Source organism: Streptomyces sp. NPDC047869 (assembly GCF_040704065.1).
Lineage (GTDB): Bacteria > Actinomycetota > Actinomycetes > Streptomycetales > Streptomycetaceae > Streptomyces.
In genome coordinates this window covers 1-115,343 of sequence record NZ_JBEYRK010000025.1, presented here as the reverse complement: position 1 = coordinate 115,343, position 115,343 = coordinate 1, and the positions used below count along the sequence as shown (strand labels likewise).

The following is a 115,343-nucleotide window of genomic DNA, read 5'->3' as shown; positions in this document are numbered from 1 at the left end:
GGTTTTCGAGGGCGTCCCGGACGAGCCGCACCATCTCCTCGTGGGTGTCGGCGACACCCCACAACACGTCCAGTTCACGCGTCATGACGCCGCCCGGCAACTGCTCGTCCGGTCGTACGAAGGTGCGGTAGCCGCTGATTCCCGCCATGCCGCGCACCGCGGCCGCCCCGTCCACGGAGACCAGCCGGCACGGCCGGAGCGGGGCGAGACCGTTGTGCTGGAAGTGAACGCGGTCGGGGCGCAGGGGGCCCAGTCCGGTGGGGCGGCCCAGCGCCTGGAGCACGGCCGCGTGCACGAGGTCCACGCCGCACGAGGTGCGGGCCAGGCCGTTCACGTGGCCGCCGAGACGGCCGTTGACCTCGACCAGACGGGGCCCGTCGGGGGTCAGCTTCACCTCCGTGTGAGTGAGGCCGTGCTGTACGCCCAGCGCTTCCAGCGCGCGGGTCACCAGGTCCAGGACCGCCAGCCGTTCGTCCTCGGGGAGCTGGATCGGCCAGTAGCGGCCGGGCTCCCGGAAGGGGGCGACCAGCGGAAACTTGCCGGAGACGGCGAGGTGCGTGACGCCTTCGGGTCCGCACAGGCTCTCCACCGAGGTGTAGTCACCCAGCGGCAGCCGGTCGCGTCCGACCAGCATCTCCTCCAGGGTCAGCCGCGGTTCGCCCGACGGCGCGGGTGGCAGGTCGGTGAAGATCTCCGTCAGGACGCGCAGGGCTTCTTCCTCGTCGCGCACGGGGTGGGTGTGGCGGCTGCCGGCGCCGCGCACCGGTTTGACGACAGCGGGCAGTCCGACGTGCGCGAAGGCCGCGGGCCAGTCGGCCAGGGAGTCCAGCGGAGCCGTGCGCAGGTCGTCCACGCCGGCGGCCCGCAGGGCGGCCCGCTGCCGGGTCTTGTCGGTGAGCAGCAGTGCGGTGTCCGGGGAGTGGTAGGGCAGTTCCGCGGATCGGGCCAGCTCCGCGGTGGCCCGGATCATGCGTTCGCTGAACGTCACGAGCGCGTCCGGCGCGAGTTGGCGCACGGCTTCGGCGTCCGCGCGCGCGTCGCCGGACAGGTCCCGCACCTCGCCGATCCGGGTGAGCACCGGGCGCATCGAGGCGACGTGGGCCGTGTCGGGCACCAGGAACACGACGTCGCCCAACTCGGCCAGAGCGACCGCCACTTCGCCCGGTGACACGGCTCCGTCGTCGTAGGCGATCGCCAGGAGGGGGCGGTCGCGGGCGGGCCGCCTCATGCGGCGGCCGCCTCACCCAGGGCCTGTTCGAACAGGTCCGCGTAGCGCTTCGCCTGCGCTCCGGGCAGCCGCTCCGGGTCGTACGCGACAACGACGCGGCTGCCCGCCTCCAGACCCTCCAGCTCGAAGTCCACCCGGAACGGGAAGCTCGGCTTCCCGCGTACGCGCCAGTCCCGTACGTCGAGGCCGTCCAGCGCGTCGAGGTCCCGGTACAGGTGGAAGTGGGTGAAGTTGAAGGTCGCCTCGAAGGCCGGGTGGCCCAGCTCGCGCTCGATGTGGGCCAGTGGATACGCGGCGTACCGTCGCGCGTTGCGCTCCGCGACCAGCGCGGCGACCGCCCGGTCCGGCCAGGAGCCGCGCGCCCGGACGCGGACCGGCACGGTGTTCAGGTAGAGCCCGGCGACGAGGTCGGAACCCTCGGTCTGCGGCCGGGTGCTGACCACCAGGCCCGTGGTGGTTTCGCTGTGGCCGGTGAGCACGGCGAGAGCCTGCGCGTGGGCGGCGAACGCGAGGGACTTGAGCGGGACGCGCAGCTCCTTAGCCGTGTTCCTGAGGGAGGCGATCAAAGGGTCGGACAAGGGGAACTCCACGCTCTCCCGGGCGTCGGCGGCCCCGGTGAAGCGCGCGGACCCGGGGAAGAGCAGAGGTTCGCCCGCCTGTGCCCGCCAGTACTCGGCGGCCGCCGGGTCGGCGAGTTGCGCGTGCTCGGCGTCGAGGAACGCCTGCTCGACGCCGAGCGGCAGGCCGGGCAGCGGCGACTCCTGGTAGAGGGCGAGGAGGTCCACGATCAGCCGCCCGTAACCCCAGCCGTCGACGAGGGCGTGATGGACGCGCAGGGTCACCCGGAACGACCTCGCCGCAGGTTCGACGCCGCACCGGAACAGCGGCGCGCTGCCCCAGTCGAGGGCCGTGTCACGGTCCGGGGCCGAGCCCACCGTCAGCGGTGTCTCGACGCTCCGGTGGAACAACTGCGCCGGTACGGAGTACGTGCCGAGGTCGAAGGAGGAGCGCAACGCCGCGTGCCGCTCGCACAGGGCCGCCAGTGCCCTGCGGAAGCGGGGTTCGTCGAAGGGCTCGCCCACCTCCCAGCTGAACTCCGAGTGGTAGAGCCCGGGGACCGCGCTGCTGTCGCACAGATAGATCATCGCGACCTGCAGCGCGGACGCGGGCAGCGCGCCGGCCAGCCCGGACGGCAGCAGCGCCCGGTCCGCTGCGGTGAGGCCGCCGCCGGCGGGGCGGTCTTCCACCGCGTCGTCGTCCTTGGCGGCCAGGTACACGGCCAGCGTGCGCGGGGTGGAGTGGTACAGGACGTCCCGCAGGGTGACGTCGATGCCCTGCGCGTTCGCGTCGGCGACCACTCTGAGGGCGGTGAGGGAGTCACCTCCCATGGCGTAGAAGTCGTCGTCCGGACCGATTTCCTGGCCGTCGAGGTGCCGGCTCAGGATCACGCGGAACGCTGCCGCGATCTCGTCGGTGTCGACGCTCATGTTCTGCTCCTTCGGGGCGTGCACGGCCGGGGGCGTGGTGGTCCGGCCGGGTGACGGGAGCCGGCCGGCGGGCGGGCAGGTGCGGGCGGGCGGGACCGGACGGCCTGGTGCTCAGGACGTACGCGGCCGGGTGCGGACGGGCAGCCGGGCCAGGCCCGAGACGAAATTCGACACCAGGTGCCGCGGCTCCCCGGCGGGCCGGAACTCAGCGATCCGCTCGAAGACCTCCTCGAAGAAGATCCGCAGGGTCTGCCTGGCCACCGCCGCGCCCAGGCAGTAGTGCGGTCCGAAGCCGAAGGCGATGTGCCGGTTGCCGGTGCGGCTCGGGTCGAAACGGAACGGGTCCGTGAACACCCGCTCGTCCCGGTTGGCCGAGCCCACCCAGACCGCGACCGCGTCCCCCGCGGGCACCACGCCGCCGCTCAGCGCGGTGTCCTTGACCGCGTGGCGCAGGAAGCTGCTGGCGGGCGAGGTCCAGCGCAGGCCCTCTTCCACCAGTCCGGGCACCAGCAGGGGGTCCCGTGCCACCGCGCGGAACACCTCCGGGTGGTCCATGAGGGCCCGCACCGTGCCCGAGACGGTGTGCGGCGTCGTCGCGTTGGCTCCCAGCAGCACGCTGTAGCAGTTGACCACGACCTCCTCGTCCGTGAGCGTCCGCTCGCCCGCCCGCATGTTCATCAGGAGCCGGATGACGTCCTCGCCCGCGGAACCCCTGCGCCGGGCCACCTGGTCGGTGAAGTAGGCGAACAGCTGGTGGTGCGCGACGGCCAGGGTCGCGGCGGACGTACCGCCCATCCGCAGGTCCGGGTCGTCGGGGGCGGCGGCGGACGCCGTCCAGCGGAACAGTTCGGGCCAGTCCTCCTCGGGCAGGTCGAGCAGCGCGCCCGCGACCGCCATCGGCAATGCCCGCGCCCGCTCGGCCAGGTCCCACTCCCCCGGTACGGCGGCGGGGGCGAGCACCCATCGGGCGGCGGCGCGCAGCCGCCGCTCCAGGGCCGCCCGCGCGCCGGAGGCGAACAGCCGGTTCAGCGGGCGGCGCAGTTCGGTGTGGCGCGGCGGGTCGGTCGCCACGAGCATGCGGCCGCCCGCCGCGTCGTGGCGGCCCAGTTGGTGCAGCAGGCTGCCGCGTTCGGAGGTGAACTCGCGGTGGCTGGACAGGACGCGGCAGGCGTCGTGGTACCGGGTCACCGACCAGAAGGCACGCCCGTCGGGCAGGGTCTGACGGTGCAGTGGGGCGTGTGCGCGCAGGTGGGCCCAGACGGTGTGCGGGTCGCCGTCGGCGTGCACACGCGGGTCGAACAGGTCGATGCCGGCCGGGTCGAGCGGGCCGGGCCGAGCCGGGGCATCGCTCACGAGGAGACCTCCGGCGTGGGACGGCGCGCCGCGGTCCGCGCGGCCTCCGGCGTCGTTTCGTCCGCGTCTTCCCGCCACTCGCCGCGCGTGTTCCCTCGCGTGGCCCTGCGGAGGGTGCGGGCGAGTCCGGCGGGGGTCGGGTCGAGGTAGAAGTCGAGCGGTGACACTTCGACGCCGTACCTCCCAAGGAGTTCGCCGGTGATGGTCAGGGCGAGCAGCGAGTGGCCGCCCAGTTCGAAGAAGTCGTCGTCGGCGCCGATGCCCGCGGTGCCCAGCCGGTCCGTCCACAGCTGGACGACGGCCTCCTCCAGGTCCGTTGCCGGCTTGCGGTGCGCGGCGTTGACCGCGGGGCGCTCCAGGGGACCGAGTTCCTCCAGGGCGGTCCGGTCCACCTTGCCGTTGTCCCGCAGCGGCAGGGCGTCCAGGGTGCGGATCAGGGAGGGCACGGCGTACGGCGGCAGCAGCCGGGCCAGGTGGGCGCGGACGTCCAGGACGGACGCGCCGGGCGTGGTCACGACGTGGGCGACCAGGACTCGTTCCCGGGGCTGGGCATCACGCCACGAGGCGGTCACGGCCGCTTGCCGGACGTCGGGGTGGGTCAGGAGCGCGGCAACCACCTCGTCCGTCTCGACGCGGAAACCCCGTATCTTCACCTGGTCGTCGGCGCGTCCCAGGAAGCGCAGCGTTCCGCCGACCCGGCGGGCGAGGTCGCCCGTGCGGTACATGCGGGAGCCGGGGGGTCCGTAGGGGTCGGCGACGAAGCGGGATGCGGTCGTGGCCGGGTCGTTGACGTATCCGTGCGCCAGGCCCAGGCCCGTGGCGTAGATCTCGCCGACCTCGCCGTCGGCGACCGGGGACAGCCGGGCGTCCAGGAGGTGGACGCCGGTGCCGCGTACGGGGCGGCCGATGGGCACACTGTCCTCGACCGGAGCCGTCACCGGGTGGCAGCAGGTGAACGTCGTGTTCTCGGTGGGCCCGTACCCGTTGACGACGGTGGTGTGCGGCAGGTCGCGCACGGCGCGTGCGACATGGCCGGGCGAGAGCACGTCGCCGCCGGCGATGAGCCGCCGCAGGTGCGGCAGCCCGGTGATTCCCGTGTCCACGGCACGGTGGAAGAGCCCCGCGGTCAGCCACGCCACGCTGACCCGCTCGTCCCGTAGGAAGTCGAGCAGCTCGGCCAGGGACGGCGCGCCGGGCGGTACGACGGCGAGGCGGGCCCCGTTGAGCAGCGCGCCCCAGATCTCCAGCGTCGAGGCGTCGAACGCGACCGGCGCGAAGTGCAGGAACACGTCCTGCGGACCGGCGTCGACGACGTCCCCGTCGACCACCAGCCGCAGCACGGCCCGGTGCGGAACGGCCACGCCCTTGGGGCGGCCCGTGGAGCCCGAGGTGTAGGCGACGTAGGCGAGGTCCGCGGGTCCGACGCCCGCGTCCAACGGAGTGTCCGGCGCCTCGGTGTCGACTCGCGTGAGCACCGTGCGGCCAGGAAAGTCATGGCGCTTCCGGGGTTGCGGAGCCGGTGTCCCGGCGCCCCGTGCCCGGCCGGTGAGGTCGTGCGGCGCGGGGCCTCGCGCCTCGCCCGAGAGGTCGAACAGCACGGTCACCGACGCGTCGGCCAGCATCTGCCGCTGGCGGACGAGGGGCTGCCCGGGGTCCAGGGCGAGGTAGGCGGCGCCCGCCTTCAGGATGCCGAGGAGCAGCACCACGGTCTCCTCGCAGCGGGGTGCGCGGACTCCGACGACGTCGCCGGTGCGCACGCCTGCCGCACGGAGTTGGTGGGCGACGCGATTGGTGCGGGCGTCGAGCCCGGCGTAGTCGAGGTCCTTGAGGGCGAGGCGGTCGGGATGGGCGCGGGCGCGCTCTGTGAAGACCGAGACGAGGGAGGTTGCGGCGTCCACTGTGTCAGCCCTTCCGCAGGACGGTGAGGAGTTCCGGTGGAGCGGTGAGGAAGGTGTAGTGCTCCCCGGGCAGTTCGTGGAACCGCACGTCGTCGGAGTAGCCGCGCCAGTCGTCGAGCAGGGCGAGATCGACTTCGGGGTCGGCCGACCAGTTCACGACGCTGATGGGGCCCGGCAGCGGCGTGCGCGGCCGGGTGTAGACGCGGGTGGCCTCCAGGTCCTGGTGCAGGACGAAGAGGGTCAGTTCGATCAGCAGGGGGTGCGCTTCGCCGCCGCGGGCCCCCGCGATCGCGCCGAGTTCGGCACCCAGTTGCGCGTCGTCGAGGTCCAGGAACCGGTCGTGCGGGCAGTGGTGCGGTGGAGCCTGGGCGGAGACGACGAGCCGGGCGGGTTCCGGGTGCCCGGACTCGGCCAGGCGCAGCGCCGTTTCGTAGGCCGGCAGCGCGCCCGCGCAGTGGCCGAAGAAGGTGTACGGCCGGTCGAGGTGGGGCGCCAGCGCCTCGGCGATGTCGTCCGACAGCGCCTGGTAGGTTCCGAAGTGCGGCTCCCGGATGCGGTTCTCACGGGCCGGCAACTGGATGGGGCAGACTTCGACGTCGCCGTCGAGCCAGCGCGGCCACCGGTTGAACATGGACGCGCCGACCCCCGAGTAGGGGAAGCAGAACACGCGGGCCTTCGCCTCGTCGGCGGGGCGGCGCAGCAGCCAGCGGGTGAAACCGGTCATCGTGCTTCCTCCAGTTCCTCGGCCTTGACCGGCGGCACGGCGCGGATCGAGGGCAGCAGGAAGGTCAGGACGCCCGCCGCGACGATGAGCGCCCCGGCCCAGGCCAGGGTCGGGCCGGAGCCCAGCCCGCGGGAGACGGGGCCGGCGACGGCGCTGCCGAGGGGCACCAGGGCGAAGGTGCCGAGGACTTCGTAGGACATGACGCGGGACAGCGCCTCGGGCGGGATGTTCTTCTGCAGGGTCGTGTCGAGCATGACCTCGTAGACGTCGATGAAGATCGCGGCGGCGAAGGCGGCCACGCACACCGCGGCCAAGGGAGCCTGTGCGGCCAGCAGGAACAGGGGGAGCGGGAAGCCCGCCGTGGCCAGGGCGGCCACCCGGACGGGCCGGGCCGGACGGACGCGCACGGCGACCAGGGTGCCCGCCACGAAACCGATCGCCTGAACGGTGAGGACGGCGCTCCAGCCGGTGGCTCCGCCGTACGTGTGCTTGGCGACGACCGGCCCCAGGACGTAGAAGGATCCGGCCAGCAGGACGTTGACTACGGCCATCTGGCTGACCATCACCCACACCCAGCGCCGGGCGGTGAACTCCTGCCAGCCTTCGCGCAGTGCCGCCAGCATCGTCTTGGCGGGGCCCTTGGCGGCCGGTGCGACGGCGCGGACCAGGGTCAGGAGCAGAGCCGACGCGAAGAACGTCCCGGCGTCCACGAGGAGGGTCTGCCCGGCGCCCATGACGGCGACGAGGACGCCGCCGAGAGCCGCGCCGACGATACTGCCGCCGCGCATGGACAGCTTCAGCAGGGCGTTCGCGGACTGGAGCGACTCGCCATCGACCAGCGCCGGCATCACGGACCGGGAAGCGGGCTCGAACAGGGCGGCCGCCGCGCCGCTCAGCGCGGCGAGTCCGGCGAGCGCCACGGGCGACGCCGTCCCCCCGATGAGCAGCAGGGCCGCCACGGTCTGAACGGCCCCCGCCGCGACGTCCGCGCCGATCATGAGGCGCTGCTTGGGCAGCCGGTCGGCGAAGACCCCGCCGAGCAGCACGAACAGCAGCTGGGTCACCATGCGAGTCGCGAGCACCAGGCCGAGTACGGTCGCGGAGCCACCGGGCATCTCCAGAATCGCGAAGGCCAGCGCGATCGGCATGATGGCGTTGCCCAGCAGGGAGACGGACCGTGCGGTGAGCAGGGCCAGGACGGACCGGTCCTTCAGAACCAGCAGATCGGATTTCATCGTTCCTCCAGGTCGCGCGCCACGATGCGGCCGATCTCGGCGAGCGGCTCGGGGTTGCCCATGGTGATGTGCGCCGCCTCGACGGGGTGGGAGACCAGGGCGCCGCCGACGTGTTCCCGCCAGACCTCGGCGGTAGGGGCGTCCTCGACGCGGTTCTGCGTGGCGAGGAAGAACAGCACGTCGCCGTCGAACCAGGTCGGCTCGTACGCGCGGACGATCTTCCGGTTGTGCGCCATGGTCTTCAGCAGCGCCACGATCTGCGGCTCGGTCAGGCTGGTGAGCGCGCCGGTGTCCTTCTTGACTATCTCCAGGGCCTTGCCGAGTTCGGCGGAGCCCTCCTCCGGGACGGCGTCGGGGTTCTCGGGGTCCAGCAGGGAGCGCAGCATGGTCGCGTCGTCCACCCGGAAGTGGTCGGGCATTCCCGGGTAGCAGTCGAGGAGTGCGAGCATCCCGACCCGGGCCCCGCGGGCCCGCCACTGGACGGCCATCTCGTAGGCGACCATGCCACCGAGGGACCAGCCCAGCAGGTGGTAGGGGCCCTCCGGCTGGATCTTCTCGATCCGCTCGATGTAGTCGGTCGCCATCTCCTCGATCGTGGCGGGCATCTCGTCGGGGTGGCGCAGTCCGTGCGCCTGGACGCCGTAGAGCGGGAACGACGGCGGGAGATGGCGCAGCAGTCCGACGTAACTCCAGCTCAGTCCGCCGCCGGGGTGGATGCAGAACACCGCCTCGCGGTTGCCGTCGGGGCGCAGCGGCAGCATGACCTCCAGGGAGTCGCCGCTGTTCCCGGTGCCGAGGCCGCGGGCGAGCCCCGCGGCGGTGGGGGTCGCGAACAGGGCGCTCATCGAGGGCTCCACGCCGAGCGCCGTACGGATGCGGCTGATGAGCCGGGCGGCGAGCAGGGAATGGCCGCCCAAGTGGAAGAAGTCGTCGTCCACGCCGACTTCGGGCAGGCCCAGCACCTCGGCGAAGAGCTGGCACAGGATGTCCTCGCGAGGGTTGCGCGGTGCGCCGGAGCCGGTGCCCGGGAGGTCGGGGACGGGCAGCAGATCACGGTTGACCTTGCCGTTGAGCCGCAGCGGGAGCGCGTCCAGGAAGGTGAACGTCGGCGGGATCATGTGCGAGGGCAGCCGCTTGGCCAGATGGTCGCGCAGGGCGGCCGGGGCGGGGGCCTGCGTCCCGGCAGGGACCACGTAGGCCGCGAGACGTTTGTCGCCGGGCCGGTCCTCCCTGGCGAGGACAGTGGTGGCGGCGACCTGGGGGTGCGCGGCGAGCACGGCCTCGATCTCGCCGAGTTCGATCCGGAAGCCGCGGATCTTCACCTGGTCGTCGACGCGGCCGACGAACTCCAGATTGCCGTCGGCCCGCCACCGGGCGGTGTCGCCGCTGCGGTACATCCGTTCACCGGGCGTCCCGAAGGGATTGGCGACGAACCGGGAGGCGGTGAGGGCCGGCTGGTTGAGGTAGCCGCGGCCCAGCCCGGAGCCCGCCAGATAGACCTCGCCCGGGGTGCCCACGGGCACTGGGCTCAGGGTGTCGTCGAGCACGTACACGCGGGTGTCGGCGAGGGGGCGGCCGACCGGGATGCGCCCGGTGAGGTCTTCGGGCCGCACGATGTGCAGGCAGGCCATCATCGTCGTCTCGGTCGGACCGTACTGGTTGACGACCCGGCAGCCCCAGACCTTCATGAGGGTGTCGGCCTCGGCGGGGCGCAGGATCTCGCCGCCGGTGCCCACCAGGCGGAGCGTGGCGAGGTCCGCGGGGTTCGCGTCGTAGGCGAGCAGGGCCTCCAGGAGTGAGTGGACGACGCAGATCGCGACGGTCGCCCCCGTCTCGCGGATGGTCCTGACGACGGCGGCCGGGTCCCGCTCGCCGTCCGGTGGCAGCAGGGCGACGGCGGCTCCGACGGACAGCGGGCCGAAGAACTCCCGGACGGGAACCTCGAAGCCGAGGGAGATCACCTGGAGGTTGATGTCGTCGGGGGTCAGCTCGAAGCGTTCGGCCACGTCCCGCAGCCGTCCGACGACGCCGCGGTGCTCCAGCAGGACGCACTTGGGCGCGCCGGTGGAGCCGGAGGTGTAGACGGCGTAGGCGAGATGGCGGCCGGTGGTGGTCAGGGGCAGCCGGGCGACGGGCGCCCGGGAGAGCCGTGCGTCGGTGTCCAGCGCCACCCGGTGGACGTCCTCGGGCAGTTCCATGTCCGCCGCGAGATCCCCGGAGGTGAGCAGCACCCTGGCCGTGCTGTCGGTCAGCATGTACACGCGCCGTTCGGCGGGGTGACCGGGTTCCAGGGGGGTGTAGGCGGCTCCCGCCTTCCAGACGCCGAGGACCGCGGCGACGAACTCGGGTCCGCGCGGCAGGCACAGGCCGACCATGTCCTCCACCCCGACGCCCAGGGAGCGCAGCAGGTGCGCGATCCGGTTGGCGTGTTCGTCGAGTTCCCGGTACGTCCAGCGGGTCGCGCCCTGGACCAGGGCGAGCCGGTCGGGGCCCAGATCGGCCTGCTTCTCGAAGAGGGCGGCGACGGTGGGGCTTTCGACGGGCGCCGCCGCGGTGTCGTTCCACTCGACGAGGAGGCGGTGCCGTTCCTCGTCGCCCAGGATGTCGATACGGCTGAGCGGGGCGGCGGGGTCGTCGGCGACGGCCTGAAGGAAGCGGGCGAGGCGCTCCACCAGGTTCTCCACGGTGGCGTGGTCGAAGAGGTCGGTGCTGTAGACGACGGTGCCGTCGAGGCCGGCGGCCGCGCCGTCCGCGTCCCGGTGCTCCTCGAAGCTGAGTGACAGGTCGAACTTGGCGGTGGGGTCACCGACCGGCCGCGCGGCCACGTCGAGGCCGGGCATCGTCAGGTCCGCGGCGATGGCGGGCTGTACACCGACGACGACTTGGGTGAGGGGGTGGCGGGCCGAGGAGCGTTCCGGGTTGAGGACCTCCACCAGGCGTTCGAAGGGCAGGTCCTGGTGGTCGTACGCGGCAAGGCCGGCCTCCCGGACCCGGGCCAGCAGGCGCACGAATCCGGGGTCCCCCGAGGTGTCGGTGCGGATGACGAGGGTGTTGACGAAGAAGCCGACGAGGGGGTGCAGCGCCTCGTCGTTGCGGCCCGCGACGGGCACGCCGAGTGGCAGGTCGGTGCCCGCCCCCATGCGGGTGAGCAGTCCGGCCACCGCCGCTTGGAGGACCATCGCGGTCGTTGCTCCCTGTTCGCGGGCGAGCGCGGCGAGACGGGCGTGCAGGTCCGCGTCGACGGGCAGAGTCACCCGACCGCCCCGGAAGTCGGTGGTGGCGGGGCGGTTGCGGTCGGTGGGCAGCGGGAGTTCGGCGGGCGCGTCGCGCAGGGAACCGGCCCAGAACGCGCTCTGGCGGGCGACGGGTCCGTCGGGGTCCTCGGGGTCGCCGAGCAGCTCCGACTGCCACAGGGTGTAGTCGGCGTACTGCACCGGCAGCGGCTCCCAGCCGGGCGGGCCGCCCGCCGTGCGCGCGGTGTAGGCCGCGGTGAGGTCCTGGAGGAGGGGCGTCATGGACCAGCCGTCGGCGGCGATGTGGTGGACCACCACGAGCAGGACGCTCTCGTTGTCGTCGACGCGCAGGAGGGTGGCGCGCAGCGGGAGGTCGACGGCGAGGTCGAAGGGACGGGCGGCCGCCTCGCGCAGGCGTTCCTCCAGGTCCTCGCGGGCCACGCCGACGACGGTGGTCCCAGGCCGGGCGTCCGGCACGACCCGCTGGAAGGGCACACCGTCGCGCTCGGGGTAGACGGTGCGCAGGATTTCGTGCCGGGCCACCAGGTCGTCGAGCGCCGCGCGCAGTGCGGCGACGTCGAGGGTTCCGCAGAGACGCAGGGCGTAGGGCACGTGGTAGGCCGCGGAGCCACCGTGGATGCGGTGCAGGAACCACAGGCGGCGCTGGGCGTGCGAGAGGGGGATCTCCTCGGGCCGGTCACGCGGGGTGAGGGCGGGCCTGGTGGCGGGCGCGGAGAGCCGCCCGGCGAACGCGGCCGGAGTGCGGGCGTCGAACAGCTCCTGGAGACCGGCCTCCGCTCCGAGCACGGAGCGGACCCGGTTGACGAGCCTGACCGCGGCCAGGGAGTGGCCGCCCAGGGCGAAGAAGTCCTCGTCCGCACCGACCCGTGGCCTGCCCAGTGCCTGCGCGAAGAGTTCGCAGAGCAGTTCCTCGCGCAGGGTTGCCGGGCCGCGTCCGCGTGCGGGGGCGGCCTGTGGCTCCGGGAGGGCGGCCCGGTCGAGTTTGCCGTTGGCGGTGAGCGGCAGCGCATCCAGGGTGACGAACGCGGCGGGCACCATGTAGTCGGGCAGTTCGGTGGTGGCGTGCGCGCGCAGTGCGTCCGCTTCGGCGTCGCCCACGACGTAGCCGACCAGGCCGGACTCGCCCGAGGGCAGCGGGCGAAGCGCGACGGTGGCGGCCCGGACTCCGGGGTGGCGCAGCAGCACCGCCTCGATGTCGCCGGGTTCGATCCGGAAGCCGCGCAGCTTCACCTGGTCGTCGGCGCGTCCGAGGTATTCGAGGTCGCCGCCGAGGCGGCGGCGGGCGAGGTCACCGGAGCGGTAGCCGCGTTCCCCCGAGGGCAGCAGGACGAAGCGTTCGGCGGTGAGTTCGGACCGCCCCCGGTAGCCGAGCGCGACGCCGGGTCCTGTGACGACCATCTCGCCCGTGCTGCCGTCGGCGACCGGGACGAGGTCCTCGCCGACCAGGACGATGCCGGAGCCGGGCAGCGGCGTGCCGATCAGGCTCGCCCGTTCGTCCAGGTCGGCGCGGGTGAGGCGCCGGTGGGTCGCGTGCACGGTGATCTCCGTGATGCCGTACATGTTGACCAGCCCGGGCGCGTCGTCGCCGTACTTGTCCATCCAGGACGCCAGGTCGGCGAACCGCAGCGCCTCCCCGCCGAACACCACCCACTTCAGCGGCAGCCGGTCCGGGTGGCGCGTCTCCTCCTCCGCGAGCGCACCGAACGCGCTGGGCGTCTGGCTCAGCACCGTGACACCCTCGTCGCGCAGCAGCGTGCGCAGCGCGGCCGGGTCCTTCGTCGCCTCGTCGGGTACGACGACGACGCTGCCGCCGGTGAGCAGTGGCCCCCACATCTCCCACACGGAGAAGTCGAAGGCGAACGAGTGGAACAGCGACCACACGTCGTCGCTGCCGTAGCCGAAGAGCGGCTGGGTCGACGCGATCAGGTCGAGCACGTTGCGGTGCGAGACCTCGACTCCCTTGGGACGGCCGGTGGTTCCCGAGGTGAAGATGGTGTACGCGCAGGGAGAGGGGTCCTCCGGCAGCACGGGGGCGGCGTCGTCCTCGCGGGCGGTGGTCGGCTCCCCAGGTCCTGCGCCGGAGTCGGTGAGCAGCACCGGCAGCACACCGGCGAGATCGCCGGCCAACCCCCGTGAGGTGACGGCCAGTCGGGCCCCCGCGTCCCGCAGGATCAGCTCGACGCGGGCCCGGGGCGTCGCCGGGTCCACGGGCACGTAGGACGCACCCGCCCTGAGCGCGGCGACGGCCGCGACGATCATCTCCGCACCGCGCTCCAGGTACACGACGACCGGGCCCTCACCGCCCGCCATCCGTGCGGCGAGGGCGCGCGCCGCCCGGTCGAGCTCGCGGTAGCTGAGGGACTGGCCGGCGGATCGTACGGCGGTGTGTTCCGGGAAGCGCCGTACGGAGGTCAGGAAGCCTTCGAGCAGGGAGGTCGGGGCAACGGGATCGGATTTCTTCGGCTCCACCGGTGGCCTTTCGGATCACTTGCGGGGGACGTGACCGCGAGCATGGCAAGACCGCCGGGCACCGTCTTCCCTCATCGGAGGGGAGACGGCTCCTCCAAAGGAGGAGGCACCGGAAAAGGCGGAGGAGTACACCCACCGCGGTCGACTGTGCGGCGCGTGCCGCGCGTGCTCCCATGAGTGCGGCGCAGAAGGGCCCACCGCTTCCCCGCGCGGCGGCTTCCTCGCGCCCTACTCCTCCCCTGCGGCGAAAGGCCACCAGGTATGGCGGGAACAACCCTCGCGGAGAAGATCTGGCAGTCCCATCTCGTACGGCGCGGCACGGGTGGAGAGGATCTCCTCTACATCGACATGCAGCTCCTGCACGAGGTCAACACTCCGCAGGCGTTCGACAGGCTGCGCTCCGCGGGACGGACCGTGCGCAGACCGGACCTGACCGTCGCCACCGAGGACCACAGCACGCCGACGATCGCGGTGGACCGGCCGGACCCGGACGAGGGCAGACGCGCCCAGCGCAGGCTGATGGGCAGCAACGCCGCGGAGTTCGGCATCCCCTTCCACCGGCTCGGCCAGCCCGGCCAGGGCATCTACGCGGTCATCGCCCCCGAACTGGGCCTGGTGCAGCCGGGGATGACGATCGTGTGCTGCGACTCGCACACCACCACGCTCGGCGCTTTCGGTGCCCTGTCCTTCGGCATCGGCACCAGCCAGGTCGAGCACGTCCTCGCCACGCAGACGCTGCCCAAGCACCGTCCGCGCGACATGCGGGTCACCGTCGAGGGGCGGCTGCCCGCCGGCGTGACCGCGAAGGACCTCATGCTGTCGCTGATCGCCCGGTTCGGCACCCAGTCGGGCCAGAACCACATCGTCGAGTACCGGGGCGAGGCCGTCGCGCACATGTCGATGGAAGCGCGGATGACCCTGTGCAACATGACGGTCGAGATGGGCTCCGCCGCCGGGATCATCGCGGCGGACCGCGTCACCCTGGACTACCTGGATCATCCCTCGGCGGAGGAGCGCGCGTACTGGCTGTCGCTGCGCTCCGACGACGACGCCGTCTTCGACAAGGAGATCACCCTCGACGCGGGCGAGTTGGCGCCGTACGTGTCCTGGGGCACCAACCCGGGGCAGAGCGTTCCGCTGGACGGCCGGGTGCCCGCGCCGGAGGAGTTCGAGGACGCCGTGCTGCGCGCCGCCGCGCGCCGCGCCCTCGACTACATGGACCTGCGCCCCGGCACCGCGCTCCGGGACGTCCCCATCGACCTGGTCTTCCTCGGCTCGTGCACCAACGGCCGGATCGAGGACCTGCGGGCGGCCGCCGACGTGCTCGACGGGCGGAAGCTGGCCGACGGGGTGCGCATGGTGGTGGTGCCCGGCTCGATGCGGGTCCGGGCGCAGGCCGTCGACGAGGGGCTCGACCAGGTCTTCCTGCGGGCCGGGGCCGAGTTCCGCGCGGCCGCGGGCTGTTCGATGTGCGTGTCGCTGGGCGAGGACCGTCTCAGCGCGGGCACCCGCTCCGCGTCCACCAGCAACCGTAACTTCGAGGGCCGCCAGGGGCCCGGGGCCAGGACCCATCTCGTGTCGCCCCCGGTCGCTGCCGCGACCGCCGTCACCGGCCGGCTCACCGCACCGGCCGATCTGTGAGCGAGGAGTCACCCGTATGGAGAAGTTCACCGTCCACACCGGGACCGCCGTGCCCCTGCGACGGCGCGATGTCGACACCGACCAGATCATCCCTGGCCGGTTCTGCGCCACCCACCGGCGCAACGGCTTCGAGGACGGCTTGTTCGGCGACTGGCGCAAGGATCCCGACTTCGTCCTGAACCAGTCCGCCTACCAGGGCGGTTCCATCCTCGTCGCCGGAGAGATGTTCGGCACCGGATCCTCCCGCGAGCACGCGGTGTGGGCGCTCCAGGACTACGGGTTCAAGGTGGTGATCACCCCGAGCTTCGCGGACATCTTCCGGGCCAACTCCCTGATGGCGGGGCTGCTCACGGTAACCCTGCCGCACGCCACGGTCGACACGCTGTGGCGGCGGATCGAGGACGAGCCGGACACCGCGATCACCGTCGATCTGCGGGAGAGAACGGTCAGCGCGGGAGAGCTGGTGGCCGACTTCGTCCTGGACGAGGACACCCGGGTCCGTATGCTCAAGGGTCTCGACCAGATAGCGGCGACGCTCCGGCACGAGGACGCCATCGCCGCCTACGAGCGGGGCCGCAGGCCCGGCCTGCCGGTGTCCACTCCCGCATGAGCGGCCGAATCGCGGCACGCTGCGCCTCGGTCACCGAGTCGGTGACCGTCCGTCTGAACGACCGCGTCAAGGAACTGCGCGCGCGGGGCGTCGACGTGCTGGACGCGGGCGGCGGCGACCCCGACTTCGACACGCCCGCCCACGTCACCGAGGCCGCCGCCCGCGCGATGGGCGAGGGGTTCACCCACTACACGGCCAGCCGGGGACTGCCCGAGCTGCGTACGGCGATCGCCGCGAAACTGCTGCGGGACAACGGCGTCGCCGTGGACGCGGGCGCCGGCGTCCTGGTCACCCCGTCCTCCAAGCACGCCCTCTTCACCGCCTTCACGGCTCTCCTCGACCCGGGCGACGAAATCCTGGTGCCGACGCCCAGCTGGGTGAGCTACCAGGCGATGGCACGCCTGGTGGGCGCGGTCCCGGTGAGCGTGCCCCTGTCCGCGGACGACGGCTTCGCCCTGGACCGTTCCCGCCTGGAGAAGTACGTCACACCCCGCACCAGAGCCCTGGTGCTCAACACCCCCAACAATCCGACCGGCCGCATGCTCACCTCCCGGGAAGCGGCGGACCTGGAGCGGCTCGCCCTCGACCACGACCTCCTGATCGTCACCGATGAGATCTACGAGAAGCTGGTCCTGGACGGCACCCCGCACCTCAGCATCGCGGCCCGCCCGCGCTGCGCGGACCGCACGGTGACCGTCAACGGCTTCTCCAAGGCGTACGCGATGCCGGGCTGGCGACTGGGCTGGGCGGCCGGCCCGCCCGACCTCGTCGGCGCGATGCTCGTCGTCCACCAGCACACGGTGGCCTGCGCGGGGTCGTTCGTGCAGAGCGGCGGACTGGCCGCGCTCACCGGTCCGCAGGAGTCGCTGCGGACCATGGCGGACGCCTATGCCGGCCGGGCCCGCCTGCTCGTGACGGGGTTGAACGCTCTGCCCGGGGTGCGCGCCAGGATGCCGTCCGGCACGTTCTACGTCCTCGCCGACATCCGGGCCACCGGTCTCACCGACACCGCTTTCGCCGCACGGCTGCTGTCCGAGGCGGCCGTGGCGGTCACCCCGGGTTCGGCGTTCGGCCCCGGCGGCGAGGGGCACGTACGCCTGTCGCTCACCCAGCCCCCGGACGCGCTCGAGGAGATCCTGGAGCGCCTCGCGGCCTTCCTGCTCACCGTTGTCCCGTCGCCGGCCTGAACGTCGGCCCTTCCGTCAGGAACCGATCGGCATGCGCCTCACCCACGAACTGACCGAAACAGAGAGGGGCTCCCTGCACTCCGTCCTCACGACGGTCCGGGGCAACCCCTACCAGGACTACCCCGCCTTCGCCCGGGCGGTGGCGGACCTCGTCGCCTCCGGCTCGGTGCCGTCCTTCTTCACCGAGGTGTGCGGCCGCATCCGGGCCGACCGGCGCGACGGTGTCGACGTCCACGTCCTGCGCAACTGCCCGATGGACGAGGAGGTCCCGCTGCTGGGCAACGCGGACCCGCTCGGTGACAAGTACGCGCGCAAGACCACCTTCGTCGCCGAAGCCCTGCACACGCTGTTCTCACAGCTCACCGGCGCGCCCCTGCTGGCGTACGCGACCCGCTTCAACGGGGATTTCTTCACCGACGTCATCGCGCACGACCAGTACGCCGGCCAGCAGACCGGGTTCGCCGAAGGCGAGTTGGTCTTCCACAACGACCGCACCGCACACCGGGTGCGGGCGGACTTCATCACCCTGCTCGGCATGCGCTGCCCGGAGGGCGATCTCGTCTACACCGGCTTCGTGTCGGGGCGCGAGCTGCTGGCCCGGCTCACGGACGCCGAGCAGAAGGTGCTGCGCGAGCCGTACTTCGTCACGCCGTTCGACGTCGTCTCCAAGGATGCGAACCAGAGCCTGACCCAGTCCGGGCACCACCCGATCCTGGAGAACGCGTACAGCTTCCGGTACCTGGACACCCACACCACGGTCGCCGCCGGCAGTCCGGGCGAGGCGAAGGACGCGCTGATCGCCCTGAAGAACTCGCTCGCCCGCGCCGAGCGCACCCGGCACCGCATCCGCACCGGCGATCTGTTCACCTTCGCCAACCAGGACGGCCTGCACAACCGGGAGCGCATCGAGGTCAACGACAGCGACCGGGCCCGGGCGCGCTGGCTGCTGAAGACGTACGCCTTCCGCGACGAGACGAGGGCGGAACGATTCGCCGACGACTGGGTGGGCGCGGTGCCCGGCCGGGTCGGCGACTGAGCGGGCGGTCGGAGCGACCGATGACTCGGACCGACCACCACTGAGTGAGGGAGGGACCCATGACAGCACCGGCACATGCCCGGCGGATCGCCGTGGTCGACACCACGCTGCGGGACGGGGAGCAGGCGCCCGGCAACGCGATGCAGCCGGACGACAAGGTGGAGATGGCCCGGCGCATCGAGGAACTCGGCGTCGACGTGGTGGAGGCCGCGTTCCCCGCGTCCTCGCCCCGTGACTTCGAGGCGACCCGGCTGATCGCCCAGGAACTCAAGCGGGCCCGGCTGGCGACGTTCTCCCGGACGATGCGCAGCGACATCGAGACCGCCGTGGAGGCGGCCGGCACCGACAACCACGAGGTACAGCTCGTGGCCACCGGCAGCGACATCCATCTGACCCACAAACGGGGCATCACCCGCCGGCAGTCCATCGACGAGATCACCGACAGCGTGGCCTTCGCCCGGTCGCTGGGGGTGAGCCACGTGTCGGTGGGTATCGAGGACGCCAGCCGGGGTGCGGACGATCTGGTGCACGCGCTGTGCGACAGCGCCGTTCAGGCGGGCGCGGACTGCGTGATCCTGGCCGACACCACGGGCTGCGCCGTGCCCGAGGAGTACGGCGGGCTGATCGCCAAGGTCCGGTCCTGGGTGCCGCCGTCCGTACGGATCTCGACGCACTGCCACAACGACTTCGGCCTGTCGCTGGCGAACGCACTGGCCGCGCTGCGGGCGGGCGCCGACGAGGTCCAGGTGACGCTGGGCGGCATCGGCGAGCGCGGCGGCAACACCCCGCTGGAGGAACTGGCCGCCGTCCTCGCCTACAAGACCGAGGAGTACGGGATGATCACGGGGATCGACCTGTCGCTCATGTACGACGCGTACGAGGCCCTGCGCCGGATCATCCACCTCGGCGAGCCCCGCAACAAACCGATCTTCGGCACGTACGTGTTCGGCACCACGGCGGGCATCCACCAGAAGGGGATGCTGAGCAATCCGGCCACCTACGAGTTCGTCGAGCCGTCCCGGTTCGGCCGCAGCCGCTCACTGCTCATCGGACGGCACTCCGGCCGGGGCATACTGCGCCACATGCTGGAGCAGATAGGGGCCGACGTGGACGAGGAGCGGTTCGACCAGCTCTACCGCACGCACATCAGCGAACGCGAGGGCGTCGACTGCGAGGACCTGTCGCTGGTCCAGGAGCGGCTGGCCCGCGAACTGGCGGACGAGCGCGCACTGCCGGACGGGCGGCCCGCGACGGTGTGAGACCGGTCCGCCGGCGACCCGTGGGCCGCCGGCGGACCGGGTCACGGAGGCTACTGCCTCTTCAGCATCAGTACGGCTTCCAGCCTGCTGCGCGCCCGCAGCTTGGTGAGGGCGTGCGAGACATGGCTCTTGATGGTCGCGCCGGACACCCCGCAGGCCGCGGCCACCTCGGACGTGGACAGCCCGTCGCCGAGCAGGTTCAGGATCTCCCGCTCGCGCTGGGTGAGGCGGGCCACCACCGAGTCCTCAGCGCCGCCGTCGCGGGCGTGGCGCGGCGCGTAGATCTCCAGGAGACGAGGCGACAGCACACGGTTGCCCGCCGCCACCGCGCGCACCCCGCTGATGACCTTCTCGAGCCTGGCGTCCTTCACCAGGCAACCCGAGGCCCCCGCCGCCAGGACGTTGTCGAGGACCCGGCGGTTCCAGTCCAGGCCCACGACCACGGACTTGATCCCGCCGGCAGCGAGATCCCGCAACGTGCTGAGCAGGACGTCACCGTGGCTCAGGCCGAGCACGACGACCTCGACCTGGTTCAGGGGCCATTCCGAGAGCGGCCGGCGGCTGTCGATGCCTGCCACGAGGTGGAGTTGGTCGTCGCCGCGCAGCGCGAGCTGCACGACGTCGCGGGAGATGGGGTCCTCGTCCGCCAGCAGGGTTCGGACCCGCTGGACGGGCGGGGCCAGCAGCGCGGTCACGCGGTCGTGTCGGCCAGGCCAGCAGGACGCAGGTCTGTCCCTCTTTCAGCCACGTAGTCCAGGCATGCCTGGCGCGAGGTCTCCCCCAGAACGAGACGCCACCCGGCGGGCACCTCCATGTCCGCCGGCCACAACGAGTGGTATGTCTCCTCATTCTGAAGCACGACAAAACGCCCTTCGTCGAAGTCAAAGGGATTGACCATCAGATGCTCCGATCGCGAATACGGCAGAACTGACGTCACTACGGGGGAGAACCCTGGTGCCGGATGGGGGGATCGCGCGGGACGTGCCTGACCGCCTCAGGGAACACGGAGGCGTGGATACGTGGCCGAACAGAGCTGTGCCATGCGTGTGGTCCATGGATGTCCAGCAGGCCCCCTCGAACGCTTATACCCATAGGCACCCCTCACGGTAACGTCAGCTCCTTTACCGATCCACCAGTTATCGATTTGTCATAGAAGTGATCGACTGTAACGGAACCGAACCCTTTTGACCTGCGCGGAAGCAGCATCGGAGGCCGGCGGGCCGTGTGCTGACCGGGGTGCGGCGCCTTCCGCGACACAGCGGGCGCGGACACCCAAGAAAGGGCGCGGAGCCGTTCGAGGGCCGTTCTGCCGGCCGGACATGCGCGGACACGTGAACGGGCGATCCAGGGCGCGTCGGTTAGGTTGTGCGCATGGGTGTTCACCGCTCGGTCGACGTCTCCGGAGTCCGCCTCGCCTACCAGGTCTGCGGCCCGCGGGACGCCCCACCGCTCGTGCTGCTGCACGCCATGGGCGAGACCTCCGGCGACTGGGACGAGGTGGCCCCCGCGCTCGCCGCGGACCACCGGATCCACGCCCTCGACCTTCGCGGGCACGGGCGCAGCGACTGGCCGGGCGTGTATTCGCTGACGCTGATGCGTGACGACGTACTGGGTTTCCTGGACGCGCTGGGTCTGGACCGGGTGCATCTGGTCGGGCACTCGATGGGCGGTGCCGTCGCCTACCTGGTGGCGCAGGCGGACGACCGCCGGGTCGGCCGGCTCGTCCTGGAGGACGTCCCCGCACCACGGCCCCGGAAGCCGTCGGCCGCGGTCCGCCCGGACGGGGAGCTGCCCTTCGACTGGGACCTGGTGCCGGCCGTACGGCGGCAGATCGACACCCCCGAGCCTGAATGGCTGGAACTCCTCGCCGCCATCACCGCTCCCACCCTCGCGCTGGCGGGCGGCGGCAGCAGCCACATCCCCCAGGCGGGCATCGCCGAACTGGTGCGCCGGGTACCCCGGGGACGGATGGTCACCATCGAGACCGGACATCTGATCCACCGCACGCAACCCGAGCGATTCGTGGCAGAGGTACGGGAGTTCCTGGACGAGCCCGCCCACCTGCCCGCGGGCACGAAGGGAGAGCGTCCATGATCGTTCACGAAAGCGGCGAGCAGTACAGCGGCGAGCACTGGCGGCACCTGTTCCCAACCGCCCTGCGTCGCACGGCGAGGACCTGGGCGGCCATCTCCCGATGACCCGCCCGGACCACTCGCGCTGACGCCCGGTGACGCGCCGTCAGGGCGAGCGGACGGCCCGTGGGTCGGCTCAGGCGCTCCGGCCGCGTGTCCGGCTGCGCTGCTTCAGTTCGATGATGGTCGCGACGGCGTGCAGCCAGGTGGCCGCTGTGTCGTCGGCGGGGATCCCGCCCGCGAGTTCGGTGCCGGCCCGCAGCCATTGCCGTACGAGGGCGGCCGCCTTCCGGCGGGGCAGGGGCTCGGGGAGTTCCGCGGCGCGGGCGAGGCCGCCGGCGCGCACGGTGTCGGCGAGGAAGGCGACCGAGCGCGGCTCGGTGCCCAGCCGGTCGAGGATGACGGCCGCGGCCGCGGCGCCGTCGCCGAACAGGGCGGTGCGCCGGGCACCGGACTCGGCGGTGAGGCCGTAACGCAGCAGGACGGTGATGTCGAGCCGGGCCAGCTCGTCGTCCGTGCGGTCCGGCGGGTGCGGGGCGTCGTCGTTCATGGCGGGGCCTCGGGTGTCTCGTCTCATCTGGCTGGTCCGCCGCGGCTCAGCCGACGGTGACGGTGTAGGTGATGCGTTCGGGGGCCTGGGAGGGGGTGGCCGCCCCTGTGGTCGGGGTGGCGGAGGGCCCGGTCGTCTCGGGGGGCTGGGTGGAGGTGTTGCCCTGGCAGGTGGTGAACGTGCAGTGCAGCAGCGTGAACCGGGTGGTTCCCTTGCCCTTGGCCTCGAAGGTGAAGGTGAGCCGGCCGCCGGCACCGTCCACCGGCTCGTCCCCGGAGTCCGGCGCGTAGTGCCGGCCGCGGCCGACCAGCACCGAGCTGTCGGGCTGGGGGTCTACCAGGTACCAGTACTCGCGGGTGGAGGCGTTCTGGCCGACCGTGAGTGTGAAGCGCTCGCCCGGCCGGGCGGTGATGCTGGTGTCCTTCACCGGGCGGCTGGTCGTGCCCGTGGGGCGGCTCGCGGTGCTCGTGGAGCCGCCGGCCGGTTCGTCGCTGCCCGAGCCGCAGCCCGTGGTGAGAGCGAGGAGCGCGGCCGCCGTCATCGCGGCACCGCCCCTGCTACCGCGGGAGATAGACGCTGTACGCGTTGGGGAGATCACTGTTGGAAGCCTTGCCCATGTGGCCGTTGATGAAGTCGTCCTCGCTGACCCAGGTGGTCGAGCCCCAGGGGTTGTACACCTGAAGCATGTCACCCTCCTGGGCGATGATGGTCATGGCGTGGGCGCCCTCCTTGCCCGAGACGTCGACCGGCACCGGCCGCCCCTGCGCCACCGACTTCTCGACTTCGGTGAGGACCGCCCTGCGGTCGTCGGCGCTGTTCAGGTCCTGGCGCTCGTAGTCACTGCCGGTGGCACTGCCGACGGCGGAGTCGTTGATCCGCTCCTGCCCTTCGGGCCCCATGCCGCCCCAGTTCTTGCCGCCGTCGCCTTCGGTGTGCAGCCGGTGCTGTTCGGCCACCAGGCGCTGCTTGAAGGCTTCCGGGTCGTCCTGCTGCCCGTCGGGGCCGCCGGTGAGGTCGAGCGCGTAGAGGGGGTCGACCATGGCGCGGGACGTGACCGTGGACGAGGCCACGCACGTGCCCTCGGAGCCGTCGCCGCCCTGGACCCACCGCTGGCCGTCGAACGTGACGTAGTCCTTGTTGTTGTTCGAGCCGTCCGACCCCAGACCCTCGTCGTTCATGCTGTCCGCGGCGGTGACCACCGGAGTGAGATGCCGGCGCAGCCAGTCGGGGTCCTTGCCGTGGATCTTGTTCTGGAACTCCCCGATCTCGGTGACACTGTGGCCGGCGGCCAGGGCCTTCATGAGGTAGGCCCGCTCCTGCGGGCTGTCCGACTTGGCCAGCATCCGCTCCATGGCCGTCTCGTCGTCGAGGCTCAGCAGGTCCATGCGCGTCGACGCGCGCGCCAGGTCGCCGGCCGTGAGGATCTCGTTCAGCTCTGTGTCGGCGCCGGCGACGCCGGTGTCGGCGAGCATCAGCTTGTCGACGGCGGTCAGTTCGCTGGTCTCCAGCTTCCCGGCCCGTGCCTCGGCGGCCCACTTGTTCAGGTCCCGGGCCGCTACGCGGGTGGCCTCCTGCGCCTCGGAGACGGCGTCGTGCATCAGGTCGACCGCGTAGGAGCCGAAGTGGGCGGCGTTCTTGCGGTCCCACTCCTCCTCGTCGTTCTCGTGCAGGTCGTCGAAGAAACCGTCCTTGCCGCCGAGCGTCTTCTTCTGCTCCAGCAGCTGTCCGCGGCCCTGTTCGTCCTTGCGCTGCGCGGCACCGATCGCGTCGGCCAGCGTCAGCAGCACCGTCGCGCAGCCCTGGAACGCCTCGCCCATCTGGGTCACGGACCGCCCGGCGGCGTTCACCACGTCGGAGGCGAGGACGCTCGTGTCGCCGACCCACACCTCCGGAAGACCCTTGCGGCCCACCCGGTCGACCTGGTCGAAGACGCTGCCGACCTGGTCGACCTGGCCGCGGTAGAGACTGGCCAGGCCCTCCAGCACGGCCTGGTCGCCGCCCGGTTCGGGCACCGAGAGGGCGTCGTCGATCAGGTCGAGGAGCTCGTTCTTGCTCCCCGCGTTGAGAATTTTCTTGGAGAGCCCGGCAAGCCATGCGAGGCGGAAGGAAGGGGAGTCGAGGGGGGAGGAGAAGAACGACACCGGCCCGTTCCTCAGTAGCTCGACAGGGCCGAGGCGCGCCCGCCCTGAGCCGGTGCGCCGGTGACGCCGCTCGTGCCGCCGACGGGGACGCGGTCCGCGTGTGTCTTCACCAGGCCGTCGGTGCCGTGGTAGGTCTTCTCGGCCAACTGCACCTTGCCACCTAGCTCGTGCAAGGCCGACGCCAGTGTCTTGGCCTCCGCCTCCCAGGCCTTGACGAACGCGTTCAACGCCGACGCGGCGTCGTCGCCGCCGACATCGCCGTACGAGTAGCTCGTGCGGGCCTTGACGGCCGAGCTGACGCCGTCCATGTCCATGCCCGCGGCGTCGAGTTGCTGGGCCTGTCCGGTCATGCCTGCCTTGACCTGGTAGCCGTCCGAGCCCACCGCGCCTCCCCCGTAAGCGTTCGATCGTGCCGCGGGGCAGGCTAACACCCGTTGTGAAGACGGAAATCACCTCTCGTCCGCCGCGCACACCTCCTCCACATCAACCGCCCGACAGGCACGCACCGGCGTTCTCCCCGCCTGGGCGATCGGCCTCAACTCGCCCTGCACCGGCACGATCGCGGCTCCGGCTACGCCTGGCCCGCGACGCGCGCAGGAGCCTGCGCACGTCGCGGATCACGGCACGGGCCGCGCGAGTGGTTGAAGCGCGGACGGCCGGCAGAGCGGCCGGATGCCGGGACCGATCGGCTCAGCCGCCGCTCTTACGCCTGAACGACCGCTGGCTCGCGGCCGGGCCGTGCGCCGCGCGTACCTTCGACGCGTTCGGGTTGGCGGCGGCATCGGCGGCGTCCGCCTGCGCACCGCGCTTGCGCGCCAGGGCTTCGCGGAACTTGCGCTTGAGGTCGTAGTTGCCGTCGCTGTCGGGCGCCAGCGGGGACGTCTCCGGGTCGGCCGGCTCCGAACCTTCCGTGGGTACGGGCTCTGCGGTCATGGTGACCTCCTGGGGGTCCGGGGGTGGGCGGGCGGACACAGCTTGTCATGTCGGGCGTTGGCCGGGGCGCCTACGGCATCGTCCTGCTCCGTCTCGGCAGGTGTCCCCTTACGGCCGCGGCCCCGTGGCCAGGAGCCGCTGCCAGGGCAACGCCTCTCAGCCGGTGCGGCGCACGCGGGCGGCCTTGCGGGCCTCGGCCAGCTTGCGGGCCTCGCCGGCCTTCCGGGACTTGCCTCCGGCGCCTCGGGAGCTGTCCTTGCTCGTGCCGAGGCCCCGGAAGGGAGCGTTGGTGTTCTTGGGGCGGGGGACGGCGGGCCCGCCGTCGAGCGGGATCCCGGACGGAGCCCTGGCGCCGGTGATCCGGCTCAGCTCCGCCTCGCCCGAGCGCACCTTGGTGACGGTTGCCTCGATGCCGGCCTCGGCCATCATGCGGCTCGTCTCGCGACGCTGGCCCGCCAGCACGAGCGTGACCACGCTGCCGGACTCACCGGCGCGGGCGGTGCGGCCCGCCCGGTGCACATAGTCCTTGGGGTCGGTGGGCGGGTCGACATTGACCACGAGATCGAGGTCGTCGACGTGCAGACCACGGGCCGCGACGTTGGTCGCCACCAGCGCGGTGATCTGGCCGTTCTTGAACTGCGCCAGGGTCCGGGTGCGCTGTGGCTGGGACTTGCCGCTGTGCAGGGCGCCGGCGTGCACCCCGCCGGCCCGCAAGTGCCGGGTGAGCTGGTCGACGGCGTGCTTGGTGTCGAGGAAGAGCAGGACGCGGCCGTCGCGCGCGGCGATCTCCGTGGTGACGGCGTAGCGGTCGGGGCCGTGGACGACCAGAACGTGGTGCTCCATGGTCGTGACCGTGCCCGCGGACGGGTCGACCGAGTGGACGACGGGGTCGTGGAGGTAGCGGCGGACCAGCTGATCGACGTCGCGGTCCAGAGTGGCCGAGAACAGCATCCGCTGTCCGTCGGGGCGCACCTGGTCGAGCACGTCCACGACCTGCGGCAGGAATCCCAGGTCGCACATCTGGTCGGCCTCGTCGAGCACGGTGATCCTCACCCGTCCCAGGCGGCAGTCGTTGCGCTCGATCAGGTCGTGCAGGCGTCCGGGGGTGGCGACGACCACCTCGGCTCCCTGACGCAGCGCGGAGACCTGCCGGCCGATCGACATGCCGCCGACGACCGTGGCCATCCGCAGCCGCAGCGCCTCGGCGTACGGCGCCAGCGCCTGGGTGACCTGCTGGGCCAGCTCCCGGGTGGGCACGAGGATCAGGGCGAGGGGCTGCTTCGGTTCGGCGCGCCGGCCGGCCGTACGTGTCAGCAGCGGCAGGCCGAAGGCGAGCGTCTTGCCCGATCCGGTGCGCCCGCGTCCCAGGACGTCGCGCCCCTTCAGGGCGTCGGGAAGTGTGGCGGCCTGGATCGGGAAGGGCTCGCGCACCCCGGCTTCGTTCAGTGTCCGCAACACCTCCACCGGCAGTTCCAGACCGGCGAAGGAGACGGCCGGGAGCGGCGCCGGGGTGGTTGTCTCGGGCTGGGCGGGACCGCTGTGAACGGTGCCGGAGTCATCGGGATGCTTCATGGAGAGCCTTCCGCAGAGGAACGTACCGAGGAAGGCCCGGCAGGACGGAACAGCCCCCCGCACATACGGAACCGGACAGTCGGAATCGCCCACCGCGACGACCACGCAAACGCATGACACTAACACAAGGCATGACATCGCGCCGTGCTGACCGGTGACGGGCATGCGGCGTGCGGCGTGCGGCGGTGGCTTCACCGGGCGTGGGTGAAGCCACCGCCGCAGGGTGCGGGCACGGCCGGTCCGTCCGTCCGTCAGGACGGGCAGCCCGAGTCGGCGATCACGTAGTAGCCGGCCGAGGTCTCCTCCAGGGTGTGGGTGACGGCGACGTTGTAGAGGCCCATGTTCTGGTTGGAGCCGTTGGCGTAGACGTAGCCGAGACTCTGGTGGGCGCGGCCCGCCGCGACCTGGTTGTAGTTGTTGTCCGTGAAGCACTGCGGCTGGTACCCGGTGGTCGTGGCCGTGACCGCCGACGACCGAGTGCCGACCGCGCCGCCGGAGTCCGTGGCGGCGACGGTGTAGCTGTACTGCGTGCCGGAGCCCAGTCCCGTGTCGGTGTACGACGTACCGGTGGCCGAGCCGACCTTGCTGCCGCCGCGGTACACGTTGTACGACGCCGCGCCGCTCACCGCGGACCAGGCCAGCGACACTGTGGAGTCGGTCGTGCCGGTGACGGTGAGCCCGGTGGGCGCCGGGAGGCTGCCGGTGCCGCCCCCGGCCGTACCGTCCAGACCCCAGAACTTCGCGCTCCAGTACGACGAGCAGATGTAGTTGAGGTAGTAGGTACCGGTGCTGCCGCACTGGTCGGTGCCGGAGCCCGGGTTGACCGCGAGACCGTGCGCCATGCCGGAGACGGAGAAGGTCTCCACGGCGGGCCTGCCGCTCGAGTCGTTGTACACGGACTGGGTGGTGCCGCCGGTCAGGGTGGTGGTCGAGGACGGGGTCCGGCTGATGCCCCAGACGTCGGTCCACTGGTCTCGTTCCTCGGTGGCGTTGGCCGGGTGCACCGTGGTGTCGGCGGTGCCCTGCCAGATCGCGACGCGCGGCCAGGGCCCGCCCCAGCCGCCGGAGGCGCCGCGCACCGCGTCGCCCCACTGTTTCGGCGTCTTGCTGACCGCACTGTTCTGGCAGGTCAGACCGCTGGACAGGTCGGTCGCGCAGCCCGCCGGGATGCCGGAGTCGATCGCGCCGCCCGCGAACACGTCGGGGTAGTCGGCGAGCATCACCGAGGTCATCGCGCCGCCGGCCGACAGCCCGGTGACGTAGACGCGGCCGGGGTCGCTGCCGTAGTGGGACTTGGCGTTGTCCACCATCTGCTTGATCGACAGCGCCTCGCCCTGGCCCCGGGTGTAGTCGGAGGACTGGAACCAGTTGAAGCAGGAGTTGGCGTTGTTGGAACTGGTGGTCTGCGGGAAGACCACGGCGAAGCCGTACATGTCCGCGTACTTGGGCCAGCCGGAGTGGCCGTAGTAGTCACTGGCGCTCTGCGTACAGCCGTGCAGGGCCACGACCAGCGGCGCGCCGGAGGGCAGGTTGTCGGGGGCGTACTGGAACATCTGCAGGTTGCCCGGGTTCGAGCCGAAGCCCGTGACCTGCTGCAGGCTCGCGGCCCGCGCCGGGGCCGGGGAGAGCCCGAGGACCACGGCGATCAGGGACAGGACCAGCGCCGCCGCGGAGGCGGGGCGCGGCCACGAGCGACGCGGCAGCGGGTGGGGGGAAGTGGGGTTCATCGTGCCACCTGGGTGATCGCGACGGGTGGGGAGGTCGAGGGGAGCCGTGCGCCTGTGTCAAGTGCGGTGCATGGCGCGAGGGTTACGGGGAAGTTACGTCCGTCCCACGGGAAGCCGTAATGGAGACGCACCCCACCTCGCGGCGGCCGGGCCTGTGGGTCCTCACCGTTGCGGCATGTGCGGAACCCGCTAGCGGGGAGCCGCTGCCGGGGCCAGGTGGGACGAAGGCCCGTGCCGCCCCGTCGGGAGCGGGGCCCATGCCGGCGGGCACGGCTCGGGGTCGGCGGCGGGCAGGGTCAGCGGCGGCGGCGCGGGGCGGCCAGCGCGGCGGTGAAGTCGTCCAGGGCCGCGAGGCTGTGGGCGCTGACGACCGCGTCGCAGTAGGGCAGCGCGGCGGCCATGCCGGCCACGAGCGGACGGTAACGCGGGTTCGACGAGCGAGGGTTGACCCATACGACGCGGTAGGCGACGCGGGACAGCCGCGCCATGTGGGTGGCGAGGACGGCGGGCCCGCCGGTGTCCCAGCCGTCGGAGACGATGGCGACCACGGCGCCGTGCGCCATGCCGCGCCGGCCGAACCGCTCGTTGAACTCCGCCAGGCACTCCCCTATCCGGGTGCCCCCGGACCAGTCGGGGGCCGTACGTCCGGCCCGCGCCAGGGCGTCGTGCGGCCCGGACCGGCGGAGGACGGGCGTGAGGCGGGTGAGCCGGGTGGCGAAGGTGAAGACCTCGGCGTGGGTGGCGCGGGCGGCGCAGAAGAGCAGTTGGAGCATCGCGCGGGCATAGGGCTCCATCGAGCCGGAGATGTCGCAGAGCACGACGAGGTCGCGAGGGCGGGTCCGGGGCACGAAGCGGCGCAGCCGCAGTGGTTGTCCGCCGGTGCGGCGGCTGTCGGAGAGGGTGCGGCGCACGTCGATGCGCGTGCCGTGCTGGGCGGTGCGGTGCCGGCGGGACGGCCGGGTCGGGGTGTGGAGCACCATGGTGCGCATCACCTCGGAGAGCCGCGCCAGTTCCTCGACGGACAGGTCCGCGAAGTCACGGCTCGCGAGGCGGTCGAGCGGACTGGCGGCGACGGGCACGGCGGCCTTCCGTTCCCGTGCTCCGGCGTCCCGGCCTCGTCCGTCCGCGGAGGCCTTCACGGCGCCTGGCACGCGGCCGGGGACGGCGTCCGGGAGCGACCGGGCGGGGTCGCCGGCCTGTCCGCGTTGTGCTTCACGGTCTTCCGGGCCGCCGAAGACCGCCCGGAAGACCGCGTCGAACGGCTCGATCTGCTCGGGGCCGGAGACCAGGGTGGCGAGCGCGCAGTGCCGTAGCTCGCGCGTCGTCGACGGCGCCAGCAGGGTGAGCGCCCGTGCGAAGCCGCGAGTGCGGTCGGGGCCCACCGCGATCCCCGCTTCACGCAGGGCGGTGGTGAACGCGGCGGCCAGTTCCGGCAGTTCAGGCATCGGAGCCCGGCTCCGCGTCGACCAGCTCCGCCACTCCCGCCCGGCGTACGGCCTGAAGGTCCTCGGCGTACTTGAGTACCGCCCCCAGGGTGCGGCCGGCGGCGTCGGCGTCGAGATCGCGGAGCCCCAGCGCGTGCAGCGCGCCCGCCCAGTCGATCGCCTCGGCGACGCCGGGCGGCTTGGTGAGCTCCTGCCGGGCTCGCAGGCGTGCCACCGCGCACGCCACGCGCGCGGCCAGCCACTCGGCCGACTCCGGTACCCGTCTGCGGATGATCGCGGCGACGCGCGCGGTGTCCGGGTGGTCGATCCAGTGGTAGAGGCAGCGGCGTTTGAGCGCGTCGTGCAGATCCCGGGTGCGGTTGGAGGTCAGTACGGTCACCGGCGGCACCACGGCCACGCGGGTGCCGAGTTCGGGGACGGTGACCGCGGCGTCGGCGAGCAGTTCGAGCAGGAACGCCTCGAACTCGTCGTCGGCGCGGTCCACTTCGTCGATGAGCAGCACCGCCGGCCGCGGTCCCGGGTGGCGTATCGCGGCGAGCAGGGGCCGTGGCAGCAGGTAGTCCTCGGTGAACAGGTCGGCGTCCCGCAGGGGTTCGCCACGCGACTCGGCCAGCCGGATGGCGAGGAGTTGCCGGGGGTAGTTCCACTCGTAGAGGGCCTCGGCCGAGGACAGTCCCTCGTAGCACTGCAGCCGGATCAGCGGGGTGTCCAGCACGGCGGCGAGCGCGCGGGCCGCCTCGGTCTTGCCGACGCCGGGCTCGCCCTCCAGCAGGATCGGCTGCCGCATGCGTACGGCCAGGAGCAGCGCCGTGACCAGGGCGTCGTCGGCGAGGTATCCGACCGCGTCGAGGCGCGAGCGCAGGGCGGGGACGTCGGGGACGAGGGGGTCGAGGTCAGGCATGCGCGTAGCGGGAGGGGTCGTCGGCGAAGGCGTGCCGGCACCCCGGCCCGCAGAAGTACACCCGGTGGCCGGCCCGGTCCAGTGAGGGGGTGTCGTCCGTGACCGCCACGGTCATGCCGCACACGGGATCCACCTCCTCGGGCACGGCCCGTGGCGCGGCCGGGTAGGCCTCGGGGCACACGGTTCGCGCCCCCTGCGGCCGCAGGGCGATGATCTCGGCGTACACCGACAACGCGATCTCCGCCGGGGTCCGCGCGCCGATGTCCAGGCCGGCCGGGGTGTGGACGCGCGTCTTCTGCTCTTCGCCGAGATCGAGCCCGGCGAGCACCGCCGCGCCGCGCTTCGGGCTGGCCACGAGACCGATGTACGGGACCCCGGCGCGCGCCGCCTCGGTCAGCACGGTCTCCTCGTCGCGGCCGTGGGTGGCGATGACGACGGCGTGCAGATCTGGCGGCAGCGGCTCCCCCGGCGAGGCCGGACGGGCGTCCAGGCCGAGCACCCGGCCGACGTCGAGCAGGGCGCGGGCGACGGGGGCGTGTCCGTAGACGTAGGCCAGCGCCGGGGGGAGGTTGGCCTCCAGGAAGATGTCGAGGGTCCCGCCCGACAGGCAGGGGTTGGCCACCGTGACGAGGCCTTCGCCCGGCTCCTCGGCGCCCGCGGTGTCGCTGCCGCCGGCAGGGGTGATCCTCAGCAGCAGCGATTCGCCGGTCCGCAGCACCCGCAGGCCCTGGAGCTGCACCGTCGTCTCGGCGCAGCTGCCGCCCACGAAGCCCTCGACGGTGCCGTCGGGCAGCACCAGTGCGCTGTCCCCGGGCTTGGCGCTGGTGGGCCGTTCCACGTGGACGACGGTGGCCAGGACGAACGGGGTCCGGCCGTGCCGGAGCACGTCCGCCCGGGTCAGGAGTTCGGCATCGGTCATCGCGGGCGCCTCAGGTGATCGCCAGGTCGGTGCGCAGGGGCCGGCCCTGGGCGGCCCGCCATACGGCGGCGGGGGTCAGCGGCATGTCGACGTGGCGTACGCCGAGCGGCTTCAGTGCGTCGATCACGGCGTTGACCACGGCGGCGGGCGAGCCGACCGTGGCGGACTCGCCGACGCCCTTGGCTCCGATGGGGTGGTGCGGGGAGGGGGTGACGGTCTCACCGAGTTCCCACGAGGGGCATTCGACCGAGGTGGGCAGGAGGTAGTCCATGAACGATCCGCCGAGGCAGTTGCCGTCCTCGTCGAAGGCGATCACCTGCATGAGCGCCATGCCGAGGCCGTCGGCGAGCCCGCCGTGCACCTGGCCCTCGACGATCGTGGGGTTGATGCGGTTGCCGCAGTCGTCCACGGCGATGAACCGGCGGACCTTCACCTGGCCGGTGCCCGCGTCGACGTCGGCGACGCAGATGTACGCGCCGAAGGGGAAAGTGAGGTTCGGCGGGTTGTAGACGCAGCTCGCGTCCAGATGGCCCTCGACGCCCTCGGGCAGCTCCAGGCTGGAGTGCGCGGCGAGCGCGATCTCCGCCATGGTCCGTCCCTGGTCGGGGTCGCCCGTGACGAACCAGCGGCCCTTCTCCCACTCCAGGTCGTCCGGGCTCACTTCGAGCATCGCGGAGGCGACGATCCTCGCGCGCTCGCGCACCTTGCGGGCGACCATCGCGGCCGCGGCTCCGGACACCGGCGTCGAGCGGGACCCGTAGGTGCCGAGCCCGAACGGGGTCTGGTCGGTGTCGCCGTGCACCACCTCGACGTCCTCGGGCGGGATGCCCAGTTCCTCGGCGACGATCTGCGCGAACGTCGTCTCGTGGCCCTGCCCCTGGCTCTGCACGGAGATCCGCAGGACGGCCTTGCCGGTCGGGTGGACCCGCAGCTCGGCGCCGTCGGCCATGCCCAGTCCCAGGATGTCCATGTGCCTGCGGGGGCCCGCGCCGACGGCCTCGGTGAAGAAGCTGACCCCGATGCCCATCAGTTCGCCGCGCTCCCGCTTGCCGGCCTGCTCCCGGCGCAGGTCGCCGTAGTGGGCGATGTCCATCGCCAGCCGCAGGGCCCTCGGGTAGTCGCCGGAGTCGTACTCCCACCCCGTCCGCGTCCGGTACGGGAACTGCCCGGGCCGCAGCAGGTTGCGCATCCGCAGCTCGGCCGGGTCCGTGCCGAGCCGGTCCGCGAGCAGGTCGACCATCCGCTCGACCAGGTACACGGCCTCGGTGACGCGGAACGAGCAGGCGTAGGCGACGCCGCCGGGGGCCTTGTCGGTGTAGACGCCGGTCACGGTGCAGTGCGCGGCGGCCAGGTCGTACGAGCCGGTGAAGACGCCGAAGAAGCCGGCCGGGAACTGCGTCGGCTGGGCGGTGGCGTTGAACGCGCCGTGATCGGCGATGACATGGACGCGCAGGCCCAGGATCTTGCCGTCCTCCGTCGCCGCGATCTCGCCGTGCATGTGGTAGTCGCGGGCGAAGGAGGTGCTCATCAGGTTCTCCGAGCGGTCCTCTATCCACTTCACGGGTTTGCCGGTGACGATCGAGCCGACGACCGCGCACACGTAGCCGGGGTAGATGCCGACCTTGTTGCCGAAGCCGCCCCCGATGTCCGGGGCGATGATCCGGATCTTGTGCTCGGGGATGCCTGCCACCATCGCGTAGATCGTGCGGTGGGCGTGCGGGGCCTGGGTGGTGGACCACACCGTCAGCTTCCCGGTGATGGCGTCCATGTCCGCCACGGTGCCGCAGGTCTCGAGCGGGGCCGGGTGCGTCCGCGGATAGAGCATGTCCTGCTCCACCACGACGTCGGCGGCCGCGAAGACCTCGTCGGTGCGCTCCTTGTCACCCGCCGACCAGTCGAAGATGTGGTTGTCGGCCTGCCCTTCCTTGTCGTCGCGGATGACCGGCGCGTCCGGGTCGAGCGCGCGACGGGCGTCGACGACCGCCGGGAGGGGTTCGTACTCCACGTCGATCAGTTCGAGGGCGTCCCGGGCGGCGTAGCGGTCCTCGGCGACGACGAACGCGACCTCCTGGCCCTGGAAGCGCACCTTGTCGGTGGCGAGCACCGCCTGTGTGTCGTACGAGAGCGTGGGCATCCAGGCCAGTCCGAGACCGGCCAGGGTCTCACCCGTGATCACGGCCCTGACCTTGGGGTGCGCCTCCGCGGCGCTGGTGTCGACGGACACGATCCGGGCGTGCGCCAGCGGGCTGCGCAGGATCGCGCCGTGCAGCATCCCGGGCAGCGTGACGTCGTCGACGTAGGTCCCGTGGCCGCGGACGAACCGGGCGTCCTCCTTGCGGGGCATCCGTCCGAAGCCGACCGGCCGCTCCTCGGTGGTCGTCATGCCCGCACCTCCTCGCGGCCGGGCGCCGGCTCGGTGCCCGCGTCGGCGGCCCCCCGCGCGCCGCCGTGCTCGGCGGCCCAGCGGATGGAGCGCACGATGTTCTCGTAACCGGTGCAGCGGCACATCTGCCCGGAGACGGCCTCGCGGATGTCCTCCTCGGACGGGTCCGCGTCGTGGTCGAGCAGCCAGCGGGCGGTCATCATCATCCCCGGTGTGCAGAAGCCGCACTGCAGCCCGTGGCAGGCGATGAACCCCTGTTGCACCGGGTCGAGTTCGGCCCCGTGCGCCAGGCCCTCGACGGTCCGCACCTCATGGCCGTCGGCCATCACCGCGAGCACGGTGCAGGACTTCACCGGTGTGCCGTCCAGCCATACCGCGCACACTCCGCAGTTGGAGGTGTCGCAGCCCCAGTGGGTGCCGGTCAGCCGAAGCTCGTCGCGCAGGAAGTGCACGAGCAGCAGCCTGGGCTCCACGTCCCTGGTGTGCTGCTCGCCGTTCACGGTCACGGTGATCCGCATGTCACGCCTCCTGCCCCTGGGCGCGTGCGGCGGCGGCGCGCAGTGCCCGTGTGGTGAGCTCTCCGGCCAGATGCCGCTTGTAGTCGACCGGCCCGCGCTGGTCGGCCGTCGGCCGGCACTCCTCCGAGGCGAGCCGGCCCGCCGCGGCGAAGCGCTCGTCGTCCGGCAGTCCCCCGCGCAGGAAGTCCTCGGCCCGCTCGGCCACGAACCGTGGGGCACCCACCGCGGTCAGCCCGATGCCGGCCTCGGCGATCAGCCCGCCGGAGATCTCCAGCACCGCTCCCGCGGCGACGACCGCCCAGTCGCCGGCCCGGCGCTCCACCTTGCGGTAGGCGCTGGCGTGCGAACGGATGGGCACGCGGATCTCCACCAGCAGCTCCGCCTCGTGCAGGGCGGTCTCGTACGGACCGAGGAAGAACTCCCTGATCGCGATGGTGCGCCTGCCGCCGGGGCCCTGGGTGACCAGGGTCGCCCGGAGTGCGGAGAACGCCGCGGACAGGTCCTCCGACGGATCGGCCTGGCAGAGCGAGCCGCCGACGGTGCCGCGGTTGCGTACGAGCGGGTCGGCGATGACCCGCTCGGCGTCCCGCAGGATGGGGAAGTGCTCGCCGACGACCGGCGAGGCGAGCAGCCCGGCGTGGCGGACCATCGCTCCGAGGGCCAGATCGTGGCCGTCCACCCGGATCGACGCCAGCTCGTCGAGGCCGTTGATGTCGATCAGGGCCTCGGGCTGGGCCAGCCGGAGCTTCATCATCGGCAGCAGGCTGTGTCCGCCCGCCACCACCCGGGCCTCGGGGCCGTACCGTCCCAGCAGCTCGATCGCCTGCTCGAGGCTGGTGGCCCTCTCGTACTGGAATGCGGCCGGTACCTGCATCGGGCCCTCCTGGAACGCCGTGCCCGTCGCCGTGATGATGCTGCGCTCGTCCGTACCGGCCGCACAATGGGTGGATAAGCATTCACTTATCACCCCGAACGCGAGAAAATCGGACGGTGACCATCACGCAGCTCAGCACCTTCGTGCTGGTGGCCCGCCTCGGGTCGGTGGGCGCCGCGGCGCGTGCTCTGGACGTGAGCGAATCCGCGGTGTCGCAGACGCTCACCGCGCTGCGCACCCACTTCGGCGACCCGCTCATCACGCGCACCGGCGGTGGCGGGATGCGGCTGACGCCCGCCGGGGCGCGGCTGCTGCCGGTCGCTTCGCGGATGGCCGCACTGAGCGCGGATGCCGAGGCCGCGGTGCGGGCGGCACGGGGCGCGCCCGACGAACTGCGGGTCGTCGCCACGAGCACGCTGGCCGAGTTCGTGCTCCCGTCGCTCATGGAGGCCTTCGCCCGCCGCTCGGGGCCCAGGACCGAGACATCGTTCGGGGTGGCCGCCGACGGCGGGATACGCGTGCTGGTGGAGAACCGGCTGGCCGACGTCGCGCTCGGGCCGTACCTCGGCGACGACGGCAGGGGCGAACTGGTCAGCGAGCCGCTGTTCCGCACCCATCTCGTCGTGGTGACCGGCGCCGGATCGCCGCGGCCGCCCGGTCCGCCGCCGCGGTGGTCGTGGCTGGTCGACTCCTCCGGGACCGATCCCGACGCGGACTCCGGGCGCCTGCTCCGCCGGCTCGGAGTGACCGAAGGGAACGTGTGGGTCTTCCCCAACCAGACCGCGACCCTGGCGGCCGCCGCCGAGGGCGCGGGGGTGACACCGGCGCCGGCCCACCTGGTGTCACCCCGCGTCCGTCGTGACGAGCTGCGCCTGCTGGAGACGCCTGCCACGCCGGCGGACGCCACGTGGCACGTCACCGTCCTGCGGCCGGGACATCGTTCCCCGGCCACCGACGCGTTCCTGCACTTCCTGCACACGCCCGCGGCGACCCGCATCATGCGCGCGCCCGGCGCGGGCGTCCCGCCCTCCCGGTTCCGGCCTCCGGTACACGTCACGCTCTGGGACGCGTGAGCCCTCCTCCCGGTAGCGGCGCACCCGGGCCGCACGAGCGGCTCCCTTCAAGGTCGTTGCCGCCGGTTTTCCCGGTCCACCGTGCGACCGCGCTCATCCTGTTACCTTTTGAGACCAAAGGTCATCGAGGGGGACTGCGGATGTCCGGGGGACGGACGACGCGGCGAAGTTCGTCATGCGTCGTGTTAGAGGTGAGGCTGGCGCGGGAGGAGCTGCCCGCGGAATGGGCCGAAGGTCCGCTGCCCGCGTTACTCGCCGACGGGTCGGCCGCCGACCGTGACCGGCGTCTGACGTACTTCGAACCCCGCGTCGGCGAGTCGCTGTTCGGCACTCCGGCCCGCCCGTCCCGCTGGCACCTGCGCCGCCCGGCGGGCGCGGACGACCCCGCCGTGGAGGCCATGGAGTTATTACGCGTGCCCGCCGTCGCCGGTCTGCGGGAAAGTGATGCCGGCCTCTGCGTCCTGCACGTCCACCTGGGCGACGCCCCACTGACCGAGCTGGCCGCCCTCGCCGCCCTCCCCACCGACCACGCCCGTCTGACGAAGCTCTTGCCCAGGGGCGTCCGGGTGGCCGACGAGACGAGCCGCGCCTGGACCCTGGCGCACGTGACGTTCCCGCAGGGTCCGCCGCCCGCGGTGATGCCGGCGGCTTACGCGTCCTGGGGGACGCACGACCAGTGGCTGTGGCTGCTGGCCTCCCGCAGCCCGCTGGACCGCTTCGCCCCCGACCCCGAGGACTCCGGGCTGTTCGCCGGCCGGGTGCGGTTCTCCGCCGACTGGCAGGCGCTGGTCCTGCGGGACGGGGCCGCCTTCGTCGGCCTCTCCCCGGACCCCGGCGGCGACCGGACGTTCCACGCCGCCGCCGCGCACCACGTCCACACCCTCTATCTCGACGTGTTCCTGCTGGGCCGGCTCCAGTATCTGGGCGCCAATTCCCTCGCCAACACGGTCTGTGCGCTGACCGCTCGCGATTGCGACGCGCGGCGGCTGCTCCGCCTCGAAAGCCGCTTGATCGAGCTGCGCCGGGCCCTGTGGTCATCCCACATCACCTCCCGCGGAAAGGCCAACGAACTGCTCGAACGTTTCCAGGAACAGCACCGGCTGGACCAGTTGCTGGCGCACACCGGATCCGGCCTCGCCGAGACCGCCCGCTACGTGGAGGCGACCCGCTCCCGCCGGAGTTCCGTCGCGCTCGGGCTGCTGTCGGCGGTGGGTCTGCCGTTCGGTGTGGCGTACGCGGCCGGGGCCCTGTGGGGCGCGCCCGGCCCCTGGACGCTGCTGGTCGCCACCGTCGTGGCGCTGCTGCTCACCGTCGCGGCGTTCCTACTGCTCCGGCCGCTGCGAGGGCTCGTGTCCGACACGGTGTGGGACAGGGCGGAGGACTGAACGATGACCCTGGTGGCGCTCTACCGTTCCGCTCCGCTCAGGCAGCGGATCGCCAAGGGATACAGCGTGTACGTCCCCGAACCCCGTCCCGGCCGGGGCGCCGCGGATCTGGTCGCCGCGCTGCTGGCCCACCCTCCGCGGCTCCCCGCCGGCCCGTCCGGGCAGCCGTACGTCCTGCGGGGCGGCGCGCGCACCCGTGGTGCGCTGTGGATCGACACCGGCCGCGTCTCGCTGCACGACCCGGCGGCCCGGGCACACGCGGCCCAAGCCCTGGCCATGTCCGTCGCCCAGGTGGCCGCCGACGTCCGCCACCGCGGCGGCCTGCTGCTCCCTACGGGCTGGCAGCAGCAGCCCGACCCGGTCGGCGGGCTCTGCGCCGACCTGCACTCCGTGGAGGTGCTGAACCCCGTTCAGCGCGAGGCGTTCACCAACCTCGTACGGGAGCACTCCGCATCCCTGATCGCCCTGACCGGCCGCCAGTTGTACGGCCCCGGCGGCGTCGCACCCGGTGGCTCGGCTCGCTTGTCTCGCTCGTTCGACCAGGTCAGCGCCCGCTATCTGGACTCCTGCGCGCCGGACCATCTGGAACGGGTGCGGATCAGACTGCGCCAGGAGGAGCGGGTCGGCCGTCTCGAGGCCATGGATGTCAGTCCGCTCGGGCTGCCGGAGGCGGACTCCGGCGGAGATGTCACGGTGCGGCTGTTCGACGCCCAGGTCACCGTCGCCGGCGCGCTGGCTCACGCCCTGCTCGTGCAGGCCCTGTCCATGTGGTCGCGTGAGCTGGAACGCACGGGACGGCGGGTGCGTCAGGTGCCGCAGTTCCTGGTGGAGCGGAACCGCGCCCGGGCCATCGCCCACGGTCTGGCCGCCGAGCTCCAGGTCGACCAGGGCAAGCGTGCCGAAGAGGCCCCCCAGACGCGGCCGGCCGGCCGCGCGGTGCGCGCGCTGCTGTCCGAACTCGTGCCGCACTTGAGTCAGCTGGACGCGACTGCCGACGAACTGGCGCCCCTGTTCCTCGGCGTGGAGCTGGCCGAGTCGGCGGCCACCTCCGGCTTCGTGCGCAACGAGAACGACGTGCTGGCCCGCTGGCACACGGTCGACCGCAACGCCCTGGCGCCCGAAAGCCTCGCCCAGGGCCTGGCCACCCCGGACTGGCTGACCGCCGACCACCTCAGCGCGATCAACAAAGGCCTAGCCCCCGGCAGTTGGGCGACGGCCCGTATCTGGCTCACGGACCGTGTGACGGAGCCCGCGCCGCGGCCGGACCGGAACCATGAGGCGCAGCGGAACCCGAAGCCGGAGTCCCGCCGGGATCCCGGGCGCCCGGCGCCCCTCACGGCCGACCAGCTCCTCGACCGTCTCGCGAAGCCTGACCTTCCCGCGCCCGACGTCCTGGACGCCCTCCGCTCCTATTGCCGTACCGGCGGCATCCTCGATCTCACCCGCCCGCTGCGTTCCCGTGGCCGGGACGAGGCGCGGACGTTGCGCCGGGTACTGCGGCCGCGGTCCGGTCAGCGGGTGCGGTGCGAGGAACCGCCGGCGTCGTGGGAGGACGCCACGGCGACCCGTGCCCTGCGCGCCGCGGGCGAGCAGGGAGTCGCCCTGATGCACTGGGACGTGCCCGCGCAGGACCGCGCCCGGGTACGCGAGGGCCTGCGCAGCATGGGCCGGGCGCCCGGCGGCGTACGGTCCGTCCTGCTGACCGACACGACGTACACCGCCCGCGAGGACGAGAAGCGCGGCACGGTCGAGGTGCTGCTCGTCGCTCCGCGTGAGGAGGCCGACCGATGACTCAGCACACACCGGTCGTACCGGTCACCCTTGATCTTCGAGAGTTCCGGCACGTCCCCCGCTCCACGGACGAGTGCGTGGCGCTGTGGGAGCGCCTGGAACCGGCCGTGCTGACGCTGGACCCGCTGGCCGGGCCCCGGGTCCGGTTCGACCTGGGCGACGAGGGCGAGGTCGGGGTCTGGTTCCTGGATCCGGCCAAGGCACCACGCCCGCTCGGGGCCACCACGCGGTTCGCGATCCGGGGCGTCCTGGAGCCCCCCGAGATCCGGCATGCCTGCACCACCTGCCGGGCGGCACACACCACCACCTACGCGCCGTACAAGTGCCCAGGCTGCGACGAGGGCCGCCGCATGGGCCGCGTCTGCGAGGCGCACGCCGTGTTCCTGGACGGCAGTCTGCGTGCCTCCTGCCCGAGCCACACTCCCGAGTGCCGGTGCGGCACGAAGGCGGTCGCCTGGTGCGGCGGCCCGAACTGCCGTACGCGCAGGGCATGGTGCGCGACGCATCTGCGCCGTCATCCCGGCGATCCAGCCGTCGCCTACTGCGATGACTGCTACGCCGAGCGCTTCCCGGCCTGCGAGCACGAACGTTGCACCGGCAGCGGCTACATCCGCTGCGAGCACCGCACGCTCTCGGCGATGAAGCCGTGCGGTCGCCGCGTCTGCACCGAGCACGCCCGGCGCTGGCAGGTGTACGGCTCCTACAACCGGGGGCTGGCCCTGTGCACCCCGCACCACCAGCAGCTGTCCTCGACCCCGCCCGAGGGGCTGATCGACATGATCCTGGCCGGCACCGTGGCCCGCAACGGCCGGGGCAGGTCCGCGACCCGCCGCCGGGTGCAGTTGCCACGCATCAGCATCGTGCGGCACATCCTGATCAACACTCGCAGGACCGTGCTCGACATGGAGGCCGTCGACCGCCTCTTCAGCTCCCTGGAGCAGGCCCTGCGCGGCCGCACCCCGCGGGACACGAACCTCTCGACCGCTCTGGACCTGCTCGCCAGGCACCGCGCGTCACGACGCGAGGACATCGAGCGGTTCCGGGAGCAGCACGTCGAAGGACGCGGTCACTACGAACGTCTGGTGCAGGAGCTGCGTCGCGGCGGCCGGCACGAGCTCGCCGGAGCCGTGGAGTTCTCCGACTTCCGGCCGCGCAGCGGGATCCTGTTCGTCCGGGTGCCGGAGCACCTCCAGGGCCTCTTCCGCGGTAGGGGCGGTTCGTCCGTCAGGCAACTGGAACAACGCGTGGGCGTGAAGATTCAAGTGGAGCGCGGATGACTGCCTTCAAGCTTTCGGCGGCCGACACCCGGCTCGTGACGGCGACCGGCCCTGGCCTGGTCGCCGACAACAGGCTCGCCGTCTCGTCGTCCCGGCTGACGGACGAGTCGGCGGGCGTCCTCCAGGTGCGCGACACCGGCGGCACCCGTTCGGTGGCGGTACGGCTGATGCCCGCACCGGGCGTGCCCGCCGACGTGGTGGTGGTCCCCGCCGCCCTGGTCCATGAGCACCGCGTCACGCCCGAGGAGGGCTGGGAGCTGGTGTCGGCGGACGCGGTCACGCCCGCGGTACTGGAACTCGAACTGCCGCCGGGGCCGTCCCTCGACGAGGCCACGACGGTGCTGCACAGCGCCCCGCTCCTCTGCGGCCACGTCTTCGCCCACGGCTTCGAGAACGCCCCCGACGTCTGGATCGACGCCGCCGGCACCCTCTTCCGGGTGCGTCAGGCCCTGGATCACGGCGGCCGGCCCCTGAGCGGCCTCTTCCGCGTCGGTTCGAACACCCAGTTGACCCTCTTCGCGCCGGGCGAGCGCAGCGGTGTGGACATCGTCGTACTGGCGGACTGCAGCGGCTCCATGAGCATCGAGGACATCGTCACCACGCCCGGTGACGGGGACAAATGGCTCAGCCGTCTGCGCGCGAACCCGACGATCTCCCGCATGAACGCCCTCAAGGACGCGCTCGGCGCCATGATCGACGCCCGGATGCGTTACGACGGCGTGGGTACCCGATTCGCCCTGGTCCGCTTCGACCATGACCACGAGCCCATGTTCCCCAGCCGATGGGGGATGGAGGAGGTTTCGGACACCCACTCCGTCCAGCGCCTGCGCGAGGCCGTGTCCCTCCTCAACTACCGCCAGTCCGGCACGGACATCGGCAAGGCGCTGCACAAGGCCGGTGAACTCCTCCACCGCTACGGGGTTCCCGGCAACGAGCGCCTCGTCGTCCTGGTCAGCGACGGCGCGCACTACGCGCCCATCCCCGACGAACGCAGCGGCGAATCCATCTCCGGCACCCAGGATCCGGTGTCGCTCATGGAGGACCTGCACGCGGGCCTCGGTATTCGCCTGCACGCGGTCGGCATCAGCGACGAGGCTCTGTTCGACCGCTGGTGGCAGGCGCAGCGGCACCGCACCGGCTGGACTCCGCAGGCCCACGAGAGCATGGTGCCCAACCATCGGATGCTGGGCGAGCTCGTGTCCGTGGCGGGCGGCGACCGGCAGCGCATCGGCGGCTTGGACGTCCTGGAGAAGTACTTCGCCGAGTTGGGCAGCGGAGTCGTACGAGCTGTGGGGCGCCCGGCCCGCCCCCGCCTGCCCGCCCTCCAGCTCACCCCCGAGCAGCTTGCCGCCGAGCCGCAGCGCCGCGCCGCGACCGATCCCCGGCAGCGCCGCGCCTGGGAAACGGCGGCCGAGGACGCGCTGGTCGCCTACAGCAGGGTCTGCGAGGCATCACGGGCCCGCCTCGGTTACCAGTTGCTCCGTTCCTCACCGCCCGACGACTTCGCCCGCCTGCGCCGCCAGTGCGCCGACCGGGCCGACTTCACGGCCTGGCTGTCGGTGGCGTACCAAGTCTTCAACGAGCGCCTGCACGCCCCCCTTCGCATCCCCAAGAAGGATCCCGCGAAGGTACTCGACCTGCCTCAGCTCGCGGCGCCCTTCTGGGACGGCCGCATGTCGCAGCTGCACGAACTGCGCAACTTCTACCACCACGACCGTGACATGGAGGAGCGCGCCGAACGCAACCGTGTCGCGGGCGGCATCATCCACAAGCACACGGGCAGCTACGCCCCGCTGGAGGACGACGCCGGCGCCTGGTGCACTCTGCAGCTGGGTCTGGTGCGCGACCTGGCGGCCCTTCTCAACGAGGCCCACGCGATACTCGACGCGGCCCCCGACCCGGAGACGGCACCGGAGGAACCCTCACCCTCGGCGCCGGCCGGTCCGGCCGCGGCGGGCGGTATCCGCATCAAGTCGCAGGGCTACGACTGACGGCGAACGCCCACCGCACCGGCTCTGCCCGGTCACCGCTGCCCGAGTCCCCGCCTGCAGCTCGAAGCACGCACGGTCGACACGCTCCGGCAGCTCACGGGCGCCGTCAGGTGGTACGCCCGGGGTTCCCGGCCGCCGACAGCAGCCGGGAACCCCGGGCGTGGTTCATACCGTCGGCAGGAGGGGGCCGGAGGCCTCCGGCTCCGTGGGGCCGGCTTCCTCGTCGGACCCGAGTCGCATCTCGGGGGCGGGACGGCGGAAGCCCCGGGTGATCACCGCGAGCCAGACGATGCCGATGACCAGCCAGCCGAGGCCGAGCCTGACGGCGGTGCCGCCGAGCTGGGTGATCAGGTAGACGTCGACCGCGGCACCGGCGGCCGGCAGGAGGAGGTACCGCACGGGCGAGTGCCGGACCCCGGACCGCCACTGCCGCACGGCGTAGGCGATCACGCAGACGTTGACGAGGGTGAAGCCGAGGAACGCGCCGAAGTTGATGAAGGAGGTGGCGTCGGCGAGCGAGAGGTTCATGGCCAGCAGGCCGACGGCACCGATGACCAGCACATTGGTGACCGGGGTGAGCAGCTTGCGCTGCAGGCGTCCGAACACCCGGCGCGGCAGGGCGCCGTCGCGGCCCATGACGAACATCAGGCGGCTGGTGCTGGCCTGGATGGCGACGCAGGAGGCGAACCCACCCAGCATGCCGACGACGTTGGCGACGTCCGCGAAGGTCTTGCCGCCCACGGTGGTGGACAGCAGGTACCCGGCGGAGTCCTGGTCGGGGAAGGAACCGCCCGGGTGGGCCCACTGCATCAGGAAGGAGATCACGACGAAGACGGTGCCGCCGGTCAGCACCGTGAGGACGATGCTGCGCGGGATGGTGCGCTGCGGGTCGCGTACCTCTTCGCTGAGGGTGCTCACCGCGTCGAAGCCGAGGAAGGCGTAGGCGGCGACGGCGGCGGCCGCGGTGACGGCGGAGAGGCTGGTGGCGCTGTTCCAGAAGGCGTGGCCGGCCGCGGGGGTGCTGCCGTGGCCGAGGCCGTAGTGGACGCAGAGCACCGCGAGCACGACGAGTACGGCGGTGACTCCGAGCAGCAGCACCCGGTTGATCCGGTCGGCGACCTTGAGGCCGATGACGTTGATGGCGGTGGCCAGGACCACGTTGATGACCAGCCAGGCCCACTCCGGGACGGCCGGGAACTGGGCGTGCAGGTAGATGGCCTGGAGCAGCCAGGCGACCATCGGCAGGAAGAGGTAGTCGAGCAGCAGTGCCCAGCCGGCCAGGAACCCGACGCGGGAGTCGAGCTCCTTGCGGGCGTAGGTGTACACGGAGCCGGAGCTGGGGTGGACCTTGGCCATCTTGGCGTAGCTGAGGCCGGTCAGCAGCATGGCGCCGGTGGCGATCACGTAGGCGGTGGCGGCGGCGCCCTTGCTGGTGGCGGCGATGACGCCGAAGATCGAGGTGACGACGGCGGGGGCCATGTAGGCGACGCCGAAGGCGACCACGGAGACCAGTCCGAGGTCTCCGTGCATGCGGGTGGGCTGATCCGTCACGGCATTCTCTCTTCCCCGAGCGCACGGCGGGCCTCGGTGGGGTCGTGCGGGAAGGGGGCCGGGGCGGTGGCGCCGGCCCAGGCGGCGGGGTCGATCCGGCCCTGGTAGAGCGGCAGGTCGAGGGGTCGGTCGTCGGGGCGGAACTGCTGCCACGGCCGATTGAGCGCGGCGGTGCCGAGCCGGCGGACGTTGGCGACCTCGTCCAGGTCGATCACGTCGGTGAGGGTGGTGTCGCTGTCGGCCGCGGCCTCGGAGCGCACGTTGCCCTGCGGGTCCACAAGCAGGCTGCGGCCGGTGCCGGCGGGCGCGGCGCAGTTGACGCTGGCGACGAACACCTGGTTGACGATGGCGTTGGCGCGGGCCAGCACGGTCTCCTGGGCCCGGTCGCTGCCGGAGGTCAGGACGACATTCAGTACCAGTTCGGCGCCCATCCAGGCCAGGTGGCGGGTGGTCTCCGGGAACCACGCGTCGTAGCAGATCGACAGTCCCACCCGGCCGACGCCGTCGAGGTCGAAGACGGTGAACTCGGCGCCGGGGGCGACGGTCTCGTAGGGCCGCCACGGGAAGACCTTGCGGTAGGCCGCTGCCCGCTCGCCGCGCGGGGAGTACACGGGCGCGGTGTTGTAGACGCGTCCGTCGGCGCCGCGCTCGTAGACGCTGCCCGGGGCCAGCCAGACGCCGAGGTCGCCGGCGATTTCGGCGAGCGCGCGGTCACGCGGGCCGTCCAGGGGCTCGGCGAGGGCTTCGGGAAGCTCGGCGGGGGTGAGCGTGGCACCGCCCGAGGAGGCGCCGAGATGCAGCTCGGGATATACGACCAGCGGCGCGACGGGGAGCCCCGCCGTGCGCCTTCGCACGTCGGCGGCCAGGCCGTCCAGGTCGTCGGCGGCGCGCTGGGCTGCCTGGGCCAGCACTAGGGGGAGAGGACGGGACATGGGTCACCAGGTCTGACTCGAGGGGATTAGTTAAACGAAATTTAGTTAACGAACCAGAGGAGGTCAATGGATTGCCACAGGTGAGATACGAACGGCGTTCGACGGTGTGCGAGCATGTCGACCATGGCCCGACCAAGGAATCAGGCGGAACGCCGCGCCCAGCTGATCGACGCGACCGCCAGGACCGTGGTCGAGCTCGGGGCCACGGCCACCAAGCTGCGGGACGTCGCCAGGGCCGCCGGCGTCACCCCCGCGTCGGTGCTCTACTACTACGCCGACATCCAGGAACTGTTCGCCGCCGTGTTCGAGCGCAGTGCCGCGACGTACTTCGTCAGCCGCGAGGAGGCCATCGCGGCGGCGGACGGACCGGTGTCGCGGCTGCGCGCCTGCATCCGCTCCGGCGTGCCCTGGCCCGGAGAAGGAGAAGAAAGCACCCGGCTGCTCTTCGAGCTGTTCCCGGTGGCCCTGCGCAACGAGGGCGCCGCCGACCGGCAGCGCACCTTCGCGCGCCAGCAGGCGGAGCTCTATCGCCAGGTGCTCGAACTCGGGCAGCAGCGCGGCGAGTTCACACTGACCGGCGACGCCCGGGCCCTGGGACGATCCTTCGTGGCACTGGAGGACGGCTACGCGATGGACCTGCTGGTCGGCGACGCGACCGCCCAGGACATCGAGGACCGCCTGCTCGACCACGCCCGCGTCGTCACGGGCAATCCGGCCTTCGCCCGGCGCGGCTGACCGGACGCGGTCCGCGCCCGCGCGGGTGCGGCCTGTTCGGGCCGACGCCTCGCACCCGGAGCACGACCGGGCCCCGGCGATCGACGCCGGGGCCCGGTTCGGGGTGCCGCGGGTTCAGCGGTCCGTCACTTCGCCGCCGTAGGAACGGTGCACGGCGTGGGCGGCCTTGTCGGTCTGCGCGTCGTACTTGTCCCCCGTACGCTCGTCGACCAGCCGCTCGGCACTGTCGACACCCTTGTCGGCCTGGTCCGGGTGGCCCTTGGCCATCTCCTTGGCCTTGTTCGCCATGTCTCCCAGCTTGCCCATGAGGTACCTCCCGGCGATACATGTGTGTCGTACCCGGCGGTGAGTACCCGCGGCGTCCGGTTCGATGCGTGCCGATCCCGCGCACGAGCCGGTCAGGCGGAGCGGGAGGCGGGCGAGGGCCGGCGCTCGCCGCCGCCCCGCCGACCGCTGGGACTGCGCCCCCTGCCGAGCCGACGGTGGGACCCGCGCTGAAGGCGACCGGAGTCCGGCCGCCTGCTTCCGGTCACGCCCGGCTCACCGGCGCTGCCACTCCTCGGCCAGGAGTTGATACGAGCGCACCCGGTCGGCGTGGCCGTGGGTGATGGTGGTGATGATCAGCTCGTCCGCGCCGGTGGCCTCCTGGAGTTGTTCGAGCTGGTCGGCGACGCGCCCCGGGGAGCCGACGAACTGGGTGTCGACGCGGTCGGCCACCAGGGCCCGGTCCGCGTCGGTCCAGGTGTGGGCGCGGGCCTGCTCCGGGGTCGGGAAGGGTATGGCACCCTCGGCGGTGCGGATGCTGCGGACCCACGGGCCGTAGCCGGTGGCGAGTTCGCGGGCGGTCGCGTCGTCCTCGGCGACGACGACGTCGGCGGAGACGCTGACGTAGGGCTTGTCGAGCTGGTCGGAGGGCTGGAAGGCGGCGCGGTAGCCCTCGGCGGCCTCCAGCACGGTGGCGGGGCTGACGTGGTAGTTGGCGGCGAAACGCAGGCCGTTGCGGCCCGCGACGTCGGCGCTCCGTCCGCCGCTGCTGCCGAGTATCCATACCTGTACGTCGGCGTACTCGCCCGGTACGGCGTGCGCTTCGGTGCCGTCAGCCGAGCGGTAGTCGCCGCGCAGGAGGGCGAGTATGTCGTCGACCTGCTCACCGTAGTCCTGGGAGCCGGCGCCGGGCTGGTGCAGCAGCCGCTGCTGGAGCAGGAAGCGGGGTGAACCGATCAGGTGCTCCGGGGAGAAGCGGGCAGGGATCACAAGGCCGTTGGGGGCGCGTCCGTCGACGACGGGGGTTGTGGTCGGCCGGGGTCCTGCGGCCTGTCCGGACGGTCGGCCGCCCGAGCGGCCGAGGCCCAGGTCGAGGCGGCCGGGGTGCAGGGCGTCGATCAGCCCGAACTCCTCGACGGTGGACAGGGCGGTGCGGTGACCGAGTTGCACGGCCCCGGAGCCGATCCTGATCGTCGACGTCGCGGAGGCGGTCAGGGCGAGCACGACGGCCGGTGAGGTTCCGGCCACGCCCGGGTTGAGGTGGTGCTCGGCGAACCAGTAGCGGGTGTAGCCGAACCGCTCGGTCTGCCGGGCGAGGTCGATGGTGTTGCGCAGGGCCTCGCCGGCGGTGGAGCCGGAGGAGATCGGGACGAGGTCGAGTACGCCGAGGGGGGTGCTGGGCATGGTCGGGGGCTCCTAGCCGTCGGTGGGCGCGGGGGCGGACCCCCGGTTGCGCGTACGGGAGTTGGAGCGGGGTGCGGTGCTCGGCCCCGCTTCACGGCGTCACCCGCCGGCCGGCGGCTGCGCGCGGGCGTCGGGGTGGGCCAGACCGAGGTGGTCGCGGAGTGTGGTGCCGGTGTAGTCGTGCCGGAACACACCGCGTTCCTGGAGCAACGGGACGACGGTGTCGGCGAACTCGTCCAGGCCGCCGGGAGTGATGTGCGGGACCAGGATGAAGCCGTCGGCGGCGTCGGTCTGGACGAAGGTGTTGATGGTCTCGGCGACGGTCGCCGCGGAGCCGACGAACGACTGGCGGCCGGTGATCTCGATGACCAGCTCGCGGATCGACAGGTTCTCGGCCGCGGCGCGTTCGCGCCATTGCCGGGCGACGGCGAGGGGGTCGCGGAACATCCGGACGCTCGCCCGGCCGCGGGCGATCGTGTTCTCGCCGGGGTCCGGGTCGATGTCGGGAAGCGGGCCGTCCGGGTCGTAGCCGGACAGGTCCCGGTTCCAGACGTGCTCCAGGTACTTGATCGCGGTCTGTCCGCTGACCTGCCGGCGTCGCACCTCACGCGCCCGCTCCCGCGCCTCGGCGTCCGTGTCGCCGAGCACGAAGGTCGCCGCGGGCAGGATCAGCAGCCGGCCGGGGGTCCGGCCGTGTCGGGCCAGGCGGCCCTTGACGTCGGCGTAGAAGTCCTGGCCTGCCTCCAGGGTGCTGTGCCGGCTGAAGATGGCGTCCGCGCTCGACGCGGCGAACTCGCGGCCCTCGTCGGAGTCGCCGGCCTGGAAGATCACGGGGCGGCCCTGGGGGCTGCGCGGCACGTCGAACTGGCCCGTGATGTCGAAGTGTTCGCCCCGGTGGACGAAGGCGCCCGCGCGGGCGTCCTTGAGGAAGATGCCGGACTCGCGGTCGGCGACGATCTCGTCACCGTGCCAGGAGTCGAACAGTTCGGTGGCGGTGGCGAGGAACTCCCGTGCCCTGGAGTAGCGCTGCTCCTGCGGGAGGAAGCCGCCGCGGCGGAAGTTCTCGCCGGTGAAGGCGTCCCAGGAGGTTACGATGTTCCAGGCGGCGCGTCCCCCCGACAGGTGGTCCAGGCTCGCGAACTGGCGGGCCACCTCGTAGGGCTCGTTGAAGGTGGAGTTGATGGTGCCGGTCAGGCCGAGCCGTTCGGTGACGGCGGCGAGGGCGGACAGGACGGTGAAATTGTCGGGCCGCCCCACCACGTCCAAGTCGTATATCTCGCCGCCCTGTTCGCGCAGCCGCAGCCCCTCGGCGAGGAACAGGAAGTCGAACTTCGCGCGTTCGGCGGTCCGGGCGAAGTGCGCGAACGAGCTGAACTCGATGTGGCTGCCGGCCCGTGGGTCGCTCCACACCGTGGTGTTGTTGACGCCGGGGAAGTGGGCCGCGAGGTGGATCTGCTTGATGGGCTTGCCCGTTGTGGGGTCGCTCATGGCCGTGGGGCTCCTCCGGCTCGGACGGCTGCGTAGCGGTTGGCGGGGCGGTCGAGTCCGAGCAGTCCGCGCAGGGTGTCCGCCTCGTAGGCGCGCCGGAAGGCTCCTCGGCGCTGGAGCTCGGGCACCAGGCCTCGTGTGATGTGCTCCAGGTCGTGCCCGATGGCTCCGGGGCGCAGACGGAAACCGCTCAGTCCGGCCCGGCGCCGTTCCAGGAGCAGATCGGCCAGTTGTGCGGGCGTACCGGTGAACACCTCGGCGTCACTGTCGTAGGGGTGTTCCGCGAGGTCGTCCAGGCGGGTCTTGCGGTCTTTCGCCGCGGCCGGGTCGTCGTCCAGGAACACGACCAGGTCACCGAAGATGTGGAGCGGCTCCTCGGCCCGCCCCGCCGCGGCCCGGGCGGCGCGGATCCCGGCGACAGCCGCGCGGGCCTGGTCGGTGTCGTGCGGGGTGATGTAGCCGATGTCGGCGGAGCCTCCCACCAGTTGCCAGGACAGGCCGTGGTGTGCGAGCGCGCTGACGACGGGCTGTCCCTGCGGTGGCCGGGGGGTGATCGACGGGCCCTTGACGCTGAAGTGCCTGCCCTCGAAGTCGATGTGGTGCAGCTTGTCGCGGTCGATGAAGCGGCCGGTGGCGACGTCGCGGATCTCCGCGTCGTCCTCCCAGCTGTCCCACAGGCGGCGCACCACCTCGACATGGTCGGCGGCCTCCTCGAGGAGCTCGCCGATCAGTGCCCTGCCCGCCGGGGTGTCGCGGTCCTCGGCGCCGAGGCGCGGGAAGGTACGGCGGCCGAAGTGTGCCGCCTCGTTCCGCCGTGCCGACACCTGGACGCGCAGGCCCGCGCGACCGGTACTGACGTAGTCCAGCGTGGCGATCGCTTTGGAGATGTGGAACGGCTCGGTGTGGGTGGCGACCACGGCCGGAATCAGCCCGATGTGGTGCGTCAGCGGTGCGACGCGCGCGGCGATGAGCACCGCGTCCAGGCGGCCGCGCACCTGGTCGGTGCGTCCGTCGGGCTCCGTGGGGTGCGAGGACTGGAGCCCGAGCCCGTCCTCGAAGGTCACGAAGTCGAGCAGGCCGCGTTCGGCCTCGGTCACGAGGCCGGCCCAGTAGCCGGCGGTGAGCAGGTCGTGGGGCCGGGCGCCTGGCTCACGCCATGCGGCCGGGTGCCAGCCCGTGCCGTCGAGCGCGACGGCGAGGTGGAGCGGAGGGGATGCGGACACGAAAGGGCTGCCTTCCTGGTGCGGGGGTGCCGAGCCGGACGGTCGCGGCCGTGGGGTCATCGCGGGGTTCCGGAGCCCGCGAAGGGAACCTGGGCGGCGGGCGTGTCCTTCGCGGCGCGCAGCGGGTGGGTCCACAGACCCTGCGCCTGGAGCCTGGGCAGTACGCCCTCGCCGAACCAGTACGCCCTCGCCGAACCAGTACGCCTCCTCCAGGTGCGGGTAGCCGGAGAGGACGAACTCCTCGATGCCCAGAGCGTGGTACTCCTCGATGCGCTCGGCCACCTCGGTGTGGCTGCCGACCAGCGCGGTGCCCGCGCCGCCGCGCACCAGGCCGATGCCGGCCCACAGGTTGGGGTGGATCTCGAGGGAGTCGCGGTGGCCGCCATCGTGCAGGGCGAGCATGCGCCGCTGCCCCTCGGACTCGCTGCGGGCGAGCCCGGCCTGCACCGCCCGCACCGTTTCCGGGTCGAAGCCGTCCAGGAGCCGGTGCGCCTGCGCCCACGCCTGTTCGGAGGTGTCGCGGGTGATGACGTGCAGCCGGATTCCGAAGCGGAGGGAGCGACCCCGACCGGCGGCGAGCCTTCTGATCCGGGCGATCTTCTCGGCGACCTGGGCGGGTGGCTCGCCCCAGGTGAGGTAGACATCGGCGTACCGCGCCGCGATCTCACCGGCGATGGGCGACGAGCCGCCGAAGTACACCTCGGGGACGGGGTCGGGCAGCCGCGCGAGCCGGGCGTCCGCGACCCGCAGGTGCTCGCCGTCCAGGTCGACGGTTCCGCCGTTCCACAACTCCCGTACGACGTGCAGGAATTCGCCGGTACGGTGATACCGCGCGTCCTTGTCGAGGAAGTCGCCGTAGGCGCGCTGCTCGTGGCTCTCTCCGCCCGTGACCACGTTGAGCAGCAGCCGGCCGCCGCTCTGCCGCTGGAAGGTGGACGCCATCTGCGCGGCGAGCGTCGGCGAGACGAAGCCGGGTCGGAAGGCGACCAGAAACTTCAGCCGCTCGGTGTGCCGGCTGACCATGGCGGTGGTCAGCCAGGCGTCCTCGCACCAGGCGCCGGTAGGGGTCAGCGCACCGGTGAAGCCGAGGTCCTCCGCGGCGCGGGCTATCTGGCTCAGGTAGGCCACCGTGGGCGGCCGGTCCTGTCCCGAGACGGTGGCCGGGGTGCCGTGGCCGCCGCCGACGACATGACGGCTGTCGCCGTTGGTGGGCAGGAACCAGTGGAAGGTGAGGTTCACCGTGGCTCACATCTCTCGTTCGTCGTCGGCGGTCGTCGGGGCGCTCATCCGGCGGCGGCCAGCAGGGCCGTACGGCTTCCGAGGGCGGCGGAGAACTGGTCGACGACGCGGGCGAGGGCCTCGGCCGGGCCCGGCGCGACGGTCAGAGTGCCGTCATCGCCCACCGCGATGTCCTTGTCCAAGGTGAACCAGCCCGGGACGATGTGCGCGGCGCCCATGGAGCTGAGTACGGGGCGCAGGGCGTAGTCGATGGCCAGGACGTGGGCCGTGGTTCCGCCGGTCGCCAGCGGGAGGACGGTCTTGCCGGCCAGGCCGTACTGCGGCAGCAGATCGAGCAGTGACTTCAGCAGCCCGGAGTAGGCGGCCTTGTAGACGGGAGTGCCGATCACCACCCCGTCGGCGCGGTCGAAGAGCGCGGCCGCCTCACGGATCGTGGGGTGCTGGAAGTCGGCGCCGAGGAGGGCCTCGGCGGGGATGGTGCGGACGTCCAGTGGGATCACCTGGTGCCCCTGGGCCGTGAGGCGCGCGTCCAGGTGGCGCAGCAGCCGGGCGGTGCGGGAGGTGGCGGACGGGCTTCCGGAGACGGACAGGACGGTGGCCATGGCGGACCTTTCGTGGCGTGGACGGCTACTTGTCGGTCTTGGGCGGGCCGGGCGGGTTGATCTCCGACTTCGCCACGGCTTCGTCGGACAGGCCCGAGCGGCCAGGCGGGGCGGCAGGCGGGCACGGCGGAGCAGCAGCCCCGCGGGCCGTGTGACGGCACGCCTCGGGCGCTGGAACAAGGGTGAGCGGATGTGACGACGCCGGGGCGCTGGGCCTCGGCGGAAGCGGGCGGCGGCAGCGCCCGTCCAGTGTGTCCCGCGGGACCGTTCCCACGCCGGTCAGCGCCTGTCAGCGCGGGCGTGCGACGGTGCTACGAGGGGAGGAACCCGGTCCGCGACGGGGTGACCGGGAAAGGTGAGGGCCGGTCAGACGGCCCGCTGCCGCTTCAGGCGCAACACGCCGCGGACCACACCCGGCCGAAGTCGATGTGGTCACGGGTGACCAGGCGCTGCTCGGCATTCATGCGCCCAATTGAGCAGTACATCTCGCGTTCCGTCAACCACGGCCCGGATGGCGGACGGGTGTTGAGCCGTTCCCGCGACCCGGTTCCGGGAGCCCGGTGAACGCGTTCCCTATAATTCCTATCGATTTACTAGGGAAGCGTTGACGGTTCCCCGGTGGGGTGCGCAGGATGAGGTACGAGCCCCCCGCGCCGCGACGACTCGTTCGCCGTCGGCACGCCGGCTCCGGTCACGTCGCCGGCGCCGCCCGCTGCCGGGTGCGAGGCACACGGCCGGTGCATGGCGGCACGGGCGGACGGGTGAGCCGACTGCCGCTCGAGACCTTGTCGTTGACTTCGAGGAGACCTCCACCATGGGCGTTGCCACCGCGCCGTCCGGATCCCTTTCGGATGCCGGCCCGACCGCGCCCGGCCGTGCGCACTGGCTGCGCGTGGCCCGCGAGTCGGCGGACGACCTGGCCACGGACGCGGTGGCCCGGGAGCAGGCGGGCAAGCCCCCGTTCGACGAGGTGTCCCAGTTGCGCGAGGCGGGACTACTGACGCTCCTCGTACCGGCGGAGTCGGGAGGGGGCGGCGCGGACTGGACCACGGCCTATGCCGTGGTCCGGGAGATCGCCGCGGCCGACGGCGCGATCGGCCAACTGCTCGGCAGCCACTACTTCCTGTCGTGGAGCGCCCGGTTCCTCACCGATCCCTCCCGGGCCGCCCGGCTGGAGCGGCAGTACGCCGCGGAACAGTGGTGCTGGGGTGGTGGTCTGGCCCGTCAGGACTCCCCTCTGGCACTGACCAGGGCGCGCGGCGGCGGCCATGTGCTCAACGGACGGCAGAGCTACTCCACCGGAGTCCTGGTCGCCGACCGCCTCGCCGTGCGGGCGGTGCGGGCCGACACCGGCGAACCACTCGCCGTCGTCGTCGATCCCGCCCACCACGGCGTGGGTACCGGTGGCGACGCCGACACCTTCGGCCAGCGCCTCGCGGCCGGCGGCAGCGTGGAGTTCGACTCCGTACCGGTCGCCGCCGACGACGTGCTCGGGTCGCTGTCCGCGGACGAGGACATCCTGTCGTCTCCGACCGCCCTGGCCTCTCCGGTCGGGCGCCTCCTCTCGGTCCAGCTCCGTCTCGGCATGGCGGAGGGAGTGCTCGCCGAGGCCCGGGAGTACAGCAGGGCCGGGCAGTCGTCCCGGCACCCCTCCCGGCCGGCCGGCTCCGCCCAGGACCCGCAGGTGCTGGCCGCCTACGGGGAGCTCGCCGTCCTCACCCGCTCCGCGTCCGCGCTCGCCGATCAGGCGCTGGAAGCCGTGCACGGCGGGCTGGCACGCGGCGTGGACCTGACCTACGACGGGTACGCGGACATCTCCGTCCTCGTCGCCATGGCCGAAGCCGCCTCCTCGCGGGCCGCGCAGGAGTCCACCGCCCGCGCCCTCGACATCGTCGGCGCCCGCTCCGCATCCTCGCGGCTGGGCTTCGACCGCTTCTGGCGCAACGCCCGGACGCACACGCTGTACGAGCCCGTCGCTCCCCGGCTCCGCGACGTGGGGGACTACTTCCTCAACGGCACGCATCCGCCGTTCGTCCTGCCGGTCTGACCGCTGCCGTCCATCATGCGAACACCCCCTTGGGGTGAGCGCCGCCTTCTGTCACGATCCCTAGCAACCAGGTAGGAATACTAGGGAAGGCGGGGGCGTGGTCATGGAGTCGCCGAACCGCACACTCCTGTCGCCGCCCCCGCTGACCTCGCGTCGGCACATCGACTTCGGCCGTACCTCCAGCGCCATCTGTCGGCCTGTCTGAGCCGTCCGCGAACCCCGCCGGCCTCGGCGGGCGCGTCGATTTCGCCTGATGCCCCTCCCGACCCGCTCGTAGGTCCGGGACGACGTACCCACCGCCGCCGCGGACCGGCCGGCTGAGCCCACGCACCCGAAGGAGAGCGCGCAGCCCTGCCCGCTTTCCGCCCCTCCTTGTTCATCCCTCCCCTGAGAGGACACCTCCGTGTCTGCCGCAAGACCGCTCACCATTTCGCGCACCATCGCCGTCATCGCGGCGCTCCCCGTCCTGCTGACCGCCTGCGGGTACGGCTCCGAGTCGACCGACGACGGGAAGAAGAGCGCGGTCGCGGCGGGTGCCGAGAAGCTCTCCACCGACGAGGTGAAGATCGGCTACTTCCCCAACCTCACGCACGCCACCGCCCTCGTGGGCGTGCAGGAGGGCCTGTTCCAGAAGGAACTCGGCGGCACCACGATCAAGACCTCCACCTTCAACGCCGGCCCCTCCGAGATCGAGGCGCTCAACGCCGGGTCCATCGACATCGGCTGGATCGGCCCCTCCCCCGCCATCAACGGCTACACCAAGTCCAACGGCAAGAACCTGCGGATCATCGGCGGTTCGGCCTCCGGCGGCGTGAAGCTGGTCGTGAACCCTAAGACGATCAAGTCCCTGAAGGACGTCAAGGGCAAGAAGATCGCGACGCCCCAGCTCGGCAACACCCAGGACGTGGCCTTCCTCAACTGGGTCGCGGAGCAGGGCTGGAAGGTCGACGCGCAGAGCGGCAAGGGTGACGTCTCCGTCGTCCGCACCGACAACAAGGTGACCCCGGACGCCTACAAGTCCGGCTCCGTCGACGGCGCCTGGGTGCCCGAGCCGACCGCGTCCAAGCTGGTCGCCGAGGGCGGCAAGGTGCTGCTCGACGAGTCGTCGCTGTGGCCCGGCAACAAGTTCGTGATCACGAACATCATCGTGTCGCAGAACTTCCTGAAGGAGCACCCGGACGTCGTCGAGGCCGTGCTGCGCGGCTCGGTGAAGACGAACGAGTGGATCGACGCCAACCCGGAGAAGGCGAAGGCGTCCGCCAACAAGGCCCTGGAGGACCTGTCGGGCAAGGCGCTGCCCGCCGAGGTCATCGATCCGGCGTGGAAGTCCATCACCTTCCTCGACGACCCACTGGCCTCGACCCTCGACACCGAGGCGCAGCACGCGGTGACGGCGGGCCTGCTCGACAAGCCGGACCTGAAGGGCATCTACGACCTCACGCCGCTCAACAAGGTCCTCAAGGCCGCGGGCAAGGACGAACTCGACCCGGCCGGCCTCGGCACCAAGTAGCGCCCGCCGACGGCGGCAGGCCCGGCCACGGGACCGGACCTGCCGTCCTCCGGCGCGACGGACACGGAGGTCCGGCCCGCCCCGACGCGCCGGGCTCGACGGACACGACTGACCGGCCCGCCACGACGTGCCGGGACACCCGCGCGTGACGTCACTGGGCTCCCACGAGTTGGCGCCACGTCTTGTTGCCGACGATGCCGTCAGCGGTGAGCCCGCTGCCGGACTGGAACCACGGCACGGCCTCCTTCGTGCGCGGGCCGAAGTCGCCGTCGACGCCGAGGGGCGGTGTCCAGCCCGGCTCGTTCGGGCGCTGCTGGATGTTCTTTACCCCCTCCGCGATGACACCCTGGTGGGCGAAGGGCTGGTCGGCCGCCGTTCGCTCCGGGCGGCTCGGGTGGTCGGCGAGCCACTGCGCGACATCGTCCGGCAGGTCGTCGGGAGCGTGCGCCTCCCCGGACCGCCAGCCCTCCACCCGGCGGATGCGAACACGGTGAACTGGTCGTCGTACAGGGCGGCCGGCGAGGTGTCGGTGGAGACGCCCGGGGCGTCGGCGACCTGCTGGGCGTATCGCTGGGGGTCGTTGGACCCGTGGCCGGCCGGCGCGTACGCCTTCATCACCTCGAAGACGGTCGAGTTCCGGCGCTTTCGCAGATGTTGGCGAACGGCCTGGAAGCCTGTCTCCTCATCGGGGAAGACGGCGAAGATGTCGTTGTGTCGACGCCGAGAATGCTGATGACGTCGCCCGGTTCCAGGTCGGTCGCGCTGGTCCAGGTCATGGCGGCCTCCGAGAGGGAGAGCTTCTTGGACGCCGGCCTTCAGGACTCGCCGTCGGGCGGAGCGGACACCTGGGCGGTGCGCTGAGGCCCCGCCTGCCCGCTGACCGGCGGTGTCACGGTCTCGGGCCTCGACGGAACGGTGCCGCGCCTCCGATGCAAGGCACGCTCCCCACGCTGCTCCCGACGCGTCCCACCTGCCCGTTCCGCTGATTCGCGATGACGACGGGGCCGCGGCCCCATCCCACGTGCACCCCGCCTCGGACCGCCCGGCGGCCGGGCCCCTCGATCCCGCGCTCTCCCCCACCACGGCGACAGGAAGGCGGCATGAATACCCCCCGGGGTACCCGTGTTACGGTGGAATACATACCCGGGGGGGTAATTTCCGTGGAAGGGGCATCTCCGTGTTCTTCATCGACACCATCGAGCTCGAGGGGCTGGGCAACCGCCACTACCTGGCCGGCGGCCGTGACACGGCCGTGGCGGTGGATCCGCCGCGCGACCTCGATCAGGTCCTGGCGGCGGCCGCCCGGCGCGGGGTGCGGATCTCGCACGTGGTGGAGACCCACATCCACAACGACTACGTCACCGGCGGCCTGGAGCTCGCCCGGGTCACGGGAGCCGCCTATCTGGTGCCGGCCGGGGCGGACGTGGCGTTCGCCCGTGTGCCGGTGGGCGACGGCGACACGGTCGCCCTCGACAGCGGTCTCGAACTGCGGGCCGTCGCCACGCCCGGCCACACCCCGCACCACACCTCCTACGTGCTGCGGGAGAACGGCGTGCCGGTGGCCGCCTTCACCGGCGGGTCGCTGCTGATCGGCACCGTGGGCCGCCCCGACCTGGTCGAGCCCCGCCTGACCGAGCGGCTGGCGCGCGCCCAGCACGCCTCCGCCCACCGTCTCGCGGCCGAGCTGCCGGACGAGACCCCGGTGCTGCCGACGCACGGCTTCGGCAGCTTCTGCTCGTCGGCGCAGGCGGAGGGCGACGCCACCACGATCGGCAAGGAGAAGACCGCCAACGCGGCGCTCACCCAGGACGTGGACTCCTTCGTCACCCACCTGCTCGCCGGCCTCGACGACATCCCCGCCTACTACGCGCACATGGGCCCGGCCAACGCCAGCGGGCCGGCCCCGGTCGACCTGACTCCCCCGGCCGTCGCGGACGCGGACGAGATCGCCGCCCGGCTCGCGGCCGGTGAGTGGGTGGTGGACCTGCGCAACCGGGTCGCGTTCGCGCGGGGCCACGTCGCCGGGTCGTTCAACTTCGAGGCGGCCGGCAAGATCGCCACCTACCTGGCCTGGATGATCCCGTGGGGCAAGCCGGTCACCCTGCTCGCGGAGTCCCCCGAGCAGCTGGCCGCCGCGCAGCGGGAGCTGGTCCGGGTGGGTATCGACCGGCCCGCCGCCGCCGCGACCGGAACGCCCGAGCAGTGGGTGCCCGAGGGCGGCCGGCCGGCCTCCTTCGCCCGCTCCACCTTCGCAGGGCTGGCCGAGCGCGGCACGGACGGCGTCGTCGTGCTGGACGTGCGACGGGACTCCGAGCGGGCCGCCGGCCACATCGAGGGCTCCGCGCACATCCCGGTCCACGAGCTGCACCGGCGGCTCACCGAGGTACCGGCGGGCACCGTCTGGGTGCACTGCGCCGGCGGGATGCGCGCCGCCATCGCCGCCTCGCTGCTCGACGCCTCCGGACGGGACGTCGTGGCCGTGGACGACGGCTTCGACGCCGCCACCGCCGCCGGACTGACCGTGGTCACCGGCTGACCGCCCTTCGTCCCCGCCGTTTCGAACGTTCCGAACCCACGAGAGGTCGTCTCATGTCCCTCTTCCGTCGCGGCGAGGACCGCGTCACCGCCGACGAGGCCCGCCGGCGCGTCCTGGACGCCGAGGCGCCGGCCGTCCTGCTGGACATACGCGAGCAGGACGAGTGGGACGCCGGGCAGGCGCCCGGCCCGGTCCACGCGCCGCTGTCCCGCCTGGCCGCCGGGGCGGTGCTGCCGGACGCGGCCCGGGGGCGGCCCCTGGTGGTGATCTGCCGCAGCGGGAACCGCTCGCGGCAGGCCGCCGGTCTGCTCGCCGGCCGTGGCGCCGCGGCGGTGGACGTCAAGGGCGGCCTGAAGGCGTGGGCCGCCGCCGGGCATCCGGTCGTCGACGAACGCGGGAACCACGGCTCGATAGCATGACCGCTCTGCTCCTCGCGCTCGTCGCCGGTGCCGTCGTCGGCCTGGCCCTCGGTGGGCTCGGTGGCGGTGGCAGCGTCCTGGCGGTGCCCGCCCTGATCTACCTGCTCGGCCTCACCCCGGCGGAGGCGACCACGGCCGCCCTGGTCATCGTCACCCTGACCTCGGTCACCACCCTCGCCGGGCACGCCCGGGACGGCAACGTCGTCTGGCGCACCGGTCTGCTCTTCGCGGCGGCCGGCATCGTGCCCGCGATGATCGCGGGGGCCGCCGCCGGACACCTCCCCCAGACCGTGCTGACCGCCGCCTTCGCCGTCGTCGCGGCCCTCGCGGCGCTGCGCATGCTGCGTCCCGCCCGTGCCGACGCCTCGGGCGCGGTGCGGCCCGGTAAGGCCGGTGCCGCCGGTGCCGGGCTCGGCGCGGTGACCGGATTCCTCGGCGTGGGCGGCGGATTCCTCGCCGTACCGGCCCTGGTCGGTGTGCTGAGCCTGCCCATGCGCCGGGCCGTCGGCACCAGCCTGCTGGTCATCACGGTCAACTCGCTGGCGGCGCTCGGCGCCCGGGCCGGCAGCGGGACGCGTCTGGACTGGGCGGTCGTCGCACCGTTCACCGCGGCGGCGGTCCTGGGCGCCTGGGACGGCAAACGGCTCTCGCGGAAGATCAGGGGCCAGGCCCTGCAGCGCCTGTTCGCCTGCGTGCTGCTCGCGGTGGCCGCCCTCATGCTCCTCGACGCGCTCGTCTGACCACGGCGGCGGCCCGGTCGGCCCGTACGCATACGCCTCACGACTTCAGCAGTCCGGCCCCCGTTCGGGGCGCCTTCACACACAAGGATGAGATCCGCCATGACCACCCCCGTCACCCTCGACCCCCAGCAGGCCCGCTCCCGGCTGCACGAACTCACCGTCATCGACGTCCGCACCCCCGGCGAGTACGCCGGCGGCCACATTCCCGGCGCCCTCAACATCCCCCTCGACCGGCTCGGCCGGGCGCTGCCGGAGATCCGGGGGGCCGCCGAGCGCGGCGAGGTCCTCGTCGTCTGCGCCTCGGGTGCCCGTTCCGAGAGCGCCTGCCGGACGCTCGCCGAGAGCGGCGTCCACACCGCCACCCTCGCCGGCGGCACCGGTGCCTGGGCCGCCCAGGGCAACGACCTCGACCGCTCCGAAGGCGGCACGCGGGCGACCTGGGGCATGGAGCGGCAGGTCCGCCTCACCGCGGGCTCCCTGGTCCTGCTCGGCCTGGCGCTGGGCGAGTTCGTGCACCCCGCCTTCCGGCTGCTGCCCGCGGGCATCGCCGGCGGCCTGGTCTTCTCGGCGGTGACCAACACCTGCGGCATGGCCGCCATGCTCGCCAAGCTCCCCCACAACCGGCCCCGCCAGGCCGACCTGGAGGCGACGCTCACCCGTCTGCGTGCCGGCTGATCCGGGACCCCGGCGGGCGCGCTGCCGTGTGCCCGCCGGTTCCGGTGAGCGGTGAGGACGGTGCCGCACACGGCGGAGGGGTGACCCCGGGACCGGGATCACCCCTCGCGCGTCCGTGCTCGCGTCAGCCGAGGTCGCGCACCCTGATGGCGTGGATGCCGCGGCCGTGCGTGGCCGCGTACAGGGTGTCCCCGTCCGGGCTGAGCCTCAGCTGCAGCACGGCGACGGCCGGCAGGGAGCCGGCGCGCTGCCACTTGGTGTGGCCCGGGGCGCGGTAGACGACGCCGAGGTCGGTGGCGAGGGCGAGCCCGCCGTTCGGGGTCACCACGGCGGAGTCGGCCGGTACGTCGGGCAGGTTCGCCGATACGTCCTTCCAGGTGGTGCCGCCGTCGGTGGACTCGAAGACGTGGCCGTGACCGGCGCCGGGGCCCTCGGTCCAGTGCCGCGAGAAGCCGTTGACCGCGAGGAAGACGTGGTCGGCGTTCCCCGGGTCGACGGCGAAGCCGCTGAGGTAGCGGTTGGGCACCGTGCCGTCCGCCCCGGTGGCCGGCAGGCCGATGTCGTGCCAGCCGGTACCGTCCGCGTTGCCGACGGCGATACCGCGGGCGAACCCGTCCTCGTTGCAGGGCCCGCACCAGGCCGCGTACACCTTGCCGCCCGAGGCGGCGACGGCGGTCGCGGTGCGGCCGGCGCCGAGGTCGTACACGCTCCGCCATTCGGAGCCGCTGCGGATGGCGTAGCCGTGGTCCTGCACCCAGATGTGGCGGCCGCCGGCGATCCAGGTCGCGCTGTTCCGCATGTCGGCGGCGAGCGGGGCGATGAAGCGGGCCTCGCCGGTGGTGTTGTCGGCCGGGGCGACGTTGTACGAGGTCGCCTTCGCGGGGTCGGTCATCCAGGAGCCGTCGTTCACGGCGCAGTTCTGGGTGACCTGGACGGCGAGGTAGACGTACTCCTCGGCGAGGTTGCAGCCGTTGGCCGGGTCTGTGAGGGTGTCACCGCCGTCACCGCCGAAGTTGGAGCCCATCACCTTGTCGTCGCTGCGCAGGACCGACTGGCCGTTGTCCTGCAGACCGCCGGTGACGGACACCCCGTGGCGGTCCGGGTCCTTGCCGACGCCGACCGAGTAGTACTGGAGGGTGTCGATGGTGCCGTCGTTGAGCGAGGCCCAGTCCGTGGCGTGGCCGGAGGAGTCCTGGGAGCCGTGCACCGGGCGCCGATAGGCTCCGCCGTCGTTGCCGACGTAGACGTAGCTCCTGCCGTGGTAGCGGCCGATCGCCACGCCGTGCTGGTCGGAGTGCGTGGTCTGGTTGCAGCTTCCGGTCTGCCGGGCGGGATCGATGTCCCAGCAGGGGAAGTTGAAGTTCCAGTAGGGGCCGACGGTGGACCAGGTGGCGCCGGCGTCCTTGGTCTCGTAGACCTCTTCCAGGCCGGCGTACACGTGCTCGGGGTCGGCCGGGTCGACGGTGAGGAACTGGTTGTACCAGGCCTGTACGCCCGGCATGTATCCCGCCGTGGTCAGCGCGGAGCCGTCGGCCGCGAGCTGCTTGTAGTCGGCGATCCTCGTCCAGGGGCCGAAGGGCGAGGCGGCGCGGTAGATGCCCTGCAGGCCGCTGTCCGGGTTGGTGGCCATCTGCTCGGGCGACTGGTCGATCGCGTAGTAGCGCGAGCCGTCGGCGGAGTGCGCGAAGGTGACGGTACCGACGTTGTCGGCGTCGGTCGGCAGCTCACCGAAGCCGCTGGTGATCCGCTGCCAGTGGCCCGCGGTCCGGGTGTAGAAGCCGTTGTAGTCGTCACCGCTGCGCCAGCCGACGGCGAGGATCACCTTCGCGGGGTTCCTCAGGTCGATGGCGATGTCGTTGGTGATGTTCTTGTACGCGGCGTCCTCGTCCGTCGCCTTCGGACCGCCCGGCAGATAGTCGGGGTTGGGCGCGAACTCCAGTTTCCAGGGGCCGCGGAGCTTCTTGGTGGAGTGGCTCCACACCCCTTCACCGGTCGCCGCCCACACCTTGCCCCCGCCGAACCGCAGTTGGCGGACGGTGGTGCTCTCCAGCTCGTCGCCGCCGACCCGGCTGCGGGTGGTGAAGGAGCCGTGGTGCGGGTCGGACAGCACGTACACGCCGCTGCCCAGGTAGGCGTCCGCATTGGTGTTGGCCTCGCCGGTGCCGAGCCACAGCCGTCCGGTGCCGTCCACGGCGAGCGCGCCGGTGGACTGCGAGGGCAGCCGGTCACTGATGGACCGCCAGTTCCCGCCACCGGTCCGCGAGCGCCAGACTCCGCCGCCGGCGCTGCCCGCGTAGACGTAGCCGTCGTCGTCCGCGGCCATCGCGGCCATGCGCCCGGTGACGTTCCCGGAGCCGCCGCTGGAGTTGGAGTCGATGTCGCGGTAGCGGGGGTCGTCGGAGTTGTACGTCAGCCCGGTGACGTGCCGCCAACTGCCCTTGGTCCGCTTGAGCTTGTTCAAGGCCTGCCAGGCGGCGCCGTAGGCGCCCGGTGCGACGATGCCGGGCGCGGTACGGGCCTCGGCGTACTGGTCGGCGCCTTCGGCGATCTCGTCGGCCTCGTTGCCGTCGTCCCCGTCCTCGGACTTCGCCCGGGGGCCGACGGTCCCCACCGAGTGCTCGCGCTGGGCGGCGAGCCGGTCGAGGGAGCGGACTCCGAACGGACTGCCATGGCGACCGGGCGCGGCGCTCGCGGGTATCGCGACGAGCCCGGCGGTTGCGGTGATGGCACAGATCGTGAGCCATCGTCTTCTGCGGGTTGGTGCTGGCACCGGATCCTCCAGAACGGGTGTGGTACAGCCGTCGCAGGAGACCCGATCACGAGCGGTCGGGGAGGTCCGGTACTTGGCCAACTCTTTGTCCGGAACCTGTCATTTATTACCCAGGCACCCGGCAGGGGCACGTGCGCGGATCACCCCTCGGCCCTGGGTGCCCAGCCGGGCGGCCCGAACAGATACCCGGCGCGCTGGCGCCAGTTCCGGGCCGTGCGGACGTCACGCCAGGCGGCCGTGTACTCGTGGAATGCCACCCGGACCGGGTTGTAGGTGCCGATGTTCTTCGTGAGGCCGTAGACCGCGCGTGCGCCCTCCGGTTCGAAGGTTCCGAAGAGCCGGTCCCAGACGATGAGGATGCCGCCGTAATTGCGGTCCAGGTACTCGTTGTTCGATCCGTGGTGGACGCGGTGGTGCGAGGGCGTGTTGAAGACCAGTTCCACCGGACGCCACAGCTTGTCCACCCGCTCGGTGTGCAGGAAGAACTGGTAGACGAGGCTGAGGGCCTGCTGGAGCAGGATCATCCACGGCGGGATGCCGAGCAGCGCCAGGGGCAGCCAGAACGGCAGCCCCGTCATCGGCGTCCAGCTCTGGCGCAGCGCGGTCGAGAGGTTGAAGCGGACGCTGGAGTGGTGGACCACATGGCTCGCCCACAGCACCCTGACGCGGTGATGGGCACGGTGGAAGGCGTAGTACGCCAGGTCGTCGGCGAGGAACAGCACCGGCCACGTCCAGGCCGAGGACGGCGAGAGCTGCCAGGGAGCGACGGTGAAGAGGGCCGCGTACACCACGACCGTCACCGCCTTCCACGGCACCGCGACGACCTGGCTGCCGGCGCCCATCGACATGCTGGTCACCGTGTCCCGCAGCTCGTAGCCGCGTTCGTCCTCGTCCGGCAGGAAACGGTAGGACAACGCCTCCACGACGACGAGGAGCACGAACGCCGGGATCGCGTAGACCACGGCAGGGATCATTTCAGCGCACCGCCTTCCGGGGCGTCGTCGGCACACTGCGGGACAGCAGCTCACGCGCCAGGCGCTCGGCCGCCTCCGGCTCGCGTGCCTCGATGTGCGACGCGAGCCGGAGCCGGGCCGCCACATCGAGGAGTTCGGCCGTCCGCAGGTCGCCGGGCACGTCGGCGACCGGCAGCGTGCCCTCGACGAGGCTGTTGAAGGCGAGCAGATAGGCGATGTTTCCGGAACCCTCCACGACCAGCCGCCACCAGGCGATGTCGGCGGCGCCCAGCTCGGTCAGATCGGGCCCTTGGCGCGCGTAGCGTCCCGCGGCCTCGGCGATCTCGCCGGCGGCCTCCTCGGAGCACCGGATCGCGCACAGGCGGGCCGCGTCGGCGCCGATACACGCCCGCATCTCCAGGGCGTCCCGCGCCAGGTCCTCGACCGAGGGCCCGGCGTCGGCCGCCGCGATACCCATGGCCAGGTCGAGCCCCGCGGAGCGCCGCCAGTCCTGGACGAGTGTGCGCCCGCCGTGACTGACCCGGACGAGCCGCGCCTGCTGGAGCCGTTTGACGGCTTCGCGGACGGCGTGCCGGTTCACGCCGAACTCGGACGCCAGCTCCCGTTCGGCCATGAGCGCCGAGCCGGGCGCCGGTTCCCCGTCGAGGATCCTGTCGCGCAGGACCGCGAAGAGCTGGTCGGAGACCGCTTCACGCCGGATGCTGTGCCGTGTCATGGCGAGCAGGGTGGACCGGCCGCGCCGACTGGTCAACTGGTTGGACCAGCTTTTCCGGCGGGCCGGGCGGTTGACCGAAACCGAACCGGGCCGGGTGATTTCGGCGGGCCGTGCGGGAAGAGCACGCCCTGGGTCGCGTCGCGGGCCTGACCGCGCGGACACGACCCGGGACCAGCCCCGTGCTGCCGACCGAACGGAGATCAGGTGATGGCCACCATGCCAGGGACAGCCCCGTCGCTCACCGCGGAGCCCAGCAGTCTGCGGTTACCGGGGATCGTCCTCGGCGTGGGGCTGGGAGGATTCCTCGACGGCATCCTGCTGCACCAGCTCCTGCGGTGGCACCACATGCTCACCAGCACCAACCACGACCGCATCGGGGTGAAGTACTACGACCCGCACACGGTTTCGGGCCTGCAGATGAACACGCTGTGGGACGGCATCTTCCACGCGGTGTGCTGGGTCGCCGTGCTCGTGGGCCTGGCCGCGCTGTACTCGCGGATCACGCACAACCGGCGGGCGGTGTGGACCTCACGGGTCCTGTGGGGCTGGATCCTCTTCGGCTGGGGCCTGTTCAACCTGGTCGAGGGCGTCCTGGACCATCAGGTCCTGGGGATCCACCACGTCCACTCAGGCCCCGACCAGGCGTGGTGGGACGCCGGCTTCCTCGTGCTGGGCGGCGTTCTCATGCTCGCCGGCCACCTGATCCAGCGCGGCGGAACGCCTCTCGACCCCGAGGCACCGCGCGGCGCCGGGCGAGCCGGAGACCACGCCTGATGGACGACATGCACCACCACGACGGTGGCGGCGGTGCATCCGCCGTGGTGCCGGCCGCGCTGATCCTGACGGTCCTGCTCGCCGCCGCCGGCTGCTATCTGCTCGCCGCGCACCGCGCACGGCGCCGCAACCCCGCGCGGAGCTGGAACGGTTGGCGGTCGGCATCGTTCCTGGGCGGGCTGGGCCTGCTCGCTCTCGCCCTTCTTCCGCCCTTGTCGTCCGCCGCGCACTCCGACTTCCGCGGGCACATGGCCCAGCACATGCTCATCGGGATGTACGCGCCGACGGCACTGGTGCTGGCCGCGCCGGTGACCCTCCTGCTGCGAGCGCTGCCGGCCGCCCGGGCCCGCACGCTCTCGGCGGTGCTCCACAGCACCCCGGCCCGGGTACTGGCGCATCCGGCGGTGGCGCTCGCCCTGAGCACCGGCAGCCTCGGCGTGCTCTACTTCACGCCGTTGTACAACGCCGCCATGGGCCACCCTCTGGGGCACTGGCTCATGCAGGCGCACTTCCTGGCGTCGGGCTGCCTGTTCGCCCACGTCATCGCCGGCCCCGACCCCGCGCCGTACCGCCCCGGAGTCCGGACCCGCCTGGTGTACCTGGGCGTCGCCATCGCCGCGCACGCCCTGATCGCCCAGGCCGTGTACGGCGGGTTCTTCGTCGACATCCGTGCCCCCGTCGAACAGGTACGGCAGGGCGCGGAGATCATGTACTACGGCGGGGACATCGCCGAACTCGTGCTGGCCGGCGCGCTCATGGCGACCTGGCGGCCCGAGCGCCGCGCCAGGACCGCCCTGCGGCCGGAACGTCCTGGAGCGGCCGCGACGGCAGGACACTGAATCCCGGCCGGGTTTGACCCTCGACCTGGTCGAGGGCTCAGGGTTCCGGGTGTGGAGAGCGAGATGCGCAGTATCGGGGAGATGGCCCGCGCCAGCGGCCTGGGCGTGAGCGCCCTGCGGTTCTACGACCGGGCGGGCGTGCTCGCCCCGGTCCGGGTGGACCCGGTGAGCGGGTACCGCTGGTACGGCGAGGAGCAACTGGAAGAGGCCCGCGTGCTGGCGCGCCTGCGCCGGGCCGGTATGCCGCTGGCGGACATCCGTCTGGTGCTGGCCGCCTGGTCCGGTGCCGACACCGGCCTGGTCCGCACGCTGCTGATGGCCCATCTGCGCCGGCTGGAGGCGGGGCTGACCGACGCCCGCGCCGAGTTCTCCACACTCCGAGCCCTACTCGACCAGAGGGAGAACCACATGACCCCGCTCCACACCGCCCCCGTGCTCCTGTCCGTCCCGGCACCGGCACTGGCGGCGTCCCTGGACGCGGTGCGCTTCGCGGTCGGCACCGATCCCGAACTGCCCATGCTCGGCGGCATCCTGTTCGACATCGACGGCGACGGACTGCACACCGTGGCCACCGACCGCTACCGGATGGCCGTCGCCCGTTCGGCGGTCACCGGGCACGGCGGCCCGCGCGTCCAGGCGGTCGTGCCCACCCCGCTCGCCGACGCCATGCGCGCGCTGCTGAGCGGCGAGGAGCCCGTCCGGCTGGAACTGGACGGCGACCGGGTGACCCTGGAGGCCGGTGACCGCCAGGTGGCCGGACACCGTCTCGACCACGAGTTCCCCGACTACCGCCGCCTGGTCCATCTGCCGGCGGGCCGCCGCGCCCAGGTCGACGCGCCCGCCCTCCGCAAGGCGATCGAGACGGGCCCGGTCCACGAACAGGTCGGCTCCAGCGCCGCCTTGAGCGTGCTCGAAATGACGGACGACGGCACGGTGACCGTCCGCGAGGACGCCGAGGCCGGCCAGGACCGCATCGCCGTCAACCGCGAGTACCTCCTCCAGGCCCTCACCGCCGCCGCCCACGACCACCTCGTCCTGGAGTCCACGTCCCCGACGGCCCCCCTCGCGATCCGCCGCCCCGACGACGAGCACACCTTCTCGCTGCTGATGCCGGTGCGCCTGGAGGACTGACGCGAGGGCGGCAACGGCCCCGGAGGGGCGGGGACGAGACCGCCGTCGTCCCCCGGGGTACGGTGGCCTCCGCTGCGAGCGGGGAGGAACCTGGTGCATCGGCCGCGAGAGCTGTCACGCCGACGGGGTCGGTGCGAGCGTCCGGGCGCAGACGTCCGTCCGCACGGGAAGGCCGTGATCCGTCGTGCCGGCTGACGGCTGCGGGAGGACCGCCCGGTGGGCGAAGGCGCTGGCCGCCGTCGTCCTGCTGGGCCTTCTCCCCCTGGTCATCCTGGCGATGATCTCCTTTCACGGGTCCGGCGCGTTCCCCTGGTGAGTTCGGCGGGCGCGCGCGTCGCACCCGCCACCGGACGTGTCCGTGAGGCAGTGCCCGGGGCCCCGTTCCGGCACCGGGCTCAGGTCCGCAGCCACACCGCCGTGTCCCGCGGCAGCCGGCCCGCGCCGTCGAGCGGACCGCTGGCGAGCAGCAGCTCGTCGTGCGGCGGGAGTTCGGCCGGTTGCCCGGAGAGGTTGACGACGCAGAGCAGGCCGTGCTCCCGGGCGAAGGCCAGGACGCCGTCACCGGCCGGCAGCCAGGTGAGGGGTCCGTCCCCGAAGCCGGGCACGGACCGGCGCAGGAGCAGGGCAGCGCGGTACAGCGCGAGCATCGAGTCCGGTTCGGCCGCCTGCCGGTCGACGGCGTAGCGGCCCCAGCCCTCGGGCTGCGGGAGCCAGGGTTCGGCGCCCGTGCCGAAACCGCACCAGGTGGCGCCGGCCTCCCAGGGCAGCGGGATGCGGCAGCCGTCCCGTCCCGGGTCGGTGCCTCCGGAGCGGAAGTGCATCGGGTCCTGGATGCTCGTCCGCGGGACCTCGGCCTCGGGCAGCCCCAGCTCCTCCCCCTGGTACACGTAGACGGAACCGGGCAGGGCCAGGGTCAGCAGGGCGGCGGCGCGGGCCCGCCGGGTGCCCAGCTCCAGGTCGGTCGGGGTGCCGAAGGCCTTCGCGGCGAAGTCGAAGGAGGTGTCGGCGCGCCCGTAGCGGGTGACGGTACGCGTGACGTCGTGGTTGCACAGCACCCAGGTGGCGGGGGCTCCGACGGGGGCGTGCTCGGCGAGGGTGTCGTCGATGGCGCTCCGCAGCCGGTCCGGTTCCCAGGGGCAGGCCAGGAAGTTGAAGTTGAAGGCGGTGTGGAGTTCGTCGGGGCGGAGATAGCGGGCGAAGCGCTCGGCGTCCGGCAGCCAGACCTCGCCGACGAACACCGCCCCGTACTCGTCGGCGATCGACCGCCAGGAACGGTAGACGTCGTGCAGCTCGTCCTGGTCGATGTACGGGTGCGGGTCCACGCCCTCCTCGAAGTCGGCGAGCGCGGGGTCCTTGACGAGCAGGGCCGCGGAGTCGATGCGCACGCCGGCGACGCCGCGTTCGAACCAGAACCGCAGGATCTCCTCGTGTTCCCGGCGGACCGCGGGGTGGGCCCAGTTGAGGTCGGGCTGCTCCGGGGTGAAGAGGTGCAGGTACCACTCGCCGTCGGGCACCCGGGTCCAGGTGGGTCCGGAGAACTGTGACGGCCAGTCGTTGGGCGGCTGTTCGCCGCTCTCGCCGCGCCCGGGGCGGAAGTGGAACAGCTCCCGCTCGGGGCTGCCGGGGCCGGCCTCCAGCGCGGCGCGGAACCAGGGATGCTGGTCGGAGACGTGGTTGGGGACGATGTCGACGATGACGCGGATGCCCAGTTCGGCGGCCTCCGCGATGAGTTTCTCGGCCTCGGCGAGGGTGCCGAACGCCGGGTCGATGGTGCGGTAGTCGCAGACGTCGTAGCCGCCGTCCACCAGCGGGGAGGCGTACCAGGGGGTGAACCAGACGGCATCGATGCCCAGTTGTGCGAGGTGGGGCAGTCTCGCCCGGACTCCCGCGAGGTCCCCGGTGCCGTCGCCGTCGCCGTCGGCGAAGCTGCGCGGGTACACCTGGTAAATGACGGCGTCGCGCCACCAGTCGTCGGTGCGGGGCGAGTGAGGGGCTGCCAACTGAGGTTCCTTTCGGGCAGGGTGGATATCCGCCGCCGGCCCGGATGCTGCGGGGCGTCGGACGGGCCGGCGGCGAAGGCTGGGGAGGGGAAGGGACGGCCGGGGAAGGGCGGGCGGTGCGGTCAGCCCTTGAGGCCGCCGGCGGTCAGGCCGCTCATGATGTTCCGCTGGAAGACCAGGAAGATCAGCAGGGTCGGCAGCGAGGCGATGGTCAGGGCGGCGATCAGGATGTTCACGGGGACCCCGGTGGAGAGCGAGTAGACCCCCACGTTGAGAGTCTGCTTCGTCGGGTCGGGCAGGGTGAGCATCGGCCAGAGGAAGTCCTTCCAGACGCCGACGATCGCGAAGATCGACACCACGCCGAGGATCGGCCGTGAGACGGGCAGCACGATCGACCACAGGATCCGCATCGGGGAGGCGCCGTCCATGGCGGCCGCGTCGAGGAGTTCCTTGGGTATGGAGTCGAAGAACCGCTTCAGCAGGAAGATGTTGAAGGCGTTGGTGACGGAGGGGAGCCAGATCGCCCAGGGCGTGTTCAGCAGGTTCCGGTGCACGACCGGCACATCGAGGACGGTCAGGTACTGGGGTACGACCAGCACGGTGGCCGGGATCATGAGCGTGGCCAGCATCATGCCCAGGATCGCCTTGCCGAGGACCGGGCGGAGCCTGGACAGCGAGTAGGCGGCGGCCACGTCGAGGACGAGCTGGCAGGCCAGTGCGCCGAACGCGTAGAACGTGGTGTTGAGCAGCAGCCGGGAGAGGTCCATGACGTCCCAGGCACGGGTGTAGTTGCCCGGGGTGAAGGACCTCGGCACCAGGGTCGGCGGGGTCCGGATCACCTCCTGCGCGTCCTTCACGCCGCTGGAGGCCAGCCAGTACAGCGGCCCGAGGAACACCAGGGCGAAGGCCGCGACGACCACGGCGAAGACCGTCCAGTACAGGAACTTCCCGCGTGGCCTGGCGAGTTGGGCCGGTGATATGAGTGTGCGTGTCGACATGCCGGTCTCCCCGTCTACTCGTCGCCGGCGCGGCTGAGCCGCACGTACGCCGCCGAGAAACCGGCGAGCAGTACGAGCAGGAGCAGGCCGAGCGCCGCCGCGGCACCGTAGTTGTTGAAGTTGAAGGCGTACTGGTAGATCAGGTAGACGACCGTGGTGGTCGACCCCTCGGGTCCGGCGCCGCCGGTGAGCAGGAACGGCTCGACGAAGACCTGCATGGTCGCGATGACCTGCATCAGCAGCATCAGCGACAGGACCAGCCGGGTCTGCGGGATCGTGACGTGCCAGATCTTGCGCAGCAGACCGGCGCCGTCGAGTTCGGCCGCCTCGTACAGCTCGCCGGGAATGCCCTGGAGCGCGGCGAGGTAGATGAGGGCCGCGCCGCCCATGTTCATCCAGGTCGAGGCGATGACCACGGACAGCATCGACAGGCCGGGGTCCTGCAGCCACTGCTGCTCGGGCAGGTGCAGAAAGCCCAGCAGCTCGTTCAGCAGGCCGTATCCGGGGTCGTAGAGGTACTTGAAGAGCAGCACGGAGGCGACCGGCGGGAGCATCACGGGCAGGTAGACGAGGAGCCGGAGGAAGCCCTGGCCGTGCCGGAACTCGTTGATGACGATCGCGGTGACGAAGGGCACCGCGAAACCGAGGAGCAGTGCCAGCGCCGTGAACAGCAGGGTGTTGCGCCAGGCCTGCCAGAAGGCGGGGTCGTGGTAGATGGTTTCGAGGTTGTCCAGGCCGACCCAACTGGTCCCGCCGTGGCCGGTCTTCTGGAACGCGAGGCCGAACTCCCTGATCATCGGGTACCAGGAGAACACCGCGAAGCAGATGACCGCGCCGATGAGGAAGCCGTGGGCGGTGAGGTTGCGCCGCAGGCTCCGGGCGAACCGGCCGCGGGGTGGTGGCGGGCCCGCAGTGCGCGGGGGCGCCGGGCGGGCGGGGTCCGCCGTGCTCGGGGTCAGACTGGGGGCCGCCATCGTCGCTCCTTGGTGCTCGGCTGCCGGGTTGCTGGGGCGCACGGGCCGCGAGGCCGGAGGGCCGCGGCGCGGACACGGTGTTCCCGGCGGGGGCCGGCCCGTGGGCCCGCCTCCGCCGGGGGCCGGTCACTGGTTGGCGAGGACCTGGTTGACCTGGGACTCGGCGGTGGAGAGCAGCTTGTCGACATCGGCGTCCTTGTTGGTGAGGATGCCGGACATCACGTTGTCGAGGACCTTGTAGATCTCCTGCGCCTTGGGCGGTTCGGCCTTGCCGGGCACCGGGTTGTCCATGAACGTCCTGAAGTTGGCGACCGGCATGGTGGCGTTCGACAGCCGTGCGGCGTCGTCCTTCTTCTTCGACTCCCCCAGCCAGAAGTTGGGCTGCGGGACGCCGACCGGGAGCTTGTCGGCCTTGGTGCGGGCCCACTCGAACTGGCCCTTGCCCACGGTGAGGTTCTTGAAGTTCAGCCAGGCGACCGCGGCCTTGATCCTGTCGCCCGGGATACCGCTCTTGATCATGTAGTTGTTGCCGCCGGCCAGGGTGTTCTTCTCGCCCGGGATCGGGCCCATGCCGAAGTTCTCGTACTTGGCGCCGAGTTGCTGGACCATGTACGCGATGTCGTCGGGGGCGGCGAGGAACATGCCGAGCTTGTCGCTCGCTATCTGCTTCTGCAGGTCGCCCCACTTGAGCAGCTGGGTCTTGCCCATGCTGTCGTCGTCCCAGCGCATGGCCCGCAGGTTGCGCGCCACCTGCCGGCCGATGTCGTTGTTGAACGCGGCCTTCTTGCCGCTCGCGTCCACGATGTCACCGCCGAGGCTGTACACCTCGGCGGTGAAGTGCCAGCCGCCGGTGTTGGCCGCGCTGTAGTCGCCGTAGCCGGCGATGCCGTTGCCGAGAGCGGCGATCTTCCTGGCCGCGGCGCGGACCTCGTCCCAGGTGCGCGGCGGTGAGTCGGGGTTCAGGCCGGCCTGCTTGAAGAGCTTGCGGTTGATGAGCAGGCCCATGGTGTAGTTGCTGGTGGGCAGGCCGTAGAGCTTGCCGTCGTGCTTGAGCGAGCCGAGGACGTTCGGGTCGATGTCCTTCAGCAGCGGGACCGTCCGGTCGTTGACGTAGGCCGTGATGTCGGCGGCGCCGTCGTTGTCGAGCACCTGCGGCAGATCGGTGAAGTACGTGTAGAAGACGTCGGGCTGGGACTTGGCCTTCAGCATCGCGGTGAAGCGGGGCGGCTCCAGGCACTGGCCGGGGGTGGAGCGGCCCTCGATGGTGACGTTCGGGTACTTCTTGTTGAACTCCGCGACGTCCTGCTTCCACTCCCTGAGTTCGGCCGCCTTGGCCGCGGGGGGCATGCAGTCGATGGTGATCGTCACCTTGGTCTTGGGGTCCAGGGGGGCGGCCGGGTCGGCGGAGCCACCTCCTTCGGAACCACCGGCGCCGTTGTTGCTCGCGCTGGTGCCGCAGGCGGCGAGCGCGGTCAGGGTGAGCGCGGAGACGAGGGCGACCGCGCCGGAGCGGCGGGTACGGCGGAACCGGGCACTTCTCATGGGTGGTCCCCTTCGGGCATGAACGGTGAGGTCGCCCCACCGTCGGTGCGACTCGGTGCGTTGTGGGGCGCCGCACACTCAACCACCCTCAACAAGTGGCCGCAAGATGTCGCGCTAATTTCGTAATTGTTTGACAGCCGTCGAGCCTACGCCGCCCGCCTGGAGTCGGCGCCGGAGCCTGAACTACCGCATGCCGACGGCAAAGCAGCCTGCGGCCCGCCTCGGAAGAGACCCGAGGCGGGCCGCAGCGCCCTCGTAACGAGGGCAGAAATCACACGCAAGTCTGCTGCAAAGAGCCGCAAACAGCTTGCGGCGATCTCAGGGGTTGATGTTGATCTTGAAGGTGGACGTGGTGTTGCGGACGTCCACCGCGTTGCCGTTCATCCGCAGCCCGTTGAACGTCACCTCGCCCACGGCGGGACCCTGCCCCGCCTCGGGCATCTCGTTGGCCCACAGACCGAACCCCGACTTGGCGTCGTAGGCGTCCCCGCTCCTGCGGGCGCCGGTGACGGAGACGTCGGTGAAGACGGTGTCCCTGATGGGGTACTGCGGCTGTCCGCCGGAGTAGTTGGTCTGGAACATCACCCCGCTGTAGGTGGGATCGACGATGTCGACGTGGTTGACCCGGATGCCCTGGAACACCTTCGACGCGGAGAAGACCCAGATGCCCGGGAAGGTCTGCGCGCCCCAGAAGTGGCCGCCGGCCCGCTCGATCGTCACGTTCTCGAAGGTCGTCGGATCGGTCCCGAAGCCGTTCATCGGGTAGCCGAAGTCCAGGGAGGAGATCGTGATTCCGGAGTACACCAGCGTGTCCGCGATGCGGATGTTGCGGAAGGTGTTGTTGTAGCCGCCGTATACGGCCACGCCCGCGGCACGCCAGGTCAGGGTGCTGGTCAGGTTCTCGTAGACGTTGTTCTTCTCGTCCGCGCCGCCCGCGTCGATCGCCGAGAACAGCGCGAAGCTGTCGTCGCCGGTGGCGCGCGCGTCGTTGTTGGTCACGAGGTTGTCGGTGGATCCGTTGGTCATGTTGATGCCGTCGGCGAACATGTCGCGGATCCGGGAGTTCCTGATGGTGATCCGGTCGGTATTGGCCCCCCAGTACAGGCAGACCATGTGCTCGTTCCAGATGTCGTCGATGACGATGTCCGAGACGCCCGAGAAGTCGAACACCTTGCCCGGGCCGTCTATGCGCGAGGTGTAGTTGCCGAAGTAGGCGAAGCCCTTGAAGAGCGAGCCCTTGGCCGTCGCGTCGGCCCGGAAGCCGATGTCGGTGTTCTCCTGCGCCGCCGGCGCGTGGAACGTCGTGTACCAGGGTCCGGCGCCGACGACCCGTATGGCCTTGCCGTACACCTGGAACTTGTTCGACGTCTCGTAGTCGCCGGGCGGCAGGTAGACGCCGACGAGCTTGCCGGTGGTGTCCATGCGCACCTTGTCCAGGGCGTCCTGCACGGCCTGGTGGGTGAATCCGCCGGGCACGGCGTACGCGGCGGGGTCGGGGTTGACGACCGGCGCGACCTGCTCCAGGCCGACGAAGTCGATCGCGTACGTGGAGGTGTTCGCGGCGTCCTTCTGCAGCCGGACGGTGCTGCCCTTCGGCACTGTCTCGCCGAGGAGGATGTGCGCCTCGTCGTAGATGTGCCGCGGGGCCCCCGAGCCCGGGGAGTTGCCGGGCGCGGTCTCCGCCCCGTACAGCCAGGCGTACTTCGACGTCAGGGGCAGCGCCTTCTTGAACACGCCGTCGACGTAGACGTCGATCGTCGTGTCGATGCCCCCGCCGCCCGGTGCGTCCGGGACGGAGAAGCGTGTCACCAGGGTGTTGGTCGAGGCACGGGTGGTGAACTCGACGTACTCCCCCGTCGCGTCCAGGGTGACGGCCCTGCGGCCGGAGGCCTCGCCCGCGACGTCGCCCACGGTGCGGTTGGGCCCGACCACCTTGGCGCCGCCGCCGACGGTGCCGTCCTCCGCCTCGTACATGTCGTACGGCATGTTCGCGCCGCGGCCGACGAAGAGCGGCTGGGTGGAGGTGTTGTTGCCGCGTTTGACGGGCACCTCGTTGGCGTCGTCGGCGACGACGGTCTTCACGGTGTACGAGCCGTTGGCGGCGGTCCACGGGCCCAGCCGCACCTCCTGTGTCGAACCCGCGGCCAAGGTGCCGTCGTAGGACCCGGTCAGGGTCTTGACCGGGTCGCCCTTGGAGTCGGTCAGAGTGAGGGTGACGCCGTGGGCGCCCGCGGCGCTGGCCCGGGTGCCCTGGTTCTTCAGGGTCACCTTGAAGGTGACGTCGTCGCCCGCAGTCGGGCTGGACGGCGAGGTGGTCACCGAGGAGGCGACGAGGTCGGAGGTGTCGGCGGGCTTGACGACCAGCGGACTCGGGCTGGTGTAGGTGTTGTTGGACTCGTTCTGCTCGATGACCGCGTCCCCGTCGTCGGCGACCGCGCCGAGCGGGTACGTTCCCGCGTCGCGCTGTCCGAGGGAGGCGGTGACGGTGGTCTTCCCACCCGCCGCGAGGGCACCGACCTGGGCGGTCGCCGCCTTGGTGCCGCCGAGGGTCACGGCGACCCTGCTCGCCGGGGCGGCGGCCGGTCCGCTGTTGCGCACGGTGGCGGAGACGGCGACGGTGTCCGACTCGACCGGGGCGGCCGGCGACACGGTCAGGCCGGTGACCTCCAGGTCGGGATTGGGTGCCGGGACCCCGATCACCTGGAACTCGGCGAGCTGGCCGCCGGTGGCGCCCGAGTTGGCCGTGAACCGCAGCCGGACGTCGGCCACCCGGGCGGAGACCGGGACGGTGACCGCGTTGCCGTCGGCCGGGTCGAACGTGTAACTCTTCGCCGCGACCAGGGAGGTGAAGTCCGTGTCGCTCTGCTCCCTGCCCAGCACCTCGATCGTCTGCGTCCGCTTGGCCCAGACGGAGTCCGGGTTCAGCTTCAGGACGAGACGGTCCAGGTCGGCGTTGGCCCCCAGCTTGACGGTGAGCGTGTTCGGGTAACTGCCGGCGGCGCCCTCCCAGTAGGTCGTCGTGCTGTTGTCGACGGCGTTCGCGGCGGCGTAGGGGTCCACCGCCGAGGAGGCGGTGATGGGCTTGCCGACGGCGAGGTTGGAACCGGTGCCGCCGCTGCCGTTGCGGGTCACGCTGTTGCTGGGGACGGACCGGTTGCCGGCCGCGTCCCGGGCGCGCACGTAGTAGGTCACCGTGCGCGTCGCGGGCTGGGTGTCGGTGAAGGTGGTGACGTCACCGGCGACGCTCTCGCGCAGGGAGTTGTCCGCGTAGACGTCGTACCCGGTGACGCGGGTGTCGTCCGAGGAGGCGGTCCAGGTCAGCTTGATCTTCCCGTCCGCGGGCTCGGTGTACGCCAGGCTCGACGGGGCGGTCGGGGCCTGGGTGTCGCCCTTGTCGCCGATACGGGTGACGGTGTTGCTGTTGCCCGACTGGTTGCCGGCCGCGTCCCGGGCCCGCACGTAGTAGGAGACGGTCTCGCCGGCCGGCCGGATGTCGGTGTAGGTGGTGACGTCACCGGCGACGCCGGCCAGCAGCGAGCCGCCCGCGTAGATGTCGTAGCCCGTCACGCCGACGTCGTCGGTGGCCGCGTTCCAGCTCAGCCGGACCTGACCGGTCGTGGGCTCGGTGAGCGTCAGTCCCGCCGGGGCGCTGGGGGCCTGGGTGTCGCCGGTCTCCGGGCCGTAGGCCTCCAGTTCGGCGATCTGGGCGCCGGGCTGCACGGAGTTCGCCGTGACGAGCACGCGGACGTAGCGGGTGGTGGTGGCGTCGAGGGCGATGGTCGCCGAGTTGCCCGTCGCCGGGTCGAAGGAGTAGGCCCGGGAGGCGGTCAGGTCGGTGAAGTCGGTGCCGTTGGCGCTGCCCTGGATCTTCAGCGTCTGGCTGCGCTTCTCCCAGCTCCCGGGCAGCCTCAGCACCACGCGGTCGACGCGGACGGAGGAGCCTAGGTCGGCGCGCAGCCACTGCGGGAAGGCGTTGTCGGCGCTCTCCCAGTAGGTGGCCCGGTTGCCGTCGCCCGCGTTCTCGGCGACGTAGGTCTGGGTGTGGCTGCCGGCGGTGAGGGTCCGGCCGGCGGCCAGGTTCACCGACGACTCACCGGCGGCGTGCACCTCCAACTCGGAGAGCTGGGCCGCCCGCCAGCCGGTGTTCTCCGTGACGTCGACCCGTACGAACCGGGTCCGGGCCGCCGGGAACGCGACCGTGACGGTGTTGCCGGAGCCCGGGCTGAAGGTGTACGAGGCGGAGGTCTTCAGCGTGCTGAAGCTCGTGCCGTCGGCGCTGCCCTGGACGGAGAGGGTCTCGGCCCGGCTCTCCCACCCGGCGGGCAGCTTGAGGACGACCTCGTCCACGTTCTCGGTCGTGCCCAGGTCGGTCTGCACCCACTGGGGGAAGTCGGAGCCGGCGCTCTGCCAGTAGGTGCCCTGGTCGCCGTCGGTGATGTTCCCGGCGGCGTACTCGCCGTGGGCGCTGCTCGCGGACGCCTTGTCCCCCAGCGCGATGTTCGGTCCTCCGGCGGCGCGGGCGGTCATCACCGGACCGGCCAGTGCCAGGAGGCTGGTCACGATCACGGCGCTCAGGCACCGCGATCCCCTTCTGCGGAGTCTCATCAGTCCCTCGAAAGTCCCTCGAATCTGGGCCTCATGATTGAAGCGCATGGACGTCTCTTCTTTGCGTTGAATGCTCAGAGAATTCCAGAGGACTGTTGGGTCGTCTACGCTGCCGACGCGAAAACTTGTGGATCAGGGCATACGAAGACACCGGCACCGGGACCGCGGGGGCGGTGTCCCGGTGCCGGTGCCGGCCGGAGTGGGAGGGGAGGGGATCAGCCCGCGGGCGGGGGTGCCGTAGAGCCGCGCAGCACCAGTTCGGGCTCGAAGAGCAGCTCACCGGGGTGCGAACGGGCGCCCTGGAGCTGGGCGCACAGCAGCTCGACGGCCGCCCGGCCCATCGCCTCGATGGGCTGACGGACCGTCGACAGCGGCGGCTCGGTGCAGTTCATGAAGGCGGAGTCGTCGTACCCGACGACCGAGACGTCCCCGGGGACGGTGAGTCCGCGCCTGCGCACGGCCCTGATGGCGCCGAGTGCCAGCGGGTCGCTCGCGCAGACGATGCCGGTCACGCCGCGCTCCAGGAGCCGGGCGGCCGCGGCCTGCCCGCCCTCCAGCGAGAACATCGACCGCGCGACGAACTCCTCCGGCAGTTCCTCGCCCGCGCGGCGCGCCACCACCCGGGCGGCCTCCAGCTTGCGGCGCGAGGGGACGTGGTCGCTCGGGCCGAGCACCAGCCCGATCCGCTCGTGTCCCAGCGAGGCGAGATGACGCCAGGCCTGCTCCACGGCGACGGCGTCGTCGCAGGCGACACAGGGGAAGTCGAGGCCCGCGATGGAGGCGTTGATGAGGACCACCGGGATGTCCCGCTCGGCGAGCTGCCGGTAGTGCTCGTGCGGGGCGTCGGCCTGCGCGAACAGACCGCCGGCGAAGACCACGCCGGACACCTGCTGCTGGAGCAGGAGGTCCACGTAGTCGGCCTCGGAGACGCCGCCCTTGGTCTGCGTGCAGAGCACCGGGGTCAGCCCCTGCTGGGCCAGCGCGGCGCCGATGACCTCGGCGAACGCGGGGAAGATCGGGTTCTGCAACTCCGGCAGGACGAGTCCGACGAGCCGGGCCCGCTCGCCGCGCAACTGGGTGGGCCGCTCGTAGCCGAGGACGTCGAGGGCGGTGAGCACCGACTGGCGGGTCGACTCCGAGACACCGGGCTTGCCATTGAGGACACGACTGACCGTCGCCTCGCTGACCCCCACTTTCTTAGCCACCTGAGCAAGTCGTCGCGTCATGTACGCAAGCCTAGCGCAATTTCCGCAAACGAATTGCGGTGACTGCCGCGCACTTTGGGCCGCGGTGTCCGGCCGCCCTGGTACCGCGGCGCCCCGGTCGGCGTCAGCGGGTGGGCGCGGCGAGGACGGTGCGGCAGTCGAGCCAGGCGTCGGTGCTCAGCAGCGCCCGGAGCCGGGTGAAGAGGGCGAGCAGATCGGGCCCCCACCGCTCGCGGAAGGCCGGGTCGAGCCGGGCGAGGTCGAGTTCGTTCGCGGCCGACAGTTCGGCGAAGTCCCGGCGTGAGCGCGGCCCGGGCACGTGGGTCTCGCCGGTGAAGCGGTCGTGGAAGGGAGCGTCGGGCCGCGCGAGGTCCGGATAGGTCACCCCGCGGTCGCAGGAGGCGTACAGGTGGACGATCGACTCGGCCTCGGCGCCGATCACCGCCTTGAGTTCGGCCCGGCGGGTCACGGGCAGCAGGGCGCCGGGGAAGCCGTCGGTGCCGTAGAACGCATGGCAGAGTCCGGCGAGCCGGAGCGCCGGGCGGGCCTGCCACAGCGCGAGCCGGTCGTGGACGCGGCGCAGGTGCGCGAGAAGGGTGCCGCCGGGGTGGGCCATGTCCTGTGCGCCGCACTCACGGAGCAGGGCCAGGGCCCGGTCCGCGGCGCCGGCGGGTGTGCCGGTGTTCGGTTCGGTCACTTGCTGCGTCCCTTCACTTCAGCGGGCCGAGCCCGGGTGGAACTTGGGGAGCCGGACGGTGATCTTCGTGCCGGCGCCGACGCCGGTCTCGATGACGAGGCCGTGGCCGTCGCCGTAGACCTGGCGCAGCCGCATGTCCACATTGCTCAGGCCGATGCCCGCGGACGGGTCGCCCCGGCCGCGCAGCAAGTCGCGCAGGCGCTGCGGGTCCATGCCGACGCCGTCGTCCTCGATGACGACCCGGGCCTCGGTGCCCTCGTCCTCGGCGGTGATGGTGATCCGGCCGCGGTCGACGGACTCCTCGAGACCGTGCTTGAGCGCGTTCTCCACGAGCGGCTGCAGACAGAGGAACGGCAGGGTGACCGGCAGTACCTCGGGGGCGATCCGCAGCGTCACCTCCAGCCGTCTGCCGAAGCGGGCGCGGGCGAGTTCGAGGTACTGCTCGATCGAGCGCAGTTCCTCGGCGAGCGTGGTGAAGTCGCCGCCCCGGCGGAACGAGTAGCGCGTGAAGTCCGCGAACTCCAGCAGCAGTTCCCGGGCCCGCTCGGGGTCGGTGCGGACGAACGAGGCGATGGAGGCGAGCGAGTTGTAGACGAAGTGCGGGGAGATCTGGGCGCGCAGGGCGCGGATCTCGGCCTCGATCACACTGGACCGCGCCCGGTCCAGGTCGACGAGTTCGAGTTGTACGGAGACCCAGCGGGCCACTTCCTCGGCGGCCCGCACGACGACGGCGGACTCCTGGCCGGCGAAGGCGGCCAGGGCGCCGGCGGCCCGGCCGTCGACCGTCAGCGGGACCATCACCCCCCAGCGGACGGGGCAGCCGGCGTCGGGGCAGGTCAGCGGGAACGTCCGGGTGCGCGCGGCGTGGGCGAGGTGGGCCGCTGCCGCGGCCCGGTGGTGGTCGCCGGCGCCGTCCCAGGCGAGCACGGACCCCTCGTCGGCGAGGGCGAGGGCGACCGTGCCGAGCAGCGGCCGCAGCCGGCGGGCCGCCTTGCGTGCCGTGTCCGGGGTGAGGCCTGCGCGCAGGGGCGGTGCGGCGAGCGAGGCGGTGTACAGGGTGTGGAAGGTGGCCCGCTCCACGGGGGTGCCGACGTCGGCCGGGTTCTCCTGCTGCCTGCGGGCCCCGGCATGGCCGAGGGCGGCGCCCAGGGCGAACAGCCCGAGAGCGGCCACGGCGAGGACGACGGTGCCGAGCGCTGTCACGGACGGCGCCCCCCGGTCCGCTGCGGACCGGAGCCCGGGGCGGTGGCCGGGCCGCTCGGGGGCTCGGGCAGATGGAGCCGGGCCATCGTGGCGGCCGCGTTCGCCGGGACGCGGTGCCGGGTGGTCAGGGAGATCAGCACCATGGCCGCGAAGCCCACGGGGACCGACCAGACGGCCGGCCAGGCCAGCAGCGTGTGCAGCGGTCCGGATCTCGCCCCGCCGGCGATGGTCACGGTCACCGCGGTGAGCGCGGATCCGCCGCCGAGGAGCAGTCCGGCGACCGCGCCCGGCGGGGTCAGGCCGCGCCACCAGATGCCGAGGAGCAGCAGCGGGCAGAACGAGGAGGCGGACACGGCGAAGGCGAGGCCGACGGCGTCGGCCACGGGGAGGTCGGTGACGACGGCGCTTGCGGCGGTGGGCACGGCGACGGCGGGCAGGGTCGCGAGCCGGAAGTGCCGGATGCCGAGGGTCGGCAGCACGTCCTGGGCGAGCACCCCGGCGACGGACATGGTGAGTCCGGAGACGGTGGACAGGAAGGCCGCGCAGGCGCCGCCCGCGACCAGGGCGCCGAGCAGGTCGCCGCCGAGCCCGCCGATCAGCCGCTGCGGCAGGACGAGTACGGCCGCGTCGGTGTCGCCGGTCAGCAGCAGGTCGGGCGCGTAGAGCCGGCCGAGCACGCCGTAGAGCGGAATCAGCAGGTAGAAGGCGCCGAGCAGGCCGAGGACGACGACGGTGGTGCGGCGGGCGGCGCGGCCGTCGGGGTTGGTGTAGAAGCGGACGACGACGTGCGGCAGTCCCATGGTGCCGAGGAAGGTGGCGAGGATCAGCCCGTAGGTGGCGTACAGGCCGTGCTGTTCACGGCCGTCCGACAGGGGCTGCGCCCAGCCGGAGGGGGCTGTGCCGGGCCCGCCGTCGTCGGGCAGCGGCACGGGGGCGCCGGGCGGGAAGCTCAGGGCGGTGCCGGGGCCGACGCGATGGGTGCCGGTGCCGAGGGTGAGCGGGCCGCCGTCGAGGGGGCGCCCGTCGAGGGATCCTGTGCCGGTGACGCGCACCGGTTCGTGGACGGTGAGGGTCAGCGGCCGGTCGGTGGTGACCCGGGTGGAACGTTGGAAGACGGGCCGCTCGTCCCAGGCGGGGGCCGGGGCCCGGTCGGCCCGCCAGGCGATGAGCAGGAACACGGCGGGCACCAGCAGCGCGGTGAGTTTCAGCCAGTACTGGAAGGCCTGGACGAAGGTGATGCTGCGCATGCCGCCCGCGGCCACCGCCACGGTGACGACGGCGGCCACGACCAGGCCGCCGAACCAGCCGGGGGCACCGGTGAGCAGCCGCAGGATGAGCCCGGCGCCGCGCAGTTGGGGCAGCAGGTAGAGCCAGCCGACGCCGACGACGAGCACGCTCGCGATGCGCCGCACGGCGCGGGACTCCAGGCGTGCCTCGGCGAAGTCCGGCAGGGTGTAGGCGCCGGAGCGGCGCAGCGGGGCGGCGACGAAGGCGAGCAGCACCAGGAAGCCGGCGGTGTAGCCGATGGGGAACCAGAGCATGTCCGCGCCCTGGGCGAGGACGAGCCCGGCGACGCCGAGGAAGGAGGCGGCGGAGAGGTACTCACCGCTGACGGCGAAGGCGTTGAGCCGCGGCGGGACGCTGCGCGAGGCGACGTAGAAGTCGGAGGTGGTGCGCGAGACGCGCAGGCCCAGCGCGCCGACGAGCACCGTGGCGAGGACCACGGCCGACACTCCGGCGATTCCGTACGTCTGGTTCAACGCCCGGTCACGTCACCCTCGTTGCTCTCGGCACGGCGGACGTACCAGGCCCCCGTGCACAGCAGGACCGGGTACGGTGCCACGCCCAGCAGCAGCCAGACGGCGAGCGGGACGTCGTGCCCGGCGCCGCCGGCCGAGAGGACCCGCAGGACCACGGGGAGCAGCCCCAGCGAGAGGGCGAGCAGGACCGTCGCGGTGAGGGCGGCACGGAGCTGCCGGCGCATCAGGACGCGTACGGGGGCGTCGTCGTCCGGGGCGGCGGGGCGGCCGCCGGCCGGGAGCGTGGCGCGGGGCGGGGGAAGGCCGGCGCGGTCGGTGCGGGGCCGTCCGGTGACCACCTCCCTGCGAGGGACGGATTCGGCACCCATCACGCACTCCCCGACGCCGCGGTGATCACCTTGTTGCGGCGAGTGTACGCAGCGCCGGGGCGGTCAGGTAGGTACCGGACGAGGATCGCCGCGGGGCCGCCACGGCCGCTTCGCGGGCGCCCCGGGCACCGGTTGCCGTCACCGTCGTCCGCGTACCGCGCCCTGGGCCCGCGCGGCGAGCAGGTCCCGCAGTTCGCGGGCGTTGCGGCGGCTCACGGCGAGGATCCGGTCGCCGATCCGGACGGTCAGGTTGCCGCCGTCCAGGCGGAGTTCCTCGATGCGGCCGAGGGCCACCAGGCGGCTGCGGTGGATCCGGACGAACCCGCGTGAGCGCCACTGTTCCTCCAGGGTGGTGAGCGGGACGCGCACCAGGTGGCTGCCGTGCGGGGTGTGCAGGCGGGCGTAGTCGCCCTGTGCCTCGACGTAGGTGATGTCGGCGACGGGGACGAACCGGGTCACCCCGCCGAGTTCGACGGGGACCTGGTCGCCGGGGGCGCCGGCCGGGGCGGTGCGGGGGCCGTCCGCCGGGAGCCGGGGCGGCCGGGGCCCCTGCCCGGCCCGGGTCAGTTCGGCGACGCGTCGGACGGCTTCCGCGAAGCGCTCCTCGCGCAGCGGCTTGAGCAGGTAGTCGGCGGCCTTGAGGTCGAAGGCCCGGAGCGCGAAGTCCTCGTGGGCGGTGACGAAGACGATCAGCGGCGGGTCCGGTTGGCGGCCGAGCAGACCGGCCAGTTCCAGGCCGCTCAGACCGGGCATGTTGATGTCGAGGAAGACGACGTCGAAGGCGTCCACGCCGTCGGGTCCGGCCGCCGCGGCCCGCTCCAGCAGGCGCACCGCCCCGGCGGCGTCGAGGGCGGGTACGACGCTGCCGATCCGCTCGTCCTCGCCCAGCAGGTACAGCAATTCCTCGAGCGCGGGCTCCTCGTCGTCCACCGCGAGGGCGCGCAGCGGTTCCTGCCCTTCGCCGGCTCGTGGCCCGGGCCGCCCGGCCGCGCTCATGTCCCGCATCTCCTCGTCCCCTGCCCTCTCGCCCCGTGCCGTTCCGCGCACCCCGGCACCCGTCGAGGGCATCCTGGCCCCTCGGGACCGTGGCCGTCGAGAAGCCTGCGGGGGCGTGTGCCGTTCAGTCCGGCAGCCGCATGCGCACCCTCTCCCCCGGCCCGACCCGGACCACCCGGTCCTGCAGGCGGAAGTCGATGGGCGGGCGGCCGGAGGCGGACGGCACGACGGCCTCCAGGAGGCCCGCGCGCAGGCGCAGGCTGACTCCCCAGTGGCCCTGGTAGCGCAGGGAGAAGCCGTACGAGGAGAGTTCCGGCAGCGGTACCGGGTCGAGCCAGAGGGCGCCGTCGCGGGTCTCCAGACCGGTGAGGCAGCGCTGCACGAGGTCGAGGGTGCCGGCCATGGCGCCCAGGTGGATGCCCTCGCCGGTGGTGCCGCCCTGGACGTCGGCGATGTCGCCGCGCAGCGCCTCCTGCACGAAGCCCCAGGCGTCGGCGCGGCGGGCGCGGGCCAGGATCCAGCCGTGCACGAGGCCGCTGAGGGTGGAGCCGTGGGAGGTGCGGTGCAGATAGTGGTCGACCGTCGCCGACCAGATGTCCTCGTCCAGGCGGTGTCCCAACCGCCGGAACAGGGACTGGAGTTCGGTGGGCGAGAACAGGTAGCCCAGCATCAGCACGTCGGCCTGCTTGGACGCCTTGTAGCGGTTGACGGTGTCGCCCTCCGCCTCCAGGATCCGGTCGAGGCGCCGGATGTCGCCGTACCGGTCCCGGTAGGCCTGCCAGTCCAGCTCGACGAGGTCGCCGTAGCCCTCGAACTGGCTGATCACGCCGTCGTGGTAGGGCACGTGGAGGGTGCGGGAGACCTCCTCCCAGCGGGCGAGTTCGTCCTGTTCCAGGCCGATGCTCTCGGCGAGTTCGCGGCGGCGCGGCTCGGGCAGGTCGCGCAGCAGGCCCAGCGCGCGCAGCAGCACCCAGGCCGCGGTGACGTTGGTGTACGCGTTGTCGTCCAGGCCGGGCCCGGGGGCGTCGGGGTAGGCGTCGTGGTACTCGTCGGGGCCGACCACTCCCAGGATGCGGTGCCGGCCGAGGCGTTCGTCGTAGGTGGCCGAGTCGGCCCAGAAACGGGCGATCTGCAGCAGCATCTCGGCGCCCTCGGTGTGCAGGAAGTCGGTGTCGCCGGTGGCCTCGCAGTACTGCCACACGTTGTAGGCGACCGCCGAGCCGACGTGCCGCTGCAGCCGGGAGTGGTCCGGCAGCCAGCGTCCGGAGCGCGGGTTGAGGTGCAGTTCCTGGGTCTCCTCCCGGCCGTCGCTGCCGCTCTGCCACGGGTACAGGGCGCCGCGCCGGCCGGCCTCGTGGGCCGCGTGGACGGCCGCGTCCAGACGGCGGTGGCGGTAGTGGAGCAACGCCCGGGACACCTCGGGCAGGTGGAGGTTGAGGTACGGCAGCACGAACAGCTCGTCCCAGAAGACGTGCCCCCGGTACGCCTCGCCGTGCAGTCCGCGGGCGGGGACACCCACGTCGAGGTCGGCGGTGTGCGGGGAGAGGCACTGCAGCACATGGAAGAGGTGCAGCCGCAGGATGCTGCCCGGCTCGCCCGGGACGTCGAGTTCCGCGCGCCGCCACAACTGCTCCCAGGCCGTGGCGTGCGAGACGAGCAGCTCGTCGAAGGGGGGTGCGGTCTCGGCCCGGTCGACGGCGGCCCACAGCGGGTCGCTGATGGCGGGGTCGTGGGAGGTGTGCAGGGCGACGCACTTGTCGACGGTGACCGTGCGGCCGGGCGCCAGGGCGAGACGCAGGCGCCGCACGGCCCGCAGCGGCTCGTGCGCGTCGGTCGCCGGGACGTCGGCGGTCAGCCGGCAGGCGAGCCCGACGGCGATGTCCGAGGTACGGGTGCGGCAGCGCAGCCACATAGCGCCGGACTCGGCGCTGCCCGCCTCGACCTGGGTGAGGTGGTGGCCGTCGAGGTCGCGGTAGCGGGCCACCCCGGAGTTGCTGACACCGCCGTCGAGCGCTGCCTCGACGGCGAGTTCGCCGGTCCAGTCCTCGGCGGTGATGTCCGTGCGCAGGGCGGCGAGGTGCGGGTCGGCCATGTGGACCAGGCGGAGCTGCCGTACGAGGAGCGTGCCGCCGCCGTCGAGCCGGTACCGGGTGCGGCGTTCCAGCACGCCCGGGTCCAGGTGGAGGATCTGCCGGTGCTCGGCGACCGGGGTGGTGTCGGGGCCGAGCCAGTCGTGTCCGTCGGGGCGGACGCGCAGCGGCAGCCAGTCGGGGAGGTTGACCATGTCCTCGTTGTCCACCTTGCGGCCGGCGACGTCGGAGGTGAGCCGGTTGTAGATGCCGGCCGCGTAGGTGCCGGGGTAGTGGACGGCGTCCGCGGCGCACTCGGGCAGCGCGCCCCGGGTGGCGAAGTAGCCGTTGCCCAGGGTGGACAGGGACTCCCGCAGGCGTTCCTCAGCGGGGTCGTAGCCGTCGTACTCCCACAGCAGGCCCGGCACCTGGGTGGTCCCCCTTCTCGTGTCCCTCGTCGTGGCGGTCACCGTTCGGACAGCAGGCCGGTGAGGATCCGGTCCGGGGTGAGGGGGAGTTCGCGGAACCGGATGCCGGTGGCGTGGTGGACGGCGTTGCCGAGGGCGGCGGCGGTGCCGACGATGCCGATCTCGCCGATGCCCTTGCTGCCCATGGGGTTGAGGTGCGGGTCGTCCTCCTCGATCCAGTCGGCCTCGATGCCGGGGACGTCGGCGTGGGCGGGCACGTGGTAGGAGGCGAGGTCGGCCTCGGTGAAGTCGCCGAACGGGGCGTCCATGGTGCTGCCCTCGGTCAGGGCCATGCCCAGGCCCATGATCATGCCGCCGACGAACTGGGAGCGCGCGGTGCGGGCGTTGAGGATCCGCCCGGCGGCGAAGACGCCGAGCATCCTGCGGGCCCGTACCTCACCGGTGACGGTGTCGACGGCGACCTCGGCGAAGTGGGCGCCGAAGGCGTGCCGGGCGTACGGGGATTCGGCGTCCGCCCGGCCGGCGGTGTCGGAGCGGACCACGAGGCCCTCGCCGGGCAGCGGGCCCGGGTGCTCGGCGAGCCGGGTCGCCAGGCCGGCGCACGCCTCGTGCACGGCCCAGCCCCAGGACGCGGTGCCGGAGGAGTCGCCGGCCAGCGACGCCGGGGGGAGGTCGCTGCGGCCCACCTCGGTGCGTACCCGGTCCAGGGGCGCGCCGAGCGCGTCGGCGGCGACCTGGGCGAGGACGGTACGGGCGCCGGTGCCGATATCGGCCGCGTTCACCCTGATGAGGAAGGTGCCGTCGGGCAGGGCCTGGGCGGTGGCGGTGGACGGGCGGATCAGGACCGGGTAGGTCGCCGCGGCCACTCCGGTGCCGATGAGCAGTGGGCCCTCGGTCCGGGAGCGCGGGCGCGGGTCGCGCCGGTCCCAGCCGAAGCGGCGGGCGCCCTCGCGCAGGCACTCGGCGAGGTGCCGGCTGCTGAACGGCTTGCCGCTACCGGGTTCCCTCTCCGGCTCGTTGCGGATCCTCAGCTCGACGGGGTCCATGCCGAGGGCCCCGGCGAGTTCGTCGACCGCCGACTCCAGGGCGTACATGCCGGGGGCCTTGCCGGGGGCGCGCATCCAGGACGGGCCGGGGACGTCCAGCGGCACCACCCGGTGGGAGCTGAGCAGGTGCGGGGCGGTGTACATGACGCGGGACGGCACCGCGGCCTGCTCCACGTAGTCCCTTACGTGCGAGGTGTGCGTGGTGACCTCGTGCAGCACCGCGGTGAGGTGTCCCTCAGCGGTGGCGCCGAGGCGCAGCCGGTGCAGGGTGGGGGCGCGGTGGCCGACGACGGTGGGCATGTACCGGCGGGGGTAGGCCACCGTGACCGGCCGGCCGGTGTGCCGTGCGGCCATCGCGGCGAGGACGACGTCGGGCCGCGGGGTGCCCTTGGAGCCGAAGCCGCCGCCGACGTGCTCGGCCACCACGGTGACGTGCTCCTCGGGCAGGTTGAAGAGACCGGCGAGCACGGACTGGACGGTCGTGCTGCCCTGGCTGGAGGTGTGGACGGTCAGCCGGTCGCCGTCCCATTGCGCGGTGGTCGTGTGCGGTTCCATGGGGTGGTTGTGCAGGGGCGGCACCCGGTACTCGGTGTCCAGGCGGACGTCGGCGGCGGCGAAGGCGCCGTACGGGTCGCCGTGTTCGAGGCGGCCCGGCTGAGCGCCCCCTTCGGGCTCGTAGGCGTCCGGGTGGTCGGGGCGGAGTACGACGTCGTGGTGCTCGGTGGCGTAGCCGACGCGGACGGCCCGGGCGGCGGCGCGGGCCGCCTCCAGGGTCTCGGCGACGGCCAGAGCGACGCACCAGCCCCGGTGCGGCACGTGGCGGTTCTGCAGGACGGCGAGGGTGGCGTCGTCCGTCTCGCCGAGGCGCGGGGCGTCGCCGGGGGTCAGCACGGCGAGGACGCCGGGCAGCGCGAGCGCGGCCGAGGTGTCCACGCCGGTGACCCGGCCCCGGGCCACGGCGGCGGGCACGGGCCAGGCGTGGACGCGGCCGGGCACCGGGTACTCGGCGGCGTAACGGGCGTTACCGGTGACCTTCTCCCGCCCTTCCCGTCGCCCGGCGGGCGCCCCGAGGGCGGTGCCGGTGCGCGGGGTGGGGTGGGGGTCCTGCTCCAGGGCGCCGGTACGGGGCTGCCGGCCCTCGCCGGACTCACCCGGGGCGGCGGAGGCGGCGCGGGTGACGAGGTCGTATTGCGGCAGAGCGGCGCCGGCCCGCGGATCGTCCCGGGCCGGTCCGGTGGCCGCCATCGGATCGGCGTGCGGCAGTCCGGTCCCGGCCAGCGGATCGTCCCGGGGCAGCCCGGTGGCGGCCATCGGGTCGTGGTGCGGCAAACCCGTCCCGGGCAGCGGGCCGCCGTGCTCCAGTGGGTCGTTCGCCATCAGGTTCTCCTGGGGTCGGCCGGGTCCGGAAGAGGTCAGGCCGTCGCGGGTGCGGGGGCGAGGCGGTTCAGGACGTCCAGGGCGAGGTTGCGGGCGAGGGGCACCTTGTACGCGTTGTCGCGCAGCGGCTCGGCGCGCTCCAGTTCCAGGGCCACGGCGCCCTCGAAGGCCTCGGGGGTCGCCGCCGCGCCCAGCAGGGCCGTCTCCGTGTGGTGGGCCCGCCAGGGCCGGTGGGCGAGGCCGCCGAAGGCGAGTCCCACCTGGTCCACGACACCGTCGGCGACGCGCAGGACGACGGCCACGGAGGCCAGGGCGAAGGCGTACGAGGCCCGGTCGCGGGCCTTGCGGTAGGCGGAGGGCACCCCGGCCCGGACGGCCGGGAGCAGCACGCCGGTGATCAGCTCGCCGGGGCGGATCTCGGTGTCCCGCTCCGGACGCACCCCGGGCAGCCGGTGGAAGTCGGCCACCGGGATGCTGCGCCCGCCCTCGGCGCCGTACAGCTCGACCCGGGCGTCGAGGGCGGCCAGGGCGACGGCCATGTCGGAGGGGTGGGTGGCGATGCAGTGCGGGGAGTGGCCGAGCACGGCGTGGTCGCGGTGGACGCCGTCGCGGGCACCGCAGCCGCTGCCCGGCTCCCGCTTGTTGCAGGGTTTGTCCAGGTCCTGGAAGTAGGGGCAGCGGGTGCGCTGGAGCAGGTTGCCGCCGGTGGTGGCGGCGTTGCGAAGCTGGCCGGAGGCGCCCGCGAGGAGTGCCTGGGACAGCACCGGGTAGCGGTCGCGGACCAGCGGGTGGGCGGCGAGATCGCTGTTGCGGACGGTGGCGCCGACGCGCAGCGCGCCGTCCGGCAGTTCCTCGACCGAGTCCAGCGGCAGCCGGCCGACGTCGATGAGGACGCCGGGGGTCTCCACGCCGAGTTTCATGAGGTCGACGAGGTTGGTGCCGCCGGCGAGGTAGCGGGCGCCGGGGTGGGCCGCGTAGGCCTCGACGGCCTCCTGGACGCCGGTGGGCCTGAGGTATCCGAAGCCTTTCACCCGATCACGTCCTCCACCGCTTCGACGATGCGCGGATAGGCGCCGCACCGGCACAGGTTGCCGCTGAGCCGCTCGCGGATCTCGGTCCCGTCCAGCGGTACGGGCCGGCCGGAGGGCTCCGCCGGGTCGGTGACGTGCGAGGGGTGTCCGGCCGCGGCCTCGGCGATCATGCCCACGGCGGAGCAGATCTGTCCGGGCGTGCAGTAGCCGCACTGGAAGGCGTCGCGTTCGAGGAAGGCCCGCTGGAGGGGGTGCGGTTCCTCGCCGTCGCCGCCGAGGCCCTCGATGGTGGTGACCTCGCTGCCGTCGAGGGTGACGGCGAGCAGCAGACAGCCGTTGACGCGGCGCCCGTCCACCAGGACGGTGCAGGCGCCGCACTGGCCGTGGTCGCAGCCCTTCTTGGACCCGGTGAGGCCCAGGTTCTCGCGGAGCAGGTCCAGCAGGACCCGCCGGTGGTCGACGAGCAGGGTATGGAGTTTGCCGTTGACCCGGAGGGTGATCTCCGAGTGCGGGTCGAGCGGTTTTTCGCTGGTCATGGCAGGGAGGGCCTTCCGGACGGGCCGTGGTGTCCGTGCACACCGCGTATCCAGGCTGCGACGCCTCACACGTCCCGGCCACTCCAGGGCACCCCGCGGCCCCCGTCGCCGGGCCGGTCGGCCGGTCCGGCGACGGGGGCGGGAAGGGCTCGGTCAGGGGTAGCTGACCAGGTCGGCGACGTTACTCGTCCGGTTCGAGGGTCCTCCCGTGTCGTTGATGACGTGGCTGATGGTGCCGGTGCCGCCCAGGGAGACGGTCACCATGCTGGTGAAGCGGACGCCGGGGGTGTTCGGTGCCTCGATGGCACGGGCCGCCGTGACGGCCGGGTCGGCGTTGAAGTAGCAGTAGCTGCCGAGGCCGTAGGCCTGGTGGCTGGTGACGGAGCCGGCGACCTTGTAGGCGGCGTAGCCCTGGGTGGAGCCGTTCATCCAGGCGGACTGGTTCGGCGGGTCGTAGGGCATCTCGTTCTGGAAGAAGTAGGTGCGGCCGCCGTTGCCGTTCCAGATGGTCTGGTACTTCTGGAAGTGCTCGACGAACAGTCCGTACATCGTCACGTCGTCGCCGTTGACGACGAGCCCGGTGTCGGCGGTGTTGCTGGTCCAGCCGACGCCGCTGCCGTGGTCGGCGCGCCAGATCCACATGTGGTCGCCGATGACGTTGTCGCTGTTGACGACGAGGCTGGTGGCCGCCTTGCCGACGCCCGCGCCGCCGACGCGGAAGTAGACGTCGTGCAGGGATGTCGGGTCGTCCGCGTGGGAGGCGGTGGAGCCGGCCGGCCCGATCTCGACGAGGGTCTTCGAACTGGTGGTGCCGGCGTCGAAGAGCAGGCCGGCGATCTTGACGCCGTCGACGTCCGCGACGGTCATGGCGGTGACGCCGTTGTCCGGGACGAAGGTGGCGAGCCCGAGACCGAGGACGACCGTGTCGGGCCGGGTCACCTTCAGGGTCTGGTCGAGGTGGTACACACCGGGGGTGACCAGCAGGTCCTGTCCGGCGGCGAGGGCCGCGTTGATCTGTGCGGCGGTGGCGCCGGGCTTGACCACGTAGAACCGGCTCAGCGGCAGCGAGGTGCCGGCCGGGCTGCCGCCCGCCCAGCTGGTGGCCGTGGAGTCGGTGCGGGTGGACGGCACGAACACCTGGTACTTCCCGGCGCCGTCGACGTACAGGAACGGCTTCTCCCGGGTGACCGGGCTCCGGGCGACGGTGGTGTGCGGCGGGTCGGGGAAGCTGGTGCCCGGGACGCCCTGGCTGCCGACGAAGACCATGTTCCAGTTCGAGCCGGTCCACCCGCCGAGCTGCGAGTTGCGGGTCAGCCACTGCTGCTGGCTGCCGGAGTTCACCTGTCCGTCGATCTTGCTGTCGGCCAGGTAGCCGCCGGAGGACCAGCCGCCGTCGTCCAGGGCGAGGTTCCCGCGCAGGTGCATACGGCGGTACGCCGCCGCCTGTGAGACCGCCCAGCGGTCGCCGCCGTTCTTCGGGGTGACGGACAGGTTCTCGGCGCCGCGCCAGAAGTTCTGGGTGGCGTTGCCCTGGAACCAGTCGGCCTCCGCGTGCACCGCTCCGTTGACGTTGACGGCGTCCGGGGTCAGGCCGAGGCCGAGGACCTGGGTGTAGAAGCCGACGTTGACATCGGCGCTGTAGGTGCCGGGCTTGAACAGGACGGCGTAGCGCTGGGAGCCGAACTGGTCGGTCTCCTGCTGTTTGAAGATCGAGTCCAGTCTGCTCTGGATGGTGGCGGCGGACATGGACGGGTCGAACAGGGCCACGTTGGGGCCGAGGTCGGGGTCGTCGGAGTTCTGGGACACCGGGGTCACCCGGAAGCGCTGGGCGGCGGTGCCGTTGCAGGTGTACTGGACGAACTGCGTGCTGTCGGCGGTGGACGCGGCGGGGTCGTCCAGGCACTTGCCGCTGTTGCGGCTGACGAAGTGGAAGGCACCGCCGCCGTCGTCCACGGGCAGCCACTGCTGGTTGGCGCCGCCGCCGTAACTCCACAGGTGGACAGGGGCGTTGTCGGCGGTGGAGATGTCGGAGACGTCCACGACCTGGTTGGTGTCGTTGCGGTTGCCGATGCGGACGTAGCCGTCGCTCGTGGCGGTGAAGCGCCATTGCTGGGCGGTGGTGCCGTTGCACGTGTACTGCTGTACCGCGGTGCCGTCGGCGGTGGCGGCCGCGCGGGCGTCCAGGCACTTGCCGCTCGCGGCGTTGGCGACGGTGGCGAAGCCGGTGGGCAGGGCGGTGGCGGCCCTGGCGGGCGTAGGAGCGGCGGTCAGCAGGGACGCTGCCGCCGCGGTGACCAGCGCGGCCGCGGTGGTGCCGCGGCGGCGGGCAAGGCGAGGCACGGGATCTCCTGGTGGACGGGGTCAGCCGGTGTAGCCGGCGAAGACGCGGGTGTAGTCCCAGGCGGACTGGGAGACGCCGGAGCAGCTGTCGGCGGGGCCGCCGGTGCACGGGCGGTCGCGGTTGGCGGACCAGAAGGTGAGCCGGGCCAGGTGGTGTGCCTGCGCGTAGGCCAGGATGGTCCGGAAGTCGTTCACCGTGACGGTCTCGTTGTTGTCGGTGACGCCGTTCATGGACGAGATGCCCATGTCCCGGTAGGCCTGGTCGTCGCTGTAGTGGTAGGCGTTCTTCAACGCGTTCTTCAGGCCTTCGGCGGCCCGCGTGGTGAGGTTGCCCATGTTCTGTCCGGCGCCGCCGAAGTCGAACGGCATGATCGCCCAGGCGTCGACGGTCAGTCCGGAGGAGGCGGCCCGGTTGATGAGGCTGGTGTCGGGGCCGCTCTGCCCGGTCCCAATGGTGATGTAGACCTTCAGCCCCGGGTTGTTGGCCTTCACGGTCTTCAGGGCGTCCACGGTCCGCTGCTGCACGGTGCCGTTGCTGTAGGCGTCGGCCTCGAGGTCGATGTCGATCGCCTTCAGGCCGTAGGCGCTGACGACCTTCTGGTAGGCGGCGGCGAGTTCGCCCGCGCTGGAACAGGAACTCTCCAGCTTGTTGCCACTGTATCCACCGAAGGACGGGATGATGTCACCGCCGCCCGCCCGCACGGTGCTGACGGTCTGCTGGTCGGCCCCGCCGGTCAGCGGACGGCTGCCGTCCCACTGGGGGTTGCAGTAACCGTTGCTGAGCACGAAGGCGAGCGTGAACCACTTCACGCCGGTGGCCCGGGTGATGGTGGTCGGGTTCGGCGGACTGCCCCAGCCGTTGTATAGGTACGGCGCCACGGCCATCGGCGCGGAGGTGCCGCCGCCGCTGTCCGCCACGGGCGCGCTCCACTTCTGGTTGGCGCCGCCGCCGCAGCTCCATATCTGGACCCGGGTGCCGTTGGCCGGGTTGTTGCCGGTGACGTCCAGGCACTTGTCCGCCTGGGGGTTGACGATGTCGTGGGCCGCGCTGACGGTCCACTTCTGGTTGGCGCCGCCGGTACAGGACCACAGCTGTGCCTTGGCGCCGTCGGCGGTCGAGTTCCCGGTGACGTCCAGGCACTTGCCCAGGGCGCGTACGGTGCCGTCGCCGCCCACCGTCCACTGCTGGGCGGCGGTGCCGTTGCAGTCGTAGAGCTGGACGGGAGTGCCGTCGGCGGAGTTGGCTCCGGCGACGTCGAGGCACTTTCCGGCGAGGCCGGTGATGGTGCCGGTCGCGGCGTGGGCCGGGGAGGCGGTGAGCAGTCCGGTGGCGAGGGACAGGGCGGCGAGCGAGACGAGCGTGCGGACAGGTCTGGCCATGTGCGGGACGGCCTTTCGCGTGGGGGGGTGACCGGAACCAGGCACAACACCGAAGTGGGACGCGGGAGTTGACTGGACCCGGAGTCTTTGTTTAAGGCGTGAAGTTAAAGGTCCGGACCACTGGCGTCAAGGGGGCGGGCACTGCCGACGAGCGGAGACCGGCGACCTCGCCACGCCGTGGGCACGAGGCACCACGCTGAGGGCCGCCCGGGTGATTGTCCTGCCGGCCGGTCCACCGGAAAAAGCGTCGCCCCGGCGAATCGGCATACTGACCCAATGCGGACGCAGCAGAAGATTCCCGCCTTGATCCACCAAACCTGGAAAGACACCGATGTACCACCGGAATGGGAGGCGTGGGCCGATTCCTGGCGCCGGCACCATCCCGGCTGGGGGTACCGTTTGTGGACCGACGCGGACAATCGCGCATTCCTCCAGGAGCACTATCCGTGGTTCCTGCCCGTCTACGACGGCTATCCAGAGGCGATCATGCGGGCCGACGCGATCCGCTATTTCCTGCTCGACCATTTCGGCGGGCTCTACGTCGACCTGGACTTCGAGTGCCTCAGCCCTGTCGGCGACATCCTCGACGGGCGCGAACTCGTCCTCGGCCGCGAACCCGAGGCACACACAGGGCTGCTGCTGGCCCGCCAACGCGGATTCGGCCGCATCGTCGGCAACGCCTTCATCGCCTCACGGCCGGGCCATCCCTTCTGGGCGCATGTGCACCGACACCTGGTGGGCTGCCACAAGTCGCCCAGCGCGCTGGACGCCACCGGGCCTTTCTTTCTCACCAGAGCGGTCGACAGCGCCCCGGATCCCACCTCCATCACGGTCCTCGATCCGGAAATCCTCTACCCCGAGGTGAGTCCGTACGCGGCAGAACTGTTCGGCCCTCAGAAAGCCGACTACGAACGTGCCTACGCCGTGCACCACTGGTCCGGAAGCTGGGTGGCGGACACCCCCGCCGGCCCCCGGGCCTCCGTCGGCAAACGGTTCCCGTTCTGGACGAGCCAGGAGATGCACCCCCTTGCCGACGGCATGCTCAACCTTGACGCGCAGCGCCACCGCTGGGCGTCGGGCGCGCCCGCACCGACGGTGTCATGCCTGATGGTGACCAAGGATCGCTCGTCGACGGCCCGTCGCGCGATCAGGTGCTTCCGTGCGCAGACCTACCCGAGCCTGGAACTGGTCGTCGTCGAGGACGGCACGGACGACGCGCTCGAACAGCACATCCGCGAGCAGGGCGACCCACGCATCCGCCATCATCGACTCCCCCCGGAGGGGCGGCCGTTGGGCGAGCTGCGCAACGAAGCGGTGGACCGGGCCACCGGGCCCTACGTATGCCAGTGGGACGACGACGACCTGTATGACCCGGAGCGGGTCGAGACACAGATGGCGGCGATCCTCGCGCTGGGAACCGACGCCTGCTTCCTCGCCCGTGAACGGCTGTGGTGGCCCGCTCGGCGCAAGCTCGCGATCTCCTGCGCGCGCGTCTGGGAGGGGTCGATGGTGTGCGCCAAGGATCGGCTGCCGCGCTACCCGGCCCTGCGCCGGGGTGAGGACACGCCGGTGGCGGAAGGGGTGGTCCGCGGCTGCCGGGTGGTGTCGGTCGACGCGCCCGAGCTGTACACCTACGTGTGTCACGGAGGCAATACGTTCGACGAGTCCCATTTCGCCGAGCACTTCGACGTGGCGACCGAGATCTGGGCCGAACCCGGCGCCTACGCCGAGCGGTTGCAGGCCATGGCGACGCGGTTGCCGATCGAGCCGAAGGACATCGCCCACGCCGAGACGGGCCCCGCCGCCCCTCCGGCCCGCGCCCGGGGACCGCGGACGGCCGTGGAGCCGGCCCCGGTCCCGGCAAGCGAGCGGCCACGGGTGCTGGTGCTCACCCCCGTCAAGGACGCGGCCGCATTTCTGCCCCGCTATCTGGAAAACCTTCGCGCCCTGGACTACCCGCGCGAAGCGATCTCCCTGGGCCTGTTGGAAGGCGACAGCAGGGACACGACGCGAGAACTGCTCCAACAGGCCCTGCCCGGCCTCGAGTCGGAGTACCGGCGGGTCACCCTGGCGCACCGCGACTTCGGCCTGCAGCTGGAGGGCCCCCGTTGGGAGACGGGCGTGCAGCGCCGACGCCGGTCGGTGCTGGCCAGGGCCCGCAACCATCTGCTCTCCCGGGCCCTTGCCGACGAGGAGTGGGTGCTGTGGCTCGACGTCGACGTCACCGACCGCCCGGCCGACCTGATTCAGCGCCTCCTCGGAGCGCGCAAGGACATCGTCGTCCCGCACTGTGCCACCACGGCGGGCGGACCCACCTACGATCTCAACACGTTCGTCCTGCACCGCAGGGCCGGCACGCTCAACTGGGATCAGTGGCTGCGTGACGGCATCCTGCAGCCCCCCAGAGGGTTCGGCCGGACCTACCTCGACGAGCTGCGCGGACAGGGGCTGGTCCGTGTCGACTCGGTGGGTGGCACGGCACTGCTGGTTCGCGCCGATCTCCACCGTGACGGCCTGGCCTTCCCGTGCTTCCCGTACCAGCACCTCATCGAGACCGAGGGCCTGGCCGCGATGGCCCGGGACATGGGCACCGCCTGCTGGGCCCTGCCGGACCTCGAAGTGCTGCATCCGCACCAGGTCCCGGACCCGGCGGGCGTCCGCCACGCCCCCGTCCTGACTGACTTGGAGTAATCATTTTGACGCGGAAAGTAAGCAAATCCTACGGTGGCGCCACTGCCCCGGTCGCGGAACGTACCGGCCTCGAAGGGCAGCTCCCCACCCACGAAAGAGAGCCCCCACCATGAAAGCCCGAGTCATATCCTCACTGGCCCTTCCGGCCGCACTGGCGACCGCCGGACTGCTGAACGGCGCGGAGGCGGCCTACGCCACGGCCCTCGCTTCGGACTCGCTCGCCACGTCGACGACACACGGGCAAGCGGAGCACGCGAAAGGCGACGCCGCCGTCCTCTCCGGCGCCGAGCACCCCTGCACGCCCATCGGCAACATGACCATCACCGACTACGTCCACTGCTGCACACCCATCGGCAACATGACCATCACCGGCTACCACCACTGCTGCGCACCCGTCGCCAACCTCACGTTCTGCGACTACGGGCACCACGGGCACCAGTACCCCTTCGACATCTACCACCTCAAGGGCTAGGGGCGACGACGGCGCTCCGCCGACAGCGGTGATCCGGCGGGTCCACTGCGACACCGGCCTTCCCACAGGGCCGGAGGGGGGGCTGCCGGCACCCGGCGACGCGCGATCCCGGCCCCCCACCACCGATCGGGGCCTCTTCGGCCCGCTCCCGCCGCCCCCGCCCTTCCCCTTCCCGTTCTCATCCCGAAGCGAAAGACGGCGCATGCCCGAGAGATCCGCTCCCGTGGTTTCGGTGGTCATCCCGTGCCACGACTACGCCCGCTATCTGCCCGACGCGGTGTCCAGCGTCCTTGCCCAGACGTTCGAGGACTGGGAACTGGTCGTCGTGGACGACGGCAGCACCGACGACACCGCCGAAGTGACCGAGGGCCTGATCGCCCGGCACCCCGACCGGCGCATCAGACTGCTCCGACAGGCCAATGCCGGGGTCTCCGCCGCGCGCAACACCGGAATCGAGGCCGCCGCCGGCCGCTACATCCTGCCCCTGGACGCCGACGACATGATCGCGCCCACGATGCTGGAGAAGACCGTCGCGGTGCTCGACAGCGATCGCGAGGTCGCCATCGCCTCCACCGACGTGTTCACCTTCACCGACGACGATCTGCCCCCGCAGGTGATGCCTCTCCCCGCCTACAGCAGAGAACTGCTGCTCCAGCGACTGATCATGTTCTACTGCTCGCTCTACCGCCGTGAAGCGTGGCAGACCGTGGGCGGCTACGACGAGAACATGCGCGCCGGCGAGGACTGGGACTTCTGGATCGGCTGTGCCGAACACGGCTTCGACGCGCACCACATCCACGAGCCGCTGTTCGGGGCGCGCAACAAGGACACCGGACTGCACCTGGAAGCCGCCGAGAACGATCTGGCCATCCGGGCCCGGATCGTGGCCAACCACCCGGACCTGTTCAAGCCGATCACCCGCGGCTGGGCACACGCCGTGCTGAGCCAGGACGCGGGAGCCTGCCTGCGGGACGAGAACGTGCCCGACGACATCCTCACGCGGGCCGCCGAGATGGACCAGTTCCTCAGCGCGGTCATGGCCCTGCAGCGGACCACGCGGGTGCAGTACTACCACATCCAGCGCCTGGAGAAGGCGCTGGCCGCTCACGGCGGAGCCGCCGGCCCGCCCACCGGGGGAAGGGAAGCGGCGCCGACGGCATCCGCCGTGTGACGAGGGTTCGGGAAGCGGCACTAGGCCGATGGCACCTCGGCCGGTCCCGGCATCCCCGTCACAGCCGTCGGGCCCGCCACAGCCGTCGGCGTCGGCGACTCGGTGTGTCCGTCCCGCCGGGCGAACTGGGTGCGGTGCAGCTCCGCGTACCGCCCGTCCGCCGCGAGCAGCTCCCCGTGCGTGCCCCGCTCCACGATCCGGCCGGACTCCACGACCAGGATCTGGTCGGCGGCCCGCACGGTGGACAGCCGGTGGGCGATCACCACGGCGGTACGGCCCTCCAGGGCCTCGGTGAGGGCCTCCTGCACGGCCGCCTCCGAGGTGTTGTCCAGGTGGGCGGTGGCCTCGTCGAGGATGACCACGCGCTGGCGGGCCAGCAGCAGCCGGGCGATGGTCATGCGCTGGCGTTCGCCGCCGGAGAGCCGGTAGCCGCGCTCGCCGACGACCGTGTCGAGTCCGTCCGGCAGGGAGCGCACGACCTCGGCGAGGCGGGCGCGGCCCAGCGCGTCCCACAGTTCCTCGTCCGTGGCGGCCGGACGGGCGAGCAGCAGGTTGGCGCGGACGGTGTCGTGGAAGAGATGGCCGTCCTGGGTGACCATGCCCAGGGTGGCCCGCAGCGAGGCGGCGCTCAGGTCGCGTACGTCGGCCCCGCCGATCCGCACGGCACCGGAGTCCACGTCGTACAGGCGCGGCAGCAACTGCGCGATGGTGGACTTGCCGGCGCCGGAGGAACCGACCAGGGCGACGGTCTGGCCGGGTTCGGCGCGGAAGGAGATGCCGTGCAGCACCTCGGTGCCGCCGCGGGTGTCCAGGGCGGCGACCTCCTCCAGGGATGCGAGCGAGACCTGGTCGGCGGACGGGTAGGCGAAGCGGACGTCGTCGAACTCGACCGCGACCGGCCCCTCCGGCACCTCGGCGGCGTCCGGCTTCTCCTCGATGAGCGGCTTCAGGTCGAGCACCTCGAAGACCCGCTCGAAGCTGACCAGGGCGGACATCACCTCGACGCGGGCCCCGGCGAGCGCGGTGAGCGGGGCGTAGAGCCGGGTGAGCAGCAGGGCGAGGGAGACGACCGCGCCGGCCTCCAGGGTGCCACGCAGCGCGAACCAGCCGCCGAGGCCGTAGACGAGGGCCAGGGCGAGGGCGGAGACCAGGGTGAGGCTGGTGATGAACACCGACTGGGCCGTGGCCGTGCGCACCCCGATGTCGCGCACCCGGCGGGCGCGGGCCGCGAACTCCGCCGACTCCTCCTCCGGGCGGCCGAACAGCTTGACCAGGGTGGCGCCGGGCGCGGAGAAGCGCTCGGTCATCCGGGTGCCCATGGCCGCGTTGAGGGCCGCGGCCTCCCGCTGCATCCGGGCCATGCGGCTGCCCATGCGGCGGGCGGGCAGCACGAACACCGGCAGCAGCACCAGCGCGAGCAGCGTGATCTGCCAGGACAGCGTGAGCATCACCGCGAGGGTGAGCAGCAGGGTGACGAGATTGGTCACCACGCCCGAGAGGGTGTTGGCGAACGCCCGCTGGGCACCGATCACGTCGTTGTTGAGACGACTGACCAGCGCTCCCGTACGGGTACGTGTGAAGAACGCGACGGGCATGCGCTGCACATGATCGAACACAGCCGTGCGCAGGTCGAGGATGAGGCCCTCCCCGAGCGTCGACGACAGGCGCCGGCCGACGACGCCCAGTCCCGCCTCCGCGAGCGCGACCAGCGCGATGAGCAGGGAGAGCCGTACGACGGTCCCGGAGTCGTGGCCCGCCACGATCGCGTCGACGACGTGACCGGCGAGCACCGGGGTGGCCACGGCCAGCAGTGCCGTCACCACCCCGAGGAGTACGAAGCGGATGATGCCCGCGCGGTGCGGGCGGGCGAAGGCGGCGATACGGCGCAGTGTGGCGCGGGCGAAGGGGCGGCGCTCGGCCTGTGCGTTCATGACGCTGTGCAACTGCGTCCAGGCGGTGGTCTCCATGCTCATGGAAGAGAACGTAGGACCTCAAGCGTCGTTGAGGTCAATGTCCGGGCCTCCTCGTTTCCGCCGGCCTCCCCGCGTCCGGAGGATTCCGTGACTCGTTCCGCTCATCCGCTGCCCGTCCGTAAGCCGCCGTCCGCGCCCGCGCCATCCGCCGTTGGCGCGGCGCGGAGAACCTCTTCCGGTGTGACAGCGCTCCGATTCCCCGACGTCCCCCGGGGACGCCTCCCCCGGCGTTTCCCGGTCCGGCACGCCCTGTGCGCGGTGCCGCTCGTGCTGGTCGCCGTGGCCGCGGTGCGGCACCGCTCGGTGCTGGCCGAGGGCTTCGGCCAGTTGCGCACCGCCTCCTGGCCGTGGCTGCTGGCGGCGGCCGCCGCGACCTGCCTGACCTGGGTGGCGGCCGCGTTCACCCGGCAGGGCGCGGTGGTGCAGCCGCTGCCGAAGCGGCGGCTGCTGGCCACCCAGTTCGCGGCGGGCGCGGCCAACCATCTGCTGCCCACCGGGCTCGGCGCGAGCGCGGTGAACCTGCGCTTCATGACCGTGTGCGGGGTGCCGCTGGCCCGCTCCTCGGCGGCGCTGGCCCTGTATCTGCTGGCGGAGAGCGTGGGCCGGCTGGGTCTGCTGGCCGCGCTGCTGATCGCCTTCCCCGGCGCGCTGCGGCCGGGCACGCTGCTGCCCGCCGGTTCCGCGCTGCCGCTGCTGTCCGGCACGGGTGCGCTGGTGCTGCTGGCGGCGGCCGCGCTGGCCCTCGTACGGCGGCTGCGCACGGCCGTGTGCGCGTTCCTGCGGGAGGCCCTGGGCGAGGCGCGGTCGGTGCACACGCGTCCGGCCCGGGCACTGGCCCTGTGGGGCGGCTCGCTGGCGTTCCCGGCCTGCCAGGCGGCCGCTCTCGCCGCGGTGGGCCGGGCGCTGGAGCTGCCGGTGCCGCCGGCGCACATGGCGCTCGCGTATCTCGCGGCGACGGTCGCGGTGGCACTGGTGCCGACACCGGGCGGGATCGGCTCGGTGGAGGCGGCGCTGATCGTGGCGCTGGTCGCGGCGGGCGGCCCGGCCGCGGTGGCCACCGCGGTGGTGCTGGCCTACCGGATCATCACCGTGTGGGTGCCGCTGGTGCCGGGGGCGCTGACGCTGGGGGCGCTGGTGCGGCTGAAGGTCATCTGAGGCAGAGTGGCCCTTCGAGCCGCCGCCGCACCCCCGAAGAGGAGCACCGCCGTGCCGGTCCGCGTGGAGCGCAGGGAACACGTCACCACGGTCGTGCTGTCCCGGCCGGAGGCCCGCAACGCGGTCGACGGCCCGACGGCCGCCGAGCTCGCCGACGCGTTCCGGGCGTTCGAGGCCGACGACGCCGCGCGGGTGGCGGTTCTGTGGGGTGAGGGGGGCACGTTCTGCGCGGGCGCCGACCTCAAGGCGGTCGGCACGGAGCGGGGCAACCGGGTCGCGGAGGACGGCGACGGGCCGATGGGGCCGACCCGGATGCGGCTGTCGAAGCCGGTGATCGCCGCCGTCGCGGGCCACGCCGTCGCGGGCGGCCTCGAACTGGCCCTGTGGTGCGATCTCCGGGTCGCCGAGGAGGACGCCGTCTTCGGGGTGTTCTGCCGCCGCTGGGGCGTTCCGCTGATCGACGGCGGCACGGTACGGCTCCCCCGGCTGATCGGCACCAGCAGAGCCATGGACATGATCCTGACCGGCCGCCCGGTCCCGGCCCGCGAGGCCTACGACATCGGCCTCGCCAACCGTGTGGTGCCGACGGGCCGCGGCCGCGCCGAGGCCGAGGAACTGGCGGCCACCATCGCCCGCTTCCCGCAGGCGTGCCTGCGCGGGGACCGGGCCTCGGTTCTGGACCAGGACGGCCTGTCCGAGGAGACGGCGATGCGCGGTGAACTCCGGTACGGCGTCGCCGTGCTGGCGGAGGGCCTCGAGGGCGCGGCGCGGTTCGCGGGGGGTGCGGGGCGGCATGGGTCCTTCACGGAGCTGTGAGGACCCCGGGGTTCACGGCCGGCGGGACCGGCCGGCCCCGTCAGGCGCCCGGCCAGGGCGCCCCCGCCAGCCAGTGCAGTACCGCGCCGGCCGTCGCCGTCCCGTCGCTCGTGGCCGCCGCGGCGCGCTGCCCCGGGTGGTGCAGGCCGCCGGCGGCGAAGACGCCGGGGCGTGAGGTGTACGGGCTCGCGCCCAGCCGGATGCCGGCGGTCCGGGCGAGTTCGTTCTCGGCCACGAAGTCGCCGGTGAAGACGATCGTGTCGCAGGGCAGCACCGCCGTACGGCCGTCGCGGTGGCGCAGGCGGACACCGGACAGGCGTCCGTGGCCGAGGAGTTCGGTGACCGTGGTGCGGGTGAGGAGGGGGATGCGGCGGCCCAGGCGTGCGGACTGGGCGCGTACAGGCGGTACCTGGGCGCGCTCCTGTTCGGTGACCAGGGCGGCGACCGTGGCACCGGCCGCCCGCAGGGTGCCGGCCGCGGCGTACGAGACGTACTCGGCGCCGACCACCACCGCACGGGTGCCGATCGGCTGCCCGAACAGGTGCACGGCCTGCTGGAGTTCGCCGGTCGTGTAGACACCGGCGGGCCGGGTGCCGGGGACCAGCCGGGCCGCGCGGGGGCGTTCCCGGGCGCCGGTGGCGAGGACGACGGCTCGGGCCCTCACCGTCTCCAGCCCGCCGGGGCCGACTGCCGTGAGGACCGGTCCGGGCCGGTCGCCGGAGCCGCCGGCCGCGCCCGTCCGGGCGGCACCGGCCGGCCCCGGAACACGGGGCGCGCCCGCTGAAGCCGCGCTCCGGGCCCCCGGGGCACCGGCTTCGCCGGCTGCCCTGGCGCCGTCGGCCACCGGGCCGTCGACGACGCCCTCCGATGCCGCGCCCTCGCCCGCCGGGCCGCCGACCGGGCCCGCCGCCACCGCGCCGGCAGGCCCGGGGCCGTCCACCGCGCCCGTCCCGCCGGGTGTCGCCGGAAGCGGTGGCCCGGCGTCCGCCCACTCCAGAACCGTCACCCCCGTGCGCACCACGGCACCCGCGCTCACGGCGGCCGCGGTGAGGAGCCGGGCGTAGTCGGGGCCGGTCAGCGGACGCGTCCAGGTGCCGAAACCCCGGTGCGCGCAGTGGCGGGGCGCTCCCCCGGGCCGTTGCTCCCGCTCGAGCACCTCCACCCGGCCGGCGCCGGCGGCGGCCAGGCGGGCCGCGGCGGCGAGTCCGGCGGGGCCGGCGCCGACGACGAGGACGTCGACGGAGCGCACCGGCGGGTTCGCGGTCATGGGCGCGCCTCCTCGAACAGCTCCCGTACCGCCGCCCCGCAGTGGAAGCCCTGGCAGCGGCCCGCCCGGGCGCGGGTGCGACGGCGCAGGCCCTCCAGGGTGCGCGGCGGGATCGTGCTGGCGAGGGCGTCGCGGATCTCGCCGCGGGAGACCCGTTCGCAGTGGCAGACGAGCATGCCGTACTCCGGGTCGGCCGCGATCAGTTCGGGCCGCAGGCAGGGGCGCGGGAAGGTCTCGCCGATGCCGGGCATCCGTACCGGCTCCGGTTCGCGCTCCGGGCCGAGGTCGAGCCCGGCGCCGGCCAGCAGTCCGACGACGTGGGCGGCGATGGCCATGGACGCGGTGAGGCCGGTGGAGCGGATGCCGCCGACGGTGACGTACGCCTGCCCGGGGTGGGCGGTGATCCGGTAGTCGTCGTGTTCGGTGGCGGCGCGGAGCCCGGCGTAGACGGCGGTGACCTCCTCGTCGAGCAGCGCGGGGAGGATGCGGCGGCCCTTCTCCCGCAGCAGGGCGAGGCCCTCCGCGGTGGACTGGGTGGCCCGCTTGTCGTCCAGGTCCTCGGCGGTGGGGCCGAGCAGGACGTTGCCGTGCACGGTCGGCGCGATCAGGACGCCCTTGCCGAGAGCGGTCGGGACGGGGAGGAGGATGTGCCGGACCAGGGGGCGGGCGAACCGGTCGTGGACGATGAGCTGGCCGCGGCGCGGGGTGACGGTGAAGTCGTCGTGGCCGAGCGTCCGGTCGAGGGTGTCGGCGTGCAGTCCGGCCGCGTTGACCAGGTGCCTGGCGCGAAGAGTGCCCCGGGATGTGGTCAGCAGATGGGTGCCGTCGCGCCGGTCGGACCGGGTGACCCGGGTGTTCAGGTGCAGGTGGACACCGGCGCGGACCGCCTGGGTGGCGTAGGCGAGGGTCGTCGTCCAGGGGCAGATGATGCTCTCGCCGGGCACGTGCAGGGCGCCGAGCGCGCCGGGGCCGAGGTGCGGTTCGCGGGCGTGGACCTCGTCGGCGCCGAGGAGCCGGGTGTCGGGGCAGCCGTTGCGCGCGGCCTTCTCGGCGAGCCGGGGCAGGGTGGCGAGCTGTTCCTCGTCCCAGGCGACGAGCAGGGCCCCGGTCCGTTCGACGGGGATGCCGGACTCGGCGGCGTAGGCGGCCAGCCGCCGGGAGCCCTCGCGGACGAGTGTGGCCTCCAGGGAGCCCGGGGTGGCGTCGAAACCGGTGTGCAGGATGGCGGTGTTGGCCTTGGAGGTGCCCTGGCCGACGTCGTCCTGGGCCTCGGCCAGGGCGACGCGCAGCCCGGGGTGGCGGGCGAGTTCGCGGGCGATGGCGCAGCCGACGACCCCGGCACCGACGACCGCGACGTCGTACGGCTGCTCGGGCAGCGGCCCTTCGGCGGTGACCGTCATGAGCCGAGCAGCGCGGCGACCGCGGTACGGAAGCCGGCCAGGCGTTCGGCGGCCTGGTCGGCCGGGATGCGGGGCTCGTACACGGCGGCCGGCTTCCAGTCCGGAAGGGCGTCGGTCACGCTCAGCGCGGGGTCCGCGCCGAGCCGGGCGAGGGCGGCGGCGCCGAGCGCGGTGGCCTCGGGCAGGGCGGAGACCTCGACGGGGAGCTGCAGCAGGTCGGCCTGGGTCTGCATGAGCAGGGCGGAGCGGGTCAGGCCGCCGTCGACGCGCAGTGTGTCCAAGGGGGTGCCGAGGTCGGTGGCGGCCGCCCGGGCCAGCTCGCTGACCTGGGCCGCCAGGCCCTCGCACAGGGCGCGCACCAGGTGTCCGGGGCCGGTGTCCAGGCCGAGCCCCGTCAGCGAGCCGCGCAGGTCGCCGCGCCACCAGGGAGCGGCGAGGCCGGCGAGGGCGGGGACGAAGGTGACGCCGCCGCTGTCGGGGACGGCGCCGCCGACCGGGTCGAGGTCGGCGGCCGAGGAGATGACGCCGAGGTCGGTGAGCCAGCGTACGGCGGAGGCGGCCGTGTACACCTGCCCGTCGAGGCAGTAGCCGGTGTCGCCGGCGAGCCGCCAGGCGACGCAGCTCACCAGGCCGGAGTCGCCGCGCCGGGGTGTGCCGCCGGCGTGGGCGAGCAGGAACGCGCCGGTGCCGTAGGTGCACTTGGCGCCGCCGGGTCCGGTGATGCGCTGGGCGAGCAGGGCGGCCTGCTGGTCGACGATCAGACCGGTGACGGGGATCTCGGGCCCGAAGGCCCGTGTCGTGCTCACGGGTTGCGCGTTGTCGGTGATCTCCGGCAGCCGTTCGCCGAGCAGTCCGTACGCCTCCAGCGCCCGCGCCGACCAGTGGGCGCCGTCGAGGTCCAGGAGCTGGGTGCGGCCCGCGGTCGCCGCGTCGGTGACGAAGGCGCCGGTGAGCCGGTGGACCAGCCAGGCGTCGGAGGTGGTGACGACGCCCTCGCGGGTGAGGTGGCGGCGGATCCAGGCCATCTTGGGCGCCGCGAAGTACGGGTCGAGGGGCAGCCCGGTGAGCCGCCGCAACTCGTCCGCCTGGTCCGTCAGTTCGGCGCACACGGTCTCGGCGCGCCGGTCCTGCCAGACGAGGGCGCCGGTCAGCGGGCGGCCGGTCGCGGGGTCCCAGGCGAGCACGGTCTCGCCCTGGTTGGCCAGGCCCATCGCCACGACGTCCTCGCCAGCCTCGGCCAGCGCGGCCCGGCCGGCCTCCAGCACGGAGGCGTACAGCGCGCCGGGGTCCACCTCGACCCGTCCGCCGGGCAGATGGCAGGGCCGCACGGCGGCGAAACCGGTGCCCAGGACGCCGCGTTCGGGGCAGACCACCAGCGCCTTGGTGCCGGACGTGCCCTGGTCGACGGCGAGCACCGGCCCCGTCATCGCACCCTCCCGCGCGTTCGTCCGGCCCTTCGAAGATCGGCGCGAACAGCCTGCCGCCGGGCGGCGTCCGGCGTCAAGCGCGTCCGGCCGGTGATCAACTACGCGTTGGAGAAGTTGAGTTGACATCGATGGCACGGCGCAAACGACACCCCTATAGTGACCGCCGACCCCGTACGTGACCTCCAACCACCGCCCCGAGGAGGGCTGTTGCCAGCGCACCGCGTCACCCTGCCCGTCCGCTCGCGGACCGGGGCGGGTGGCTGATGGCCAGAGAGGGCGCCCGCCCCGCCTACGACCCCGCCGGTCACGACGGCGCCCTGCGCGGCGCCCTGCAGGAACTGCGTACCGGCCGCTGGATGGCGATGCGCACGCTGCTCGCGGACACGACGAGCCGGTGGCAGTGGACGCAGCGCACCCAGATCCTGGCGGCCGCGGCGGCCGGCACCGACGTGGTGCGGGCCTGGCTCGCGGAGGAGCCGGACAGCGTGCCGGCCGCGGTGATGCACGCCCGCGTCGGCGTGGAGCGGGCCCTGCGGGCACGGCGCGAACGGCACCTGCGGGCGCACGAGTTGTGGATCGAGGCCTGGGACGCCGCGCAGTCCGCCGCCCAGGCCGCCCCGGACGATCCCGTGCCCTGGGTGTGCCTGCTGGCGCTGGCCCAGCTCGACCCGGAGCAGCGCTGGCCGGAGCACCGGACGCCGCCGCCGGAACCCCTGCTGCCGCCGGGCCCCTGGGGACTGCTCGCCGAGGCCGGCAAGCGCGACCCGCACAACCGCGAGGCGCACCACCGCATGCTGCAGTTCCTGTACGCCACCGCCGCCTCCGACCGGCTCGCCGAGGCCGCCCGGTACACCCGGTGGGCCGCCGCCCAGGCGCCGGCCGGCTCCGCCCCGCACGTGCTGCCGCTGTACGTCCGGGTCGAGCGCTACCGGCGGGCCGCCGGCCACGACGCCGCGCTCGACCTGCACTGGGTCGCGGAGGACGCCACCCGTGAGGCGACCCGGGCGCTGCGTTCCTGGTTCGAGCACGCACCCCGGGCCGAACGCTCCCTGCTCGACCTCAACCACCTGGCCCACGCGCTGTGGGGCGCCCAGCGGTTCGCCGAGGCGGCCCGGGTGTTCGACGCGATCGGCCCGTACTTCACGCCACCGCCCTGGATGTACCGCGCCCCGGACCGCGGCCCCGCGGTGGAGGTGTTCCTGCGGGCCAGGGACCGCTGCCGCGCGGCAGAGGAGGATCCCGGCCCCCGCTCCTGACGCTCCCCCCTCGTTTCCCCCCTCCCGGAGGTTCCCGCATGTCCCCCGCGCCCGATCCGTCGCCCTCCCCCGCCCGGCCACAGCACGACGAGGAACAGCGGCTGCGTGAACTCGGCTACCGCCCCGTGCTGGCCCGCCGCATGGGCGGCTTCGGCAACTTCGCGATCAGCTTCTCGGTGATCTCGATCCTGTCCGGCTGCATGACCCTGTACGGCTTCGGCCTCGGCACCGGCGGGCCGGCCGTGATGCTGTGGGGCTGGGCGGGCGTCGGCCTGTTCGTGCTCTGCGTCGGCCTGGCGCTCGCCGAGGTCACGAGCGCCTACCCGACCTCCGGCGCCCTGTACTACATGGCCGACCGGCTCGGCGGCCGCCGCTGGGGCTGGTACACGGGCTGGCTGAACCTGCTGGGCCTGCTCGGCGCGATCGCCGGCATCGACTACGGGGCCGCCCTGTTCACCGGGGCGTTCGCCAGCCTCCAGTGGGGCTTCGAGCCGACACCCGGCAAGACGATGCTGATCTTCTGCGCCATTCTGCTGCTGCACGCCGTGCTGAACCTGTTCGGCGTCCGCCTGGTCAGCCTGCTCAACTCGGTGAGCGTGTGGTGGCACCTGGCCGGTGTCGCGGTCATCGTCGGCGCGCTGGCGATCGTCCCGGACCACCACCAGTCGCCGTCCTTCGTGTTCACCACGTTCGTGAACGACACCGGGTGGTCGAGCCCGCTGTACGTGGCGGCGATCGGCCTGCTGCTCGCCCAGTACACGTTCTGCGGCTACGACGCCTCCGCGCACCTGTCGGAGGAGACCTCCAACGCCTCGGTGTCGGCGGCGAAGGGCATCGTGCGGTCCATCTGGGTGTCGTGGATCGCGGGCTTCGTCCTCCTCGCCGGACTGACCTTCGCCATCCAGGACTACGACGCCACGCGTGCCACGGACACCGGGGTGCCGCCCGCGCAGATCCTGCTCGACGGTCTCGGCACCGGCGGGGCGAGCGTGCTGCTGCTCGTCGTGATCGTCGCCCAGTTGTTCTGCGGGAACGCCGAGGTGGCCGCGGCCAGCCGGATGGTGTTCGCGTTCAGCCGGGACGGCGCCCTGCCGGGCTCGCACCTGTGGCGCAAGGTCAGCAGCCGTACCCAGACACCGGTCGCGGCGGTCTGGCTGTCGGTGATCGTCGCCGGTGTGCTCGCCCTGCCGTCCCTGTACTCGGCGACGGCGTACGGCGCGGTCACCGCCATCAACGTCATCGGCATCACCCCGGCCTACGCCATCCCCGTTCTGCTGCGGCTGCGCGCCGGCGACCGGTTCCGGCCGGGTCCGTGGCACCTGGGCCGGTGGAGCAGGCCGGTCGGCTGGATCGCGGTGGCCTGGGTGGCCTGTGTGACGGTCCTGTTCTGTCTGCCGCAGTCCTCGCCGGTGACCGTCGACACGATGAACTACGCGGCCGTGGCACTGGTGGTCGTGCTGGTGCTGGCCAGCATCTGGTGGTACGTCGCCCGCCGTTCGTACGGCACGCCCACCACCGCGGCCTACGGTGACGACCGCGATCAGGCCGAACTCGCCGAGGGCATCGTCTGATCCGCGCCCTCCCGGTGCGAACCGGGCCGCCGGATACGGCAGGATGAACGACCGCGCCGCCCGCCGACGACGTCGGTGGCCGGCGCGATCGCACATGTACGGACATCGAGCAGGTGACAACGTGACGAGACTTCACTCCAGGCTCCGCGCCGCCCTTTCACACCCCGGAGGTGACCGGTGAACCGGGCGCTGACCCTGCACGACCTGGTCCTCGCCGGCATCGCCGTGGCCGCGGGGCTGCTGCTGGCCTTCCTGTCCCGCACGGTGCTGCGCTGGCTGGGCAAGCACGCGAAGCGGACCCGCTGGAGCGGTGACGACGTCATCGTGGACGCGCTGCGCTCCGTCGTCCCGTGGGCGGCGATCGCGGGCGGCGCGGCGGCGGCCGCCGCGGTACTGCCACTGACCCGGACCGTCCAGCACCACACCGACCAGTTCCTCGAGGTGTGGCTGATCCTCGTGGTGACGGTGTCCGCGGCCCGGGTGATCGCGGGCCTGGTCCGGTCGGTGACGCAGTCCCGCTCGGGCGTGGCCGGTTCGGCCACCATCTTTGTGAACATCACCCGGGTGCTGGTGCTGGCGATCGGCTTCCTGGTGGTGCTGCAGACGCTCGGCGTGTCCATCGCGCCCCTGCTCACCGCCCTGGGCGTCGGCGGTCTGGCCGTCGCGCTGGCCCTGCAGGACACCCTCGCCAACCTCTTCGCGGGCATCCACATCCTCGCCTCCAAGACCGTGCAGCCGGGCGACTACATCCGGCTCAGCAGTGGCGAGGAGGGGTACGTGGTGGACATCAACTGGCGCCAGACGACGGTCCGCCAGCTCTCCAACAACCTGGTGGTCATACCCAACGGCCAGCTCGCGAAGACCAACATGACCAACTACACGCGACCCGAGCAGCAGTTGACGATCCTGGTGCAGGTGGGCGTGAGCTACGACAGCGACCTGGACCACGTCGAGCGCGTCACCCACGAGGTCATCGCCGAGACGATGACCGGGATCACCGGCGCCGTCCCGGACCACGAGCCCGCGATCCGCTTCCACACCTTCGGCGACTCGCGCATCGGCTTCACGGTGATCCTCGGCGTGGGCGAGTTCAGCGACCAGTACCGCATCAAGCACGAGTTCATCAAGAGCCTGCACCGCCGCTACCGCGAGGAGGGCATCCGCATCCCGTCCCCGACCCGGACGGTGGCCCTGCAGCAGGGCGCGGTGGTGATACCGCAGCAGCGCGGCGCGGAGGAGCCGGCGACGGCCCTGGCCGACTAGAACCCGAGGGCGTCGGTCGGCGTACCCTCGAAGGGCCATGACCTCTCCGCCGCCGGACCCGGCCGCCCGCTCCCTCGACGAACGGCTCGACGCGATCGCGCGTCAGCCGTTCCGGGCGAAGTTCCGGCTGCGCGGGCGGGAGCTGGCCCTCGCCGGGCAGAAGGGGCCGGCGACGATCCGGTGGCATGCCTACGACCTGATCGCCCAGCGGCTGGCCCCGGCCCGGCCGCACAAGGACGGCAGGCAGACGCCTTACCGGGGGCATCCGGTGTTCGTCGCCCAGCACGCCACCGCGACCTGCTGCCGGAGCTGTCTGCAGCGCTGGCACGGCATTCCCCGGGGACGGGAGCTGAGCCGCGCCGAGCACGTGTACGTCGTGGACGTGATCTGCCGGTGGATCGAGCGCGAGGTGGCGGGCGGCGCCGGGCCGGACGCCGCCCGCCACGGCTGATCAGAGCGTGGCCGAGTTCTCGTGCCAGTGGCCGCCGCGCTTGCTGTGCGGGGCCGCGAAGGAGGGGGCGACCGGGTTCACCGTCCAGTCCGGGTGGCCGGGCATGCGCGGCGTTGTGGTGCCGTAGAGCCAGTCGCGCAGGAAGCCGGACTGGTCCTGCCCGGAGACCTCGGAGGCGACGTCGATGTAGTCGGCGGTGGTCGCCGAGCGGTCGCGGAAGCGCTCCAGGAAGGTGCGCTCGACCGTGTTGAACACCTGCTCGCCGACGAGCTCGCGGAAGGCGTACAGGACGAGGACGCCGCCCAGGTAGCGCTGGCTGTCGAAGAGGTTGGCCTCGTTCGGGGAGGCCACCGGGCCGGAGTCGTGGCGCCACTGGTCGCCGCGGGCGTAGGTGTCCTTCATCCGGGCTTCCATGGTGGTCAGGCCGAGGGAGTCGGCCCAGCCGCGCTCGTAGCGGTAGAGCAGCCCGTAGAAGTCGGCGTGGCCCTCGTTCAGCCACAGGTCGGCCCAGGTGGCGGGACTTACCAGGTTGCCGAACCAGGAGTGGACCAGCTCGTGCATCATGTGCGAGCCGATGCTCTTCTCCGGCTGGAGCAGGAAGTTCGGCTTGTACAGGGTGAGGGTCTGCGTCTCCAGGCCGGTGAAGTCGAAGGCCTTCGGATCGTCGGAGTTGCACGGCAGCAGGCCGTACGTCTCGAACGGATAGGCGCCCAGCCGGTCCTCCAGCCAGGTCACCAGACCGGGGGTGAGGGCGAGGGCCGGTTCCAGGGCGGCGGCACGGGCGGCGGGCACCACGTCGCGCAGCGGCAGGCCGTGCGGGCCCTGGCGGTCCTTGATCACGTAGTCGCCGACGGTGATCTGCACGAGTTCGGTGGCCATCGGGGAGGCCGAGCGGTACGAGTACGCCGTGCGGTCGCCGCTCAGCGTCTCGGTACCGGTGAGCAGGCCGTTCGCCACCGCGCGCAGGCCGCTCGGGACCGTGAGGCGGAAGGTGAAGTGCGCCTTGTCGGAGGGATGGTCGTTGCACGGGAAGACGGTGTGCGCGGAGTTCGGCTGCGGGCAGGTCGCGAAGCCGTCGGGGGTGGGCACCCAGGCGGTGTGGGCGAGGGCGCGGCGCGGGTCGGCGGAGTAGGCGACGGTCACTGTGGCCCGCGCGTCCGGCGGCAGGGTCTTGGCGGGCGTGATCCGCAGCTTCTCGTCCACCTGGGCGAAGGCGGCGGTGGCGCCGTTGACGCACACGGTGCGTATGTCGAGGCCGAGGGCGTCCAGCGAGAGGCGGCTGAGCGGGCGGTCGGCGCGTATCTTCAGCGTGGCGGTCGCGTCGACCGTCCTGGCCGTGGCGTCCCAGGCCAGGTCCAGGTGGTAGGACGAGACGCGGTAGCCCTGGTTGCCGAGGGCGGGGAAGACGGGGTCGCCGAGGGTCTCGGGGCCTGGGGCGGCCGCCGGGCGCGGCGCCCTGTGCGCCGCCGCGCCCGGGCCCGAGGGAAGCGCCTGGGCCGGGGAGCCCGTCGTCAGAGCCGCGGCCGTGCCGATCAGGGCGGCCGCCGGGGCCGTCACTCTGGTGCGATATCTCATGGTCCGCTTTCGGTCGGGCGGCCGGGTGGTCGGTTCCGGCCGCCGGTCGTGAGCGATCACGCGTGGTCAGTGGTGATCGCTTGTCATGACCACAAGAAGGCGGGATCGGTTGCACCGGGGCGGCACGAATTTCCGGCCGGGACCCCTGTCGAGCCGGACCCGGTCACGAGATATCTTGATGTCGAGCAATGTTGCAGACGTGGAGCGGAGCACCCGGTGACTGACTCGACCATCATCTACACCTACACAGACGAGGCCCCGGCCCTCGCGACGCACTCGTTCCTGCCGGTGATCCAGGCGTACGCCTCGCAGGCCGGTGTGCCCGTGGAGACCCGCGACATCTCGCTGGCCGGGCGCATCATCGCCGTCTTCCCGGAGTACCTGAACGAGGACCAGCGCATTCCCGACGCGCTGAGCGAGCTGGGCGAGCTGGCCAAGACGCCCGCCGCCAACATCATCAAGCTGCCGAACATCTCGGCGTCCATCCCGCAGCTCAAGGCCGCCGTCGCCGAGCTGCAGGGCAAGGGCTACGCGCTGCCGGACTACCCGGACGACCCGAAGTCCGACGAGGAGCGCGAGATCCGCGCCCGGTACGACAAGATCAAGGGCTCGGCCGTGAACCCGGTCCTGCGCGAGGGCAACTCCGACCGCCGCGCCCCCGCCTCCGTGAAGAACTACGCCAAGACCCACCCGCACCGCATGGGCGCCTGGAGCTCGGACTCCAAGACCAACGTGGCGACGATGGGCGTGGACGACTTCCGTTCCACGGAGAAGTCCGTGGTGATCTCCGAGGCCGGCGCGCTGCGTATCGAGCTCAAGGGCGACGACGGCTCGACCACCGTCCTGCGCGAGTCGGTGCCCGTCCTCGAGGGCGAGGTCGTCGACGCCTCCGTGATGCGGGTCGGCGCGCTGCGCGAGTTCCTGACCGCGCAGGTCGCCCGTGCCAAGGAGGAGGGCGTCCTGTTCTCCGTGCACCTGAAGGCCACGATGATGAAGGTCTCCGACCCGATCGTCTTCGGCCACGTGGTGCGCGCCTTCTTCCCGAAGACGTTCGCGAAGTACGGCGAGACCTTCGCCGCCGCCGGCCTGACCCCGAACGACGGCCTGGGCGGCATCCTCAAGGGCGTCGAGTCGCTGCCCGAGGGCGCCGAGATCAAGGCCTCCTTCGACGCCGAACTGGCCGAGGGCCCGGCGCTGGCCATGGTCGACTCCGACAAGGGCATCACCAACCTGCACGTGCCGTCCGACGTCATCGTCGACGCCTCGATGCCGGCCATGATCCGCACCTCCGGTCACATGTGGGGCCCGGACGGCCAGGAGGCCGACACCCTCGCGGTACTGCCGGACTCCTCGTACGCCGGCGTCTACCAGGCCGTGATCGAGGACTGCCGCGCCAACGGCGCCTACGACCCCTCGACCATGGGCTCGGTACCGAACGTCGGTCTGATGGCGCAGAAGGCCGAGGAGTACGGCAGCCACGACAAGACCTTCGAGATCCCGGTCACCGGCACCGTCCGCCTGGTCGACCAGGCCGGCAACGTCGTGATCGAGCAGGCGGTCTCCGCCGGCGACATCTTCCGCGCCTGCCAGACCAAGGACGCGCCGATCAAGGACTGGGTGAAGCTCGCCGTCACCCGCGCCCGCGCCACCGGCGACCCGGCCGTCTTCTGGCTGGACGCCACCCGCGCCCACGACGCCAACCTGATCGCCAAGGTCGAGCAGTACCTGGCGGAGCACGACACCGAGGGCCTGGACATCCGGGTCCTGTCGCCGGTCGAGGCCACCAAGCTGTCGGTGGAGCGCATCCGCCGGGGCGAGAACACCATCTCGGTCACCGGCAACGTGCTGCGTGACTACCTGACCGACCTGTTCCCGATCCTGGAGCTGGGCACCAGCGCCAAGATGCTGTCGGTCGTCCCGCTGATGGCGGGCGGCGGTCTGTTCGAGACCGGTGCCGGCGGCTCCGCGCCGAAGCACGTGCAGCAGCTCGTCAAGGAGAACTACCTGCGCTGGGACTCCCTCGGCGAGTTCTTCGCCCTGGTCCCGTCCCTCGAGCAGTACGCGGCGGCCACCGGCAACACCCGCGCCAAGGTCCTCGCGGACACCCTCGACCGCGCCACGGCGACCTTCCTCAACGAGGACAAGTCCCCGACCCGTCGCCTCGGTGGCATCGACAACCGCGGCAGCCACTTCTACCTGTCCCTGTACTGGGCGCAGGAGCTGGCCGGCCAGAGCGACGACGCCGACCTGGCGAAGGCGTTCGCCCCGTTCGCCGAGACCCTCGCGGCCGACGAGCGGAAGATCGTCGACGAGCTGATCGCCGTGCAGGGCAGCCCGGCCGACATCGGCGGCTACTTCCAGCCGGAGAAGGCCAAGGCGGACGCGGTCATGCGCCCGTCGGCCACCTGGAACGCGGCCCTCGCGTCCCTGAGCTGAGGTACGCGGCGGTTCAGCCGCCGCCGTGAGTGATCCTCCGCCCCGGCCGGTGCACCCGGCCGGGGCGGAGGCATGCCGGGGCGAGGGCGGGTCCTGCCGGGGGGGCGGGTCCTGCCGGGGGCGGTGCGCCGCCGCTTCCGTACCGGTTCCGCCGCCGGGCCGGAAGGCGTTGATGCTCCTATTGCTGTCAAGCGGCTTGGAGCCAGTTGCGGTAGGCGTGGGCGAGGTCGTCGTCCCTGCTGAGTCCTCGTTCGAGTCTGGAGATGGTGGTCGGCCAGACTCCGAAGTGCTGGGCGACGGCGG

At 72.4% G+C, this 115,343-nt stretch carries 86 protein-coding genes and 3 pseudogenes (1 of these 89 running past the window's edge); 32 read left to right on the top strand and 57 right to left on the bottom strand.

Annotated elements, in window-relative coordinates; translation table 11 throughout:
- From AB0924_RS27765 to AB0924_RS27735, 7 genes are all read right to left on the bottom strand, one after another.
- A protein-coding gene (locus tag AB0924_RS27765; RefSeq protein WP_366912836.1) for an ATP-grasp domain-containing protein crosses the window boundary here: on the bottom strand, positions 1-1,228 show its 5' portion. Its footprint begins 218 nt before the window's first position; 1,228 of the gene's 1,446 nt are visible here — the first part of the coding sequence; it begins with the start codon at positions 1,226-1,228; the stop codon falls past the left edge of the window.
- A complete protein-coding gene (locus AB0924_RS27760) occupies positions 1,225-2,715 on the bottom strand; it encodes a condensation domain-containing protein (RefSeq protein WP_366912835.1) in 1,491 nt (496 codons plus the stop codon). Before AB0924_RS27760 ends, AB0924_RS27765 begins: the two co-directional genes overlap by 4 nt.
- Before the next feature lie 111 nt (positions 2,716-2,826).
- Positions 2,827-4,068, bottom strand: coding sequence for a cytochrome P450 (locus tag AB0924_RS27755; protein ID WP_358940041.1), 1,242 nt, complete (start codon positions 4,066-4,068; stop codon positions 2,827-2,829).
- Positions 4,065-5,966: a non-ribosomal peptide synthetase gene (locus tag AB0924_RS27750; RefSeq protein WP_366912834.1), complete on the bottom strand. Its 1,902-nt coding sequence runs from the start codon at positions 5,964-5,966 to the stop codon at positions 4,065-4,067. Before AB0924_RS27750 ends, AB0924_RS27755 begins: the two co-directional genes overlap by 4 nt.
- Positions 5,967-5,970: 4 nt before the next feature.
- On the bottom strand, positions 5,971-6,690 hold the full coding sequence (locus tag AB0924_RS27745; RefSeq protein WP_358940043.1) for a thioesterase domain-containing protein: 720 nt from the start codon (positions 6,688-6,690) through the stop codon (positions 5,971-5,973).
- Positions 6,687-7,925: an MFS transporter gene (locus AB0924_RS27740; RefSeq protein WP_358940044.1), complete on the bottom strand. Its 1,239-nt coding sequence runs from the start codon at positions 7,923-7,925 to the stop codon at positions 6,687-6,689. Before AB0924_RS27740 ends, AB0924_RS27745 begins: the two co-directional genes overlap by 4 nt.
- On the bottom strand, positions 7,922-13,648 hold the full coding sequence (locus AB0924_RS27735) for an amino acid adenylation domain-containing protein (protein WP_366912833.1): 5,727 nt from the start codon (positions 13,646-13,648) through the stop codon (positions 7,922-7,924). The genes AB0924_RS27740 and AB0924_RS27735 overlap by 4 nt, the downstream gene beginning before the upstream one ends.
- A gap of 261 nt (positions 13,649-13,909) precedes the next feature.
- Here AB0924_RS27735 and leuC point away from each other — a divergent pair, with 261 nt between their 5' ends.
- Genes leuC through AB0924_RS27710 form a run of 5 tightly spaced genes read left to right on the top strand, consistent with a single transcriptional unit; the run spans position 13,910 to position 19,381 of the window.
- The gene (leuC, locus tag AB0924_RS27730) at positions 13,910-15,289 is read left to right on the top strand and encodes a 3-isopropylmalate dehydratase large subunit (protein ID WP_366912832.1); all 1,380 of its coding nucleotides are present in this window, start codon (positions 13,910-13,912) and stop codon (positions 15,287-15,289) included.
- Positions 15,290-15,305: 16 nt separating this feature from the next.
- Positions 15,306-15,899, top strand: coding sequence for a 3-isopropylmalate dehydratase small subunit (leuD, locus tag AB0924_RS27725; protein ID WP_358940047.1), 594 nt, complete (start codon positions 15,306-15,308; stop codon positions 15,897-15,899).
- Positions 15,896-17,086: a pyridoxal phosphate-dependent aminotransferase gene (locus tag AB0924_RS27720; RefSeq protein WP_366912831.1), complete on the top strand. Its 1,191-nt coding sequence runs from the start codon at positions 15,896-15,898 to the stop codon at positions 17,084-17,086. The genes leuD and AB0924_RS27720 overlap by 4 nt, the downstream gene beginning before the upstream one ends.
- A gap of 31 nt (positions 17,087-17,117) precedes the next feature.
- The gene (locus AB0924_RS27715; RefSeq protein WP_366912830.1) at positions 17,118-18,122 is read left to right on the top strand and encodes a TauD/TfdA family dioxygenase; all 1,005 of its coding nucleotides are present in this window, start codon (positions 17,118-17,120) and stop codon (positions 18,120-18,122) included.
- Between the two features lie 59 nt (positions 18,123-18,181).
- Complete coding sequence (locus AB0924_RS27710; protein WP_358940050.1) at positions 18,182-19,381, top strand: LeuA family protein; 1,200 nt, start codon at positions 18,182-18,184, stop codon at positions 19,379-19,381.
- A gap of 50 nt (positions 19,382-19,431) precedes the next feature.
- Here AB0924_RS27710 and AB0924_RS27705 read toward each other — a convergent pair whose 3' ends face one another.
- Both AB0924_RS27705 and AB0924_RS27700 read right to left on the bottom strand, forming a co-directional pair.
- Complete coding sequence (locus AB0924_RS27705; RefSeq protein ID WP_358936455.1) at positions 19,432-20,076, bottom strand: response regulator transcription factor; 645 nt, start codon at positions 20,074-20,076, stop codon at positions 19,432-19,434.
- On the bottom strand, positions 20,073-20,279 hold the full coding sequence (locus AB0924_RS27700; protein ID WP_366912845.1) for an MbtH family protein: 207 nt from the start codon (positions 20,277-20,279) through the stop codon (positions 20,073-20,075). The genes AB0924_RS27705 and AB0924_RS27700 overlap by 4 nt, the downstream gene beginning before the upstream one ends.
- A 473-nt stretch (positions 20,280-20,752) precedes the next feature.
- On the opposite strand from AB0924_RS27700, the gene AB0924_RS27695 reads away from it, so the two are divergent.
- Entirely contained in the window at positions 20,753-21,475 is a 723-nt protein-coding gene (locus tag AB0924_RS27695; RefSeq protein ID WP_366912829.1) for an alpha/beta hydrolase, read from the top strand.
- Between the two features lie 174 nt (positions 21,476-21,649).
- Here the strand turns inward: AB0924_RS27695 and AB0924_RS27690 are convergent, their stop codons facing one another.
- The 13 genes from AB0924_RS27690 to AB0924_RS27630 all read right to left on the bottom strand — a co-directional run bounded on the left by AB0924_RS27690 (position 21,650) and on the right by AB0924_RS27630 (position 35,476).
- Positions 21,650-22,063 carry a hypothetical protein gene (locus tag AB0924_RS27690; RefSeq protein ID WP_358936459.1) on the bottom strand — a complete coding sequence of 138 codons (414 nt, stop codon included), beginning with the start codon at positions 22,061-22,063 and terminating at the stop codon, positions 21,650-21,652.
- A 46-nt stretch (positions 22,064-22,109) separates the two neighbouring features.
- Positions 22,110-22,604, bottom strand: a complete 495-nt coding sequence (locus AB0924_RS27685; RefSeq protein WP_358936461.1) for a protease inhibitor I42 family protein — start codon at positions 22,602-22,604, stop codon at positions 22,110-22,112.
- Between the two features lie 16 nt (positions 22,605-22,620).
- Positions 22,621-24,204: a peptidoglycan-binding protein gene (locus AB0924_RS27680; protein WP_358936463.1), complete on the bottom strand. Its 1,584-nt coding sequence runs from the start codon at positions 24,202-24,204 to the stop codon at positions 22,621-22,623.
- A gap of 11 nt (positions 24,205-24,215) precedes the next feature.
- Complete coding sequence (locus AB0924_RS27675; protein WP_366912828.1) at positions 24,216-24,587, bottom strand: hypothetical protein; 372 nt, start codon at positions 24,585-24,587, stop codon at positions 24,216-24,218.
- 307 nt (positions 24,588-24,894) lie between these two features.
- The gene (locus AB0924_RS27670; protein WP_358936467.1) at positions 24,895-25,137 is read right to left on the bottom strand and encodes a DUF5302 domain-containing protein; all 243 of its coding nucleotides are present in this window, start codon (positions 25,135-25,137) and stop codon (positions 24,895-24,897) included.
- Positions 25,138-25,293: 156 nt separating this feature from the next.
- Positions 25,294-26,709 carry a DEAD/DEAH box helicase gene (locus AB0924_RS27665; protein ID WP_358936469.1) on the bottom strand — a complete coding sequence of 472 codons (1,416 nt, stop codon included), beginning with the start codon at positions 26,707-26,709 and terminating at the stop codon, positions 25,294-25,296.
- Between the two features lie 251 nt (positions 26,710-26,960).
- A complete protein-coding gene (locus AB0924_RS27660) occupies positions 26,961-28,436 on the bottom strand; it encodes a PHB depolymerase family esterase (RefSeq protein ID WP_366912827.1) in 1,476 nt (491 codons plus the stop codon).
- A gap of 296 nt (positions 28,437-28,732) precedes the next feature.
- Positions 28,733-29,881 carry a VWA domain-containing protein gene (locus AB0924_RS27655; protein WP_366912826.1) on the bottom strand — a complete coding sequence of 383 codons (1,149 nt, stop codon included), beginning with the start codon at positions 29,879-29,881 and terminating at the stop codon, positions 28,733-28,735.
- Complete coding sequence (locus AB0924_RS27650) at positions 29,874-30,782, bottom strand: MoxR family ATPase (protein ID WP_358936475.1); 909 nt, start codon at positions 30,780-30,782, stop codon at positions 29,874-29,876. Before AB0924_RS27650 ends, AB0924_RS27655 begins: the two co-directional genes overlap by 8 nt.
- Positions 30,775-31,701: an XdhC family protein gene (locus AB0924_RS27645; protein ID WP_358936477.1), complete on the bottom strand. Its 927-nt coding sequence runs from the start codon at positions 31,699-31,701 to the stop codon at positions 30,775-30,777. Before AB0924_RS27645 ends, AB0924_RS27650 begins: the two co-directional genes overlap by 8 nt.
- A 10-nt stretch (positions 31,702-31,711) precedes the next feature.
- The gene (locus AB0924_RS27640) at positions 31,712-34,084 is read right to left on the bottom strand and encodes an aerobic carbon-monoxide dehydrogenase large subunit (RefSeq protein WP_366912825.1); all 2,373 of its coding nucleotides are present in this window, start codon (positions 34,082-34,084) and stop codon (positions 31,712-31,714) included.
- Entirely contained in the window at positions 34,081-34,602 is a 522-nt protein-coding gene (locus AB0924_RS27635; RefSeq protein WP_358936481.1) for a (2Fe-2S)-binding protein, read from the bottom strand. The genes AB0924_RS27640 and AB0924_RS27635 overlap by 4 nt, the downstream gene beginning before the upstream one ends.
- A 1-nt stretch (position 34,603) precedes the next feature.
- Entirely contained in the window at positions 34,604-35,476 is an 873-nt protein-coding gene (locus tag AB0924_RS27630; RefSeq protein WP_358936483.1) for a xanthine dehydrogenase family protein subunit M, read from the bottom strand.
- 116 nt (positions 35,477-35,592) lie between these two features.
- Between AB0924_RS27630 and AB0924_RS27625 the strand changes: the two genes are divergently transcribed.
- The 5 genes from AB0924_RS27625 (at position 35,593) to AB0924_RS27605 (ending at position 42,993) form a co-directional block, all read left to right on the top strand.
- Positions 35,593-36,549, top strand: a complete 957-nt coding sequence (locus AB0924_RS27625; RefSeq protein ID WP_358936485.1) for a LysR family transcriptional regulator — start codon at positions 35,593-35,595, stop codon at positions 36,547-36,549.
- Positions 36,550-36,740: 191 nt separating this feature from the next.
- Positions 36,741-37,934 carry a hypothetical protein gene (locus AB0924_RS27620; protein ID WP_366912824.1) on the top strand — a complete coding sequence of 398 codons (1,194 nt, stop codon included), beginning with the start codon at positions 36,741-36,743 and terminating at the stop codon, positions 37,932-37,934.
- Positions 37,935-37,937: 3 nt separating this feature from the next.
- Positions 37,938-39,725: a hypothetical protein gene (locus tag AB0924_RS27615; RefSeq protein ID WP_366912823.1), complete on the top strand. Its 1,788-nt coding sequence runs from the start codon at positions 37,938-37,940 to the stop codon at positions 39,723-39,725.
- Positions 39,722-41,002: a hypothetical protein gene (locus tag AB0924_RS27610; RefSeq protein ID WP_366912822.1), complete on the top strand. Its 1,281-nt coding sequence runs from the start codon at positions 39,722-39,724 to the stop codon at positions 41,000-41,002. The genes AB0924_RS27615 and AB0924_RS27610 overlap by 4 nt, the downstream gene beginning before the upstream one ends.
- Positions 40,999-42,993 (top strand): vWA domain-containing protein, encoded by a 1,995-nt coding sequence (locus AB0924_RS27605; RefSeq protein ID WP_358936493.1) that lies wholly within the window; start codon positions 40,999-41,001, stop codon positions 42,991-42,993. Before AB0924_RS27610 ends, AB0924_RS27605 begins: the two co-directional genes overlap by 4 nt.
- Before the next feature lie 165 nt (positions 42,994-43,158).
- Here the strand turns inward: AB0924_RS27605 and AB0924_RS27600 are convergent, their stop codons facing one another.
- Positions 43,159-44,544, bottom strand: coding sequence for an APC family permease (locus AB0924_RS27600; RefSeq protein WP_366912821.1), 1,386 nt, complete (start codon positions 44,542-44,544; stop codon positions 43,159-43,161).
- Positions 44,541-45,476 (bottom strand): carbon-nitrogen hydrolase family protein, encoded by a 936-nt coding sequence (locus tag AB0924_RS27595; RefSeq protein WP_366912820.1) that lies wholly within the window; start codon positions 45,474-45,476, stop codon positions 44,541-44,543. Before AB0924_RS27595 ends, AB0924_RS27600 begins: the two co-directional genes overlap by 4 nt.
- A gap of 123 nt (positions 45,477-45,599) precedes the next feature.
- Here AB0924_RS27595 and AB0924_RS27590 point away from each other — a divergent pair, with 123 nt between their 5' ends.
- Positions 45,600-46,211 carry a TetR/AcrR family transcriptional regulator gene (locus tag AB0924_RS27590; protein WP_358936499.1) on the top strand — a complete coding sequence of 204 codons (612 nt, stop codon included), beginning with the start codon at positions 45,600-45,602 and terminating at the stop codon, positions 46,209-46,211.
- Positions 46,212-46,325: 114 nt separating this feature from the next.
- On the opposite strand, the gene AB0924_RS27585 is transcribed toward AB0924_RS27590, so the two are convergent.
- The 6 genes and pseudogenes from AB0924_RS27585 to ssuE all read right to left on the bottom strand — a co-directional run bounded on the left by AB0924_RS27585 (position 46,326) and on the right by ssuE (position 52,431).
- Positions 46,326-46,517: an antitoxin gene (locus AB0924_RS27585; RefSeq protein ID WP_366912819.1), complete on the bottom strand. Its 192-nt coding sequence runs from the start codon at positions 46,515-46,517 to the stop codon at positions 46,326-46,328.
- 234 nt (positions 46,518-46,751) lie between these two features.
- Positions 46,752-47,879, bottom strand: coding sequence for an LLM class flavin-dependent oxidoreductase (locus tag AB0924_RS27580; protein WP_366912818.1), 1,128 nt, complete (start codon positions 47,877-47,879; stop codon positions 46,752-46,754).
- A 99-nt stretch (positions 47,880-47,978) separates the two neighbouring features.
- Complete coding sequence (locus AB0924_RS27575; protein WP_366912816.1) at positions 47,979-49,367, bottom strand: NtaA/DmoA family FMN-dependent monooxygenase; 1,389 nt, start codon at positions 49,365-49,367, stop codon at positions 47,979-47,981.
- Entirely contained in the window at positions 49,364-50,590 is a 1,227-nt protein-coding gene (locus AB0924_RS27570; protein ID WP_366912815.1) for an LLM class flavin-dependent oxidoreductase, read from the bottom strand. Before AB0924_RS27570 ends, AB0924_RS27575 begins: the two co-directional genes overlap by 4 nt.
- Before the next feature lie 56 nt (positions 50,591-50,646).
- Positions 50,647-51,829: pseudogene (locus tag AB0924_RS27565) on the bottom strand (LLM class flavin-dependent oxidoreductase).
- 44 nt (positions 51,830-51,873) lie between these two features.
- Entirely contained in the window at positions 51,874-52,431 is a 558-nt protein-coding gene (gene ssuE / locus AB0924_RS27560) for an NADPH-dependent FMN reductase (RefSeq protein WP_358936511.1), read from the bottom strand.
- An 814-nt stretch (positions 52,432-53,245) separates the two neighbouring features.
- Between ssuE and AB0924_RS27555 the strand changes: the two genes are divergently transcribed.
- Positions 53,246-54,478 (top strand): acyl-CoA dehydrogenase family protein, encoded by a 1,233-nt coding sequence (locus AB0924_RS27555; protein WP_366912814.1) that lies wholly within the window; start codon positions 53,246-53,248, stop codon positions 54,476-54,478.
- A gap of 403 nt (positions 54,479-54,881) precedes the next feature.
- Positions 54,882-55,988, top strand: a complete 1,107-nt coding sequence (locus tag AB0924_RS27550; protein WP_358936515.1) for an aliphatic sulfonate ABC transporter substrate-binding protein — start codon at positions 54,882-54,884, stop codon at positions 55,986-55,988.
- 151 nt (positions 55,989-56,139) lie between these two features.
- Here AB0924_RS27550 and AB0924_RS27545 read toward each other — a convergent pair whose 3' ends face one another.
- On the bottom strand, positions 56,140-56,460 hold the full coding sequence (locus tag AB0924_RS27545; RefSeq protein ID WP_366912813.1) for a peptidoglycan-binding domain-containing protein: 321 nt from the start codon (positions 56,458-56,460) through the stop codon (positions 56,140-56,142).
- Positions 56,461-56,699: 239 nt separating this feature from the next.
- Between AB0924_RS27545 and AB0924_RS27540 the strand changes: the two genes are divergently transcribed.
- The 5 genes from AB0924_RS27540 to AB0924_RS27520 all read left to right on the top strand — a co-directional run bounded on the left by AB0924_RS27540 (position 56,700) and on the right by AB0924_RS27520 (position 60,358).
- A complete protein-coding gene (locus AB0924_RS27540) occupies positions 56,700-56,849 on the top strand; it encodes a hypothetical protein (RefSeq protein WP_358936517.1) in 150 nt (49 codons plus the stop codon).
- A gap of 316 nt (positions 56,850-57,165) precedes the next feature.
- Complete coding sequence (locus AB0924_RS27535) at positions 57,166-58,524, top strand: MBL fold metallo-hydrolase (RefSeq protein ID WP_366912812.1); 1,359 nt, start codon at positions 57,166-57,168, stop codon at positions 58,522-58,524.
- Positions 58,525-58,577: 53 nt separating this feature from the next.
- On the top strand, positions 58,578-58,943 hold the full coding sequence (locus AB0924_RS27530; protein WP_366912811.1) for a rhodanese-like domain-containing protein: 366 nt from the start codon (positions 58,578-58,580) through the stop codon (positions 58,941-58,943).
- A complete protein-coding gene (locus AB0924_RS27525) occupies positions 58,940-59,683 on the top strand; it encodes a sulfite exporter TauE/SafE family protein (RefSeq protein WP_366912810.1) in 744 nt (247 codons plus the stop codon). Before AB0924_RS27530 ends, AB0924_RS27525 begins: the two co-directional genes overlap by 4 nt.
- Before the next feature lie 99 nt (positions 59,684-59,782).
- Complete coding sequence (locus AB0924_RS27520) at positions 59,783-60,358, top strand: rhodanese-like domain-containing protein (RefSeq protein ID WP_358936525.1); 576 nt, start codon at positions 59,783-59,785, stop codon at positions 60,356-60,358.
- A gap of 124 nt (positions 60,359-60,482) precedes the next feature.
- On the opposite strand, the gene AB0924_RS27515 is transcribed toward AB0924_RS27520, so the two are convergent.
- The 3 genes from AB0924_RS27515 to AB0924_RS27505 form a co-directional block, all read right to left on the bottom strand.
- On the bottom strand, positions 60,483-63,128 hold the full coding sequence (locus AB0924_RS27515) for a glycosyl hydrolase (protein ID WP_366912809.1): 2,646 nt from the start codon (positions 63,126-63,128) through the stop codon (positions 60,483-60,485).
- Positions 63,129-63,268: 140 nt separating this feature from the next.
- Entirely contained in the window at positions 63,269-64,102 is an 834-nt protein-coding gene (locus AB0924_RS27510; protein WP_366912807.1) for a sterol desaturase family protein, read from the bottom strand.
- A gap of 1 nt (position 64,103) precedes the next feature.
- The gene (locus tag AB0924_RS27505; protein ID WP_358936531.1) at positions 64,104-64,817 is read right to left on the bottom strand and encodes a GntR family transcriptional regulator; all 714 of its coding nucleotides are present in this window, start codon (positions 64,815-64,817) and stop codon (positions 64,104-64,106) included.
- Positions 64,818-65,024: 207 nt separating this feature from the next.
- Between AB0924_RS27505 and AB0924_RS27500 the strand changes: the two genes are divergently transcribed.
- From AB0924_RS27500 to AB0924_RS27490, 3 genes are all read left to right on the top strand, one after another.
- Positions 65,025-65,591, top strand: a complete 567-nt coding sequence (locus tag AB0924_RS27500) for a DUF2243 domain-containing protein (protein WP_358936533.1) — start codon at positions 65,025-65,027, stop codon at positions 65,589-65,591.
- Complete coding sequence (locus tag AB0924_RS27495; protein WP_366912806.1) at positions 65,591-66,430, top strand: cytochrome c oxidase assembly protein; 840 nt, start codon at positions 65,591-65,593, stop codon at positions 66,428-66,430. Before AB0924_RS27500 ends, AB0924_RS27495 begins: the two co-directional genes overlap by 1 nt.
- A gap of 63 nt (positions 66,431-66,493) precedes the next feature.
- Positions 66,494-67,561 carry a MerR family transcriptional regulator gene (locus AB0924_RS27490; protein WP_366912805.1) on the top strand — a complete coding sequence of 356 codons (1,068 nt, stop codon included), beginning with the start codon at positions 66,494-66,496 and terminating at the stop codon, positions 67,559-67,561.
- Between the two features lie 395 nt (positions 67,562-67,956).
- Here the strand turns inward: AB0924_RS27490 and AB0924_RS27485 are convergent, their stop codons facing one another.
- The 17 genes from AB0924_RS27485 to AB0924_RS27405 form a co-directional block, all read right to left on the bottom strand.
- Positions 67,957-69,561, bottom strand: a complete 1,605-nt coding sequence (locus AB0924_RS27485; protein WP_366912804.1) for an alpha-amylase family glycosyl hydrolase — start codon at positions 69,559-69,561, stop codon at positions 67,957-67,959.
- A gap of 122 nt (positions 69,562-69,683) precedes the next feature.
- Positions 69,684-70,559 (bottom strand): carbohydrate ABC transporter permease, encoded by an 876-nt coding sequence (locus AB0924_RS27480; RefSeq protein WP_366912803.1) that lies wholly within the window; start codon positions 70,557-70,559, stop codon positions 69,684-69,686.
- A 14-nt stretch (positions 70,560-70,573) separates the two neighbouring features.
- Complete coding sequence (locus tag AB0924_RS27475) at positions 70,574-71,533, bottom strand: sugar ABC transporter permease (protein WP_366912802.1); 960 nt, start codon at positions 71,531-71,533, stop codon at positions 70,574-70,576.
- 126 nt (positions 71,534-71,659) lie between these two features.
- Entirely contained in the window at positions 71,660-73,075 is a 1,416-nt protein-coding gene (locus tag AB0924_RS27470) for an extracellular solute-binding protein (protein WP_366912801.1), read from the bottom strand.
- A 318-nt stretch (positions 73,076-73,393) separates the two neighbouring features.
- Positions 73,394-77,680, bottom strand: a complete 4,287-nt coding sequence (locus tag AB0924_RS27465; RefSeq protein ID WP_366912800.1) for a discoidin domain-containing protein — start codon at positions 77,678-77,680, stop codon at positions 73,394-73,396.
- Positions 77,681-77,895: 215 nt separating this feature from the next.
- Positions 77,896-78,906 carry a LacI family DNA-binding transcriptional regulator gene (locus tag AB0924_RS27460; protein WP_366912798.1) on the bottom strand — a complete coding sequence of 337 codons (1,011 nt, stop codon included), beginning with the start codon at positions 78,904-78,906 and terminating at the stop codon, positions 77,896-77,898.
- 103 nt (positions 78,907-79,009) lie between these two features.
- Positions 79,010-79,582, bottom strand: a complete 573-nt coding sequence (locus AB0924_RS27455; protein WP_366912797.1) for a DUF6817 domain-containing protein — start codon at positions 79,580-79,582, stop codon at positions 79,010-79,012.
- Positions 79,583-79,600: 18 nt separating this feature from the next.
- Positions 79,601-80,731, bottom strand: coding sequence for a histidine kinase (locus AB0924_RS27450; protein WP_366912844.1), 1,131 nt, complete (start codon positions 80,729-80,731; stop codon positions 79,601-79,603).
- A 50-nt stretch (positions 80,732-80,781) separates the two neighbouring features.
- On the bottom strand, positions 80,782-82,545 hold the full coding sequence (locus AB0924_RS27445; protein WP_366912796.1) for a cation acetate symporter: 1,764 nt from the start codon (positions 82,543-82,545) through the stop codon (positions 80,782-80,784).
- A complete protein-coding gene (locus tag AB0924_RS27440) occupies positions 82,542-82,913 on the bottom strand; it encodes a hypothetical protein (protein WP_358936555.1) in 372 nt (123 codons plus the stop codon). Before AB0924_RS27440 ends, AB0924_RS27445 begins: the two co-directional genes overlap by 4 nt.
- Before the next feature lie 138 nt (positions 82,914-83,051).
- Complete coding sequence (locus AB0924_RS27435) at positions 83,052-83,909, bottom strand: LytTR family DNA-binding domain-containing protein (protein WP_366912843.1); 858 nt, start codon at positions 83,907-83,909, stop codon at positions 83,052-83,054.
- A 124-nt stretch (positions 83,910-84,033) separates the two neighbouring features.
- Entirely contained in the window at positions 84,034-86,406 is a 2,373-nt protein-coding gene (locus AB0924_RS27430) for a glycosyl hydrolase family 65 protein (RefSeq protein WP_358936608.1), read from the bottom strand.
- A 38-nt stretch (positions 86,407-86,444) separates the two neighbouring features.
- A complete protein-coding gene (locus AB0924_RS27425; protein WP_358936557.1) occupies positions 86,445-88,829 on the bottom strand; it encodes a xanthine dehydrogenase family protein molybdopterin-binding subunit in 2,385 nt (794 codons plus the stop codon).
- A gap of 35 nt (positions 88,830-88,864) precedes the next feature.
- Positions 88,865-89,860, bottom strand: a complete 996-nt coding sequence (locus tag AB0924_RS27420) for a xanthine dehydrogenase family protein subunit M (protein WP_358936559.1) — start codon at positions 89,858-89,860, stop codon at positions 88,865-88,867.
- Positions 89,857-90,396: a 2Fe-2S iron-sulfur cluster-binding protein gene (locus tag AB0924_RS27415; RefSeq protein ID WP_366912794.1), complete on the bottom strand. Its 540-nt coding sequence runs from the start codon at positions 90,394-90,396 to the stop codon at positions 89,857-89,859. The genes AB0924_RS27420 and AB0924_RS27415 overlap by 4 nt, the downstream gene beginning before the upstream one ends.
- A 153-nt stretch (positions 90,397-90,549) precedes the next feature.
- A complete protein-coding gene (locus AB0924_RS27410; protein ID WP_366912793.1) occupies positions 90,550-92,736 on the bottom strand; it encodes an RICIN domain-containing protein in 2,187 nt (728 codons plus the stop codon).
- A gap of 21 nt (positions 92,737-92,757) precedes the next feature.
- The gene (locus AB0924_RS27405) at positions 92,758-94,116 is read right to left on the bottom strand and encodes a lectin (protein WP_366912792.1); all 1,359 of its coding nucleotides are present in this window, start codon (positions 94,114-94,116) and stop codon (positions 92,758-92,760) included.
- A 276-nt stretch (positions 94,117-94,392) separates the two neighbouring features.
- Here AB0924_RS27405 and AB0924_RS27400 point away from each other — a divergent pair, with 276 nt between their 5' ends.
- From AB0924_RS27400 to AB0924_RS27390, 3 genes are all read left to right on the top strand, one after another.
- On the top strand, positions 94,393-96,807 hold the full coding sequence (locus AB0924_RS27400) for a glycosyltransferase (protein WP_366912791.1): 2,415 nt from the start codon (positions 94,393-94,395) through the stop codon (positions 96,805-96,807).
- 109 nt (positions 96,808-96,916) lie between these two features.
- Positions 96,917-97,279 carry a hypothetical protein gene (locus AB0924_RS27395; protein WP_358936569.1) on the top strand — a complete coding sequence of 121 codons (363 nt, stop codon included), beginning with the start codon at positions 96,917-96,919 and terminating at the stop codon, positions 97,277-97,279.
- A gap of 202 nt (positions 97,280-97,481) precedes the next feature.
- The gene (locus tag AB0924_RS27390; RefSeq protein ID WP_366912790.1) at positions 97,482-98,450 is read left to right on the top strand and encodes a glycosyltransferase family A protein; all 969 of its coding nucleotides are present in this window, start codon (positions 97,482-97,484) and stop codon (positions 98,448-98,450) included.
- 20 nt (positions 98,451-98,470) lie between these two features.
- Here the strand turns inward: AB0924_RS27390 and AB0924_RS27385 are convergent, their stop codons facing one another.
- Positions 98,471-100,417, bottom strand: a complete 1,947-nt coding sequence (locus AB0924_RS27385; RefSeq protein WP_358936610.1) for an ABC transporter ATP-binding protein — start codon at positions 100,415-100,417, stop codon at positions 98,471-98,473.
- A 186-nt stretch (positions 100,418-100,603) separates the two neighbouring features.
- On the opposite strand from AB0924_RS27385, the gene AB0924_RS27380 reads away from it, so the two are divergent.
- Both AB0924_RS27380 and AB0924_RS27375 read left to right on the top strand, forming a co-directional pair.
- Complete coding sequence (locus AB0924_RS27380) at positions 100,604-101,578, top strand: lysylphosphatidylglycerol synthase domain-containing protein (RefSeq protein ID WP_366912788.1); 975 nt, start codon at positions 100,604-100,606, stop codon at positions 101,576-101,578.
- A gap of 51 nt (positions 101,579-101,629) precedes the next feature.
- On the top strand, positions 101,630-102,394 hold the full coding sequence (locus tag AB0924_RS27375; protein WP_358936575.1) for a crotonase/enoyl-CoA hydratase family protein: 765 nt from the start codon (positions 101,630-101,632) through the stop codon (positions 102,392-102,394).
- A gap of 40 nt (positions 102,395-102,434) precedes the next feature.
- Here AB0924_RS27375 and AB0924_RS27370 read toward each other — a convergent pair.
- The 4 genes and pseudogenes from AB0924_RS27370 to AB0924_RS27355 all read right to left on the bottom strand — a co-directional run.
- Positions 102,435-103,091 (bottom strand): annotated as a pseudogene (locus AB0924_RS27370) (FAD-dependent oxidoreductase); the annotation flags it as partial.
- Between the two features lie 426 nt (positions 103,092-103,517).
- Positions 103,518-103,661 (bottom strand): annotated as a pseudogene (locus tag AB0924_RS27365) (FAD-dependent oxidoreductase); the annotation flags it as partial.
- Positions 103,658-105,061 carry an FAD-dependent oxidoreductase gene (locus tag AB0924_RS27360; RefSeq protein WP_358936577.1) on the bottom strand — a complete coding sequence of 468 codons (1,404 nt, stop codon included), beginning with the start codon at positions 105,059-105,061 and terminating at the stop codon, positions 103,658-103,660. The gene AB0924_RS27360 and the pseudogene AB0924_RS27365, both read right to left, overlap by 4 nt.
- Complete coding sequence (locus AB0924_RS27355) at positions 105,058-106,488, bottom strand: FGGY family carbohydrate kinase (RefSeq protein WP_366912787.1); 1,431 nt, start codon at positions 106,486-106,488, stop codon at positions 105,058-105,060. Before AB0924_RS27355 ends, AB0924_RS27360 begins: the two co-directional genes overlap by 4 nt.
- Before the next feature lie 263 nt (positions 106,489-106,751).
- Between AB0924_RS27355 and AB0924_RS27350 the strand changes: the two genes are divergently transcribed.
- From AB0924_RS27350 to AB0924_RS27335, 4 genes are all read left to right on the top strand, one after another.
- Positions 106,752-107,744, top strand: coding sequence for a hypothetical protein (locus AB0924_RS27350; RefSeq protein ID WP_366912786.1), 993 nt, complete (start codon positions 106,752-106,754; stop codon positions 107,742-107,744).
- A 38-nt stretch (positions 107,745-107,782) separates the two neighbouring features.
- Positions 107,783-109,315, top strand: coding sequence for an amino acid permease (locus AB0924_RS27345; RefSeq protein ID WP_358936583.1), 1,533 nt, complete (start codon positions 107,783-107,785; stop codon positions 109,313-109,315).
- A 177-nt stretch (positions 109,316-109,492) separates the two neighbouring features.
- Complete coding sequence (locus AB0924_RS27340; RefSeq protein ID WP_358936585.1) at positions 109,493-110,578, top strand: mechanosensitive ion channel family protein; 1,086 nt, start codon at positions 109,493-109,495, stop codon at positions 110,576-110,578.
- Positions 110,579-110,615: 37 nt separating this feature from the next.
- A complete protein-coding gene (locus tag AB0924_RS27335) occupies positions 110,616-111,029 on the top strand; it encodes a DUF4186 domain-containing protein (RefSeq protein ID WP_366912785.1) in 414 nt (137 codons plus the stop codon).
- Here the strand turns inward: AB0924_RS27335 and AB0924_RS27330 are convergent, their stop codons facing one another.
- The gene (locus tag AB0924_RS27330; protein WP_366912784.1) at positions 111,030-112,604 is read right to left on the bottom strand and encodes a M1 family metallopeptidase; all 1,575 of its coding nucleotides are present in this window, start codon (positions 112,602-112,604) and stop codon (positions 111,030-111,032) included.
- Positions 112,605-112,820: 216 nt separating this feature from the next.
- Between AB0924_RS27330 and AB0924_RS27325 the strand changes: the two genes are divergently transcribed.
- Positions 112,821-115,040 (top strand): NADP-dependent isocitrate dehydrogenase, encoded by a 2,220-nt coding sequence (locus AB0924_RS27325; RefSeq protein WP_366912783.1) that lies wholly within the window; start codon positions 112,821-112,823, stop codon positions 115,038-115,040.
- Positions 115,041-115,343: the final 303 nt, after the last annotated feature.

Coding starts and splice junctions, on each gene's coding strand:
- AB0924_RS27760 (WP_366912835.1), bottom strand. CDS start 2,715: ATGAGCGTCGACACCGACGAGATCGCGGCAGCGTTCCGCGTGATCCTG.
- AB0924_RS27745 (WP_358940043.1), bottom strand. CDS start 6,690: ATGACCGGTTTCACCCGCTGGCTGCTGCGCCGCCCCGCCGACGAGGCG.
- AB0924_RS27740 (WP_358940044.1), bottom strand. CDS start 7,925: ATGAAATCCGATCTGCTGGTTCTGAAGGACCGGTCCGTCCTGGCCCTG.
- leuC (WP_366912832.1), top strand. CDS start 13,910: ATGGCGGGAACAACCCTCGCGGAGAAGATCTGGCAGTCCCATCTCGTA.
- leuD (WP_358940047.1), top strand. CDS start 15,306: ATGGAGAAGTTCACCGTCCACACCGGGACCGCCGTGCCCCTGCGACGG.
- AB0924_RS27720 (WP_366912831.1), top strand. CDS start 15,896: ATGAGCGGCCGAATCGCGGCACGCTGCGCCTCGGTCACCGAGTCGGTG.
- AB0924_RS27715 (WP_366912830.1), top strand. CDS start 17,118: ATGCGCCTCACCCACGAACTGACCGAAACAGAGAGGGGCTCCCTGCAC.
- AB0924_RS27710 (WP_358940050.1), top strand. CDS start 18,182: ATGACAGCACCGGCACATGCCCGGCGGATCGCCGTGGTCGACACCACG.
- AB0924_RS27700 (WP_366912845.1), bottom strand. CDS start 20,279: ATGGTCAATCCCTTTGACTTCGACGAAGGGCGTTTTGTCGTGCTTCAG.
- AB0924_RS27695 (WP_366912829.1), top strand. CDS start 20,753: ATGGGTGTTCACCGCTCGGTCGACGTCTCCGGAGTCCGCCTCGCCTAC.
- AB0924_RS27690 (WP_358936459.1), bottom strand. CDS start 22,063: ATGAACGACGACGCCCCGCACCCGCCGGACCGCACGGACGACGAGCTG.
- AB0924_RS27685 (WP_358936461.1), bottom strand. CDS start 22,604: ATGACGGCGGCCGCGCTCCTCGCTCTCACCACGGGCTGCGGCTCGGGC.
- AB0924_RS27670 (WP_358936467.1), bottom strand. CDS start 25,137: ATGACCGCAGAGCCCGTACCCACGGAAGGTTCGGAGCCGGCCGACCCG.
- AB0924_RS27665 (WP_358936469.1), bottom strand. CDS start 26,709: ATGAAGCATCCCGATGACTCCGGCACCGTTCACAGCGGTCCCGCCCAG.
- AB0924_RS27660 (WP_366912827.1), bottom strand. CDS start 28,436: ATGAACCCCACTTCCCCCCACCCGCTGCCGCGTCGCTCGTGGCCGCGC.
- AB0924_RS27655 (WP_366912826.1), bottom strand. CDS start 29,881: ATGCCTGAACTGCCGGAACTGGCCGCCGCGTTCACCACCGCCCTGCGT.
- AB0924_RS27650 (WP_358936475.1), bottom strand. CDS start 30,782: ATGCCTGACCTCGACCCCCTCGTCCCCGACGTCCCCGCCCTGCGCTCG.
- AB0924_RS27645 (WP_358936477.1), bottom strand. CDS start 31,701: ATGACCGATGCCGAACTCCTGACCCGGGCGGACGTGCTCCGGCACGGC.
- AB0924_RS27640 (WP_366912825.1), bottom strand. CDS start 34,084: ATGACGACCACCGAGGAGCGGCCGGTCGGCTTCGGACGGATGCCCCGC.
- AB0924_RS27635 (WP_358936481.1), bottom strand. CDS start 34,602: ATGCGGATCACCGTGACCGTGAACGGCGAGCAGCACACCAGGGACGTG.
- AB0924_RS27630 (WP_358936483.1), bottom strand. CDS start 35,476: ATGCAGGTACCGGCCGCATTCCAGTACGAGAGGGCCACCAGCCTCGAG.
- AB0924_RS27615 (WP_366912823.1), top strand. CDS start 37,938: ATGACCCTGGTGGCGCTCTACCGTTCCGCTCCGCTCAGGCAGCGGATC.
- AB0924_RS27610 (WP_366912822.1), top strand. CDS start 39,722: ATGACTCAGCACACACCGGTCGTACCGGTCACCCTTGATCTTCGAGAG.
- AB0924_RS27605 (WP_358936493.1), top strand. CDS start 40,999: ATGACTGCCTTCAAGCTTTCGGCGGCCGACACCCGGCTCGTGACGGCG.
- AB0924_RS27595 (WP_366912820.1), bottom strand. CDS start 45,476: ATGTCCCGTCCTCTCCCCCTAGTGCTGGCCCAGGCAGCCCAGCGCGCC.
- AB0924_RS27590 (WP_358936499.1), top strand. CDS start 45,600: ATGGCCCGACCAAGGAATCAGGCGGAACGCCGCGCCCAGCTGATCGAC.
- AB0924_RS27585 (WP_366912819.1), bottom strand. CDS start 46,517: ATGGGCAAGCTGGGAGACATGGCGAACAAGGCCAAGGAGATGGCCAAG.
- AB0924_RS27580 (WP_366912818.1), bottom strand. CDS start 47,879: ATGCCCAGCACCCCCCTCGGCGTACTCGACCTCGTCCCGATCTCCTCC.
- AB0924_RS27575 (WP_366912816.1), bottom strand. CDS start 49,367: ATGAGCGACCCCACAACGGGCAAGCCCATCAAGCAGATCCACCTCGCG.
- ssuE (WP_358936511.1), bottom strand. CDS start 52,431: ATGGCCACCGTCCTGTCCGTCTCCGGAAGCCCGTCCGCCACCTCCCGC.
- AB0924_RS27555 (WP_366912814.1), top strand. CDS start 53,246: ATGGGCGTTGCCACCGCGCCGTCCGGATCCCTTTCGGATGCCGGCCCG.
- AB0924_RS27530 (WP_366912811.1), top strand. CDS start 58,578: ATGTCCCTCTTCCGTCGCGGCGAGGACCGCGTCACCGCCGACGAGGCC.
- AB0924_RS27525 (WP_366912810.1), top strand. CDS start 58,940: ATGACCGCTCTGCTCCTCGCGCTCGTCGCCGGTGCCGTCGTCGGCCTG.
- AB0924_RS27520 (WP_358936525.1), top strand. CDS start 59,783: ATGACCACCCCCGTCACCCTCGACCCCCAGCAGGCCCGCTCCCGGCTG.
- AB0924_RS27510 (WP_366912807.1), bottom strand. CDS start 64,102: ATGATCCCTGCCGTGGTCTACGCGATCCCGGCGTTCGTGCTCCTCGTC.
- AB0924_RS27505 (WP_358936531.1), bottom strand. CDS start 64,817: ATGACACGGCACAGCATCCGGCGTGAAGCGGTCTCCGACCAGCTCTTC.
- AB0924_RS27500 (WP_358936533.1), top strand. CDS start 65,025: ATGGCCACCATGCCAGGGACAGCCCCGTCGCTCACCGCGGAGCCCAGC.
- AB0924_RS27495 (WP_366912806.1), top strand. CDS start 65,591: ATGGACGACATGCACCACCACGACGGTGGCGGCGGTGCATCCGCCGTG.
- AB0924_RS27490 (WP_366912805.1), top strand. CDS start 66,494: ATGCGCAGTATCGGGGAGATGGCCCGCGCCAGCGGCCTGGGCGTGAGC.
- AB0924_RS27480 (WP_366912803.1), bottom strand. CDS start 70,559: ATGTCGACACGCACACTCATATCACCGGCCCAACTCGCCAGGCCACGC.
- AB0924_RS27475 (WP_366912802.1), bottom strand. CDS start 71,533: ATGGCGGCCCCCAGTCTGACCCCGAGCACGGCGGACCCCGCCCGCCCG.
- AB0924_RS27470 (WP_366912801.1), bottom strand. CDS start 73,075: ATGAGAAGTGCCCGGTTCCGCCGTACCCGCCGCTCCGGCGCGGTCGCC.
- AB0924_RS27465 (WP_366912800.1), bottom strand. CDS start 77,680: ATGAGACTCCGCAGAAGGGGATCGCGGTGCCTGAGCGCCGTGATCGTG.
- AB0924_RS27460 (WP_366912798.1), bottom strand. CDS start 78,906: ATGACGCGACGACTTGCTCAGGTGGCTAAGAAAGTGGGGGTCAGCGAG.
- AB0924_RS27440 (WP_358936555.1), bottom strand. CDS start 82,913: ATGGGTGCCGAATCCGTCCCTCGCAGGGAGGTGGTCACCGGACGGCCC.
- AB0924_RS27435 (WP_366912843.1), bottom strand. CDS start 83,909: ATGAGCGCGGCCGGGCGGCCCGGGCCACGAGCCGGCGAAGGGCAGGAA.
- AB0924_RS27425 (WP_358936557.1), bottom strand. CDS start 88,829: ATGGCGAACGACCCACTGGAGCACGGCGGCCCGCTGCCCGGGACGGGT.
- AB0924_RS27415 (WP_366912794.1), bottom strand. CDS start 90,396: ATGACCAGCGAAAAACCGCTCGACCCGCACTCGGAGATCACCCTCCGG.
- AB0924_RS27405 (WP_366912792.1), bottom strand. CDS start 94,116: ATGGCCAGACCTGTCCGCACGCTCGTCTCGCTCGCCGCCCTGTCCCTC.
- AB0924_RS27400 (WP_366912791.1), top strand. CDS start 94,393: ATGCGGACGCAGCAGAAGATTCCCGCCTTGATCCACCAAACCTGGAAA.
- AB0924_RS27395 (WP_358936569.1), top strand. CDS start 96,917: ATGAAAGCCCGAGTCATATCCTCACTGGCCCTTCCGGCCGCACTGGCG.
- AB0924_RS27390 (WP_366912790.1), top strand. CDS start 97,482: ATGCCCGAGAGATCCGCTCCCGTGGTTTCGGTGGTCATCCCGTGCCAC.
- AB0924_RS27385 (WP_358936610.1), bottom strand. CDS start 100,417: ATGGAGACCACCGCCTGGACGCAGTTGCACAGCGTCATGAACGCACAG.
- AB0924_RS27360 (WP_358936577.1), bottom strand. CDS start 105,061: ATGACGGTCACCGCCGAAGGGCCGCTGCCCGAGCAGCCGTACGACGTC.
- AB0924_RS27355 (WP_366912787.1), bottom strand. CDS start 106,488: ATGACGGGGCCGGTGCTCGCCGTCGACCAGGGCACGTCCGGCACCAAG.
- AB0924_RS27350 (WP_366912786.1), top strand. CDS start 106,752: ATGGCCAGAGAGGGCGCCCGCCCCGCCTACGACCCCGCCGGTCACGAC.
- AB0924_RS27345 (WP_358936583.1), top strand. CDS start 107,783: ATGTCCCCCGCGCCCGATCCGTCGCCCTCCCCCGCCCGGCCACAGCAC.
- AB0924_RS27335 (WP_366912785.1), top strand. CDS start 110,616: ATGACCTCTCCGCCGCCGGACCCGGCCGCCCGCTCCCTCGACGAACGG.
- AB0924_RS27330 (WP_366912784.1), bottom strand. CDS start 112,604: ATGAGATATCGCACCAGAGTGACGGCCCCGGCGGCCGCCCTGATCGGC.